The following is an 81,365-nucleotide window of genomic DNA, read 5'->3' as shown; positions in this document are numbered from 1 at the left end:
GCCCCTAGGCGACCGCGTGGGGAAAAAGCGTGGGGAGAAGGGCATCCCCACCACAGGTCAAGTTTAGCGGTCGCCTCCCCCCACACGAAGGCAGTCCACCCAATCGAGCACAAACGTAACGGGACTTGCGTACCAGCGGGGCTGGGATCCTGTCGCCTTCCAGCGGGCGCGGGATCCCTTTGCTTCCAAGGTCCGACACGCGCACGGTGGACTTCGCCGCGCCCGACGGAAAGGCGTGCGGGGCCGCTTCCCGGAGGAGGCGGCCCCGCACGGTCTGGCTGGGGATCTAGCTGAGCACGGTCTAGCTGAGCACGACCAGCAGGTCGCCGCCCTCCACCTGTTGCACCGAGCCGATCGCGAGCCTGGTCACCGTGCCCGACTTCGGGGCGGTGATCGCGGCCTCCATCTTCATCGCCTCGATGGTGGCCACCGTGGCGCCCGCCTCGACCGTGTCACCTTCGGCGACCGCGAGGGTGACGACGCCCGCGAACGGGGCGGCGACGTGGTTGGCGTTGCCGCGGTCGGCCTTCTCGGCGACCGGTAGGTCGGAGGCGACCGAGCGGTCGCGGACCTGGATCGGGCGCAGTTGGCCGTTGAGGGTGGCCAGCACGGTGCGGACGCCGCGCTCGTCGGGGTCGCCGATGGCTTCCAGCTCGATCAGCAGGGTGACGCCGCGCTCGAGTGAGACCGCGTACTCCTTGCCCTGCTCCAGGCCGTAGAAGAAGTCCTTGCTGGCCAGCACGCTGGTGTCGCCGAACTGGTCGCGGTGGGCCTGGAACTCCTTGGTGGGCCCGGCGAACAGCAGCCGGTTGAGGGTGCCGCGGCGGGTGGACTCCAGGCCCTCGTGGTCGGCCTCGGTCAGCTCGGCCACGCCCTTGGGGGCCGCGCGGCCCTTGAGCGCCTTGCTGCGGAAGGGTTCCGGCCAGCCGCCCGCCGGGTCGCCCAGTTCGCCGTGCAGGAAGCCGATCACCGAGTCCGGGATGTCGAAGCGGCCCGGGTCGGCCTCGAAGTCCTTCGGGTCCACCCCGGCGCCGACCAGGTGCAGGGCCAGGTCGCCGACGACCTTGGACGACGGGGTGACCTTGACCAGCCTGCCGAGCATCCGGTCGGCGGCGGCGTACATGGTCTCGATGTCCTCGAACCGGTCGCCCAGGCCCAGGGCCACCGCCTGGGTGCGCAGGTTGGACAGCTGGCCGCCGGGGATCTCGTGGGTATACACCCGCCCGGTCGGCGCGGGCAGGCCCGCCTCGAACGGCCGGTACACGCGCCGCACGGTCTCCCAGTACGGTTCCAGGTCGGCCACGGCCTGCAGGGACAGCCCGGTCTCGCGGTCGGTGTGGTCGGTGGCGGCCACGATCGCCGAGAGCGAGGGCTGCGAGGTGGTGCCCGACATCGACGCGGTCGCGCCGTCCACGGCGTCCACACCGGACTGGATCGCCGCCAGGTAGGTGGCCAGCTGGCCACCGGCGGTGTCGTGGGTGTGCAGGTGCACCGGGAGGTCGAACTCCTTGCGCAGCGCGGTGATCAGCCGTGCGGCGGCCGGCGGGCGCAGCAGGCCCGCCATGTCCTTCACCGCGAGCACGTGCGCGCCCGCGCCGACGATCTGCTCGGCCAGCTTGAGGTAGTAGTCGAGCGTGTAGAGCTGCTCGCCCGGGTCCGACAGGTCGGCGGTGTAGCAGAGGGCGACCTCGGCGATCGCCGACCCGGTCTCGCGCACGGCCTCGATCGCCGGGCGCATCTGCTCGACGTCGTTGAGCGCGTCGAAGATCCGGAAGATGTCGATGCCGGTGGCGGTGGCCTCCTTGACGAAGGCGTCGGTCACCTCGGTCGGGTACGGCGTGTAGCCCACGGTGTTGCGGCCGCGCAGCAGCATCTGCAGGCAGATGTTGGGCACGGTCTCGCGCAGCGCGGCCAGCCGCTCCCACGGGTCCTCGGCCAGGAAGCGCAGCGCCACGTCGTAGGTCGCGCCGCCCCAGCACTCCAGGGAGAACAGCTCCGAGGTGGTGTGCGCCACGTGCGGCGCCACGGCGAGCAGGTCGCGGGTGCGCACCCGGGTGGCCAGCAGCGACTGGTGCGCGTCGCGGAAGGTCGTGTCGGTGACGCCCACCCGCTTGTTCTCGCGCATCCAGCGGGCGAAGCCCTCCGGGCCCAGCTCGACGAGCTTCTGCTTGGTGCCCGCGGGCGGCGCGCCGCTCACGTCGACGGCGGGCAGCTTCTCCCGCGGGTCGATCACCTTCGGCCGCTCGCCGTGCGGCTTGTTGACCGTCACGTCGGCGAGGTAGGTGAGCAGCCGGGTGCCGCGGTCGGCGGAGCTGCGCGAGGTGAGCAGGTGCGGGCGCTGCTCGATGAACGCGGTGGTGACCCGGCCCGCGACGAAGTCCGGGTCGTCCAGGACGGCCTGCAGGAACGGGATGTTGGTGGCCACGCCGCGGATGCGGAACTCGGCGAGCGCGCGCTTGGCCCGGCGCACCGCGGCGCCGAAGTCGCGGCCCCGGCAGGTGAGCTTGACCAGCATCGAGTCGAAGTGCGCGCTGACCTCCGCGCCGGCCGCGGTGCCGCCGTCGAGGCGGATGCCGCTGCCGCCCGGGGAGCGGTAGGCGCTGATCATGCCGGTGTCCGGGCGGAACCCGTTGGCGGGGTCCTCGGTGGTGATCCGGCACTGCAGGGCGGCGCCGCGCACGTAGATGTCGTCCTGGGTCAGGCCCAGGTCGTCGAGGGTCTCCCCGGCGGCGATGCGCAGCTGCGACTGCACCAGGTCGACGTCGGTGACCTCCTCGGTGACCGTGTGCTCGACCTGGATGCGCGGGTTCATCTCGATGAAGACGTGGTTGCCGCGGGTGTCGAGCAGGAACTCGACGGTGCCCGCGTTCTTGTAGCCGATGTGCCGGGCGAAGGCCACCGCGTCGGCGCAGATCTTGTCGCGCAGCTCCGTCGGCAGGTTCGGCGCGGGCGCGATCTCGATCACCTTCTGGTGGCGGCGCTGCAGCGAGCAGTCGCGCTCGTAGAGGTGGATCACGTTGCCCACGCCGTCGGCGAGGATCTGCACCTCGATGTGCCGCGGGTCGAGCACGGCCTGCTCGAGGAAGACGGTGGCGTCGCCGAAGGCCGACTCGGCCTCGCGCATCGCCGCCTCCAGCGACTCGCGCAGCGCCGCGGGCTCCTCGACCCGGCGCATGCCGCGCCCGCCGCCGCCCGCGACGGCCTTGACGAAGATCGGGAAGCCGATGTCCTCGGCGGCGGCCAGCAGGCCGTCGACGTCCTTGGACGGCGGCGTCGAGCGCAGCACCGGCAGCCCGGCCTCGGCGGCCGCGGCGATCGCGCGGGCCTTGTTGCCGGTCAGCTCCAGGATGTCCGGGTCGGGGCCGACGAAGGTGATCCCGGCCTCCGCGCACGCGCGCGAGAGCTCGGGGTTCTCCGAGAGGAAGCCGTACCCCGGGTAGACCGCGTCCGCCCCCGCCTTCCGGGCGGCCTTGACGATCTCCTCCACCGAGAGGTAGGCGCGCACCGGGTGGCCGGGTTCGCCGATCTCGTAGGCCTCGTCGGCCTTCATCCGGTGCGGCGAGTTGCGGTCCTCGTAGGGGAAGACGGCCACCGTGCCTGCGCCGAGTTCGTACCCGGCTCTAAACGCCCGGATGGCGATCTCGCCTCGGTTGGCGACGAGCACCTTGCGGAACATGCCCGGTTACCTCCTGCTACGTCAGCGTCGGTCGACGGAGATTACCGTGAATGTCTCGCCAGTCGGGAGCGTCGTCCCACGTGACGGGCGCCATCCTGATCGATCCGATTTCTGGGTTTTCCCGCGTCGAGCGCTCGCGCTCGCGCGACCGACGCGCTCGGCCCGTGCGGTGATTAACGAGCGTTCACTCCGCCGGGTGCACCACGATCTCACGCACGGCCGCGCCCGTCGAGCCCTCGGGGGCCACCAGCCGCAGCTGGCCCGCCACCAGACCGCGCGCGGACAGGTCGGTGTACTGCCCGCCCAGCCTGCCGATCGTGCGCCAGCGGCCGGTCTCGTCGCGCAGCTGCACCGGCGCGCCGGGCGCGGTCCCGGCGCTCGCGAGCACCACGATGCGGTCCAATGCCCTGGCCGGACCCACCGTGACCACCAGCGGCCCACCGGTGAGCGGGTAGCCGGTGGTGGCGTCGCCGTCGGTGCACGCGTCGGCCGGGGCGGGCCGCACGGAGAACTCCCGCACCGCCAGCCAGTTGCGCTGGTCCGCCGTCGCGCGCAGCCGCAGGTAACGCAGATCACGCGGCGCCGAGGCGAGATCGGCGGCGACGGTGGGGCGGCCGGGCAGGCTGCGCACCGGTGTCCAGCCCACGCCGTCGACCGAGCCCTCCAGCACCCCGGCGCGCAGGTAGTCGCGTGGCCGGGCCGCGGTGCCCATGGCGACCGCCACGCCCTCGATCGGGCGGACCCGGCCGAGGTCGAGGGTGAGCTGGGTGCCCGCGGTGGGTGCCCCCGCGCTCCAGTAGTAGGTGCCGGTGTCGCCGTCGGCCATCGCGGCGGGCACGTGCCCGTTGTAGGCGCCCGGTGCGCTGGACACGGTCGCGGCGCGGGTGATGCCCAGCGCGCGGTCGGACGCGGTGAGCGCGGCGGTGACGAACTGGGCGTTTGCAGGGTCGACCCGGGCGTCGAGCAGCTCCAGCCGCTCGGCCCAGGCGCGGCGGTGGTCGCCGCGGGCGTGCGCCACGAGCATCCGCACTGCTTGGCGGGCGGGTTCGGCCACCGGTCCCTGCGCCCGCAGCCGGGCGTCGAGGATGGCGGCGGCCTTGCGCAGGTCCGCGCGACCGGCGTAGGCGGCCCAGAACGCGACCACCGCGCCCGTCTCATCGGGCCCGGTGGCCGCGGTGGCGACCGCGAGGTCGGTGTTGTCGGCGCCGGTCACCGGGAGCCGGTCGGGCTCCGGGTCGGCCTGGGCGTGCGGTGCCGCCGCGGCGAGCGCGACGACGACCAGCGGCACGGCGACGCGCAGCCGTCTGCCAGCTGATAGCACGGGTGGGTCCTCTCGGGTGGGCCGTGTCCCGGCGCGGCGGCCCGCCACGGGGGCGGTTCGCCGGAGTCCGACGTGGGTGTGCGGCGTGCGCCCGGCGTTCCCGTACGGCCCCCGGCCGGACGCACGCCGCGGATGCTGCCGGCCCCCGGCGCGGGAAGCCAGGGCCCTCACCCGGACGGCCGTGTCCGGACCGCGGTCAGCCGGCGAACGGTCCGGTGTAGAGGATGCGGTTCGCCGTGTTGGGCGGGAGATTGCAGACCCCGGGGCTCGCGTTGCGCACCAGCGCGGCCTGGACTTGCGCGGGGGTGAACGCCGGGTTGAGCGCGAGCACCAGGGCGGCGGCGCCGGTGGTGTGCGCGGCCGCCAGCGAGGTGCCACTGAGGGTCCGCACACCGTTGTCCGCGTTGTTCCAGGGGCCGGGGATGTTGACCCCCGGGGAGTACAGGTCGACACCCGGGCCGTAGTTGGAGTTGCTCGCGGCGCAGTTGGTCTGGGTGAGGGTGGCCGAGGTGATCGCCTCGGCGACCCGCGCGGGCGAGGTGTTGCCCACCTGGGTGGCCGAGGAGCCCGCCGGGACCGAGTAGGTGATGCCCGCGGCGATCGAGCGGCGCACCGCGTCGTCGAGGGCCTGGCTCGCCGAGCCGCCCAGGCTCATGTTGACCACGGCCAGCGAGCCGCGGGCGTGGGTGGTGATCCAGTCGATACCCGCGATCACGGTCGCGATCGAGCCGCTGCCGTTGTTGTCCAGCACCCGGACCGGGACGATCGTGACCGCCTTGGCCACGCCGTAGACCTTGCCGCCGACCAGCCCGGCCATGAAGGTGCCGTGGCCGTTGCCGTCGTCGGGGTTGTTGTCGTTGTCCACCAGGTCGACGCCGCCGCGCACGCGGGAGGTGAAGTCCTGGTGCGTGGCGCGGACACCGGTGTCGAGCACGTACGCGCTCACCCGGGCGGCGGTGGTGTCGTAGTGGTAGCGCTGGTCCAGCGGGAGCCTGCGCTGATCGATGCGGTCCAGGCCCCAGCCGGGCGGGTTGAGCTGGTCGCCCAGCGCGTGCACCGGGCTGTCGGGGACGACGTAGGCCACGGCCGGGTCGGCGGCGAGCGCGGCGGCCCGGGCCGGGGTGGTGCTGGTGGAGTAGCCGGATAACGCCGCGGTGTACCGGTGCCCGACCGGAGTGCCGTTGCGCTGGGCGACGGCGGTCACCCGGGTGCCCGCCTCGGTCGCACCCGCGCCGTCCTTCAGGACGACCACGTAGCTGGAGATCGGTGCCTGCGCCGCCGCGTGCCCGGGGAGGGCCGCGACCGCCGTCGTGACGCACGCGAGGCCGACGCCCAGGGCGGTCAGTCCGCGCGCTGTCCTGTTCCTGCCGCTTCGCACTGAGATGTCCATACCCTTGTCGGTAGTGGCGCGGACCACTCCGGGCAAGGTTCCCCAATTGCCGGCTCACCAGGTGGGCGTCGTCGGTCCGTCAGCCGCCCAGCGGCCAGACCTTGGTCCAAACGATCCCGCGCACCCGCTCGCGCGGCGCCCAGCCGAAGGTGCGCGAGTCGTCGGAGCCGCTGGGGTTGTCGCCGAGGACGAACAGCATCTTGTTGGGTACCAGCACATCGGCGGAACCGGGCGAGGCGGCGCCGTCGAGACCGCAGCACGCCACCGGTTTGGTGCCCCAGTCGCCCGGGGTGGGGACCACCTCCCAGTCGGTCTGCCCGGCGCGGAGCAGGCGCACGACCGGGCCGGGGTCGATGCGCACCCGGTCGCCCGCCACCGCGATCACCCGTTTGACCACCAGTGGCCCGTTCTCGGTGAACCGCACGGCCACCACGTCGCCGCGGCGGACGTCGCCGGGGCCGTCGAAGGGGCGCAGCAGCAACCGGTCGCCGTCGGCGAAGGTCGGGGACATGCTGCTGCCGGACACCGGCACCGCGAGGATCGCGACGACCACCCCGGCCACGACGACCAGCGCGACGAGTCCACCCGCCGCGACGCCCAGGACCCGCCTCCACCGCACTCGCACGCCGGGCAGGTTACCCCAAGGGAGTAGTTGCGGAAATGTGATCTGAGCACGCAGGGTGACCACCTGCCGGAGTCGTCCATGGCCTCCGATCAGCGCACATTCCGCTGACCATTGAGACCGGTCGCAAGCTTTCTTGGTTTAACTGACGCTGCGTAGCTGTTACGGCGAAGTAACCGTGACCTGCGGTCACCACTGCGTCAATCGGCCCCTTGTCGGCGCGGGGGCGGTTTGCCATCGTGTGCCGACCACCGATCGCGAAACGCTTTCAATACCCCCGAGCGGTCGATGGCGCCACCACCCGAGCAGACGCTGGGTCCCCACGGCCAACTTCTTCGTCTCCGGGCAGCCGTTCACGCTGCGCTCGGACCAGATCAACGGCAGCGGGTTCGCCGCCTTCCTGCACAGCAGGCAGCTCGCCGACGGGCAAACGGCGAAGCGATGGCCCGCGCGGGCTTCCAGTCGGCCAAGCTCGACGGGCTCTGCGCGGCGATTCACCAGACAATCCTGGGCCTGCCCTACACGCTCAAGCTCAACGCGGGTTCCCCGGTGGACGGCACGCCCAACGGCGGCCCGGACGTGATCGACGCCTACAACCTGATCCTGGAGGCGAAGGCGGTGCAGGGCGCGCAGAGCCAGTTCTCCGAGATGGTGCTGGGCAAGACCGCGCACCAGGTGCAGATGGGCGGGCAGCCGCTGGAGGGCGGCACCGTCGGCGCGTTCGGCCTGGAGGCGGGCGTGGTGCAGCTGACCGCGCTCAGCGCGGACGCCAACACGGCCGAGATCAGCGGCAACATCACCCTGCCCAAGCTGAACCTGGTCATCGTGCCGGGCACCGTGAACTGCTGAGGACGGCCATGGCTGTGATCCCGAGACGGTCCCCGAGACCCCCGCGCTCAAGCCCTCCCCGCTGTCGCGGGCAGGCGCGCCCGCCGCTCGCGGGTGGCGGTGGTTCTCCGACTTCCGCCGCACCCGGCCGTTCCCGGGCGGGCTGTGGATGGCGGCAGGCGGCTGGGCGGTCATGTCGCTCACCTTCGCGCCGACCGCGGTCGTGGTGAGCGCGGGCTTCGGCGGGATCTACGGCTACCTGCTGGGCGGCGGGTTGATCCTGTTCGGACTGTGCGCCTGGTTCGCCCCGCGCACCCGGCACCTGGCGGGCTTCCTCGGCGTGCTGTTCGCGGTGGCGTCCCTGGTGGCCTCGAACCTGGGCGGGTTCCTGGTCGGCATGCTGCTGGGCGTGCTCGGCGGCTCGATGACCTTCGGCTGGGGACCGAAACGCGACCGGGTGTCCGATTCGGACGGTGCTGATCCGAACGGTGCCGGTTCGGGCACTGCTGGTTCGGGTGCCGCTGGTTCGGGTGCCGCTGGTTCGGACGGTGTGGAACCCGAGGGCGCCGAAGCGGTCACCGCCGACCCGGCGGGCGCGGGGGCGGCGTGAGGTGGCGGACACCACTGGTGTTCGTGGCGATCCTCGGACTGCTCGTCGGTACCGCGGTGCTGCCCGACCTGGACCACCTCAACGGCGTGTCCTTCCAGGCCGCGCACTACACCTTCCGCGCGCCCACCCTGGAGGACCTCAAGATCACCGACGTCGCCCGGTCGAACTACGCGCTGAGCCTGGGTTCCTCGGGCACCACGCAACTGGGCGGCACCAACGCCGCCGGGCAGCAGATGCAGACAGACCTGTAGGCCGACAACCTCTACGCGTCCAGCCCGCTGCTGCTGTGCGCGCTGCCCGCCGCCTGGCTGCTCGGGCTGGGCGTCTCGCTGAGCGTGCACCTGTGCGACGTGCGGATGGACCTGTACGCGCTCAAGGCTTTCAACCCCACCCCCAGCACCGGCCGGGACAACCCGGTGCGGCTGCCCGGCGCGACGCTCGGCGTCACTAGCAAGGGCGGCTCATGAGGGGCCGCACGCACTGGCTAAGCAGCGCCGCACTCGGCCTGCCCGCGTTGGTGCTCGTGGGAGTCCTCGGCGCGCGCGGGTGGGCAGGCTCGGGTTCGCCCAGGGGCGGATCAACGAGCTGTGCCTGTCGTTCCAGCAGCAGGTGCTGGGGACCTGGTTCACGATCTTCGTGACCGGCGGGGACGGCGACCGGTCCACTTGGGAGGTCCAGACCGAGAACGTCGAACTGGACGTGCTCTCGGCCACCGACGCGCTGGACATGGACGGCGTGGTCAAGATCGGTGTGCCCGGGGAAGATGTGACGACCGTCAAGGACGCGGCGGGTAATGTCATACCGAATCCGCTTCGTGTTCCCGGCGCCGGGAACCGGCTCGGCATCGACGCGGCTTTCGCGGAATTCCGCCAGGTTCAGGGCCAGAGCGCGGTGATGTCGATCCCGCAACCGTTCCGCATACCCAACCTGCACTTGCGCACCGAGCGCGGCCGAACGCAATGCGCGGCGCCGGTCGCGCCACAAGGCAATCCGTGACCGGTCCCAAGCACAGAGAATTAACTACTCCGGCGGGTTCACACCTACGGCGGTCATACTAAAGTGGGGCAATGCCCTCTGGTGACGCCGAGTCCACCGACCGTCTTCCGCACTTCGACACCGTTCTCCGCGGGTACAACCCCCGCCAGGTCAACGAACGGGTCACCCGCCTCACCTACGACCTGCGCCACGCGACCAAGGGTCGCGACGACGCGTCGTCGAAGGTCGCCGAGCTGACCAAGTCGCTCGGCTCGCTCCAGCAGCAGCTGCTGGAGACGACCACCCGCCTCAACCGGATCAGCGCCAACCCCAACAGCACCGAGGGCATGACCGAGCGGGTGCGGTTGATGATGCAGCTGGCCGAGGAGGAGATAGCCGAGTTCAAGCGGCAGGCCGACGAGTACGGCGCCTCCACCCGCTCGGAGGCGGAGGGCTACGGCGCGAACACGCGCAAGGAGGCCGACGGCTACTCGGGCGCCACGCGCACCGCGGCCGACGACTACGCCGCCCAGACCCGGCTCAACGCCGAGGCCTACGCGGGCAAGACGGCCAAGCAGGCCGACGAGGCCGCCACCGGCGTGCGGGCCGAGGCGGACCGCTACGCCGCGGACCTCAAGGGCAAGCACGACAAGATGATCAGCGACCTCGAGGAGCGGCGCAAGCAGCTCGAGGCCGACTACACCCGCAACCACGCCGAGCTCGACGCCGAGTACGAGAGCATGCGCGCGACCCTGGCCGCTGAGCACAAGAAGCTCATGGCCGACGCCCGCGACGAGATCGAACAGCAGGCCAAGGCCAACGAGGCGCGCATCGCGCAGCTCTACGCCGACGCCTCCGGACACCGCGACCAGCTCGACGCCGAGGCCCTGCGGGTCCGTGAACAGCTCGACGCCGAGTCCGCCGAGCGCCGCGCCGCCGCCGAGGAGCAGGCCGACAAGGAGCTCGCGGGCAAGCGCGCCGCCGCCGAGGGCGAGCTGGCCAAGCGCACCGACGAGGCGGAGAAGCACCTGGCCGCCCGCACCGCCGAGGTCGAGCGCAGCCTGGCCGAGCAGACCGCCGCCATCGAGGCCGCCCTGCTCGCCCAGACCGAGGAGACCGAGCAGGCCCTGGCCGACCAGCGGGCCAGCGCCGAGGCCGCGATCAAGACCCAGCGCGACGCCGCCGAGAAGGCCGCCGCCAAGCTGGTCGCCGACGCCGAGAAGCAGAAGGCCGACACCGAGCGCGCCCTCGCCGACCAGCGCGCCAAGTCCGACGCGGACATCAAGGCCAAGCGCGAGACCGCGGAGAAGGCGGCCGCCAAGCTGGTCGCGGACGCGGAGAAGCAGAAGGCCGACACGGAGCGCGCCCTGACCGACCAGCGCACCAAGGCCGACGCCGAGATCACCGCGAAGCGCACCGCGGCGGAGAAGCACGCCGCGGAGGTCGTCGCCGACGCCGAGGCGAAGCTGACGCACGCGACCGACCGGCACGACAAGGCGGACGCGTTCCAGCGGCAGGTGTCCGAGCAGGTGACGAACACGTTCGCGGTGCTGGAGCAGGCGAAGAAGCACTTCGCTGAGGTGCTGGGCGCCGCTGGGGCCGCGGCGGCTCCGGCGGCTCAGTCGAATGGGACGCCCGCGAAGGCTTCTCGGTAGCTATCTGGACAAAGGGGGCATCCCGGTCGGGGTGCCCCCTTTGTGCTTCCTTGTGTTGCCGCCTCGTGTTGCCCGTCGGCGAACGCGGCTTGGGCTGTGGTGCTCGATTGGGTGGACTGCCTTGATGTGGGTCCCCTCGGGCGACCGTCGTGGGAAAGAGGGTGGGGTAGAGGCATCCCACGACCACAGCGAGTTTACGGTCGCCCTTCCCCACATCAAGGCAGTCCACCCAATCGAGCAGGAGGGTGGGGCGCGGCGGGTTCCAGCGGGGTCAGGCAGAGCATGAGCGGTGGGGCTAGGGGGTTCCAGCAGAGTCAGGCAGGACACGGGTAGTGGGGCTGGCGTGTTCCAGCGGGGTCAGGCAGGGCACGAGCAGCGCGTCCGCGCGCACAAAAAAGACCGGCGCTGGTGGGGGTGCCACCAGCGCCGGTCTTGTCAGTCTGTTGTCGCTCAGCCGCGGACGACCTTGCCCGCCTTCAGGCAGGAGGTGCACACGTTGAGGCGCTTGCGCTGTGAGATGCCCAGTCGGGCGTGCACAGTCTGGATGTTCGGGTTCCACCGGCGGTTGGTGCGCCGGTTCGAGTGCGAGACCGACTTGCCGAAGCCTGGCCCCTTGCCACAGACGTCGCACACGGCAGCCACGTCAGACACTCCTTCACAGTGGTGGTGCCCATCGCGGCCACTGTGAGGTGGCGCTGCGTCGGGCGCACATACGAGGGCCCAGGCAGGCCTGGGCGGTCTGCACAGGGTAACGGGTGCCTACCCCCGGCACCAAACCGGGGGCCCGGGCTACCCTCCCCGGAACACCGCTGGGGACGTGGGGAGGGTCTGTGCTGGAGGCGCTGGACGCGGGTGAGGTGCGCCGCTGGGTCGCGGCCTGCGTGCAGTCGCTCGACGCGCACCGGGTGGCCATCGACCGGATCAACGTCTACCCGGTGGCCGACGGTGACACCGGGTCCAACCTGCTCAGCACCCTGCGGTCGGCGCTCGAGGCGTTGTTGCGGGCGCCCGCCGCCGATCGGGTCGGCGCGGGGGACGCGTTCGCGGTGCTGGCCAAGGGCGCGCTCACGGGGGCGCGGGGCAACTCCGGCGTGATCATCTCCCAGGTGCTGCGCGGGATGGCCGAAGCGGTGCGCGGGCAGGCCGAGATCACCGGGCCGGTGTTGCGATCCGCCCTGCGGGAAGGGGCTCGGCTGGCTTCGGCCGCGGTGTCTACGCCGGTTCCGGGCACGATGCTGACCGTCTTGGACGCGGCCGCCGCCGCCGAGGGGCCGGACGGGTTGCACGACGTCGCCAGTTCCGCGGCTCAGGCCGCCGCCGTCGCGCTGGACCACACGCCCGAGCTGCTCGGGGTGCTGGCCGAGGCGGGGGTGGTCGACGCCGGTGGGCGCGGGGTCGTCGTGCTGCTCGACGCGCTGGTCGCCGTGGTCGCCGGGCAGCCCGCCGCGATCGCCGCCGCCGCCCGGGTGCGGGCCGAGGAGCAGAGCGCGGCCGCCCACCACAGTCCCGCCGACCGGAACAGCGCGGCGGACCGGCACAACGCGGCTGAGCACTCGCTGGTGGCCGCGCGGGAGGCCGGGTCCGGGCTCTACGGCTACGAGGTCATGTACCTGCTCACCGACACCGACGAGGCCGCCGTCACCACGCTGCGCCACGCGTTGGACAGGCTGGGTGACTGCGTGTCCGTGGTCGGTGACGGCGGCGACCTGTGGACCGTGCACGTGCACTGCAACGACGTCGGCGCCGCCATCGAGGCCGGGATCGACGCGGGCAGGCCGCGCCGGATCCGGGTCGCCCGGTTCGCCGACGCGGTCCCGGAGTCGCCCGACCGGTTCACCCGGGACCGAGCCGTGGTCGCGCCGGTGCGCGGGGACGAGCTGGCCGAGCTGTTCCTCGCCGAGGGGGTCGCCGTGCTGCGCGTGGGCACCGGGGAGCCCACCGCGTACGAACTGCTGGACGTGATCACCGGCACCGGGGCCGCGCACGTCACCGTCCTGCCCGCCGACACCGGGCTGATGGCGATCGCCGACGAGGCCGCGATCCGCGCGGTGGCCGCCGGGCAGGACGTGGTCGTCGTCCCGTGCGCCTCACCGGTGCAGGCGCTGGCCGCGATCGCGGTGCACGACCCGCGCAGGCGGGCCGCCGACGACGTGGTGGCCATGGCCGAGGCCTCGGCCGCCACCCGGCGGGGTGAGGTCGTGGTGGCGGCGCAGGACGCGATCACCTGGATCGGGCCGTGCGCGGCGGGCGACGTGCTCGGCTTCGCCGACGGCGAGGTGGTCCTGATCGAACCGGGCCCGCCCGGGGAGCAGGCGTACGCGCGCGCGGCCGTCGGGGTCGTCAGGCGGATGCTCGCGGCGGGCGGTGAACTGGTGACCGTCCTTTTGGGCCAAGAGGCGCCGGACGACCTGACCGAGGCGCTCAGCGAGTTCTTGCGCCACGAGCGGCCGGACGCGGACCTGATCGCCTACCGGGGCGGGCAGGCGGACTCGGTGCTGACCTTCGGGCTGGAGTGAGTCACCCTCGGCCTCGCGTGTGTGACTGTCGGTGTGGCCCGACATAATCTGAGCTGGTTCACCGCCGAGCCCGGGGAGAGGGATGGCAGCGCTGAGCGACCGGCTCGACCGGTTGGTGGGCAAGAAGTCGGCGGACGCCCTGGCGGCAGCGTTCAAGCTGGCGACGGCGGGCGACCTGCTGCGGCACTACCCGCGCCGCTACGCCGAGCGCGGGCAGCTCACCGACATCGCGGGGCTGGAGGTCGGCGAGCACGTCACCGTGATGGCCAAGGTCGTCTCGGTGAACAAGCGGCAGATGAAGACCAAGCGCGGCACCCTGATCGAGGTCTCGCTCACCGACGGCAAGCGCTCGCTGGACTGCGCCTTCTTCAACCAGCCGTGGCACATGGAGAAGCTGAAGCCGGGGATGAGCGCGCTGTTCGCGGGCAAGGTCACCGCGTTCCGGCAGAAGCTGCAGCTGGCCAACCCGGACTACCAGCTGCTCGACGGCGACACCGACCCGGAGACCGGCGCGGCCGGGCCGAGCGCGGTGGAGGAGTTCGCGGGCGGGCTGATCCCGGTCTACCCGGCCTCGGCGAAGATCCAGTCCTGGCAGATCGCGCAGTGCGTGCAGCAGACCCTCGCGGTCCTCGACGACATCGAGGACCCGTTCCCGGAGGAGCTGCGCACCAAACTCGGCCTCGCCGCCTACGACGCCGCCGTGCGATCGATCCACCGGCCCGCGGAGTGGGCCGACCTGGAGACCGCGCGCACCCGACTCAAGTGGGACGAGGCGTTGGCGGTGCAGCTGGCCTTGGCCCAGCGGCGCCAGGCTTCCGGGGCCCGCCCCGCGCCCGCGTGCCCACCGAAGTCCGGCGGGATCCTCGACGAGTTCGACAAACGGCTGCCGTTCACGCTGACAGCCGGTCAGGTCGAGGTCGGCGCGGCACTCGCGGCGGACCTGTCGGGCGAGGCACCGATGAACCGGCTGCTGCAAGGGGAAGTGGGCTCGGGCAAGACGATCGTCGCGCTGCGGGCCATGTTGCAGGTGGTGGACTCCGGTCGCCAGGCCGCGATGCTGGCGCCTACTGAAGTGTTGGCGGCCCAGCACGCGCGCTCGCTGGCCGAACTGCTCGGCGACCTCGGTCAGGCGGGCGAGCTGGGCGCCGCCGAGAACGCCACTCGGATCACCCTGCTCACCGGTTCCCTGACCGCGCCGCAGCGCAAGCAGGCGATGCTCGACGCGGCCAGCGGGGCGGCCGGGATCGTGGTCGGCACGCACGCGCTGATCCAGGACAAGGTCTCCTTCGCCGAGCTGGGTTTCGTGGTCGTGGACGAGCAGCACCGGTTCGGCGTCGAGCAGCGCGACGCCCTGCGCGGACGGGCGGGCGAGAACCTGAGCCCGCACGTGCTGGTGATGACCGCGACACCGATCCCGCGCACCGTGGCCATGACGGTCTACGGCGACCTGGAAACCTCATCCCTGCGCGAACTCCCGGCAGGCCGATCACCGATCTCCACCACGGTGGTCCCGGTAGCGGAGAAGCCCGCCTGGCTCGACCGGGTGTGGCAACGGGTCCGCGAAGAGGTCGGCAAGGGACACCAGGCATACGTCGTCTGCCCCCGGATCGGCGACGAGGAAGACGCTCCAACCGGCTCGGACGACGGCCGCCGACCACCACTGGCGGTGGCCGACGTGGCGGCGATGCTGGCAGGCGGCCCACTTTCCGGCCTACGACTGGGAATCCTGCACGGCCGCCTCGCCGCAGACGACAAAGACGCTGTGATGCGCGCGTTCGCGGCCGCCGAGATCGACGTACTGGTGGCCACCACCGTCGTCGAGGTCGGGGTGAACGTACCCAACGCCTCCGCCATGGTGATCATGGACGCGGACCGCTTCGGGGTGAGCCAACTACACCAGCTGCGCGGCCGAGTGGGCCGAGGATCCGCTCCCGGCGTGTGCCTACTGGTCACCGAGATGCCCGGCGGAACCTCAACCCGCGAACGACTCGACGCCGTCGCCTCGACACTGGACGGCTTCGAACTGGCCAGACTCGACCTGGAACTGCGGCGCGAGGGCGATATCCTGGGCAGCAGCCAGTCCGGCATGCGGTCCGGGCTGAAGATGCTGTCACTACTGCGAGACGAGTCAGTGATCGCCGACGCTCGGGTGTTGGCTCAGGCGCTGATCACCGATGACCCGGAGCTGTCGGCGTTCCCCGGACTGGCACACATGGTGGGCCAGTTGGTGGACGAGGAACGCGCGGAATACCTCGAAAAGGCCTAGCCCCAACCAACCTACCCGCTCCCGCTCCCGCTCCCGCTCCCGCTCCCGCTCCCAGCCCTCGCGCGCACTTTCCCCCGACCCTCCCCTACTCTCCACGTCCTGCTCTTACGCTTTTGCTTTTCGCTTTCGCTCTGCAAATCCCGAGCCCGCTGGTACGCAACACCCGCTACGCCAGTGCTCGATTGGGTGGACTGCCTTCGTGTGGGGGGAGAGCACCGCTAAACTTGACCTGTGGTGGGGATGCCCTTCACCCCACGCTTTTTCCCCACCGCGGTGCTCTAGGGGCCCCACGCGAAGGCAGTCCAGCCAATCGAGCCCCGCTCTTACTCGGGCAGCTCATGAGATGTGCCGCCCTGGGGTCGACCTCACGGGTGGCTCGTAGACATGGGCTGCCCGAGTAAAAGCGGGGCTCGATCTAGTGAACTCGCTTCGTGCGGGGCCCCTAGAGCACCGCGGTGGAGAGAAAAGGGCAGGGAAGGGCATCCCCACCCACGGCAAGTTTAGCGGCACTCTCCCCCCACACGAAGCGAGTCCACTAGATCGAGCATCCGTAGCGGGACTTGCGTTGCGTTGGGTTTGAGTTTCGGGATTTAGAGACCAGGGATTCGAGATCTACTGTGAGATTAGAGGATTCAGAGGTGCTGGCGTCAGGGGAGCTTCCAGTCGACTGGCTCCGCGCCCTGTTCGACCAGTAGCGCGTTCGCCCTGCTGAAGGGCCGGGAGCCGAAGAAGCCCGAACTGGCCGACAGCGGGCTCGGGTGTGCCGACTCGATGGCGGGTACCGGTTCCAGCATCGGGCGCAGGTTGCGGGCGTTGCGGCCCCACAGGATCGCCACCAGTGGGCCGCCTCGGGCGGCGAGGGCGCGGATGGCCTGTTCGGTCACCTGTTCCCAGCCCTTGCCCTGGTGCGAGTTCGACTTGCCCGGTTCCACCGTGAGCGCCCTGTTGAGCAGGAGCACGCCGTGCTCGGCCCAGGGGGTCAGGTCTCCGTTGGTGGGCTTGGGGTGGCCCAGGTCTTCGCCGTATTCCTTGTAGATGTTGATGAGGCTCTTGGGGATCGGGCGCACGTCCGGGGCGACCGAGAACGAGAGGCCGACCGCGTGTCCCGGTGTGGGGTAGGGGTCTTGGCCCACGATCAGCACTCGCACGTCGGCGAAAGGCTGCTTGAACGCGCGCAGGACGTTCTCTCCGGCGGGGAGGTAGGTGCGCCCGGCGGCGACCTCCGCGCGGAGGAAGTCGCCCATTTCGGCGATCTTGTCGGCGACCGGCGCCAGTGCGTCCGCCCACCCGGATTCAACGATCTCGCTCAACGGTCGTGCCACGCCGCAGAACCCTACTCAGCCCGGGCGGCGCCCAGCGTGCGGGCCAAGTCCTTGCCGAGGTGCTGGGCCTCGGGGGCGTCGGCGTAGAAGCCGAACGGGGTGATCCTGGTGTACCCGGAGGACAGGTACAGCGCGATCGCCTCGGGCTGCTTGCTGCCGGTCTCCAGGATCAGGTTCCGGTAGCCCGCCTCGGCCGCGGCGATCTCCAGCTCGGCGAGCATGGCGCGGGCCAGGCCCTTGCCGCGGGCCGACGGGCTGACGTAGAGCCGCTTCATCTCCACGCTGGACTCGTCGTGCCTGCGCCAGCCGCCGGTCACCAGGGGGACGTCGTCGAGGTAGCCGACCAGGAACAGGCCCAGCGGCGGGGCGAACTCGGCCGGGTCGACCGGGGTCTCGTCGACGCCGCCGTAGCGGATCACGTACTCCTGCTGCACCTCGTCGATGAGCTTCACCGCGTCGGGGTGGTCGTACTGCCGGGATTCGATGCGCACCCGGCAATTGTCGCTCAGCGCCAGTGCTGCCAGCCCGCGGCGCCCGTGTAGGGGACGCCGTCGACGGTGACGCCGTTGCCACGCGTGACGGTGCCGATCGTCCGCCAGCCGTCGGGCACGCCCGCCGGGTCGGGGAAGGTGGCGGCCAGCGCGTGGTCCTCGCCGCCGGTGAGGACCCAGTGCCGCGGGTCGCCGCCGAGCGCGGCCGCCACGTCGACCAGCCGCTGGTGCACCTCGATGAGGTCGCCGCGGATGTCGATCGCCACATTGGACGCCGTGCCGATGTGGCCCAGGTCGGCGAGCAGGCCGTCGGACACATCGATCATCGCGGTGGCACCGGCGTCGGCGGCCTGCGGACCGGCCGGGTACGGCGGTTCCGGGGCGCGGTGCGCGCCGACGACGCTGACCGGCGAGCGGAAGCCGCGGCCCAGCACGGCGAGCCCGGCCGCGCTCCAGCCGAGCCGCCCGGCGACCGCGACGACGTCACCGGGCATCGCGCCGCCGCGGGTGACCGGCTTGCGGCCCCGCAGGTCGCCGAGCGCGGTGATCGAGATCACAAGGGTCGGCGCCTCGGTCAGATCGCCGCCGACGACACCGACGCGCGCTCGGGCCGCCTCGTGCCACATGCCCGCGGTGAGCTGGTCGACCACCGCCGCGCTCGTCCCGGATGGACAGGCCAGGCCGACCAGGACCGCGGTGGGCACCGCGCCCATCGCGGCGATGTCGGCCAGGTTCACCGCGACCGCCTTGCGCCCCACGTGGTCCGGGTTCGACCAGTCCAGGCGGAAGTGCACCCCCTCGACGAGCACGTCGGTGCAGGCCACCACCCGGCCGTCCGGCGCGGCCACCACGGCCGCGTCGTCCCCGGGTCCCAGGAGCGTGCTCCTGGGCTGCTGCCTGCCCCGTGTGATGCGTTCGATGAGACCGAACTCGCCCACCTCGGCCACGGTTTCCGCGCCATCAGGCGTGTTCGGGCTCACTGCTTCCTCCGATCACCGACATTCGGAATCCCCATCGATACGCAACTGGGGTACGTTGCTGGACACGTTCCTACCTCTTGGGGACTCCTAGCCGCGAAGGGGCGCGCCGTGGTCCACGCATACATCCTGATCCAGACCGAGGTAGGCAAAGCCGCGGCGGTCGCCGCCGAGATCTCCGGCATAGCCGGGGTCACCACGGCCGAGGATGTCACCGGGCCGTACGACGTCATCGTGCGGGCGGAGGCGGACAACGTCGACCTGCTCGGCCAGCTCGTCGTGGCCCGCATCCAGAACGTCGACGGCATCACGCGGACGCTGACCTGCCCGGTGGTCCACCTCTGAGCCGTGGTCTAGTGGCCCGGTGAGCTCGCAGACCACCCGCACCGGCCTCTCCCGCACCGCGGTCACCACCGCCGCGGTGCTGGTCGCCCTGTTGGCGGTGGGCGTGGTGGTCGCCAGCCGGTTCCTGCCCGCCGAACCCGAGGCCACCGCACCGGCACCCCGCACCGGCCCGGTCGGGCTGGTGCCGGTGGACGCCCCGGACGCGGGTTCCCCCGACTGCGCCGCGCTGCTCGCCGCCCTGCCCGCTTCGCTGGTCAGCGGGGAGAAGCGGCTCGACCGGCTGGCGGTCGCCGATCCGGCGCCGCCGGGCGCGGCCGCGTGGGGCGACCAGCTCGGCGACCCGGTGGTGCTGCGCTGCGGGCTGGGCAAACCGCCGGAGCTGACCCAGACCTCGGGGCTGCGCGAGGTCTCCAGGGTGCGCTGGCTGCCGGTCGAGGGCGACGGCTCGGCCAGCTGGTTCGTCGTCGACCGGCCGGTGTACGTGGCGCTGACGCTCCCGTCGGGGGTGGGTACCGGTCCACTCCAGACAGTGTCCGAAGTGGTCGGTCGGGCGCTGGCCGAGCGGCCGGTGCGGCCCTAGCGCAGGCCGGTCCCCCGGGCCAGCGCGGTCTCGCACAGCACGGTGAGCAGCGCCGGGAAGTCGACCCCGGAGGTCGCCCACATCTTCGGGTAGGCCGAGGTGGGGGTGAAGCCGGGCATCGTGTTGACCTCGTTGACGGTCAGCTCGCCGTCCGGGCCGACGAAGAAGTCGACCCGGGCCAGGCCCTGGCAGTCCAGCGCGTGGAAGGCGTCGACGGCCATCGCGCGCAGCCGGTCGGACACCTCGTCGGGCAGCTTGGCCGGGATCTCGATCTCGCAGACGTCGTCGAGGTACTTGGCGTCGAAGTCGTACCAGTCGATCCCCTCGACCAGCTTGACCTCGGCGGGCAGCGAGGCGCGCACCGTGCCGTCCGGGAACTCCAGCACCCCGCACTCCACCTCGCGGCCGACCACCGCGGCCTCCACCAGCACCTTGGGGTCGATCTCGCGCGCGGTCGCGATGGCGGCGTCGAGGTCGTCCCACGAGGTGACCCGGGAGATGCCGGTGGACGAGCCCGCGCGCGCGGGCTTGACGAACACCGGCAGGCCCAGCAGGTCGCGCTCGTCGGCGGTGAGCGTGTCGGCGCCCCGGCGCAGCTCGACGTGGCGACCGCCCGGGATCCCTTCGGCGGCGAGCAGTTTCTTGGTGTAGCCCTTGTCCATCGACACCGCGCTGGCCAGCACGCCCGCGCCGACGTAGGGCACGCCCACCATCTCCAGCAGGCCCTGGATGGTGCCGTCCTCGCCGTAGGCGCCGTGCAGCATCGGCAGGACCAGATCGATGCCGGAGAGCACCTCGCCCGCGCGGCCCGGCTCGAGCACCACCAAGCCCACCGACGAGGGGTCCGCGGGCAGCGTGACCGAGGTGCCCGCGGTGACGCTCGGCAGCTCGCGGCCGTGCAGGCGCAACACGTCCGCGTCGGCCGGGCCGAGCACCCAGGCGCCCTCGCGGGTGATGCCGACCGGCACGATCTCGAACCGCTCCGGGTCCAGGCTGCTGAGCACGCCAGCCGCCGAGACGCAGGAGATCGGGTGCTCGGTGCTGCGGCCGCCGAACACGACTGCGACGCGGATCTTGGGGCTGGCCATGGTGAAGAACCCTACCCGGATGGGCTAACCGCGGGACCGTTCGACCTCAGCAACCCCAGCAGCACCGGGATCGCGGTGTGCAGCTGCGCGCGGGAGCAGGCGGCGTACCCGAGCGCGACGCCGAACCAGGTGGGTTTGCCGACGTGGTGGCGGGCCAGCCCGTCGAGCAGCAGACCCCGGTGCCGGGCGGCCTCGATCAGCTCGCGCTCGGCGGCGGCCGAGTCGACCGGGACGACCAGGTGCGCGCCCGCGTCGTCGCCCAGGAACCGCACCCCGCCCGCGGCCAGCGCGTCGACCAGCAGGGTGCGCCGCTCGGAGAGCTCGCGGCGCAGCTTGCGCAGGTGCCTGCCCAGGTCGCCGTTGCGGGCCAGTTCCACCAGCACCAACTGGCCCGCGGCCGAGGGGCTGGTGCCGGTCGACTCGCGGTGCTCGACCACCGCGGCGACCACCCCCGGCGGCGCGACCATCCAGCCCGCGCCCAGCGTCGGGGTGAGGATCTTGCTCGTGGTCCCCAGGTGCACCACCACGTCCGGGGCCAGCGCGGCCAGCAGCGGCAGCGGGGCCACGTCGTAGCGCAGCTCGCCGTCGTAGTCGTCCTCGATCACCAGCCAGCCCTCGCGCCGGGCCCGCTCGACCAGCTCCACCCGGCGGCGCGCGGACATCCGGCCGCCCAGCGGGTACTGGTGGGCGGGCGAGCAGTAGACCGCCTTGGCACCCTTGGGGATCGCGTCCAGCAGCAGGCCGTCGGCGTCGACCGGCGCGGGCACGACGCGCAACCCGGCCGCGCGCATGGTGTCGACCGCGCGCTGGTAACCGGGATCCTCGACGGCCACGGTGTCCCCCGGCCGCAACATGGTCTTGGCCAGTTCCGCCAACGCCGATGTCGTGCCGCCGGTGGCCAGGACGGACTCACCCTCACCCGACTCGTCGAACTCCGCGCGCACCCGAAGTCCTCGGTGGCGCAAGAGGTGTTCGGCCACCGCGGCCCGGTATGCCGGGATGCCCGCGCGTTGGTGGCGTGGCATCGGCGCGACGTCGGCGGCCCCGCGCCAGGCGCGGCGCCAAGCGGATCGGTCGATCCCGCCCGCCCACGGTGATCCCGGCCGGAGGTCGACCGCGGTCTCGTCCTGGGCCTCTTGGCGCGGGCGGCGCGGGCGGGCACTGGGTGAGCCCGGGGGCGCGGTGGTGACGTAGGTGCCCGAGCCGTGCCTGCCGGTGATCCAGCCCTCGGCGTGCAACTGCTCGTAGGCGGCGGCGGTGACCGTGCGGCTGACCTCCAGCTGGGTCGCCAGGGCGCGGGTGGAGGGGAGCCGGTCACCGGCCCGGAGCCTGCCGTCAGCGGCGGCGGCTCGCAGCTCCTCGGCCAGCTGCACGGCCAGGGGCATGGGCGAGCGCCGGTCGAGGGTGACCGGCAGCGCGGGGCTCTCCGTCACGAGTGGCCTCCTGAGATCCCTCGGCTGTGGCCCTGTCAGCATGCCACTGAGCCGGTCACCGTAGAAGCCGTGAGCGAGAACGAGCACGGCACGCTGCCGCTGTCCCCCACCGAACGCAGCACGGTCAAGCGCGGCGCCAAGCGCGCGGTCGCCGAGCGCGACGCGCTCTGGGCCACCCTCGACGCGGGCCTGGTCTGCCACCTGTCCACCGTCGTCGACGGCGCGCCGCTGGTGCTGCCCACCGGCTACGGCCGCGACGGCGACACGCTCTACCTGCACGGCTCCACCGGCGCGCGCAGCCTGCGCACGGCGGCCGAAGGGGTGCAGGTGTGCGTGGCGGTGACCCTGCTCGACGGCGTCGTCTACGCCCGTTCGGTGTTCCACCACTCGATGAACTACCGCTCGGCGGTGATCCACGGCACGGCCGTCCCGGTCACCGACCCGGAGGCGAAGCTGCACGGCCTGCACGTGCTCACCGAGCACATGGCCCCCGGCTCGTGGGAGCACACCCGGCTGCCCAACCCCAAGGAGCTGGCCGCCACCGCGGTGCTCGCCCTCGACCTCACCGAGGCCGCGGTCAAGACCCGGGTCGGCGGGCCGGTGGACGACGACGCCGACGTCGAGGCGGACCTGTGCTGGGCGGGCGTGCTGCCGGTGCGCTGGGGCTTCGCCGAGCCCGAGTCGGCCGTCCCCGGCCGCCCGGTGCCCGAGCACGTCACCCGACGGGCGGCAGCGGCTCCAGGCCGGTGACCGGGTCGAGCCGGTAGTACCCCATCGCCGGGCGGGCGGCCCGGTACACGTGGATGCTCACCGCCGGGTCCGGCGAGTCGTTGCGCACCTGGTGGACGTAGCCGGGGCCGAAGACCCGCGACTGCCCGGCGGTGAGCCCGTGCAGTGCCTCGAAGGCGCGGCCGGGGACGACCACCCGCTCGGTGAGCGAGCCGGAGACCACGGTGAACGCGCCGGTCGCCCGGGAGTGGTCGTGCAGGTCGGTGCCCTGGCCGGGCAGCCAGCTCATCAGCCAGGTCTCCTGCTCGGCGGTGCGCTCGACCAGGGCGGCGAAGCGCTCGCTCGGGTCGTAGCGCAGCAGGTGGCGCCAGCGGTCGCGGTCGGCGGCGACCTCGTGGGCGATCAGCGCGGGGTGCGCCCCGGCCGGGGTGGCGGTGAGCGCGACGGTGTTGGGCGGAACGGCGAACATGGAAGTTGATCTCTCCGGGATGCACAGGCACGGCGCGACCCTGGTCCGGGCCGTCGGGGTGGGCTGGATCACCGACAGAGACAGAGCGCGCTCGCGGCCAGGCCGAGGTCGATGTGACCCCGCCGGTCGGTCGTCGCACGCAGCAGCACAGCGATAGGCAACCAGGGCCGCCCCAGCCGGTCAACACCGCCCACACCATGGGACGCTTCGCCAATCCGGGCCCGGGGTGGGCACCGAATGGCCGAGTAGCGCGACACCGTGGCGCCTGGACGAGAGCGGGTGGGCATGGCCGAACGAGTTCGGCGGATCGTGGGCGTAGCAGCCCAGGACGAGGCGCTGCCACCGGACGCGGGTGGGCTGCTCCAGCTCGTCGCCCGCGGCGACGAGACCGCCTTCGAACGGCTCTACGACCTGGTGTCGGCCCCGGTGTTCGGCTTGGTCCGGCGCATCGTCCGCGACCCGGCGCAGTCGGAGGAGGTGACCCAGGAGGTGCTGCTCGAGCTGTGGCGCACCGCCGCCCGCTTCAACTCCGAGCGCGGCAGCGGCATGACCTGGGTGATGACCCTGGCGCACCGCCGCGCGGTCGACCGGGTGCGCTCCTCGCAGTCGGCGACCGACCGCGAGGACAAGGCGTTCCGGCGCGAGACCACGCGCCCCTTCGACGAGGTGGCCGAGCAGGTGAGCACGCGGCTGGAGCACGAGCAGGTGCGCCGCTGCCTGACCTCGCTCACCGACCTGCAGCGGGAGTCGGTCGAACTGGCCTACTACCGCGGCTTGACCTATCGCGAGGTGTCCGAGCTGCTCGACACCCCGCTCGGCACGATCAAAACACGACTACGCGACGGGCTGATCCGTCTGCGAGATTGCCTGGGGGTGGCCCGATGACCGCTGACATCCACGCGTTGACCGGGGCGTACGCCCTCAACGCGATCCCGGAGTTCGAGCGCGCCGCGTTCGAGCGCCACCTCGTCGACTGCGAGTCCTGCGCGCAGGAGGTGGCCGAGCTGCGGGCCACCGCCACCCGGCTCGGCGAGGCCGCCTCGGAGCAGCCACCGGCCGAGCTGAAGGCGCGGGTGCTCGCCCGCATCGCCGAGGTGCGCCAGCTCCCCCCGGTGGGTCAGGAGACGAGCACCCGGGCCGGTGATCTGGCCGAACGCAGGCAGGTCAGGGCAGGCCGCTCCTCGTGGGCGCTCCGGCTGACCGGGCTGGCCGCGGCGGCGCTGCTGGTCGTCTCGGTGTCCCTGGGCGTGCTGCTCGTGCAGAACCGCAAGCAGCTCGACGTCCAGCAGGCGCAGGCCGCGGCGATGGAGCAGGTGCTCTCCGCGAACGACGCCCGAGTCGTCAGCGGCTCCACCACCTCCGGCCTCAACGGCACCGTCGTGGTCTCCCGGCAGCGCAACCAGGTGCTCCTGCTGGCGGGCAACGTCCCCGCGGCGCCCAGCGGCAAGGACTACCAGGTGTGGCTGATGGACCAGGACGGCAAGGCGCGCTCGGTCGGGCTGATCAGCCCGGACCCGAGCGGTCGGGTGTCCATCTTGGACACCGCCGGGATCGGCGCGGCCACCGAGGTGGGCGTCAGCGTCGAGGCCGCCGGTGGCTCGCACGACGGCCCGCACGGCGATGTCGTCATGCGGATGACGCTGCCGGTCTAGGCCCTGGGTTCCAGGTCCTGGGTCCGGTTCGATCAGGCCAGTGCTGCGAGGACATCGGCGACCAGGTCGCGGGTGTCCTCGCAGCCGCAGGAGAACCTGAGCAGTCCCTCGGGCACCGGGTCGCCCCAGCGGGCACGGCGGTCGGCACTGGTGTGCAGGCCGCCGAAGCTCGTCGCGGCGGCGACCAGGGTGGTGCGCGCCAAGAACTCCGCCACCGCGCCCTCGGACTCCAACTCGAAGGTGACCACTCCCCCGAACCGGCGCATCTGCCGCGCGGCGACCTCGTGCGCGGGGTCGTGCGGGGAACCGGGCCACCGCAGGCCGCGCACCCTTGGGTGTTCGCGCAACGCCTCGTAGAGCCCGGCGGCGTTCTCCGCCTGGCGGGCGAGGCGAAGGTCCAACGTGCCCAGTCCGCGGTGTGCCAGCCAGGTCTCGAACGGACCGGGGATCGCGCCGCTCGCCGTTCGCTCGGCCCGCAGCCGGGCGGCCAGCGCCGGGTCGGCGGCGGTGACGTGGCCGAGGACGACGTCGCTGTGCCCGGCGACCGCCTTGGTGTCACTGGCCAGCGACAGGTCCGCGCCGAGCGCCAACGGTCGCTGTCCCAACGGGGTCGCGGTCGTGTTGTCCACCGCGACGAGCGCCCCGGACACGTGCGCCAACGCCGAGATCTCCGCGATGTCGCAGACGTCCAACCCGGGGTTGGACGGGGTTTCCAGCAGCACCAAGCGCGCGCCCTCGACGAGGTCGGGTGTCCAGTGCGCGGCGGTCGGCACCTCGCGGACGTCCAACCGCAGGGCGCTCAAGTGCTCGCGAACGTAAGAGCGGGCTAGGTAGTAGCCGTCCGAAGGCAGCACTACCGTGTCGCCCGCGCACAAGACCACTCGTAGCAACGAGGACACCGCGGCCATACCTGAGGGGTAGACGACGCACTCACCGCCGTCGAGCCCGCCGAGCGCGGACTCCAGGGCACGCCACGTCGGATTCCCCGCGCGGCCGTAGAAGTCCGTCGAGCCGTCTTCGCCCAGGTGGTACGGCGCGGCGAGAAGGGGCTGGGGCACCAGCGGTGCACCGGGTTCGGCGGGGGCGTCGCCCGCGTGCACGCAGCGGGTGCCGTCGCCCAGCTCGCCGGTCACCGTTCCGGCCTGGTCTTGCGGCCGATCAGCTCGCCCGCCATCTCGCGCAGGTCGAACCCGTCGTGGCAGACCCGGTGCACCACATCGGTGATCGGCATCTCGACACCGTGCCGCAGGGCCAGCTCGCGGATCGGTGAACAGGACTTCACGCCCTCGGCGACCTGCCCGCCGACGGCGGCCTGGGCCTGCGCCATCGTCTCGCCGCGGCCGAGCCGGGCGCCGAAGGTGCGGTTGCGGGAGAGCGGGGAGGAGCAGCTCGCCACCAGGTCGCCGAGCCCGGCCAGACCGGCGAAGGTCATCGGGTCCGCGCCCAGCGCCGCGCCCAGCCTGGTGATCTCGGCCAGCCCGCGGGTGATCAGCGTGGCCAGCGTGTTCGCGCCGAAGCCGAGGCCGTCGGCCATGCCGCAGGACAGCGCGATCACGTTCTTGCCCGCGCCGCCGAGCTCGCAGCCGACCACGTCGGTGATCGTGTACGGGCGGAAGTACCCGGTGGTGCACGCCCGCTGCAGCGCCACCGCGCGGTCGTGGTCGCGGCAGGCGATCACCGTGGCGGTCGGCTGCTCCAGGGCGATCTCCTTGGCCAGGTTCGGCCCGGAGACCACCGCGACCTGGTCCTCGCCGACGCCGGTGACGTCGACGACGACCTCGCTCATCCGCTTGAGGGTGCCCAGTTCCACGCCCTTGGCCAGGCTCACCAGGGTGGCCCCCGGGTGCAGCAGGCCGCGCCAGGCGGTGAGGTTGTGCCGCAGCGTCTGGCTCGGCACGGCGAGCACGACGGTGTCCACCCCGTCCAGCGCCACCAGCGGGTCCGAAGTGGACCGGAGGGTGTCCGGGAGCCGGACGCCGGGCAGGTACTCCCGGTTCTCCCTGGTCTCTGCGATCGCCTCGGCCACGTCGCGGCGGCGCGCCCACAGCGTGATCTCGCGGCCGGTGTCGGCCATCACCTTGGCGAAGGTGGTGCCCCAGGAACCGGAGCCCATCACAGTGATCTTGCCCGCGGCGGCCATCTCAGCTCGCGGCCTCGTCGGTGCCGCGGCGGGCGCCGGGCCGGAAGAACTCGGCGGGCTCGGGCTCCTGGCGGATGTCGGCCAGCAGGGTGCGCACGTGGCTCATGAGCAGGTCGGTGACCTCGCGCAAGAGCTGGTTGGTCACCGGCTGGCCCCGGTAGGCGGACAGGTCCACCGGGTCGCCGAGCAGCGTCACGACCCGCTTGCGCGGGAACGGCCGGAACTTCTTGGTGTAGCCGTCCCAGATCCGGTTGGTCCCCCAGCGGGCACCCGGGATGACCGGGACGTCGTTCTCCAGCGCCAGCCGGGCCACCCCGGTCCGGGCGCGCATCGGCCAGCCGTCCGGGTCCTTGGTGATCGTCCCCTCGGGGTAGATCAGCACGACCTTGCCGGTCTGCAGGGCGTCGTGCGCGGCGCTGAGGCTGTGCTTGGCCTCCGCGGAACCGCGGTAGACCGGGATGCCGCCGGAGCCCGCGAGCATCTTGCCGAACAGCGGCACCTTGAACAGGCTGTCCTTGGCCATGAAGCGCGGGACCCGCTTGTTGCGGTGCACGAACACCGCGTCGTTGGGCGGGTCCAGGTGGGACACGTGGTTCATCACCAGCAGGACCGGGCCGTCGGCGGGCAGCTTCCCGCTGTCGCGGTAGGTGCGCTTGCCCAGCCAGCTGAGCGGGTAGAACACCGCGGCGGCCGCGCCGACCCAGAACCCGCCCTTCTCACGCTTGCCCAAAACCCGCTCCTCCTCGACCCGCGAGACACCGTGGCCCGTGAGTCTCCCTGCCGCCCGCGCACGGGTCCAGACGGGGTGCCCGCCGCGCGGGCCGGCAGTATCGATCGGGTGGTGGACCTCGTCGTGCCGGTCAAGCACCTGGACCGGGCCAAGTCCCGGCTGCGCGGCGCGGTGCCGGGCGGGCGGGCCGAGCACCGTGAGCTGGTGCTGGCTGTGGTGTTCGACACGGTGACCGCCGCGCTGGCCGCCGCGGGCGTGCGCCGGGTCCTGGTGGTGTGCGAGGACGAACGGGTCGTCGCCGCGCTGGCGGGTACCGGCGCGGAGTGCGTCGACGAGCGCGGGCTGGCCGGTCTCAACGAGGCGCTGCGGCACGGCGCGGAACGGCTGCGCGCGGACGACGCGCACGCGGTGGTCGGCGCCATGCAGGCGGACCTGCCCGCCCTGCGCCCGGCCGACCTGACCGCCGCGATCACCGAGGCCGACGGCAGGCGCGCCTTCGTCGCCGACCGCCCGGGCACCGGCACCACCCTGCTGCTGCCCGCGCCCGGTGGCGCGTTGTCGCCCCGGTTCGGGCCCGGCTCGGCCGCCGCGCACGGGGCGGGCGCGGTCCGCGTCGGGGAGTCGCTGGCCCACTTGCGTTGCGATGTCGACACCCCCGGTGACCTGCGCGAGGCGCACGCGCTCGGGCTCGGCGCGCGCACCGCCCGACTGGCCCACGCCGGGTGCGGGGTGCGCTGAGAATTCACAGTCGGGTACCTCGCTCGGCTGGGCTGTTGGCCGGTCGGTACCCGACAATGGGGATCGTGAGCACGGAGAGCACTCAGGACCAGGCCCCAGCGACCAGCGGCGACGTCCCCGCGCCGCCGCCCGCCCCCACCGGGAGCGGACCGGAGCCCAGGGGCGTGCCGTCGGCTCCCCCGGCGGTGACCCCGGCCGCGGCGGAGACCGACCTGCCCGACGACCGCTACCTCAACCGCGAACTGTCCTGGTTGGACTTCAACGCCCGGGTGCTGGCGCTGGCCGAGGACTCCTCGCAGCCGCTGCTGGAGCGGGCGAAGTTCCTGGCGATCTTCGCCTCGAACCTCGACGAGTTCTACATGGTGCGGGTCGCGGGCCTCAAGCGCCGGAACGAGACCGGGCTCTCGGTGCGCAGCGCCGACGGGCTGACCCCGCGCGAGCAGCTGGGCTACATCGCCAAGCGCAACCAGGACCTGGTCGAGCGGCACTCCAAGGTGTTCGAGGAGCAGGTGCGCCCGGCGCTGAGCGAGCGCGGCATCCGGATCGCGGCCTGGAGCGAGATCACCGACGACGAGCGCACCCGGCTCTCGGCGTACTTCCGCGACCAGGTCTTCCCGGTGCTCACCCCGCTCGCGGTCGACCCGGCGCACCCGTTCCCCTACATCTCCGGCCTCTCGCTCAACCTCGCGGTGACGGTGCGCGACCCGGAGCGCGGCCGGGAGAGCTTCGCCAGGGTGAAGGTGCCCGACAACGTGCCGCGGCTGGTGCCCATCGACCGCAGCGACGACGAGCAGGTGGCGATCTTCCTGCCGATGGAGGAGCTGATCGCGGCCCACCTCACCTCGCTGTTCAAGGGCATGGACCTGCTGGAGGTGCACGCCTTCCGGGTCACCCGCAACGCCGACCTGGAGGTCGAGGAGGACCGCGACGAGGACCTGCTCAAGGCGCTGGAGCGGGAGCTGGCCCAGCGCCGCTTCGGTCCGTCGGTGCGCCTGGAGGTCTCCGACGACATGAGCGAGCACATGCTCGAGCTGCTGCTGCGCGAGCTCGAGGTGCACCCCAACGACGTCGTGGTCGTGCACGGGCTGCTGGACCTGTCGTTCCTGTGGCAGATCTACGGTGTCGACCGCAAGGAGCTCAAGGACGCGCCGTTCCGGCCCGCGACCCACCCCGCCTTCGCCGAGCGGGAGACCCCGCGCAGCATCTTCGCGACGTTGCGCGAGGGCGATGTCCTGGTGCACCACCCGTACGACTCGTTCTCCACCAGCGTGCAGCGCTTCGTCGAGCAGGCGGCGAGCGACCCGCACGTGCTGGCGATCAAGCAGACGCTCTACCGCACCTCCGGCGACTCCCCCATCGTCGACGCGCTGATCGACGCGGCCGAGGCGGGCAAGCAGGTCGTCGCGCTGGTGGAGCTCAAGGCGCGCTTCGACGAGCAGGCCAACATCAAGTGGGCGCGCGCGCTGGAGAAGGCGGGCGTGCACGTGGTCTACGGCCTGGTCGGTCTCAAGACGCACTGCAAGACCTCGCTGGTGGTGCGCCAGGAGGGTTCGACCATCCGGCGCTACTGCCACATCGGGACGGGCAACTACAACCCGAAGACCGCGCGGCTCTACGAGGACGTCGGCCTGCTCACCGCCGAGCCCTCGGTCGGCGCCGACCTCACCGACCTGTTCAACGTGCTCACCGGCTACGCCCGGCAGGACCAGTACCGCAGTCTGCTGGTGGCCCCCTACGGCGTGCGGCGGGGCATCGTCGAGCGCATCGAGCTCGAGGTCGAGCACCTGCGCGCGGGCAAGCCCGCCGGGGTGCGGATCAAGCTGAACTCCCTGGTGGACGAACAGGTCATCGACGCGCTCTACCGGGCGTCGCAGGCCGGGGTGCCCGTCGACGTGGTGGTGCGCGGGATCTGCGCGCTGAAGCCGGGGATCCCGGGGCTCAGCGAGAACATCCGGGTCCGCTCGATCCTGGGCCGGTTCCTGGAGCACTCGCGGATCTTCCACTTCGTCGGCTCCGACGAGCACTGGATCGGCAGCGCGGACATGATGCACCGCAACCTGGACCGGCGGGTCGAGGTGCAGCTGCGGGTCACCGACCGGCGGCTCACCGCGCAGCTCGACGACATCTTCTCCTCCGCGCTGGACCCGTCCACGCGCTGCTGGGTGCTCACCGCCGAGGGCGAGTGGCTGCCCTCGCCAGAGGACGGTTCGTCGGTGCGCGACCACCAGGCGGAGCTGCTGGCCCGCCACCGCGCAATCGGCTGAGCCCGGTGTCGGGGAAGATCGCCGCCGCGGGCGCGGTGCTGTGGCGGGGCGGGGCGGGCGGCGTGGAGGTCGCCGTCGTCCACCGGCCCCGCTACGACGACTGGAGCCTGCCCAAGGGAAAGCTGGACCGCGGCGAGTCGACGCACGCCGCCGCGGTGCGGGAGGTCGCCGAGGAGACCGGGTTCGCCGCGGTCCTCGGCCGCTTCCTGGCCCGGGTGTCCTACCGGGTGCCGGACGGCGACAAGACGGTGGACTACTTCGCCGCGCGCGCGGCGGGCGGGGCGTTCGAGCCGAACGACGAGGTCGACCAGCTGCGCTGGCTGCCGGTCGACGCCGCGGCGGACCTGTGCCGCTACCCGCACGACCGGGTGGTCCTGCACAGGTTCACCGACGCACCGGCCGACACCACGACCGTGCTGCTGGTGCGCCACGCGCACGCGGGCAAGAAGCAGCTGTGGACCGGACCGGACGCCCAGCGGCCGCTCTCGCCCACCGGTGAGCGGCAGAGCCACGCCCTGACCCGGCTGCTGCCGCTGTTCGGGCCGGACCGGGTGCACTCGGTCCCGAAGGTGCGCTGCACGGCCACAGTGGCCCCACTGGCGGCGGCGCTGGGGGTGCCGGTCGTGCCGGAGCCCACGCTCTCCGAGCAGGCGCACGAGGCGTCGCCGGGGGCGGCCACCGCGCGGTTGCTGGAGCTGGCGAAGGACGGCGGGACCCCGGTGGTGTGCAGTCAGGGCGGGGTGATCCCGGACGTGCTGGCCGACCTGCTGACCGACTCCCGTGTGGAGGCCGCGGACCTCAAGAGCCGCAAGGGCAGCGTGTGGGTCCTCAGCTTCGACGCGGACGCCCGCCTGGTGGCGGCGGACTACATCCCCACCGCCTGACCCGTTCCCGCCTCTCCCGGCCGGGCGGAGCGCGCCTGATAGGCAATTCACCCCCGGCGGCCGAGTAGGTCGAGGAACCTGGTTGGCCTTGCCCGGAAACGCGGGAGAGCGGCGACTTGGAGCTGTTCAGGCCAACCCGGTCACGCGGCTTCGCGAACTCGGCCACCCGAACGGAGTCCACGATTCACCCCGTCGCCGAGGACGCACGGACCCGGCCGACCACTGCCGAGCAGTTCGGGGCCGCCGACACCCATCTGCCGCGAAACCACGGATCCCGCCGGACTTCCCCAGCGGGAGCGGTCTTGCCCCAGGCCGGCTGACGGGGCGGCGACAAGCTGAACCTCGGCCACTCGAACGGGATCCGAGATTCACCCCGTTGCCGCGAAGCAGTGAACCCGGTAGGACCGTTGGCCTACCCGCCCGAGACCGGCCACACCCCTCCGGGACGTGGCCACAGATCCCACCGAACTTCCCAGCCCACACCGAGTCCCGACACCGCCCGCACTAGGACGAGCTGACGGGCCCACTCGCACGGAGTTCGCGATTCACTCCATCGTCGAGCGGTCGTCGAGCCCGGTCGGACTATCCCAGGCGCGCACGGGGTCGGCGGTTCAACCGCCCACCAAGGGACCCGGGGACCCGGATCGGGCTTCCCCGGGCACGCACTGGATCCGTGACTCGGCCCAGGCCGGACACGTCGAGGAACCCGGCCGGAGACCGCCGGTGCGCCCTGGAGGAGCGGCAGCGCGGGCCTCACACCGAGTTCTGTGCGCGCCCAAGCGGTCCGCTGCCGGATCGGGCCCCGAACACGCGAGAGCCCCGCACGGGGGAAGCGTGCGGGGCTCTCGCGATGTGCGGTACTGCTGGGTACTACTGGCCGGGAACCGGCCGGGTGGTGCTACTTCTTGGCGGTCTTAGCAGTCGCGCGGGGCGTGCTGCTCTTGGCTGCCGTGGTCTTCTTGGCCGCTGCCGCCTTCGGGGCCGCCGCGGTGGTGGTCTTCTTGGCCGCGGTGGTCTTCGCCGCGGTTGCCTTGGGAGCCGCCGCCTTCGGGGCCGCCGCTGCCGCTGCCGGCTTCGCCGCCGCCGCGCGGGTGCGCGTCGTCGTCGCCTTGGTCGCCGTGGTGGCGGCCGCGGGCTTGGCAGCCGCCGCGCGGGTGCGCGTGGTGGTGCTGCGCGTGGTCGCGGCCGCGGGCTTCGCCGCCGCCGCACGCGTTGCGGTAGCCCGCGTCGTGGTCGTGGTGGCCGCGGTGCCGCGAGCCGCCGTGGTGCGGGTGCCGGTGGTCGCCGTGCGGGTGGTGCCCGCGGCCGACCGGGTCGCCGCGACCTTGGGCAGCTTCTTGGTCCCGCTCACGACCTCCTTGAACATCGTGCCCGCGCGGAACGCGGGGACGTTGGTCTTCTTCACCTTCACCGTCTCGCCGGTCCGCGGGTTCCGAGCGGTGCGGGCGGCACGCGCGCGCTTCTCGAACACGCCGAAGCCGGTGATGTTGACCTTCTCGCCCTTGTTGACCGTACGAACGATCACGTCGACGAGACCGTCGACCGCGGCGCCCGCGGCCTTCTTGTCCCCAAGACGCTCGGTCAACGCCTCGATGAGTTGGGCCTTGTTCACCCTTCAGTCCTCCGTAAGAGAGCCACACTGCACGTTTACGGCCGATTCAGGCCGACTTCTGGCAAAGATAGGCCCAAATGCGCGCGATTTCCACGCGACGCGCCCGATTTTTCCTTGCCGCATGCGAGGTCGGGCCCCCTGAGGGGGCCGAAGCGGCGGATTTCGGGCGTCGCGCGGGGGTGCCGAGGTTGGGTTGTGGACCCGGGCTCACCGCCCGGGCGGGGCCGGAACCCGCCTGCCGAAAGGGGATTCCGGCCCGGCCGTCAGTGCTGCCCGGCGGCGGTCGGGATGGGGGTGGTGCGGGGCTTCCACTCGGGCCTGGCCTGCTCGAACTCGTCGATCACCGCGACGTGGCGCAGCGTCAGGGCGATGTCGTCGAGGCCCTCGAGCAGCCGCCAGCGGGTGTAGTCGTCCACGACGAACGGGGCGGTGAAGTCCTTGGCGCGGACGGTCTTCTCGACCAGGTCGACGGTGACCTCGGTGCCCGGCTCGGTTTCGAGCAGCTTCCACAACAGTTCGATGTCGGACTGCTCGCACTGGGCGGCCACCAGCCCCTGCTTGCCCGCGTTGCCCCGGAAGATGTCGGCGAAGCGGGCCGAGATGACGGCCCGGAAGCCGTAGTCGCCCAGCGCCCAGACCGCGTGCTCGCGCGAGGACCCGGTGCCGAAGTCCGGCCCGGCGACCAGGACGCTGCCCGCCCGGTAGGGCTCCTGGTTGAGCACGAAGTGCTCGTCGGAGCGCCAGGCGGCGAACAGCCCGTCCTCGAACCCGGTGCGGCTCACCCGCTTGAGGTAGACCGCCGGGATGATCTGGTCGGTGTCCACGTTGGACCGGCGCAGCGGCACGCCGACGCCGGTGTGGGTGGTGAACGGCTCCATGTCCTGCCTCAGTCCTTCGCGTCGGTGCTGGTGGCGGCGGTTACCAGGTCCTCGGGCGAGGACAGCGTGCCGCGCACGGCGGTGGCCGCGGCGACGAGCGGGGACACCAGGTGGGTGCGCCCGCCCTTGCCCTGCCTGCCCTCGAAATTGCGGTTCGAAGTGGACGCGCTGCGCTCCCCGGGGGCCAGCTGGTCGGGGTTCATGCCCAGGCACATCGAGCAGCCCGCCTGCCGCCACTCCGCGCCCGCGGCCAGGAAGACCTGGTCCAGACCCTCGGACTCGGCCTGCGCCCGGACCCGCATCGACCCGGGCACCACGAGCATCCGGACGCTCTCGGCGACCTGCCTGCCGCGGATCACCTCGGCCGCGGCGCGCAGGTCCTCGATCCGCCCGTTGGTGCAGGAGCCGAGGAAGACGGTGTCGACGGAGATCGCCCGCAGCGGGGTGCCGGGGGCGAGGTCCATGTACGACAGGGCCTTCTCGGCGGCGACGCGCTCGTTCTCGTCGGCGATCAGCTCCGGGTCCGGGATCGCCGCGGACAGCGGCAGCCCCTGGCCTGGGTTGGTTCCCCAGGTGACGAACGGGGTCAGCGTGTCCGCGTCGAGGACGACCTCCTCGTCGAAGGTCGCGCCGTCGTCGGTGCGCAGCTCCCGCCACTGCGCCACCGCGGCGTCCCAGTCGGCACCGCGCGGCGCGTGCGGGCGGTCCTTGAGGTAGGCGAAGGTGGTCTCGTCGGGGGCGATCATCCCGGCCCGCGCGCCCGCCTCGATCGACATGTTGCAGACGGTCATCCGGGCCTCCATCGAGAGCGCCTCGATGGCCTCGCCGCGGTACTCCAGGACGTAGCCCTGCCCGCCGCCGGTGCCGATCTTGGCGATGACGGCCAGGATGATGTCCTTGGCGGTGACCCCGGGGCCCAGCGCGCCGGTGATGGTGACCGCCATGGTCTTGAAGGGGCGCAACGGCAGCGTCTGGGTGGCCAGCACGTGCTCGACCTCGGAGGTGCCGATCCCGAAGGCGAGGGCGCCGAACGCGCCGTGCGTGGAGGTGTGGCTGTCCCCGCACACCACCGTCGTGCCCGGCTGCGTCAGGCCCAGCTGCGGTCCGACGACGTGCACGATGCCCTGTTCGACATCGCCCATCGAGTGCAGCCGGACACCGAACTCGGCGCAGTTGCGGCGCAGCGTCTCCACCTGGGTGCGCGAGACGGGGTCAGCGATCGGGAGATCGATCCCAACTGTCGGTACGTTGTGATCCTCGGTCGCTATGGTCAGGTCGGGCCTGCGCACCGGGCGCCCGGCCAGCCGCAGGCCGTCGAACGCCTGCGGACTGGTCACCTCGTGCACGAGGTGCAGATCGATGTAGAGCAGGTCAGGCTCGGCACCGGTGCCACGGCGCACAACGTGCTGGTCCCACACCTTCTCGGCGAGCGTTTTGGCCATCGCCAATCACCATCAGCTTCCCACGGACTGGACTTCCCACATAACGGGAAAGTAGTATCGAGACGTGGGACAGCATAGCGGCATCGGAGTTCTGGACAAGGCAATGGCCGTACTGCAGGCGGTGGCCAAGGAGCCGTGCGGTCTGGCGGAGCTGTGCACCAAGACCGGCCTGCCCAGGGCCACGGCCCACCGGCTGGCGGTCGGTCTCGAGGTGCATCGCCTGCTGCGCAGGGGAAGCGACGGCCGCTGGCGGCCGGGTGCGGCACTAGCCGAGCTCGCGGGCGGCGCCACCGACCCCCTCCTGGACGCGGCGACAGCGGTGCTGCCGCGCCTGCGGGATCGCACGGGGGAGAGCGTGCAGCTCTACCGCCGAGATGGTCTACACCGGATCTGCGTCTGCTCGGCCGAGCCGCCGAGCGGCCTGCGGGACACGGTCCCGGTGGGCGCCCGCCTGCCGATGACAGCCGGCTCGGGCGCGAAGGTCCTGGCCGCCTGGGCGGACCCGGCAACCCAGCGCAGCCTCCTGGCGGACGCGGTGTTCGGCGAACGCGCCCTCCTGGAGGTCCGCAGGCGCGGCTGGGCCCAGAGCGTCGCGGAACGGGAGCCCGGCGTGGCCAGCGTCTCCGCCCCGGTCCGGGACACCTCGGGCGCGGTCGTGGCCGCGGTCTCGGTCTCCGGCCCCATCGACCGCATGGGCAGAAGACCAGGCGCCCGCTGGGCCGCCGACCTCCTAGCCGCCGCCGACGCCCTACAGAACCGCCTATAACCCCCCAACCTCCACCACACCCCTCAGCGCCCCGGCTCACCCCAGCCGGGGCGCCCCCATGTCCACACCAGAACCACCCCACCCCACAGCACCCCCGCACCAAACCACCCACGCACCACACCACCCCCGAGAGGCAGAGAGGCAGAGAGGCAGAGAGGCAGAGAGGCAGAGAGGCAGAGAGGCAGAGAGGCAGAGAGGCAGAGAGGCAGAGAGGCAGAGAGGCAGAGAGGCAAGAACACCACGCCCCCACCCGCGAAGCGAAGCGAGCGGGTGGAACGGGAGGGGTGGAACGGGAGGGCTGGAACCAGAGGGCTGGAACCAGAGGGCTGGAACCAGAGGGCTGGAACCAGAGGGCTGGAACCAGAGGGCTGGAACCAGAGGGCTGGAACCAGAGGGCTGGAACCAGAGGGCTGGAACCAGAGGGCTGGAACCAGAGGGCTGGAACCCATCAAACCCAACCCGATAGATCTAGCCCCTCACCAGATCTAGCCCCTCACCGAATGGCCAATTCCACAACCAGACCTTCAACACCAACACCCATTCCCCCGATGCGACACGGCGAAGCCGTAAGCAGCAATGGCCGAAGGCCGAGCCCACGCTGGAACCGCCACCGATCGCACCGTGGGGGTCTGGGGGCTCGGCCCCCAGAACAAAGCGAAAGAGGCCCGCGAAGGTGCAAGCACCAAGCAGACCTCTGCCACCTCTGTAGCCCCGACGGGATTCGAACCCGCGCTACCGCCTTGAGAGGGCGGCGTCCTAGGCCGCTAGACGACGGGGCCAGGAACTTCTTCGATCTTCAGTTTCGCTCTCGCGAGGAGAGACTCTAGCAAAACCGCTGTGCGGCTTCACCGCTGGGGTACCAGGACTCGAACCTAGACTAACTGAACCAGAATCAGTCGTGCTGCCAATTACACCATACCCCATTGGCTTTGCGATCCAGCTCGTCCGGGTCTCCCCTGCGGCTGTCTTGCTTGCCGGGGAAGATGTTAGACCACACCCCCGCTGATCGAGAAATCGGCCCCTACCCCCGTGGGGTGGGCACCGCTGAAGCGCTGGTCACCGTCGGTGTGCGGTAGTCGGTGACCAGCAGCGCGGGCAGCTCGGCGAGGCTGTCGACGACCGGGACGCCCGCCTGTTCGGGGTCACCGGTGTGGGTGCGGTCGAGCCAGATCCCGTGCAGCCCGGCGTCGCGGGCGCCCTGGGCGTCGAGGTCGAGCCGGTCGCCGACGTGGGCCGCGTGGTCGGGTTCGACGCCGAGCTGCTCGCACGCGGTGTGGAAGATCACCGGGTCCGGTTTGGCCGCGCCGAGCTCGCCCGCGCTGACCACGGCGTCGAAGAAGCGGGCCAGGCCCAGGGTGGCGAGCCTGCCGCGCTGGTGCGGGCGTGAGGCGTTGGTCACAGCGGCGATCTTGAACCCGGCCGCGCGGAGCCAGTCCAGGCAGGGCAGGGCGTCGGGGAAGAGCCGGGAGCCCCGGCTCATCTGGGCCAGCCTGCGGTCCTCCAGGACGGCGACCGCCTCGTCGTCGAGCTGGGTGCCCAGGTCGGCCAGGAACGCCTTGGTGCGGGCCCGGCGCATCGCGTCGTAGTCGAACTCGCCCGCCACGCACCGGGCGCTGTGCGCGTCGGTGATCCGCTGCCAGGCGGGCCACATGTCATCGCGGCCGGTGAGCACCGAGAGCGCGGAGCGCGCGGAGCCGGTGAAGTCGACGAGGGTGTCGTCGATGTCCAGGCAGATCGCGTGAATCGCCGGCGGTTCGAGCCGCTGCCCCGCCACCGCCCGCCCGGAAGTGCTCGAAGTGGACGGTTGGGCGGCGAGCGCGGTTGTCATCCAGCGAGGCTAGAACCCGAAGCGGACTCGGCGATTCGTCTGCACAGGTGAAGTTTGCGGGTCTGACACGGTCAAGCGCGAAGATCCCGCGACAGCCCGAACTCCGGGATATCGCGGGATCTCCTGTGCTCGTTACGGAAGCGCCTTCCGCAATCGGGTGAGAGTGCGGTCACGCCCGAGGAGTTCGAGCGACTCGTAGAGCGGGGGGGACACCGTACGACCCGTGACGGCCACCCGAACAGGGGCGAAAGCCTTGCGCGGCTTGAGGCCCAGGCCGTCGACCAGCGCGCCCTTGAGCGCTTCCTCGATGGCCGCGGTGGTCCACTCCGGCAACGCCTCCAGCGCCGCGATGCTCGCCTCGAGCACCGGCTTCGCGTCCGCGCCGAGGTTCTTGGCCGCCGCCTCCGGCTCCGGGGCGAAGTCCTCCTCGGTGGCGTAAAGGAAGCGCACCATGCCCGCGGCGTCGGAGAGCACGATCAGGCGCTCCTGCACAAGGGGTGCGATAGCGTCCACTGTGGCCAGTTGATCAACGGTGGGCTCGGCGGGCAGCACCCCGGCTGACACCAGGTAGGGCAGCACGCGGCGGACGAACTCGTCCCGGGGCAGCGCGCGCAGGTGCTCGGCGTTGATCGCCTCGGCCTTCTTCAGGTCGAAGCGGGCCGGGTTCGAGCTGACCTTGCCGATCTCGAAGGCATCGATCATCTCGGCCATCGTGAAGATGTCGCGGTCGTCGGCGATCGACCAGCCCAGCAGCGCCAGGTAGTTGAGCATCCCCTCGGGCACGAAGCCGCGCTCGCGGTAGGCGAACAGGTTCGACTGGGGGTCGCGCTTGGACAGCTTCTTGTTGCCCTCGCCGCGCACCAGCGGCATGTGTCCGAAGTGCGGGGTGAACTCGGCGATCCCCACCCGCTCGAGCGCGGCGTAGAGCGCTATCTGGCGGGGAGTTGACGGAAGCAGGTCCTCGCCGCGCAGGACGTGGGTCACCTTCATCAACGCGTCGTCAACGGGGTTGGTCAGCGTGTAGAGCGGCGCTCCGTTGGCGCGCACCAGCACCGGGTCGGGCACGCTGCCTGACGGGAAGCTGATGTCGCCGCGGATGAGGTCGGTGAACGCGATCGCCTCGTCGGGCACGCGCAGCCGCAGCACCGGCTCGCGGCCCGCGGCGCGGAAGGCGGCGCGCTGCTCGTCGGTGGTGTCGCGGTCGGCGTTGTCGTAGCCCAGCTTGGGGTCCTGGCCCGCCGCCCGGCGGCGCGCCTCGACCTCCTCGGGCGTGGAGAACGACTCGTACAGCTCGCCCGCGTCGAACAGCTTGCGGGCGACGTCGGCGTAGATGTCGGACCGCTGGCTCTGCCGGTAGGGGCCGTGCTCACCGCCGACCTCGGGGCCCTCGTCCCAGTCGATGCCGAGCCAGCGCAGCGCGTCGAGGAGGGCGGTGTAGCTCTCCTCGGAGTCGCGGGCGGCATCGGTGTCCTCGATGCGGAAGACGAGTTCGCCGCCGGTGTGCCGGGCGAAGGCCCAGTTGAACAGGGCGGTGCGGATGAGCCCGACGTGCGGTGTACCCGTCGGTGACGGGCAGAAGCGGGCTCGGACTGGGGTGTCTGCGTGTGGCGTGCTCATGGCCCGCTGAGCGTATCCCTGCCGATCCGGCTTGACCCAGGCGAGGCCCGGGTGCATCCTCAAGTTATTCAACTACCGTTGAAATCCTGGAGGGGATCATGGAACACACGACGGTGTGCGTCGCGGGCGGCGGACCGGCGGGGATGGTGCTGGGCCTGCTGCTGGCCCGGGCGGGTGTCGAGGTGACCGTGCTGGAGAAGCACGCGGACTTCCTGCGGGACTTCCGCGGCGACACCGTGCACCCACCCACCCTCGACCTGCTCGACGACCTGGGCCTCGGCCCGGCCTTCCGGGCGCTGCCGCAGAGCCGGGTCGAGCAGGCGCAGGTCCCGTTCGCGGGCGGGGCGGTGCGGGTGGCCGACCTGACGACGCTGCCGGGCCCGAACAACTTCATCGCGATGGTGCCGCAGTGGGACCTGCTGGACCTCCTGGCGGGCGCCGCCAAGAAGGAGCCGGGGTTCACCCTGCGGATGAACACCGAGGCGACCGCGCTGCGCTGGGACGGCGACCGCGTGGTCGGTGTCGACTACCGGACCGCGGCGGGCGAGACCGGCGCGATCACCGCCGACCTGACCGTGGCCTGCGACGGCCGCGGCTCCCGGCTGCGCGCGGACGCCCACCTGCGCCCGAAGTCCTTCCCCACGCCGATGGACGTGTGGTGGTTCCGGCTGCCCAGGCAGGACAGCGACCCGCGCGGCATCGTCGGACTGGTCAGCCGCGCCCGGGCGGCGGTGCTCATCGACCGGCGCGACTACTGGCAGGTGGCGACCCTGATCGCCAAGGGTTCGGACACGCCCGCCCGGACCGCCCCGGTGGCGGACATGGTGGCCGACCTGGTGCGGGTCGCGCCGTGGCTCGCGGGGCGGGAGGACGCGGTCACCTCCTGGGACGACGTCAAGACCCTCGACGTCAAGCTCGACCGGCTGACCCGCTGGCACCTCGACGGCCTGCTCTGCCTCGGCGACGCCGCGCACGCGATGTCCCCGGTCGGCGGGGTGGGCATCAACCTGGCGGTCCAGGACGCGGTCGCCGCCGCCCGGCTGCTGGCGGCGCCGCTGCTGGCGGGCGCGGTGTCCACTTCGGACCTGGCCAGGGTGCGCCGCAGGCGGCTGCTGCCGACCGTGGCCGTGCAGACCCTGCAGCGCGTGCTGCACGCCAGGGGGCTGGCCCCGGCGCTGGCCGGGAAGGTCGAGATCGCCCGGGCCAAGAAGCCGCCGCTCGCGCTGCGGCTGCTCTCCAGCGTGCCCTTCCTGCGGCGGATCCCGGCTCAGCTGATCGGGCGCGGGCTGCTCACCGAGCCGACGCCGGACTTCGCTCGGCGCTGACGCCTGCTGGGGCTCTTGCCTTGCGGCTGCCCTGGGCTTGCTTTGGGGCTAGGTGCGGTGCCGGCTCTGGCTTCCCGGCCAGCATTGTGGCTGCCCAGGGGCCCGCTTTGGTGGCTGCGTCGGGGTTTGCTCAGGTGGGGTGCTGGATTGGGTGGAGTGGCTTTGCCCGGGGCCCCTAGGGGCGATCGTCGTGGGAAAAGCGGGTGGGAAAGGGAGCCCCACGACCACAGCAAGTTTACGATCGCCCCTCCCCCCAGACAAAGCCACTCCACCCAATCCAGCAGGCGAGTTGTCCAGGTGCGGACGCGTGGGAGGTGGGTCTGCAACCACGTCCTTCGCAACCCGACAGGCGAGTCATTCGGGTGCGGTTGGTGCGGGGCCGGCTTGGGTCGAGCGTTTCGAGCGACCGGGTTGCTCCAAACAAGCGGAGCTATCCAGGTGCGGTCGGTGCGGGATCCACTCCGGTCAAGCGTTTCGAGCCGGCGGATTGACCGGCTGCGGTCGGTGCGGGTCGGGCCTCCGGTACTTCTCAGCCGGCGCGCCCGCTCCCCGTCGTGCCTTCTTTGCCTCCGCGTCCGCGCTTTCCGCTCGATCGCTAGCGGTTCTGGACGGTGTTGGTGAGGGTGCCCAGCGATTCGATGGTCACCGACACCGATTGCCCCACTGCCAACGGACCAACTCCGGCGGGGGTGCCGGTCAGGATCACATCGCCGGGCAGCAGGGTCATCACCCGGGAGATCCACTCGATGAGTTCCGGGATCTCGTGGATCAGCAGGGCGGTGTTCGAGTCCTGCTTGACCGCACCGTCCACTGTGGTCTTGAGGTCGAGGCCGGCCGCGGTCTGCAGCTCGACGCCGGTGGTGATCCAGGGACCGAGCGGGCAGAACGTGTCGTGGCCCTTGGCCCTGGTCCACTGGCCGTCGGCCTGCTGCTGGTCGCGGGCGGTGACGTCGTTGGCGATGGTGTAGCCCAGGATCACGTCCTTGGCCCGGGCCGCCGGGACGTCGCGGCAGGGCATGCCGATGACGATCGCCAGCTCGCCCTCGAAGTCCACCCGGGTCGAGTCCGGCGGGAGCTTGATCGCGGCGCCGGGGCCGACGACCGAGGTGGAGGGTTTCATGAAGATCACCGGGCTGGTCGGCGCCTCCCCACCCATCTCCTTGGCGTGGTCGGCGTAGTTCTTGCCGACGCAGAGGACCTTGCTGGGCAGGATCGGTGCCAGCAGCCGGGTGTCGGCCAGCGGCCAGCGCCTGCCGGTGAACGTGGGGGTGCCGAACGGGTGCTCGGCGATCTCGGCGGCTACCTGGTCGTCCCCGTCGCCCTCTACGGCGACGAACGCGACCCCTTCAGGATGGGCAATTCGAGCGATACGCACGACGCCACCCTAGGCGCTGCCCCGCGGGTCCGGTGCGTGGGATTCGTGACGCGAGAGCGCGTGCCGGACGGCGCCCGGGGCTCACCGCTCGACGGGGGTGAGGCTGTCCTTCGCCAGGAGGTAGCCGGCTAGCACCTTGCGGTACGCGGCCGGGTCGTCGGCGGCCACCGAGACCACGATCGTGCGCAGCGGGGTGGCGAGGGCGAACGCCCGGCCGCGGGCCTCGCCGCCCGGTTTCGAGTAGGTGAGCTCGACGCCCGCCCCCTGGCCGACGCCGGTGTCGCGGTAGGTCGGGTCGGCTGTGGGGCCCTCGCCCTGCAGGTACTGGTCCAGTGCCAGCCGCGAGGTGCCGCCCGGGTCGCCGCCGATCCACACCCGCAGGTCGCCGTCGGTGGTGGACACCCGGCACGCCGCGGCGAGGCCCGCGCGGGACTCGGCGGTGGCCGGGCTGGGCTGCCAGCCCGCGGCGATGTCGAAGGCGAACGGCATCGGGCACGCCTGAGGTGAACCCACCCGGGTGACACCGGGGGCCGCCTTGGCGCCCGCGTCCCACACGTCGGTGGGTGGTGCGGTCGAGGGGGCGGCCGGGTCGTCCGAGCCCGCGCCGCCGCCGCAGCCCCCGATCACCGCGGCGACCGACACGATCCCGGTGAACAACACGATCCGACGCACCCGAACACCCTCCTCGACCCAGCCACGGCGGCCTACCGGTGCGGGCCGCCCGCGCCGACCCCGGACCCGACCCGCATCGCCTTGTGCGCCAGCGCGTCGCAGAGGGCCAGCCAGCTGGCCTCCACGATGTTGCCGTGCACGCCGACCGTGGTCCATTCGAGCTCATGGTCCGTGGACTGCACCAGCACCCTGGTGACGGCGTCGGTGCCGTGTTCGGTTGCACGGGGACCGCCACCGGATGTCAGGATCCGCACCTTGTAGTCGGTCAGCTCGACCTCGTCGAGCCACGGCAGGTGCGGCACCAGGGCCCGGCGCAGGGCCGCGTCCAGGGCGTGCACCGGTCCGTTGCCCTCGGCGGTGGCGATGACGCGCTGACCGTCCACGCGCACCTTCACCGTCGCCTCGGACACCACCTCGCCGTCGGCCCGGTGGTCGAGGATGACCCGGTAGGACTCCAGCTCGAAGGGGACCGCGGGCAGGGTCGTGGTCGGGTCGATCCCGGCGATCTCCCCCCGCAGCAGCAGTTCGAAGGAGGCGTCGGCGGCCTCGAAGGACCAGCCGCGCGCCTCCAGCTCCTTGACCTTGCGCAACGCGTTCGTGACGGCCTCGGGCCTGCCGGCCAGGTCAACCCCGAGCTCGTGTCCCTTGAGCTCGAGGCTGGCCCGGCCGGCCATCTCGGTGACCAGCACCCGCATGTCGTTGCCGACGGTGGCCGGATCGATGTGGTTGTAGAGCTCCGGGTCCACCTTGATCGCGCTCGCGTGCAGGCCCGCCTTGTGGGCGAACGCTGACGACCCGACATAGGCCTGGTGGGTGTCGGGTGCGATGTTGGCGATCTCGGCGAGGGCGTGGGAGACCCGGGTGAGCTCGGAGCGCGAGCCGGTGGGCAGCGCCTGTATTCCGAGCTTGGTCACGAGATTGCCCGTGACGGCGAACAGGTCGGCGTTGCCCGCCCGTTCGCCGTAGCCGTTCGCGGTGCACTGGACGTGGCTAGCGCCCGCCTGCACAGCCGCGACGCTGTTGGCCACCGCGCAGGACGTGTCGTCCTGGCAGTGGATGCCCACCCGGAAACCGGTGCGGGCGATGACCTCGCGGACGGTGTCCGCCAGGCCGAGGGGCAGCTGCCCCCCGTTGGTGTCGCACAGGACCGCCACGTCCGCGCCCGCCTCCACCGCCGCGGTGAGCACCCGCAGCGAGCAGTCCGGGTCGAAGGCGTAGCCGTCGAAGAAGTGCTCGGCGTCGAGGAAGACCCGCCTGCCCTCACCGACCAGGAACGCGACGGTGTCGCGCACCATCTCCACCGCCTCGGCCACGTCGGTGCGCAGCGCGCGCTCGATGTGCCTGCGGTCGGACTTGGCCACGAGGGTGATCACCGGGGCCTGCGAGTCGAGCAGCGCCCGCACCTGCTGGTCGGTGGCGGCCGTGCCGCCCGCGCGCCGGGTGGCGCCGAAGGCGACCAGCGCCGCGTGCTCGAGCACCAGCTCGCCTGCCGCCGCCCGGGCGAAGAACTCCGTGTCCTTGGGCAGCGCGCCCGGCCAGCCGCCCTCGATGAACCCCACGCCCAGCCCGTCCAGCAACCGCGCCACGGCCAGCTTGTCGGTGACCGAGTAGGAGATGCCCTCCCGCTGGGCGCCGTCGCGCAGGGTCGTGTCGTAGAGGTGGAAGGAATCGCCGAGCGGGGTGCCTGCGGGCTCGGACCGGGCTGTGCGGGTCACGGGTTCTGCTCCTCTAGAAGGGGTTTCCAGGAAAACAAAAAGACCCCCCGCGAGGTGCGAGAGGTCTGCGCGCTGGGCTCGGAGAAGGAGCTACCCAGCGCGCTGGTCAATAATGACGACGGAGTTGAACACGGCGCGATCGTGGCACAGCCTGCTCGGCGACGTCCAATTCACGGACGCGATGTCCCATCCGCTGGGATCTGTTATCCCTCGCAAACGGCGAACGCCGCCCCCGGTCCGGGGGCGGCGTTCGCGGTCGATCTGGCTTCGCTACGCGGATTTCGCGTTCGAGGAGACCAGTGCGGCGAGCCGGTCGCCGATGGCGAAGGTGCCACCGGGCGAGGCGTGGTCGCGGGTGGCCAGGTCGAAGGCGACCGAGGCCTCGATCCGCCGGGCCGCCTCCACCTCGCCGAGGTGGTCGAGCAGCAGCGCCACCGAGAGCACCGCGGCCGTCGGGTCGGCGATGCCCTGCCCGGCGATGTCCGGCGCGCTGCCGTGCACCGGCTCGAACATGCTCGGGTTGCGCCGGGTGATGTCGAGGTTGCCGCTGGCCGCCAGGCCGATGCCGCCGGTGACCGCCGCCGCCAGGTCGGTGAGGATGTCACCGAACAGGTTGTCGGTGACGATCACGTCGAAGCGGGTCGGGTCGGTGACCATGTGGATGGTCGTGGCGTCGACGTGCTGGTAGGCCACCGTCACGTCCGGGTGCTGCAGCGAGACCTCTTCGACCACGCGCGACCACAGCGAGCCCGCGTGGGTCAGCACGTTCGTCTTGTGGACGAGCGTGAGGTGCTTGCGCGGGCGGGCGGCGGCGCGGCCGAACGCGTCCCGGACCACCCGCTCGACCCCGAACGAGGTGTTGACGCTGACCTCGGTCGCGATCTCGTGCGGAGTGTCCTTTCGCAACAGTCCGCCGTTGCCCGCGTAGAGCCCCTCGGTGCCCTCCCGGACCACGATCATGTCGATCTCGCCCGGGTCGGCGATCGGGCTCTTCACGCCCGGGTAGAGCCGGGCCGGACGCAGGTTGACGTGGTGGTCGAGCTCGAAGCGCAGCCGCAGCAGCAGGCCGCGCTCGAGGATGCCGCTGGGGACCGAAGGATCGCCGACGGCGCCGAGCAGGATCGCGTCGTGCTCCCGCAGCTCGCCGAGCACGGACTCCGGCAGCAGCTCCCCGGTCGCGTGCCACCGCGCCGCGCCGAGGTCGTATCGGGTGATCTCCGCGGTCGGAACGACCTCACCGAGGACCTTGAGGGCCTCCGCGATCACTTCCGGCCCGATCCCGTCACCTGGGATCACCGCGAGCCGCATGCACACACCTCCCGGATATCGGCCCGAACTGTCAGGGCCTGGTAGTCGAGGGAAGGCTACCGGGAAGTCGTCCGGTAGCCGCATCTCGCCACCCCTCTGGGTGGTGTTTCGGCGTTTTCCCGACCCCGGTTTACCACGAACGGTGCCCGGATCGGTTGGTCGCCAACCGATCCGGGCACCGTGCGGCTTTGGAGTTGCGTCCCAGCCTGTGGGCGGTTCGTCAGCCGAAGTCGACCGAGCGCACCAGCGTGGCGCCCACCGCGGCGCCGATCGACTCCAGCACCGAGCCGTCGACCGGGCGGTCCACGCGCAGCAGCATGACCGCGTCGGTGCCGTCGCCGGTCTGGCTGATCTGCGCGGCGTCGATGTTGACCCCGGCCTCGCCGAGCAGGGTGCCCACGGTGCCCATCACGCCCGGGCGCTCCGGGTACTCCAGCAGCAGCACGTCGCCCTCGGCGCGCAGGTCGAACGAGCGGCCGTGCACCTCGACCAGCTTCTGCGCCTGGGCCAGACCGGACAGCGTGCCGCTGACGGTGACCGCCGAGCCGTCCGGGTAGACCCCGCGCAGGGTGACCACGCTGCGGTGGTTGAGGCTCTCGCTCTCCTTGGTCACCTCGACGGTGACCCCGAGGGTCTCGGCCAGCCGCGGCGCGTTCACGAACGTCACCTGGTCCTCGACGATGCCCGCGAACACCCCGCGCAGCGCGGCCAGCGGCAGGATCGAGACGTCCTCAGTGGACAGTTCGCCGCGGACCTGGACGGTGATCGAGGTGGGTGCCTTGCCGCCGAGCGCGGAGAGCACCGTGCCCAGCTTCTGCACCAGCGGCAGGTACGGGCGGACCTCCTCGCCGACCACGCCACCGGCCACGTTGACCGCGTCCGGCACGAAGTCGCCGCGCAGCGCGAGCAGCACCGAGCGGGCCACGTCGGTGCCCGCGCGGTCCTGCGCCTCGGCGGTGGAGGCGCCCAGGTGCGGGGTGACCACGATGCCGGGCACGCCGAACAGCGGGCTCTCGGTGGTGGGCTCCTTGACGAAGACGTCCACGCCCGCGCCGCCGACCTGGCCGCTGCGCACCGCGTCGGCCAGCGCCTCCTCGTCGATCAGGCCACCGCGCGCGGCGTTGACGATGATCACGCCGCGCTTGGTCTTGGCCAGGGTCTCGGCGTTGAGCAGGCCCTTCGTCTCCGGGGTCTTGGGCAGGTGCACCGAGATCACGTCGGCGCGGGCGAGCAGCTCGTCCAGCTCGACCAGCTCGATGCCCAGCTGCGCGGCGCGCGCGGCCGAGGCGTAGGGGTCGTAGGCGATCAGCGTGGTGCCGAACGCGGCGAGCCGCTGCGCGAAGAGCTGGCCGATCTTGCCCAGGCCGACCACGCCGACGGTCTTGCCCTGCAGCTCCACGCCGGAGAACGAGCTGCGCTTCCACTGGCCGTCCTGCAGCGTGGCGTGCGCGGCGGGCACCTGGCGGGCGACCGAGAGCAGCAGCGCCACCGCGTGCTCGGCGGCCGAGACGATGTTGGACGTCGGCGCGTTGACCACCAGGACACCGCGCTCGGTGGCCGCGGGCACCTCGACGTTGTCGAGCCCGACACCGGCGCGCGCGACGACCTTGAGGGTGTCGCTCGCCTTGAGGACCTCGGCGTCGACCTGGGTCGCGGAGCGCACCAGCAGCGCGTCGGCGTGCGCCACCGCGGCCAGCAGGGCGGGGCGGTCGGTGCCGTCGACGTGGCGGACCTCGAACTCGTCGCCGAAGACGTCCAGCACGGACGGCGCGAGCTTCTCGGCGATGAGGACGACGGGGCGGCTCGTAGTTGTCACGCTGGGACTCCTGTGCTGGGAGAGCTGGGAAGGAGGCGGTCACGACGCTGTAACCGGGTCGAGTTTAGAACCGCGACTGAACCGTTCAACCCCGAGGGTGAGACATGTGACATGTCAAAGTTGTGTCAATGTCGACTACTCGCCGATAACCGGCGGCGCGGTGAACGCGGCGTTGCCGAACATCTCGTCGTCGTCACCCTCGACCAGGTAGGACGGCCGCTTCCTCGGCTCCTTGACCACCGGGAGCTCATCGACCGGCGGTCGCGGGGGCACCGGGGTGGTCCCCTGGGAGTAGCCACCGGAGCCGGTGGGACCGAAACCCTCAGCGCCGTAGCCGGAGAGCGGGGCGGGCTGGAGGACCTCCGCCTGAGCCGGGGGGATCGGCGGGAAGTGCGGTGGGGAACCGGGCGGCGGTCCCAGGAAAGGCATAGCGGCGTTGGGAGGTGAGCCCGGCGCGAACTGCTGCGACGCGCTCGGGGGCGGTGGGCCGGTGGGCGAGAAGGGTCGCGTGGTGTTGGGGGGCGGTCCCGGAGCAGGCAAGGGCTGGGACACCGCGCCCGGCGGTGCGGCCGGGACGCGGAATGGTGGCGACGTCGCCCCGGGCGGCGAGCCCGGAGCAGGCCCGCCCGCTGGCTGGGGCGGGAACGGCAGGCCGGCGCCCCGGACGGGGAGTGGCTGGGCGGGACCCGGGAACGGCTCGCCCGGTCTGCCGGAGTCAGAAGAAGGCTGACCAACCGCGGGGCGTCCCTGGACCCCTGCGCCCGGAGATCCCGGCGTGGTGGGCGAGCCGGGCCCGTTCAGCGGCACGGCGGGAGCCGCACCGGTGTTCGGACCGCTGATCCGCGTGGTGGCCGGGGACTCGGCGAGCGCACCTGGCGGGGACGGGTGCCCGACTGGGGGCTGGGCGGGCCTGGCCAACGCCACGGTCGGACGGGTCTGCGAGATCGCGGCGGAGGATCGCGGCGGCCGCCCGGGCGGGAACTGCTGCGAGACAGCACCCTGCGGGGGATTCGCAGGCAGCTGGTGCGGCCCGGTGGGTGGCGGCGAGCGGCGGTCGGCGGGCACCGGTTCCACTTGGCGACCGGGAGCCATGGGCCCGGTCTGCTGCGGACGCGGACCAGGCGGCAGCGCCACGGGCTGGGACGCGGAGCCGGTGGCCGGAGAGGAAGAGGGGCCGCTCGGCGGTGCCGGGGGCTGGAACGGCGCCGGCGGCTGAGCTGCCACCGGACCAGCCGCTTGGGATGGCGCAGTCGTGCGCGGCAGCGGCGTGGGCCGAGCCCCGGGAGGTGGCGGTGGGGGCCCGAGAGTGGATCGAGGCTGTGTGGGGTGAGAGCCGTGCCCGGTCGCAGTTGTGTGCCCAGTCGCAGTTGTGTGCCCGGTCGCAGTGGTGGTTGGGCGGCGGGTGAGTTGTTCGGTCACGTGGGTGGCGGCGGGCGACGAGCCGCGTTGAGGTGCCGACGGCACCGCGGCGGGGACGGGCAGCTCCAGCGAACCCCGTTGCGACTCGAACCCGGGCTCGTCGCGAGCGCGGCGCTCGTCCGCGCCCGCTTGGTGCGGTGGCCGGACGGTCGGGCTGGGCAGCGGCATGTCCTCGGGCAGCGTCCACACCGCCGCCGGGAGGGTGCCCGACACACTGCCCACCACATCGGCCGCGCCCGCCCGCCCGACAGCCGACCGCTCAGCACTCCCCGGCCAGGCAGCCACCCCGTCGGCGGCAGCCCGGCCGGTGCCCGACTCGGTGGCGGCCGTGCGGCTGGCGCCTGACTCAGGGGCCGCCGTCCGACCGGCGCCCGACTCAGAGGTGGCCGTGCGGCCGGCGCTCGACTCAGAGGTGGCCGTGCGGCCGGCGCTCGGCTCGGTGGCCGCCGTGCGGCTGGCGCCCGACTCAGGCGCTGCCGTCCGACCGGCGCCCGACTCGGTGGCCGCCATGCGGCCGCGGGGCGGGTCGGCGGGGGCGGGTCGGGATTGGTCGCCCGGGTCGGGGTCTCCCCCGCCCGCCGGGGTCACCACGGCTCGTCGAACTCGCCTGCCTTGGCGCCCTCCACGAACGCGTCCCACTCCGACTCGGTGAAGACCAGGACGGTGTCTTCCGGGCCGGTGAACTTCGAGTTGCGCATCGCGATGTAGGTCTTGCCGTCGGTGTGCGGGACGAACGCGATCTCCACGTACTCCCCGTCCGGGTCGGCGTCGGGCTCGGCGGCCCGCTGCCACTCGGCCTTGGTCAGGTCGAGGTTGCCGCGGATCTCGGCCTTGTCGTCGTAGATGGGGGCGCTCGCCATCACGTCTCCTCGCTCAGCGCTGAAGGATCTGCCGGGGATCAGGTATACCGCAGCCCCCCGGCACCACCGCACGCACCGTGTCGCTGTCGCATCGGTCTGATCGCACTCAGTAGCGTAGGCCCGGTGACCTCGTTCTCCCTGCGATATGCGCGCGGTCAGCGCGAATCCGTCTGGTCGGAGCTGCGCGCACTGGGCCCGGTCCCCGAGGAACTGGCCGAGGACGTCGCCGCGGTCGCCGACGAGACGATGCGCCGGGTATCCCAGCACGTCGCCCGGATCGCGGCCGCGCTGCCCGAACTGGGCTGGACCTCCTCCGACCGCCTCATCGCACCGCACCAGCCGCCGACCGACGGCGACCAGGAGTTGGTCAGCACCCTGTCGGACAAGATCGGCGGTCTGCCCTTCGCCTTGGAGGCATGCCTGCGCCGCGTCGGCGAGGTGTGGTTCGCAGGCGACTGCGAAGCCCTGCTGCTGACCTACCACCACGAACCAACACCGAGCACCAAACCACCCGGAGCCGAATACCCAGACCCCCTGTGCCTGGGCAACGCCTACTTCCTGGACCTTGAGTGGCAGGACATCGTGGAGGAAGAGGAAGACCCAGAGGGCTTCGAGTTCTGCCTCGCTCCAGACGAACTGCTCAAGGCCAACATCAGCGGCGGATCGCACTACCTGGAGCTGCCCTCACAGGTGGCCGACCCGGTCCTGGTGGACGTGGCCGGCCGACCGGGAATCACCCTGGTGGACTACCTACGGGAATCAGTCCGCTGGGGCGGATTCCCCGGCTACTCCTTCGAACCGGACCTGGCCCCCGCCGCCTTGATCACGCTGCGAACCGAACCGGACTTCTGAGCTCCCCACGAGAGCACACGCGCCTTCTCGTCCTCACCAGCCCGACAACCCAACCGCGGCCCGGCTACCACTCCCCCGCCCCGGCGACCGGCCCGCCCACCAGCCCAACCCCAGCCAGGCGCCCCAACCCCACCCGCAGACCACTCCCCCAGCCCAACCGCAGCCCGGCAACCATCCCGACCCGGCTACCACTCCCCCGCCCCACAGCCCCACCGCAGCCCGGCGACTAACCCCACCCCGCACCCAGCCCGGCCCAGCCCGGCAACCAAAGCCGCCCCGCAGACCACTCCCCGCCCTGCATTCCATACGCAGCCAAAACACGGCCGGAGGTCGGCTGTCAAGGCATCTTTCCCGCCTTGACAGCCCACCTCCGGCCGTAGTCACAATCGCGCGAAGGGAATGCCGGGCCACCCCAACGAAGGGAACGCCGGGCCCAGCGCGACAAACGATCAAGCAGTCTCGGTGATCGGCCGATCCACCCACGACATCAACCCGCGCAACTTGCGCCCGGTCTCCTCGATCGGGTGCTGCTCGCCCTGCTCCTGCAGCCTGCGGTAGTTCTCGCGGCCGTTCTCGTCCTCGGCCACCCACTCGCGGGCGAAGGTGCCGTCCTGGATCTCACCCAGGATCTTCTTCATCTCCGCCTTGACCCCCGGCGTGATCACCCGCGGGCCGCGGGTGAGGTCGCCGTACTCGGCGGTGTCGGAGACCGAGTAGCGCTGGCGGGCGATGCCGCCCTCGTACATCAGGTCGACGATGAGCTTGAGCTCGTGCAGCACCTCGAAGTAGGCGATCTCCGGGGCGTAGCCGGCCTCGGTGAGCACCTCGAACCCGGTCTGCACCAGCGCCGACGCGCCGCCGCAGAGCACGGCCTGCTCGCCGAACAGGTCGGTCTCGGTCTCCTCGGTGAAGGTCGTCTTGATGACCCCGGCCCGGGCGCCGCCGATGGCCGCGGCGTAGGAGAGCGCGAGCGCCTGGGCGCCACCGGTGGCGTCCTGGTGCACGGCGATGAGCGCGGGGACGCCCTTGCCGTCGACGAACTGGCGGCGGACGAGGTGGCCCGGGCCCTTGGGCGCGACCATGGCCACGTCGATGTTGGCCGGGGGCTTGATCAGGTCGTAGCGGATGTTGAAGCCGTGGCCGAAGAAGATGGCGTCGCCATCGCTGAGGTTGGGCTCGATGTCCTCGGCGTAGATGAAGCGCTGCTTGGTGTCCGGCGCCAGGATCATGATCAGGTCGGCCTCCTTCGAGGCCTCCGCCGGGGTGAGCACGCGCAGGCCCTGCTCCTGCGCCTTCGCCCGGGACTTCGACCCCTCGGGGAGTCCGATCCGGACGTCCACACCGGAGTCGCGCAGGCTCAGCGCGTGCGCGTGGCCCTGGCTGCCGTAGCCGATGACCGCGACCTTGCGACCCTGGATGATGCCCAGGTCGGCGTCGGCGTCGTAGAAGATCTCGACGGACATGCTCTTCTGTACTTCCTTCCTGAAAAACCCTGACGAGCTTCGAGTGGGCCTGGCTAGCGGACGGCGGTGGCGGTGATGGAGCGCGGGCCGCGGCCGATGGCGACCATGCCGGACTGCACCATCTCGCGCACCCCGTAGGGCTCGAGCATGCGCAGCAGTGCCTCTATCTTGTCCGCGGTGCCGGTGGCCTCGATGGTCAACGCCTCCGGGGAGACGTCGACGACCTTGGCGCGGAAGAGCTGCACCGTCTCCAGGACCTGGCTGCGCACGGTGGCGTCGGCCCGGACCTTGACCAGCAGCAGCTCGCGCTGCACCGCCACGGCGGGCTCCAGCTCGACGATCTTGATCACGTTGATCAGCTTGTTGAGCTGCTTGGTGACCTGCTCCAGCGGCAGGTCCTCGACGGCGACCACGATCGTCATCCGGGACACGTCCGGGTGCTCGGTCGGGCCGACGGCGAGCGACTCGATGTTGAAGCTGCGGCGGGAGAACAGCCCGGCCACCCTCGCCAGGACGCCGGGCTTGTTCTCGACCAGCACGCTCAGCGTGTGCACGCTCATCTGATCATCCCTCGTCGAACAGCGGCCGGATGCCGCGGGCGGCCATGATCTCGTCGTTGCCGGTGCCCGCGGCGACCATCGGCCACACCTGGGCGTCCTTGCCGACCACGAAGTCGACCACGACCGGGCGGTCGTTGATCTCCATCGCGCGCGCGATGACCGAGTCGACGTCGTCCTTGGTCTCGCAGCGCAGCCCCGCGCAGCCCAGCGCCTCGGCGAGCAGGGTGAAGTCGGGGATCCGGTGCTTGTGCGTGCCCAGGTCGGTCTGCGAGTAGCGCTCGGCGTAGAACAGGTTCTGCCACTGGCGGACCATGCCGAGGTTGCCGTTGTTGATGACCGCGACCTTGATCGGCGCGCCCTCGATGGCGCAGGTGGCCAGCTCCTGGTTGGTCATCTGGAAGCAGCCGTCGCCGTCGATGGCCCAGACCACGGTGTCCGGCTTGCCGAACTTGGCGCCCATGGCGGCCGGGACGGCGTAGCCCATGGTGCCCAGGCCGCCGGAGTTGAGCCAGGTGCGCGGGTTCTCGTAGCGGACGTGCTGCGCGGCCCACATCTGGTGCTGGCCGACGCCCGCGGTGTAGATGGCCTCGGGCCCGGCGATGGCGCCGATGCGCTCGATGACGTACTGCGGGGACAGCGTCCCGTCCTCGGGCCACTCGTAGCCCAGTGGGAAGGTGCGCCGCCACTCGTCCAGGGTGGCCCACCACGGGGCCAGGTCGGCGGTGCCGTTGGCCCGCTCGGCCTTCACCGCGGCGATCAGCTCGACGATGATCTCCTTGCAGTCGCCCACGATCGGCACGTCGGCGCGGCGGTTCTTGGAGATCTCGGCCGGGTCGATGTCGGCGTGCACGATCTTGGCGTCCGGCGCGAAGCTGCTCAGCTGGCCGGTGACCCGGTCGTCGAACCGGGCGCCCAGCGCGACCAGCAGGTCGGAGCGCTGCATGGCGCCCACCGCCGGGACGGTGCCGTGCATGCCGGGCATGCCCAGGTGCTGCTGGTGCGAGTCGGGGAAGGCGCCGCGGGCCATCAGCGTGGTGACGACCGGGATGCCGGTGAGCTCGGCCAGCTCCAGCAGCTCGGCGGAGGCGTCGGCCTTGAGCACGCCGCCGCCGACGTAGAGCACGGGGCGCTTGGCCGCGCGGATCAGCTTCGCCGCCTCGCGCACCTGCTTGCCGTGCGGGCGGGTGGTCGGCCGGTAGCCGGGCAGCCGCAGCTCCGGCGGCCAGCTGAACGAGGTGTACTCCTGCAGCACGTCCTTGGGGATGTCCACCAGCACCGGGCCCGGCCTGCCGGTGCCGGCCAGGTGGAACGCCTCGGCGATCGTGCGCGGGATGTCGATCGGGTCGGTGACCAGGAAGTTGTGCTTGGTGACCGGGATGGTGATGCCGCAGATGTCGGCTTCCTGGAAGGCGTCCGTGCCGATCAGCGCCCGGCTCTGCTGACCGGTGATCGCCACGATCGGCACCGAGTCCATGTTGGCGTCGGCCAGCGGGGTGACCAGGTTCGTCGCGCCCGGCCCCGAGGTGGCCATGCACACGCCGACCTTGCCGGTGGCCTGGGCGTAGCCGGTGGCCGCGTGCCCCGCGCCCTGCTCGTGCCGGACCAGCACGTGCCGGACCTTGGTGGAGTCCAGCAGCGGGTCGTAGGCGGGCAGGATGGTCCCGCCGGGAATGCCGAAGACGATCTCGACCCCTACCGCCTCGAGCGACCGGACGAGCGACTGCGCGCCGGTCACCCGGACGGGTGTTCCGGTGGGCGGCGCGGGCTTGGGACGGGCAGGCTGCGCGCCTGCGGCCGCAGATGCCGTCCCAGGGTTCGCTGCGGCCGGGGTGGGCCGCGATGGTGCGCTGGTCATCGGTTCTGCCTCGGGGGTATCGGAGTGATGTCAGTGATTTCGAGGTCTGGGCAACAAAAAACCCCCGTCGACCTCAAAGGTCGCACGAGGGTCGCGCGTTCGATGCGGAGCGGGAGCTTCCGTCAGCGTCGAACGCGCGGCGGAAGTACGAGAATGGACTGGAGGGGCACCACTGAGACGCTAGTGCGTTCGGGGTAGAGCGTCAACTCTGCGGGATCGTGATCCCGGATACTGGACGGCCGAACCGGCCCCGGACGCGGGTGCGGGAGGCCCTGGGTGCACCATTAAAGGGTGTCTGAGCAGCAGCAGGTCCCGTCCCGGCTGGTTTTCCGGATCCCGGGTGTCGCGGTGCTCGCCGCGCTCCTGTTCACCATCTGCGCGACCCCGCTCGCCTTCGGCGCGCCGGGCCTGTACGCGGTGTACGTGATCCCCATCGCCGCGACCGCCTGGGTGTTACGCGTTCGCACCACAGCCGACGCGGAAGGGCTGGTGGTGCGGCAGGTGTTCAGCTCCCGGCGGCTGCCGTGGACCGCGCTCAAGGGGTTGCGGCTGACCAAGCGCGCGGGTGTGCGGGCGGTCCTCGACGACGACACCGAGGTGGCGCTGCCGTCCGTCCGGGTGCGACACCTGCCCGCACTGGCCCTGGTCAGCGGCGGCAGGCTGGACGACCCCACCGAACCGGCGCCGGGAACCGCCGCGGTGGAAAAGTCGGACGACGGAGAAACGGACCTCAAAGAAACGGAAGACCGGGAAACGGGAGACGGGGAAAACCCCGGCGGGGAAATCGACGTCGAGAAGGCGAACCCGGTCGCGGAGTAGGACGGAGTAGCCTCAAGGGCACCGTTCCCCCGTTCTGACGGCGCCCACCCATCCGCGCCGCCCACCGCGAGACAACAGCACGAGAGATCGACTGGAGGAGCCGTGCCAGCGCTGCGCTCCCGCACGACCACCCACGGCCGCAACGCCGCCGGGGCCCGGTCCCTGTGGCGCGCCACCGGGATGACCGACGACGACTTCGGCAAGCCCATCGTGGCCATCGCCAACTCCTACACGCAGTTCGTGCCCGGGCACGTGCACCTGCGCGACCTCGGCGACATCGTGGCCGAGGGGATCCGCGCGGCGGGCGGTGTGCCCCGGGAGTTCCACACCATCGCGGTGGACGACGGCATCGCCATGGGCCACAGCGGGATGCTCTACTCGCTGCCCTCGCGGGAGATCATCGCCGACGCGGTCGAGTACATGGTCAACGCCCACCAGGCCGACGCGCTGGTGTGCATCTCCAACTGCGACAAGATCACCCCGGGCATGCTCAACGCCGCGCTGCGGCTCAACGTGCCGGTCGTGTTCGTCTCCGGTGGACCGATGGAGGCGGGCAAGGCGGTCGTGGTCGGCGACGTGGTGCACGCCGCCAGCGACCTGATCACCACGATCTCCGCCTCGGCCAACAGCGCGGTCGACGACGAGGCGCTCGCCGAGGTGGAGCGCTCCGCGTGCCCCACCTGCGGGTCGTGCTCGGGCATGTTCACCGCCAACTCGATGAACTGCCTCACCGAGGCGCTCGGCCTCGCGCTGCCGGGCAACGGCTCCACGCTGGCCACGCACGCCGCGCGCCGCGACCTGTTCACCCGCGCCGGGACGACGGTCGTCGAGCTGTGCAAGCGCTGGTACGGCGAGGACGACGCCACGGCGCTGCCGCGCTCGATCGCCGACCGCGCCGCGTTCGAGAACGCGATGGCGCTGGACATGGCGATGGGCGGCTCCACCAACACGGTGCTGCACATCCTCGCCGCCGCGCAGGAGGGCGAGGTCGACTTCACCCTCGCCGACATCGACGCGATCTCGCGCCGGGTGCCGTGCCTGGCCAAGGTGTCGCCCAACTCCGACTACCACATGGAGGACGTGCACCGGGCCGGTGGCATCCCGGCGATCCTGGGCGAGCTGTACCGGGGTGGGCTGCTCAACACCGGCGTCCGCTCGGTGCACAGCCCGTCGCTGGAGCAGTGGCTGTCCGAGTGGGACATCCGGGCCGAGAGCCCGAGCGCCGCGGCCGTCGAGCTGTTCCACGCCGCGCCCGGCGGGGTCCGCACCACGCAGGCGTTCTCCACGTCGAACCGGTGGTCGTCGCTGGACACCGACGCCGCCGGGGGCTGCATCCACGACGTCGAGCACGCGCACACCGCCGACGGCGGGCTGGCGGTGCTGCACGGCAACCTCGCCGAGCGCGGCGCGGTGATCAAGTCCGCGGGCATCGACGAGGACCTGTTCGTCTTCCAGGGCCCCGCGCGCGTCGTGGAGAGCCAGGAGCAGGCCGTGTCGGTCATCCTGGGCAAGAAGATCCAGGCGGGCGACGTCCTGGTCGTGCGCTACGAGGGCCCCTCCGGCGGCCCGGGGATGCAGGAGATGCTGCACCCCACCGCGTTCCTCAAGGGCTCGGGCCTGGGCAAGAAGTGCGCCCTGATCACCGACGGCCGCTTCTCCGGCGGCTCCTCCGGTCTGTCGATCGGCCACGTCTCCCCGGAGGCGGCGGGCGGCGGCACCATCGGGCTGGTCCAGGACGGCGACCAGATCCGCATCGACGTGCACGAGCGGACGCTCGAGCTGCTGGTGGCGCCCGAGGTCTTGGCCGAGCGGCGGGCGAAGATGGAAGCCAGTGAGCGGCCGTGGCAGCCGGTCGACCGGGTGCGCCCGGTCACCAGCGCGCTGCGCGCCTACGCCCGGATGGCCACCGACGCCTCCACCGGCGCGGTCCGCGACCCGTCGAAGTAGCCAGTAGCACAAGCAGGGAGGGGCTCGTCCACTGTGGACGAGCCCCTCCCTTTGTCGTGGGTGCCCTAGCGCAGGACGACCAGCGTCACCACGGACAGGCCCGCCGCCAGGAGCAGGAAGATGAAGCCGAAGGCGGGCGCCCGGCGGAACCACGGGGTGTTGCGGTCCAACGAGATCCGCCCCGCGCCGGAGAACAGCAGGGCGAACGCCGCGACCGCGTAGACGATCTCCAGCTCCACCCCGCCCGCGAACAGGTTGATGTCCAGGCGCACCCAGATGGCGTTCGCCATCACGCCCAGCACCGCGGCGGCCGCCGCCGGGGTGAACAGGCCGAGCACGAGCAGCGCGCCGCCCGCCAGCTCGGTGATGCCGGTGACCCAGGACAGCAGCGTGGTCTGCTCGAAGCCGAGCGCGCCGAGCTGCTGGGCGAAGCCGCTGATGCCCGGGCCCTGCATGAGGCCGAAGACCTTCTGCAGGCCGTGGCCGACGAACAGCGCGCCGACCACCACCCGGAGCACGAACAGGCCCAGATCGGCGCCGAAGTGCCAGCTGGGCGGCTCGGGGGCGACCACCTCCTCCCGGCGGCCGTAGGAGGTAGTGCTGTCGTCAGTGCTGCCGGGGCGCGGGAGCGCCGTGGTGGACCCACCGCTGTGCGCGGTGTCCTCCGTGCCGGATGTGGTCGCCGGGTACCTGCTCTCCGACGGCGTGAAATAGCCGCTGTCCGCGTATCCGCCACTCTGCCTCGGGCGGTCGTCTTCGGTACTCACGCCCGCACAGTAAGCGATCGGTCAAGGCCCCGCTGATCTACCGGCGCGGGACCTAGTAGTCGCCGCGGACCAGGTTCTCCGGTTCCTTGCCCGCCGCGTAGAGCGCGATCTGGCGGGCGATGACGGCGTACGCGCGCTGGTGCACCCCCGTGCAGCTGCCCGCGACGTGCGGGGTGAGCAGCAGGCCAGGGGCGGTCCACAGTGGATGGCCGGCGGGCAGCGGCTCGGGGTCGGTGACGTCGAGCGCGGCCCGCAACCGGCCGCTGACCAGCTCGGCGACCAGCGCGTCGGTGTCCACCACCGGGCCGCGCGCGGCGTTGACCAGCACCGCGCCGTCCCGCATCTTGGACAGGAAGGCGGCGTCGGCGAGGTGGTGGGTGGCCGGGGTCATCGGGACCACCAAGACCACCGCGTCGTGCTCGGGCAGCAGCTCGGCCAACTCGTCGAGCCCGTGCACGCCGTCGCGGGCGGAGCGCGCCACCAGGGTGGTGTGCGCGTCGAAGGCGTCGAGCTTGCGGTGCAGCTGCCTGCCCAGGTCGCCCGCGCCGACCACGAGCACGCGCTTGCCCTGCAGCGTGTCGGTCATGTGCGACGACCAGGCGCCCGCGCGCCTGCTGTCCTCGAACTCGCGCAGGTCGCGGTAGATCGACAGCAGCGAGGCCATCACCCACTCGGCGGTGCTGCCGCCGTGGGCACCGCTGCAGGTGGACAGCATGATGTGCCCGGGCAGCTTGCCGACCCACGCCTCGGCGCCCGCGGTGAGCAACTGCACCAGGCGCAGCCTGGGCAGGCGCTCGGCGACGGTCGCCTTGTCGCTGGAGAGGAAGTCCGGGATGAGCACCTCGGCCTCGGCGGCCTCGGGCGGGAGATCGGTGAGCGAGGTGAACTGGACGGCGCGCACGCCGTCGATCCCCGCGAGCGCGTCGACCCCGTTGTGATCGGGTACCAGAACCGTGATTGTCACGGCACACACACTAAGTGGCCGTCGAGGTGCGGCACACTGTCCACGATGCGCGAACACGACTTCCGGGCCGCCGACGGCACCCGGCTGCGCGGCTGGCACACCGAGTCCGACGGGCCGGTGGTGCTGCTGTGCCCGGGGCTGGGCACCATCCCCGAGGCGTGGCCCGCACTGCTGCTGCCGACCTGCGGCGTGCGCGTGGTCTCCTGGTACCACCGGGGAACCATGGGTTCGGACCGGCCCGAGGACAGCACCCGAATCAGCCTCGACGACCACGTCTCGGACGCACTCGCGGTGCTCGACGCGGCCGGTGTCGAGCGGTGCGTGGTGATCGGTTGGTCGGTCGGGGTGATGGTCGCCACTGAGCTCGCGCTGCACCACTCGGAGCGGGTGTCGGGGGTGCTGCTGGCCGCGGGCGTGCCGGGTGACCTGTTCGGCGGGATCCTCGGCGTGCTGGGCATCCCGGCGGCCGTGCGCAGACCGCTGGTCATCGGCGGCGCGCGGGCCATCCAGGCGGCCGGGCCGCTGGTCGACGCGGTACTGCACCGGGTACCGGTGAACCGGCTGACCGCCGGGCTGCTGCAGCACAGCGGGTTCATGCTGCCCGGCGCCGACCCGACCGACGTGGCCAGGGCCGTGCGCCGGTTCCTGCGCCAGGACTGGCGCTGGTACGTCACGCTGGCCCTGGCGCTGGCCGAGGTCCCCCGCCGCGACCTGGGCGGGGTCAACTGCCCGGTGACGGTGCTCGCGGGCCGCTACGACGTGGTCGCCGACCCGCGGCGGGCCACCGAGCCGGTGGCCTGCCTGCCGCAGGCCCGCACCCGGGTGGTGCCGACCAGCCACTTCCTGCCGCTGGAGGCCCCGCAGGTGATCGTGCAGGAGCTGGACCTGCTGCTCGAGCGGGTCGCGGTGGTCGAGCGCGCCCGGGCTGACCTGCTCACCAGGGATTCACGGCGGCGCACCTAGCCTTGGCCACCATGTCAGTGACACCGCGCAGGCTCCGCGTGCTCGCGGCCCTGGCCGCGGTCGCGCTGGCGAGCGCCTGCGCCACCTTCGACGAGCAGCCCGCGCCGGAGAGCTGGCAGCCGAACGTGCCGCTGACCCCGCAGGCCGCACCGTCCCCGGACACCGGCGAGGGCGGCGCGAGCGGGGGCGGCCGGGAGAACCAGTCGGCCGCGCCGATCCCGCCGCCGGACGGCTGCACGGACTTCAACCCGGCCGTCCTGGGCACCTGCCTGGACACCGTGGTCGCGGTGGCCGCCCTCCCTGGCGACGGCTCCAACCCGACCGCCCTGGTCGGCGAGCGCAAGACCGGCCGCGTCCTGCTGGTGCGCAAGGGCAGCAAGCCCGCGGTCTTCGCCACCATCCCGGTCGACCCGGCGGGCGACGGCGGCCTGACCGGTCTCGCGCTGTCCCCCAACTACGCCGAGGACCAGCTGGTCTTCGCCTACGTGACGACGCCGACCGACAACCGCGTCGTGCGGATCGCCCCCAACGACTCGGCCAAGCCGGTGCTCACCGGCATCCCGCGCGGAGCCGTCGGTAACCGAGGTTCCCTCGCGCAGGACCACCGGGGCGCACTGCTGCTGGCCACCGGGAGCGCGGGCAGCGCGACGGCGGCCGACGACCCGGCGTCCCTGGCGGGCAAGGTCCTGCGGATCAACGGCGAGGGCAAAGCCGCCGACGGCAACCCGACCAAGGGCAACGCGATCATCGCCACCGGCCTGCAGTCCGTGGGCGGGATCTGCGCGACCCTGGACGGCTCGCAGACCTGGGTGACCGACCGGACCCCGGCGGCCGACCTGCTCTACCGCGTGACGCCGGGCAAGCCCCTCACGTCCCCGGCTTGGCGCTGGCCAGACCGGCCGGGGGCCTCGGGCTGCGCGGCCACCCCGCAGCTGGTGTGGGTCGCCATGTCGACGGCGGGACACCTGCAGAACCTGCCGCAGGCGCCGGACGGGAGCTTCACCGGCAAGCCGCAGATCGCGCTGGCGGCGCCGGACGGGTTCGGGAAGGTCGACGGGCTCGACCTGATGACGGACCAGATCGCGGTGGGGGGAACGGTGAACAAGGGATCGGGCAGCTCGGTGTCCAGTGATGACCGGGCGGTGGCGATCCTGGTTCAGCCGCAGGCTGGTGGCGGCAGCACGGACTGAGCTGCTCTTCTTGGCTGCCGTCGTTTGGTTGCCGTCGTTTGGTTGCCGTCTTCGTTGCGCGGGTCGCGAGTGTGAACTCTTGGGGGTTTGCTGCTTTCGTTGCCCGAGTTACAAGCGGGGCTCGATCTAGTGAACTCACTTCGCGCGGGGCCCCTAGAGCACCGCGGTGGCGAAAAAAGGGCGGGTGAAGGGCATTCCCCACCACCGGTCAAGTTTAGCGGTGCTCTCCCCCCACACGAAGCGAGTCCACTAGATCGAGCATCCGTAGCGGGACATGCGTTCCAGCGTGGTCGGCCTCACCGCTGCGGTTTGCTGGGGACGGGATTCGCTTGAGTGCCAGCGGAGACAGTCTTCTGCTGGAGTTGGTGGGCAATGGGAAGGGGCGGGTGTCACTGCCGCTTGTGGAGTGACACCCGCCCCTTTTCCTTTCCTGTCAAGCTCCGCAGCGCTCCAGGATCAACTCGCGGACGCGTTTGGCGTCTGCTTGGCCCTTGGTCGCCTTCATTACGGCGCCAACGATGGCGCCTGCGGCGGCGACCTTGCCCTCGCGGATCTTCTCCGCCACGTCCGGCTGCGAGGCCAGTGCCTCGTCCACTGCCGCGTACAAGGCGGAGTCGTCCGAGACGACCTTCAGGCCGCGCTTTTCGACGACCTCGTCGGGCTCGCCCTCGCCTGCCAGTACGCCGTCGACGACCTCGCGGGCGAGCTTGTTGGTCAGTGATCCGTCGGCGATCAGGCTGATCACGGCGGCCACCTGTGCCGGTGTGATCGGCAGGTCTGCCAGTTCGACGCCTCGGCTGTTGGCCGACTGGGAAAGGTAGGAGACCCACCAGGACCGGGCCTCAGCGGGGGTGGCGCCCGCGTCTACCGTCGCGGCGATCAGGTCGACCGCGCCGGCGTTGATGAGGTCGCGCAGTTCCAGGTCGGTCAGTGACCACTCGGCCTGGATGCGCTTGCGCCGTTGCTCGGGCATTTCCGGCAGGGTCGCGCGCAGTTCCTCCACCCACTCGCGGGTGGGCGCGATCGGGACCAGGTCGGGCTCCGGGAAGTACCGGTAGTCCTCCGAGGTCTCCTTGCGCCGTCCGGCGCGGGTGGTGCCGCCCGCCTCCTCGAAGTGGCGGGTTTCCTGGAGGATGCTGCCGCCGTCGACCAGGATGGCGGCCTGGCGGGTCATCTCGTGGCGGACCGCGCGTTCGACGCTGCGCAGCGAGTTGACGTTCTTGGTCTCGGTGCGGGTGCCGAACTCGGTGGCGTCCTTGGCCATCAGCGAGACGTTCGCGTCGCAGCGCAGTGAGCCCTGGTCCATTCGGACGTCGGAGACGTCGAGGGCCTTGAGCAGGTCGCGCAGTGTCGCCACGTAGGCGCGGGCCACCTCGGGGGCGCGGGCGCCGGTGCCCTCGATCGTCTTGGTGACGATCTCGATCAGCGGTACCCCGGCGCGGTTGTAGTCGAGCAGCGAGTGCTCGGCGCCGTGGATTCGGCCGGTGGCGCCGCCGACGTGCAGTGACTTGCCGGTGTCCTCCTCCATGTGGGCGCGCTCGATCTGGACGCGCACGACCTCGCCGTCGTCGAGGGTGACGTCGAGCCAGCCGTTGAAGGCGATCGGCTCGTCGTACTGGGAGGTCTGGAAGTTCTTCGGCATGTCCGGGTAGAAGTAGTTCTTGCGGGCGAACCGGCACCAGGTCGCGATCTCGCAGTTGAGCGCCAGGCCGATCCGGATGGCCGAGGCGACCGCGATCTCGTTGACCACCGGCAGCGCACCCGGCAGGCCGAGGCAGACCGGGCAGACCTGGGTGTTGGGCTCGGCGCCGAACCCGGTGGGGCAGCCGCAGAACATCTTGGTGTGGGTGTTCAGCTCGACGTGCACCTCGAGGCCGAGCACGGGGTCGAAGCGCTCGAGGACCTCGTCGTAGTCCATCAGCTCGACGGTGGCGCTCACTTGCCCCTCCGGAACGCGCGCACGGCGATGAGCACGCCGGTGATCGCCACGATGATGCTGCCGATCGCGTTGGCCAGGACCAGCTTGTCCTTGTCCTCGCGGGCGGTGGCCAGGCCGCGCGCCGCGCTGGTGGCGGCGGTGACCGAGCTGACGATGCCGAACGCGCCCTTGAACTTCTTGCTGCCGGCCATCAGTGGGCCACCTCCAGCTCGGGAACACGGTGGATGAGCGGACCGCCCTGCGCGGCGTCGCGCGCGGCCTCGTACGCCGCGGCCACCCGGTAGCCGCGGTGGTCCTGCAGTGCGGGGGACATGATCTGCAGCCCGACCGGCAGCCCGTCGTCCTCGGACAGTCCACACGGGACGCTGAGGGCGGCGTTGCCCGCCAGGTTCGACGGGATGGTGCACAGGTCGGCCTTGTACATCGCCATCGGGTCGTCGGCCCGCTCGCCGATCTTGAACGCGGTGGTCGGCGTGGTCGGCGAGACCAGCACGTCCACCTTGGCGAAGGCGGCCTCGAAGTCGCGCATGATCAGCGTGCGGACCTTCTGCGCCGAACCGTAGTAGGCGTCGTAGTAGCCCGCCGAGAGCGCGTAGGTGCCCAGGATGATGCGCCGCTTGACCTCGGCCCCGAAGCCCGCGGCCCGGGTCAGCGACATGACCTCCTCGGCGCTGTGCGTGCCGTCGTCGCCGATCCGCAGGCCGTAGCGCATCGCGTCGAAGCGGGCGAGGTTGGACGACGCCTCGCTCGGCGCGATCAGGTAGTACGCGGGCAGCGCGAGGTCGAAGCTCGGGCAGGAGACCTCGACGATCTCGGCACCCAGGTCGCGCAGCTGCGCCACCGCGGCGTCGAACGCGGCGGAGACGCCGGGCTGGTAGCCGTCACCGGCGAACTGGGTGACCACGCCGACCCGGACCCCGGAGAGGTCGCCGTTGGCGCCCTCGCGCGCGGCGGCCACCACCGGCGGCACGGGGGTGTCGATGGAGGTCGAGTCGAGCGGGTCGTGCCCGGCGATCACCTCGTGCAGCAGCGCGGCGTCGAGCACGGTGCGCGCGCACGGGCCCGCCTGGTCCAAAGAGGACGAGAAGGCGACCAGGCCGTAGCGCGAGACGGTGCCGTAGGTCGGCTTCACCCCGACCGTGCCGGTGACCGAGCCGGGCTGGCGGATCGAGCCGCCGGTGTCAGTACCGATCGCCAGCGGCGCCTCGAACGCGGCCAGCGCGGCCGAGGAGCCACCGCCGGAGCCGCCCGGGATCCGGTCGAGGTCCCACGGGTTGCGGGTGGGGCCGAACGCGGAGTTCTCGGTGGACGAGCCCATCGCGAACTCGTCCATGTTGGTCTTGCCGAGGATGACCACACCCGCGGCGAGCAGCCGCGTGGTCACCGTGGCGTCGTAGGGCGGCTGCCAGCCCTCGAGGGTCTTCGACCCGCAGGTCGTCGGCGCGCCCTGCATGGTGAGGACGTCCTTGAGCGCCAGCGGCACCCCGGCCAGCGGCGAGGCGGCCGGGCGGCCCGCGGCGACGTCCTCGTCGACGGCCTTGGCGGCCTGCAGCGCGCGCTCGGTGTCGACGTGCAGGAACGCGTGCACGGCCTGGTCGACCGCGCCGATCCGGTCCAGGTGCGCCTGGGCGACCTCGACCGCGGAGACCTCCCTGGCCTGGACCTTCGCGGCGATCTCGGCCGCGGTCAGCCGGATGATCTCGGTCATGCTTCCTCCCCGAGGATCCTCGGTACGCGGAACCGGCCGTCCTCGGCCGCGGGCGCGGCGGCGAGGGCCTGCTGCTGGGTGAGCCCGGGGCGGACGAGGTCGCGGCGGAAGACGTTGGTCAACGGCACCGCGTGCGAGGTCGGTGGGATGTCCTGGTCGGCCACCTGCCCGACCTGCGCCACGGCCTGCACGATCTGGTCGAGCTGGCCTGCGAACAGGTCCAACTCCGCTTCGGTGACGGCCAACCTGGCCAGTCGCGCGAGGTGGGCCACCTCGTCGCGGGAGATGCTGGGCACTCGACGAACCCCCGGGGTTCTCAGTGATGGGACCCCGCGAGTCTATTTCGCCCACCCCCGCGGCCCCGAACGGGTTGTTCCGCGGCCCCGGCGGTGCTAAACCGGTGCCCGATCCCGCGATTGCGACCAGGACGAACGGGCGGTACCTGGTCTGCGACAATCAACGGTCGGCGTAGCGCGCGGGCGACAAGGTTCCGCGCGGTGGCTAGTGCGGGAGGCGTTCGCCTTGTCGTTCCTGATCCGGGTCCAGCTCCCGGACAGCCCAGGGACCCTGGGGGCGGTCGCGACCGCCCTGGGGGCCATCGGCGCCGACATCCTCAGTGTCGACGTGGTCGAACGCGCGGGCGGGATCGCGATCGACGACCTGGTGGTCGAGCTCCCCGGCGGCAGGCTCCCCGACGTGCTGATCACCGCCGCCGAGTCGATCGCGGGCGTCGAGGTCGACGCGGTCCGGCCGTACGCGGGCGTGCTCGACACCCACCGCGAGCTGGAACTGGTGGAGGAGGTCGCGGCCGAACCGCTGGACGGGCTGAACATCTTCGCCGCGGGCGTCCCCAAGATCATCCGAGCGGGCTGGGCGCTGATCGTGGGCTCGGGCAGCGAGGGCTCGCACCGGCTCTCCGGCAGCACGGCGGCGCCGGACATCCAGACGCTCGACCTGCCGTGGATGCCGCTGGCCCGGGCGACGGTGCTGGACGGGGAGGAGTCGTGGGTCCCGGCCACCTGGCGCGAGCTGGGCACGGAGCTGGCGGCCACCCCGCTGGGCAAGCCGGACCGGGTCCTGCTGGTGGGTCGCCCCGGCGGCCCGATGTTCCGCGCCGCCGAGGTCGCCCGACTCGCGCACCTGGCCGGGATCGTCGCCGTCGTCCTCCCGGACTAGCCCACCCGGGTGGCGTGATCGACTCCGACGCCACCGGTGTCCGGGGTTCCCCGTTGACACCCCGAGGGTCTTGGCCGCGGGTCACGTTGGGCTCAGCGCGTGGCCGCGGCGCGGACCAGGGCGGTGTTGTCCGGGGCCCTGGTGCCGTCGGGTAGGTCCAGGGTGTCCTCCAGCCCGATGCGGGTCAGCAGGGCATGTCGGCGGGCGTGCTCGAGCACGGGCCACGCGGCGGGGCCCTCACCGTGCAGGAGGATCGGGGTGGTGGCCCAGTCCAGGGCACCAACCAAGGCTGCGGCCTCGACGACCGCGGTGATCGGGTCGGTGACCTGGACCTCGGCCAGTACTCGCACCGCGCCCGCCGGGACACCCGCGGCGCGCAGGGTCGCGGCGGCGGCGGTGTGGAAGACGCCGAGTTCGGTCCCGATGCCCACGGCGTGCAGGGCGGCACAGACCTCGAGCCAGCCGGGCTCGTGCACGTTGACCGAGGCGAAGTCCGGCTTCCCTGCGGCGAGCGCCACCCACTGCCGGACGTGCGCGACCCGGCGGACCGGGTCGGGCTCGATCCAGGCCCCGGTGGTCACCCCGATGGCCACGCCGGGTGCGGCGGCCCGGACAGCGGCGACGGTGCCCGCGAGTTCGGACCCCACGAGGGTCTCGGACCCGGTGGCGTCCCGCGGGTGCACGTGGACCGCGGTGACACCCAGTTCGGCGACCGCGACCACGGCCTCGACCAGTTGACCCGCGGTGATCGGGACGGCCGGGTGGTCGGAGACCGATCGCCCACCGTTGAGGCAAACCTGCACCGTTGTCGGTCGCATGGGACCAGCCTCCGCGCGGCCGGGGGAACGGGCAACACCGCGCAAGCCAGCGGACTCCGCGCGCGCACTGGTCGCGCCCCGGCCGGGCTCACAGGTCGAGGGCGAAGGCGATGAGCCGGACCTCGGGGCCGGGCTGCCAGTCGCGGGCGGGGAGGCGGGCGAAGCCCAAGCGCTCGTAGAGCTGGTGGGCCGGGGTCATCTCCACCGAGCTGCACAGCACGACCCGGTGCAGGGCGAGGTCGCGGGCTCGGGCGATGGCGGCCCGGACCAGTGACTCGCCCACGCCGCGACCGCGGGCCTCGGGGGTGACGGCGAGCATCCGGAACTCCAGCTCCCCGGCCCGCGAGATCTCCGCGAACGGCGTCCCGGGCAGCGCGAGGGTGACGGTGCCGAGCAACCCGCCCGCACCGTCCACGGCGACCAGGAGCTCAGCCGATCGGAACCGGGCGTCGGCGTCGGCGAGCACGGTGGCGTAGCCGGTGCCCGAGCCGGTGATGTAGCCGCCCGCCCGGTAGGCCTCGACGGTCAGCGCCCCGATCCGCCGCACCTCGTCCGACCGTGCCGGTCGCACTGTCGCGTCCGTCATCCCAGCCACGCTCGCCTCCGCGTCGTCGAGTCGTCCTCATCGCACCTTGCCCTGTCCGCTGTCCGATTCAACGAGGAACTACGGCCCGGGTCGCTGCCGGGTCAGTGCGCGCCGGCGCGCCGCGGGCAGGCGGGAGCGGTCGACGCGCAGGTCAACGGCACCGGCGTGCCCCGCAAAGCGGCCTTGGCGCGCGCACCGGACCGAGGTGGACAGCGGACGGTCCTATGGGGCAGCCACACCAACCGCGGCTCGCAGGTGGGCTAGACCAGTGCGCCAGCCGCACAGGCCCCGAGTCTCCGGGCTCCACAGCTAGTCGGTGGTGGTGGGCGCTTCCTCGGGCTCAGCGGCCGCCGCGGGGGCCTTCTTGGCGCGAGAACGCCGCTTCGGTGCCGCGGGGGCCGACTCGTCCGGCGCCGGAGCGGCGTCGGCTGGGTCTTCGACGCCGGTGTCGGCCGCTTTGGCGCGGGAGCGGCGCTTGGGCTTCTCGGCGTCCGGGGCGGGGGTTTCCTCGGCCGGGGCGTTCGGGTCGCCGATGGTGGCCAGCGGGGTGGCGGCCTCGGGGCCCTCGGTGAGCAGGACCCGGAAGCCGTCCTCGTCGAGGACCGGGACCTTGAGCTGGACCGCCTTGTCGTGCTTGGACCCGGGGGCGTCGCCGACCACCACGAACGCCGTCTTCTTCGACACCGACCCGGACGCCTTGCCGCCGCGGGCGATGATCGACTCCTTGGCCTCGTCGCGGGAGTAGGTGGTGAGGCTGCCGGTGACCACGATCGACATCCCCTCGAGCGTGCGCGGGGTGGACTCGTCGCGTTCGTCGACCATGCGGACGCCCGCGGCGCGCCACTTGGCGACCACGTCGCGGTGCCAGTCGACCTCGAACCACTCGCGCACGGCGGTGGCGATGGTGGGGCCGACGCCCTCGGCGTCGGCCAGCTCCTGCTCGTCGGCCCCGGCGATGGCCTCGATGGAGCCGAACTCGCGGGCCAGCGCCTGGGCCGCGGTCGGGCCGACGTGCCGGATGGACAGCCCGACCAGGACCTTCCACAGTGGACGGTCCTTGGCCGCGCCCAGGTTGGCCACCAGCTTGCGGGCGTTGGCCGAGAGCTCGCCCGCCTTGGTGCGGAACAGCTCCACCTCGGCCAGCCGGTCCTCGTCGAGGTCGAACACGTCGCCCTCGTCGACCACCGCCCCGGCGGCCAGCAGCGCCGCGGCCGCCTCGTAGCCGAGCACCTCGATGTCGAAGGCGCCGCGCCCGGCCAGGTGGAAGAGCCGCTCGCGCAGCTGCGCGGGGCAGGTGCGGGCGTTGGGGCAGCGGATGTCGGCGTCGCCCTCCTTCTCATAGCGCAGCTCGTGGCCGCACGCCGGGCACTGGGTGGGCATGACGAACTCGCGCGCGTCGGCGGGCCGGGCGTCGATCACCGGCCCGAGCACCTCGGGGATCACGTCGCCCGCCTTGCGGATGACCACCCGGTCACCGATCAGCACGCCCTTGCGCTTGACCTCGCTGGCGTTGTGCAGCGTGGCCATCTCCACCGTGGACCCGGCGACCTTGACCGGCTCCATCACCGCGTACGGGGTGACCCGGCCGGTGCGCCCGACGTTGACCTTGATGTCGAGCAGCGTGGTGGTGGCCTCCTCCGGCGGGTACTTGAACGCGATCGCCCAGCGCGGGGCCCGCGAGGTGCTGCCCAGCCTGCGCTGCAGGGCCACCTCGTCGACCTTGACCACCACGCCGTCGATCTCGTGCTGGGCGTCGTGCCGGTGCTCGCCCCAGTACTTGATGTGCTCGGCGAGCTCGTCCGCGGCGGTGAGCAGCCTGGTGTGCTCGGAGACCGGCAGCCCCCACGCCGCCAGCGCCCGGTAGGCCTCGGACTGCGACCTCGGCTCGAAGCCGACCCGCTTGCCCAGGCCGTGGCAGATCATCCGCAGCTTGCGGCTCGCGGTGACCTTGGGGTCCTTCTGCCGCAGCGAGCCCGCGGCGGTGTTGCGCGGGTTGGCGAACGGCGGCTTGCCCGCCTCGACCAGCCCGGCGTTGAGCTCGGCGAAGTCCTCGACCCGGAAGAACACCTCGCCGCGGACCTCGACCAGCTCGGGCACCGGGAACTGCGCGGTGCCGGTGAGCCGCTCGGGCACGTCGCGCATGGTGCGCACGTTGAGCGTGACGTCCTCGCCGGTGCGGCCGTCGCCGCGGGTGAGCGCCCGGGTGAGCCTGCCGTTCTCGTAGAGCAGGTTGATCGCCAGGCCGTCGATCTTGAGCTCGCACAGGTAGTGCGCGGCGTCGCCGACCTCCTTGACGACCCGGTCGACCCAGGCGCCGAGCTCGTCGAGGTCGAAGGAGTTGTCCAGGCTGAGCATGCGCTCGAGGTGGTCGACGGCGACGAACTCGGTGGCGAAGGTGCCGCCCACGCGCTGGCTGGGCGACTCCGGGGTGACCAGCGCCGGGTGCCGCCCCTCGATCGCCTCGAGCTCGCGCAGCAGGGTGTCGAACTCGCCGTCGGAGATCGTCGGCGAGTCGAGCACGTAGTAGCGGAACTGGTGGCCGAGCAGCTCCTCGGCGAGCCGGGCGTGCCGCTCCCGCTCGTCAGCGGGGATGTCCTCGACGCCCTCCACGGCGGCGGCGGGGTGCTCCGGCGGCAGGTTCTCGGCGTCCTTGGCGGCGTCGTCGGCAGCGGCCTGGTCAACTTCGGTCACCCGAGGAGAGTAGCGAGCCGGACCGACAACCACGCGGTTCAGCTGGTCAGCTTGTGGACGAGTTCGCGCAGCTCAAGCAGGTCGATGGCGCCCGCGGGCTCGGTCTCGGCGGTCTCCACCCGGCGCAGCCTGCGCCCGGCCAGCCGCTCACCCAGCGTGACGTCGAGCGGCAAGAAGGTCAGCGCTCGGCGGGCGGCGGGGTCGAGCTCGGCGAGCACCGGGTGGTGCACCGCGACGTCGACGACGCCCGCGTCGGGATCGACCTGGGCGTGCACGCGGACATCGGCCAGCGCGACCCGGTGCGGGCCGAGGTTGACCGTCACCAGCGTGGGGTCGGGGACCGGCGGGACCGAGTCGTGGAACTCCCACAACACGGTCTCCGGCGGAGCCGCCGACTTCCACGCGTCGGTGTAAGGGCGCAAGTCCGGGTCCTCTTGGCCGGAGACGACCAACGCGTAGACGGCACGGTTACCGCGTTCAAGAGAGAAGTGCAGATCCGGGTGCAGCTGAGCCACAAGATCGCACAGTTGGTTCTCCACCCGATGTGGCTCGCCTTCGCCGAGCGCGGCGGCGACCTCCGGCAACTGCTGGTGCCAAGAGGTCCAGAACCGCGCCGCTAGCTCGTCCGGCGAGGGTGCCTTAAGAGGCGGGCGTGGTGCTGTGCGGCGGAACCAGCTCATTGACCCATCATGGCGGCAGCGAGCACGTCGTGGTTGAGCCGGGAGATGGTTTCCAGCGGGATCCCCTTGGGGCACACCGCCGTGCACTCCCCGGTCAGCGTGCAGCCGCCGAAGCCCAGGTCGTCTTGCGCGCGGAGCATGTCCGCCGCCCGCGCGTGCCGTTCGGGCTGCCCCTGCGGAAGAACACCCAGGTGGGTGACCTTGGCGGCGGTGAACAACATCGACGAGCCGTTCGGGCAGGCGGCCACGCAGGCGCCGCAGCCGATGCAGGCGGCGGCCTCGAACGCGGTGTCCGCGACGGGCTTGGGCACCGGCACCGCGTGCGCGTCGGGGGCGGCGCCGGTGGGTGCGGAGATGTAGCCACCCGCCTCGATGACGCGGTCGAGGGCCGAGCGGTCGACGACGAGGTCGCGCACGACCGGGAAGGGCGCGGCCCGCCACGGTTCGACCACGATGGGCTTGGCCGGGTCGAAGTGGCGCATGTGCAGCTGGCAGGTCGTGGTGGCGCGCTCCGGACCGTGCGCGACGCCGTCGATCATCACCCCGCAAGCACCGCAGATACCTTCGCGGCAGTCGTGGTCGAAGGCGACCGGGGACTCGCCTTCGAGCAAGAGCCGTTCGTTGAGCACGTCGAGCATCTCCAAGAACGACATGTCCGCACTGATGTCGTCCACCGTGTACTCGACCAACTGCCCGCGCGAAGAGGGCCCGGACTGGCGCCACACGCGGAGGGTGTACCTCACTTGTAACTCCTCACACTTGGCCTTACGGAGTCGAACACGAGCTCTTCGTGGTGCAGGACAGGAGGCGAACCGACTCCAGCGAACTCCCACGCGGCAACGTAAGAGAACCGATCGTCGTCGCGGCGAGCGTCGCCGTCTGAGGTCTGGCTCTCCACGCGGAAGTGACCCCCGCAAGACTCTTCACGGTGTAGGGCGTCCAGGCACATCAGCTCGGCCAACTCGAAGAAGTCGGCTACCCGGCCTGCCTTCTCCAGCGCTTGGTTGAACTCCGAGCCCGCACCGGTGACCTTGATCCGTCGCCAGAACTCTTCGCGAAGAGCGGGGATCAGCTCAAGAGCCTTGCGCAACCCCTCTTCGGAACGCTCCATGCCGCACAGGTCCCACATGACCCTGCCGAGTTCACGGTGGAAAGACTCGGCTGTGCGGTCACCGTCAACCGCCAAGAGGGCAGCGATACCGGCGCGCACGTCGTCCTCGGCTTCAGCCACCTCGTCGGCGTCGACCGGACCGAACGGGCCGTCGGCCAGGTAGTCGCCGATGACCGCGGGCAGCACGAAGTACCCGTCGGCGAGTCCTTGCATCAGCGCGCTGGCACCCAGCCGGTTGGCACCGTGGTCGGAGAAGTTGGCCTCACCGATGACGAAGAGCCCGGGAATGGTGCTGCGCAGGTCGTAGTCGACCCATAGACCGCCCATCGTGTAGTGCACGGCGGGGTAGATGCGCATCGGGACCTCGTAAGGGTTCTCGTCGGTGATGCGCTGGTACATGTCGAAGAGGTTCCCGTAGCGCGCGGCGACGACGTCGCGGCCGAGCCTGCCGATCGCGTCGGCGAAGTCCAGGTAGACGCCCAGGCCACCGGGTCCGACGCCGCGCCCGGAATCGCACACCGCCTTAGCGGCGCGTGAGGCGATGTCGCGGGGCACGAGGTTGCCGAAGCTGGGGTAGAGGCGTTCCAGGTAGTAGTCGCGCTCGTCCTCGGGGATGTCTCCCGGCACGCGCTCATCCCCCGCTTGCACAGGGACCCAGACACGACCGTCGTTGCGGAGCGACTCGCTCATCAGCGTCAGCTTTGACTGGTGCGTGCCGCTGACCGGGATACAGGTGGGGTGAATCTGCGTGTAGCACGGGTTCGCGAAGAGGGCACCGCGGCGATGCGCGCGCCAGATGGCAGTCGTGTTGCACCCCTTGGCGTTGGTGGAGAGGTGGAAGACGTTCCCGTAGCCACCAGTCGCCAAGACCACAGCGTCAGCGAGGTGCGTCGTGATCTCACCGGTTACCAGGTCGCGCACGACGACACCGCGCGCACGCCCGTCAGAGACCACCAGATCAAGCATCTCGGTGCGCGGGTAAGAGCGGACGCTCCCAGCGTGGATCTGGCGCGCAAGCGCTTGATATGCGCCCAAGAGGAGCTGCTGACCAGTTTGTCCCCGCGCGTAGAAAGTGCGGGAGACCTGCGCGCCGCCGAACGACCGCGTGTCCAAGAGCCCGCCGTACTCGCGCGCGAACGGCACGCCCTGAGCAACGCACTGGTCGATGATCTGCGTACTCACCTCGGCCAATCGGTGCACGTTGGACTCGCGCGCGCGGAAGTCGCCGCCCTTGATGGTGTCGTGGAAGAGGCGGTGCACGCTGTCACCGTCGCCCGCGTAGTTCTTGGCCGCGTTGATGCCCCCTTGCGCGGCGATGCTGTGTGCGCGGCGCGGGCTGTCTTGGTAGCAGAAGGACAAGACGTTGTAACCGAGCTCGCCCAGCGTTGCCGCGGCGGAGCCCCCCGCGAGACCGGTGCCGACCACCGCGACGGTGAGCCTTCGCCGGTTGGCCGGGTTGACCAGGCGCGCGGTGAACCGGCGTTGTTCCCACCGGCTCTCGATCGGGCCGTCGGGGGTGCGGGTGTCGGCGATCGGGTCGCCTTCGGTGAAGAGCACTGGGTTACCTCACTGGTCCGAGACAAGTCCGAAGAGGACGGCGTAGGGCACGGACAAGAAGCCCACGGTTATCGCTACCGACACGACAAGAGCGGCCGTCTTGACCGCGGCCGCACGTCTCGCACTGCCCAGACCAAGGCTGCGCAAGGCGCTCCAGATGCCGTGCCGGAGGTGGAAACCGAGCGCGACCACCGCGACGGTGTAGGCCAGCACGACGTACCAGTGCTGGAAGTCGGCCACCACGTTGGCGTGGATCTCGCCTTCGACGCCGTGCGGGTTGAGCACCCCGGCGGTCAGGTCGAGCACGTGGTAGACCACGAACAGGGCGACGATCACCCCACCCCAGCGCATGGTTCGAGCGGCGTACGACCCGTTCACTTTGGGTCGTGTCGCGTAAGAGACCGGACGCGCGCGTTTGGCGCGGCGGGCCAGTTGGACGGCGGCGGTCATGTGGAGGATCACGGACAGCGAGAGGACGGCGCGGATCACCCAGACGAGACCGCCGTAACCGAGTACGGGTGCGAGGAACTCGCGCAGGAAGACCCCGTAGCCGTCGATGGACTCCCGCCCCGCGAAGACCTTCAGGTTGCCTGCCATGTGCGCGACGACGTAGAGGAGCAGCACTCCGCCGGTGACGGCCATCACTGCTTTCTTGCCCACGGTGGACGCCCACAACCGTCCGGCCACCGTACGGGGAAACCGTTGTGGCGCTGAGGCTTTCGGCGCCGTGGTCACTGCCATACCGCCACGCTAGGAGCGCGTGCGACAAGTCGTCCAATACATGAATCAGCTCGACTCGATAGCCTGTGGCTATGACGCTCCAGCAGCTCGTGTACTTCCTGGCAGTGGCCGACACCCGGCACTTCACCCGGGCGGCGCAGCGGGCGCGTGTGGCGCAGCCCTCACTGAGCAAGCAGATCCACAGCCTGGAGACCGAGCTGGGCGCCCCGCTGTTCACCCGGGCCCGCGGCAACGTCGCGCTCACCGCCGCGGGTGAGGCCCTGCTCCCGGTGGCCAGGCGCATCCTGTCTGATGTGGACACCGCGCGGCTGGAGGTGGCGGAGCTGGTCGGCTTGCGCCGGGGCCGGATCCGGCTGGGCGCGACACCGAGCGTGTGCGTGGGTGTGCTGGCCGACGTGCTGCGCCGGTTCCACGACCGGCACCCCGGCGTGCGGCTGCTGGTCGAGGAGAGCGGCTCGCGCGATCTGACCGAGGCGCTGCTCGGCGGGGACCTCGACCTGGCGCTGCTGATCGTGCCCCCGCAGGGGATCGAACCCGCGCTGACCATGACGCCGGTGCTGCGCGAGCAGCTGATGGTGGCCTCGTCGGTGGACCTGCCCGCGCTGTCCGAGCGCGCCACCGTGCGGCTCGAGGCGCTGCGCGACCAGCCGATGGTGATGTTCCGGCAGGGCTACGACCTGCGCGAGACCACGCTGCACGCGTGCCGGGCCGCTGGGTTCGAACCCACGCTCGCGGTGGAGGGCGGGGAGATGGACGCGGTGCTGCGCTTCGTCGAGGCCGGGCTGGGGGTGGCGGTGGTGCCCAGCCTGGTGCTGCCGGGGCGGCCGAGGCTGCGGGCGACCCCGCTGGCCGGGCCCAGCATCCGGCGGACCATCGCGCTGGCGCACCGCACCGACGCACCGCCCACGGCTGCGGCGCGCGCGTTCCGGTCGACCTTGCTCGAGCACATCGACGGGCTCGTGGCCGCCGACGCCCTACCCGCGGGCGTCGAACCACTGCGCTGACGGTCGCGCGACAGGGGGATGTTGCCGTGCTTCTTCGGCGGCAAGACCTCGCGCTTGTCGGGCGAGCGCGGGTGGGACGGCGGGATGACCGACTACCAGGACTCCGGCGGTTCCACGAAGGCCTTGGCCACGTCCCGGGTGAGGGCCATCGCGCGGCGCGCCCACTTCGGTGTCGCGCCCGCCAAGCCGCAGGTGGGGGTGGCGACCGCGCGCTCGGCGAGGATGGACCGCGCGAAGCCGAGCCGGTCGACCAGCCGCAGCGCGGGTTCGGCGGCGGAGCGCACGGTGACCGGTTCGCGCGGGTCCGTGCTGGGGACGACGCCGAGGAAGAGCGCGACGCCCGAGTCCCACGCCTCGCCGATCTGGTCGTAGAGCTTGGCGTCGAGCAGGCTCACGTCGAGCGCCATCGCCCCGGCACCCGCTTGGTGCAGGAGCGCGATGGGCGGCTGGGGTGCGCAGCAGTGGACGATCACCGGGTGACCGGTGGCGGCCTTCGCGGCGTCGACCAGCGTGGCCAGCAGATCGCGCGCGTCCGGCTCGGTGACCGCGGGCACCATCCCGAACCCGGACGGGGTGGGCAGCATGCCCGCGAGCACCGTCGGCAGGCTCGGCTCGTCCAACTGCACGACCACCTCGGTCCCGGTGCGCCTGCGCACTTCAGCGACGTGCCGGGTCAGCCCTTCGGCCAGCGACTCGGCGAACTCCCGCAACGCGCCCCGGTCGGTGAGGACCCGGTGGCCGCGGGGCAGTTCGATGCCGGAGGCCAGCGTCCACGGGCCGGCGAGCTGCAGCTTGAGCACCGGCGGCTTGCCGGTCCGCTCGACGACCTCTTCGATCGCGTCGAGGTCGCGGCGGATCAGGTCGCTCGCCCGCCGGTGGTCCAACCCCGGCCGCGCGGTGACGCGGTAGCCGGACGGGACGAACTCCACGGCGAGATCGACCAGGAGGGCGGCGGTCCGCCCGACGATGTCCGCCCCCAACCCGCGCGCGGGCAGCTCGGGCAGGTGCGGCAGGTCGGGGAACTCCCCGAACACGGTGGTGGCGGCCTCGACGGCGTCGGTCCCGGGCAGCGAACCGATACCGGTGCCGACACCGGCAGCCCATGGTGCGGTGGTCACCACCCCAGTCTGGTCGATGCCCTGTGGACAACCCACGCCGAGCCCCCGATTCCGTCAGTCCCCTCTGGAAGAATTGAATTCGGGGGTCCCCCTCGCGGGTCTGGGCGGAATACGCGGACGCGGCAGTGGGCGATTCACAGCTGGGCGGGACCGCCGCACCGAGGTGGTTAGCATCGGGGGCGTGGACCACGCCGATGTCACCGCCGCCGCAGGTCGGATCGCGCCCTATGCCCGTCGGACGCCTGTCCTGCGGGCCGAGATCGATGGGCGGCCGGTCGTGCTCAAGCTCGAGCACCTGCAGCGCACCGGGTCGTTCAAGTTCCGCGGAGCACTCAACGCCCTGCTCGGGGGTGGCCGGCCGACGCACGTGGTGACCGCGTCCGGAGGGAACCACGGGTTGGCGGTGGCCACGGCGGCCCATCTGCTGGGGTTGGCCGCGACGGTGTTCGTGCCGGAGGGGGCGCCCGAGGCCAAGACCCGCCGGATCGAGGCGGTCGGGGCGAAGCTGGTGCGGTTGGGGTCGGTGTACGCCGAGACCGCGAGGGCGGCCGCCACTGAGGCCGACGAGACGGGGGCCTTCTTCCTCCCCGCGTACGACCACCCGCTTGTCATTGCGGGGCAAGGCACCTGTGCCGCGGAAGCCGTGGCGGACGCGCCGGAGGTCGACTCGCTTGTGGTCGCGGTCGGCGGTGGTGGTCTTGCGGCAGGAACAGTCCTCGGCGGCGGTAGGCCTGTCGTGGTCGTCGAACCCGAGGACTGTCGGGCCATGTATGACGCGCTCGCCGCCGGTAAGCCTGTCGACTCTGCCGTGGGTTCGGTAGCGGCCTCGGCGTTGGGGGCTACCCGCGTAGGAGAGTTGCCCTTCACGACGGTGCAAGAGGCCCGAGCACTGCCGGTACTGGTGAGTGACAAGGAAATCCTCGCCGCGCGCGACCGGTTGTGGGACGAGTTCCGGCTCGCGGTCGAGCCCGCCGCCGCGGTCCCGTTCGCGGCGTGGCTCGCCGGGCGGGTGCCCGGCGAGCTCGCCTGCCTCATCATCTGCGGCGCGAACAGCGATTGGATGCCAGCTTAGGCGCGCATCACCGTCGCGATCGGGATCCGCGCGGCCCGGATGGCGGGCAGCAGACCACCGAGGACACCAGCCACCACGCCCGCGATCACCCCGGCGACACCCGCCTGCCAGGGGAACGCCACGTTCTGCAGCATGGGTTCGCGGGCGCCGAACAGCCTGCTCGCCATCTCCAGGCCGACGACGCCCGCGCCGACCGCCGCCGCCGCGGTGAGCAGGCCGATGATCAGCGTCTCGGCCAGCACGATCCCCGCGAGCAGCAGCCGCGGCGTGCCGACGGCCCGGCGCAGCGCGAACTCCTCGACGCGTTCGCCGACCGTGGCCAGGCCGACGTTGAGGATCCCGGCGACGCCGATCAGCAGCACCAGGGCCGCCATCCCGAGGAAGATCATCCGCATCAGGTCGAGCTGGCCGCCGATGTGCTCGCGGGAGTCGGCGACCCGGCGGTAGATGTCGCCCTGCATCCCGGCCGCGGACAGCCTGGCCTCCAGCGTCTGCACGAGGCGCTCGCTGGAGGGCCAGTAGGACAGCTCGACCGAGCTGTTCTGGTTGCTCGTCGCGGGCTGCCAGTTGGCCAGCTCGTCAGCGCGCACGTAGGCCGCGGGAGCCTGGCCGCCGTCGTTGACCACGCCGACGATCCGGGGCGTCGCGTGTGTCCGCGAGTCGCCGACGCGCATCTCGGCGGGCACGCGGTAGCGCTCGAAGGCCTTGGCGGCCGCCCGGTTCAGCACGAGCGACGGCGCGAGCGAGGGCTCACCACCGAACTCGAGCCACCGCCCCGACTCGAGCTGCAGCGGGCGGATCGGGCGGATGTCCCCACCGAGTCCGGTGAGCCGCATCTCGACCGCCTGTCCAGGGGGCCGCGTGGCGTCCTCGGTCGGCCTGCACCCCCGGTTGTCGCAGATCATCGAGCCGCCCGAGGAGTACATGTCCGTCTGGTCGATCGGCGAACCGCCCGGGTTGACCGGTTTCACGTCGGGCTCGCCGACGATCGCCTGGACCGACGTGGCGGCGACCACGTCGGACTGCCCGCGCAGGGTCTCCTCGATGATCTCCGAGCTGCCCTCGAAGGACTGCAGGTAGGCCGTGACGCTGCCGTCCTTGCCCTGCGTCAGCTCGATGTCGGAGAGCAGCGCGCGGTTGGCGATCTCGGCGCCCGCCTGCACGGTCACCACCGCCAGCACGCCGAGGAACAGGCTCAGCATCGACAGGAAGGTGCGCAGCTTGCGCGCCCGGATGCCCTGGCCACCGATGACCAGGGCCGAGCGGAACCGACCGGAGAGCGCCATCACCGAAGCACCCCCTGCTGCCGTTCCTGGACCAGGACGCCGTCGGCGAGCCGGACGACGCGCTGCATCCGGTTGGCGTGGGCGTGGTCGTGGGTGACCAGGATGAGCCCGCAGCCCCGGTCGGTCGCCGCGTGCAGCACGTCGATCACGAGCGCGCCGGTCTCGGTGTCCAGCGCGCCGGTCGGCTCGTCGGCCAGCAGCACCCGCGGCTCGCGGACCAAGGCCCGGGCGATCGCGACGCGCTGCTGCTCACCGCCGGAGAGCCGTTGCGGCTTCTGCTTGGCCAGGTGGGCGATGCCGACCTGCTCCAGCGCCGCCATCACCTTGTCCCGCCGCTTGCGCCTGGCGTGCCAGCCCTGGCCGTTGACCAGGGCCATGGCCACGTTCTGCATCGCGCTCAGGTGCTTGAGCAGGAAGAACCGCTGGAAGACGAACCCGAACTCGGTGCTGCGCAACCGCGCCGCGCGCCGCTCGGGCACCCGGCTGATGTCGTCACCGTGCAGCAGGTACTGCCCGCCGTCGGGCCGGTCGAACAACCCGATGACGCTGAGCATGGTGCTCTTGCCCGAACCGGACCGGCCGAGGATCGCCACGCTCTCCCCCGCGCGCACCGTCAGGTCCACACCGGACAGGATCGGCCGCGGCTCGCCCTGCCCCTTCAACGTCTTGGTCAGCCCGGTGAGCTGGATCAGCGGTGTGCTCACGGGCCCTTGCCCCCGGACGGGTCCTGCGGTGCGGGCGGCAGGTTCGGCCCCGGCACCGCCAGGGTCTCGGTGCCCAGCAGCCCAGACCGGATCTCGACAACCTTGCCGTCGGTCAGCCCGAGCACGACGTCCTTGGTCTGGCGGACACCGTCCGGGCCGAGCACGTCGACCTTTCCGGCGCCCTGCTTGCCCGCGACCGCCTCGACCGGGGCGACGAGAGCGCCCTTGACCTGCGCGGTGATGACCTCCAGGGTGACCGCGGCCCCGTTGATCAGCTTGACCTCACCGGGCGCGGTGCACACCAGCCGCAACCCAGTGGCCTCCGACGGGGTGCGGGTGTCGGCGGGCGTGGTCGGCACGGCCACCGGCGGCGTCACCGGGGCCGACGGATCGCCCGGGCTCGGCGCGACAGGCGCGGCGGGCGGCGGCGGTGCCGGGATGGTGCCCGGCGGCAGCGCGGCGACGGTGCCCAGGACGGCGCAGTCGAACGGACCGGGCCCGTTCTTGATCTGCGCGCGCACCGTGGCAGGCCCGTCGGCCAGCGTGTACGCCTGCGCCCCGTCGATCTCGGCGACGATGCCGTAGCCGCCGTACTTCGCCGACACCACAGGCATCCCGGCGGTGACCGAGGCCCGGTCGTCGACGAGCCGGCCGGAGAACGTGGAGCCAGCAGGCACCTCGAGGTGCGTCGGCTTGCCGGCCGCCCACACCGCACCAACCCGGGTCGGCTTGGTGGGTGTGCCCTTCTGGTCCTTGACCTCCAGGTAGCGGATCTGGCCGTCCACCGGGGCGACCAGACCGAAGATCGGGTTGAGCATCACCTTGCCGTTGATGCTGACCTTGTTGCTCAGGTCCTGCCGGGTCAGCGCAGTGCTGGTCATGGTGGTCCCGCGCTCGGCAAGCCCGGGCACGGACGGGGTGGACGACGCGGTCGTGCACCCCGCCACCGAAGCGGCCGCCACAAACGTGGCGAGGAGTAGACGTGGGTTCACCGGTACCCCCAAAAGTCGACGTGTGAACCGGTACCACCGCGACTATACCCATGGTGAATAGTGATGTTGACCGGGGTCACACACCCAACCCGACCTGGCACTGCTACACCGAGTGAAGGAAGGCACGCAGACAGCGACCTGACGGACCCCCACCACACGTCTCACCGAGAAAGACGCGCCGGAACACCATCGGTTGCACTGGCCCACGCAGGCACTCGCTGGCACGCAACAGGATCCCCAGCCCGCTGGTACCGCAGCAGGTAGGCCGACCCGCTGCCACGCAAGCGAATCCCATCCCCAGCAAACCGCAGCAGATAGGCCGACCACGCTGGAACGCAACACCCGCTACGAATGCTCGATCTAGTGGACTCGCTTCGTGTGGGGGAGGAGTACCGCTAAACTTGCCGGTGGTGGGGAATGCCCTTCACCCGCCCTTTTTTCACCACCGCGGTGCTCTAGGGGCCCCGC

The 81,365-nt window shown here is 71.8% G+C and carries 71 protein-coding genes and 2 tRNA genes; 25 read left to right on the top strand and 48 right to left on the bottom strand.

Going from position 1 to position 81,365, the window contains the following annotated elements; translation table 11 throughout:
• Positions 1-301 precede the first annotated feature (301 nt).
• The 4 genes from QSK30_RS26385 to lepB all read right to left on the bottom strand — a co-directional run bounded on the left by QSK30_RS26385 (position 302) and on the right by lepB (position 7,012).
• Entirely contained in the window at positions 302-3,676 is a 3,375-nt protein-coding gene (locus tag QSK30_RS26385) for a pyruvate carboxylase (protein WP_285506758.1), read from the bottom strand.
• A 184-nt stretch (positions 3,677-3,860) separates the two neighbouring features.
• A complete protein-coding gene (locus QSK30_RS26380) occupies positions 3,861-4,997 on the bottom strand; it encodes a discoidin domain-containing protein (protein ID WP_285506757.1) in 1,137 nt (378 codons plus the stop codon).
• Between the two features lie 196 nt (positions 4,998-5,193).
• Entirely contained in the window at positions 5,194-6,375 is a 1,182-nt protein-coding gene (locus tag QSK30_RS26375) for a S8 family peptidase (protein WP_285506755.1), read from the bottom strand.
• A gap of 91 nt (positions 6,376-6,466) precedes the next feature.
• The gene (gene lepB, locus QSK30_RS26370; protein WP_285506753.1) at positions 6,467-7,012 is read right to left on the bottom strand and encodes a signal peptidase I; all 546 of its coding nucleotides are present in this window, start codon (positions 7,010-7,012) and stop codon (positions 6,467-6,469) included.
• Between the two features lie 285 nt (positions 7,013-7,297).
• On the opposite strand from lepB, the gene QSK30_RS26365 reads away from it, so the two are divergent.
• The 5 genes from QSK30_RS26365 (at position 7,298) to QSK30_RS26345 (ending at position 11,077) form a co-directional block, all read left to right on the top strand.
• Complete coding sequence (locus QSK30_RS26365) at positions 7,298-7,858, top strand: DUF6230 family protein (protein WP_352231623.1); 561 nt, start codon at positions 7,298-7,300, stop codon at positions 7,856-7,858.
• A gap of 61 nt (positions 7,859-7,919) precedes the next feature.
• A complete protein-coding gene (locus tag QSK30_RS26360; protein WP_285506767.1) occupies positions 7,920-8,447 on the top strand; it encodes a DUF6114 domain-containing protein in 528 nt (175 codons plus the stop codon).
• On the top strand, positions 8,444-8,698 hold the full coding sequence (locus QSK30_RS26355; protein ID WP_285506750.1) for a hypothetical protein: 255 nt from the start codon (positions 8,444-8,446) through the stop codon (positions 8,696-8,698). The genes QSK30_RS26360 and QSK30_RS26355 overlap by 4 nt, the downstream gene beginning before the upstream one ends.
• Before the next feature lie 295 nt (positions 8,699-8,993).
• Positions 8,994-9,443, top strand: coding sequence for a DUF6230 family protein (locus QSK30_RS26350; protein WP_285506748.1), 450 nt, complete (start codon positions 8,994-8,996; stop codon positions 9,441-9,443).
• Positions 9,444-9,514: 71 nt separating this feature from the next.
• Entirely contained in the window at positions 9,515-11,077 is a 1,563-nt protein-coding gene (locus QSK30_RS26345; protein ID WP_285506746.1) for a coiled-coil domain-containing protein, read from the top strand.
• Positions 11,078-11,527: 450 nt separating this feature from the next.
• Here the strand turns inward: QSK30_RS26345 and rpmB are convergent, their stop codons facing one another.
• Entirely contained in the window at positions 11,528-11,719 is a 192-nt protein-coding gene (gene rpmB / locus QSK30_RS26340) for a 50S ribosomal protein L28 (RefSeq protein ID WP_018682090.1), read from the bottom strand.
• Positions 11,720-11,907: 188 nt separating this feature from the next.
• Here rpmB and QSK30_RS26335 point away from each other — a divergent pair, with 188 nt between their 5' ends.
• Both QSK30_RS26335 and recG read left to right on the top strand, forming a co-directional pair.
• The gene (locus tag QSK30_RS26335) at positions 11,908-13,593 is read left to right on the top strand and encodes a DAK2 domain-containing protein (RefSeq protein WP_285506745.1); all 1,686 of its coding nucleotides are present in this window, start codon (positions 11,908-11,910) and stop codon (positions 13,591-13,593) included.
• A gap of 82 nt (positions 13,594-13,675) precedes the next feature.
• Positions 13,676-15,859: an ATP-dependent DNA helicase RecG gene (gene recG, locus QSK30_RS26330; RefSeq protein WP_285506743.1), complete on the top strand. Its 2,184-nt coding sequence runs from the start codon at positions 13,676-13,678 to the stop codon at positions 15,857-15,859.
• 647 nt (positions 15,860-16,506) lie between these two features.
• Here the strand turns inward: recG and QSK30_RS26325 are convergent.
• The 3 genes from QSK30_RS26325 to QSK30_RS26315 are packed head-to-tail and all read right to left on the bottom strand — an operon-like array spanning position 16,507 to position 18,652.
• The gene (locus tag QSK30_RS26325) at positions 16,507-17,181 is read right to left on the bottom strand and encodes a uracil-DNA glycosylase (RefSeq protein ID WP_285506741.1); all 675 of its coding nucleotides are present in this window, start codon (positions 17,179-17,181) and stop codon (positions 16,507-16,509) included.
• Positions 17,182-17,192: 11 nt separating this feature from the next.
• Entirely contained in the window at positions 17,193-17,672 is a 480-nt protein-coding gene (locus QSK30_RS26320) for a GNAT family N-acetyltransferase (RefSeq protein ID WP_285506739.1), read from the bottom strand.
• 14 nt (positions 17,673-17,686) lie between these two features.
• Complete coding sequence (locus tag QSK30_RS26315) at positions 17,687-18,652, bottom strand: thiamine-phosphate kinase (protein WP_285506736.1); 966 nt, start codon at positions 18,650-18,652, stop codon at positions 17,687-17,689.
• Between the two features lie 108 nt (positions 18,653-18,760).
• Between QSK30_RS26315 and QSK30_RS26310 the strand changes: the two genes are divergently transcribed.
• Positions 18,761-18,994: an Lrp/AsnC ligand binding domain-containing protein gene (locus tag QSK30_RS26310; protein ID WP_285506734.1), complete on the top strand. Its 234-nt coding sequence runs from the start codon at positions 18,761-18,763 to the stop codon at positions 18,992-18,994.
• Positions 18,995-19,013: 19 nt separating this feature from the next.
• Positions 19,014-19,574, top strand: coding sequence for a DUF3515 domain-containing protein (locus QSK30_RS26305; protein WP_285506733.1), 561 nt, complete (start codon positions 19,014-19,016; stop codon positions 19,572-19,574).
• Here QSK30_RS26305 and QSK30_RS26300 read toward each other — a convergent pair.
• Positions 19,571-20,662: a D-alanine--D-alanine ligase family protein gene (locus QSK30_RS26300; RefSeq protein ID WP_285506731.1), complete on the bottom strand. Its 1,092-nt coding sequence runs from the start codon at positions 20,660-20,662 to the stop codon at positions 19,571-19,573. The genes QSK30_RS26305 and QSK30_RS26300 overlap by 4 nt on opposite strands.
• An 11-nt stretch (positions 20,663-20,673) precedes the next feature.
• Entirely contained in the window at positions 20,674-22,137 is a 1,464-nt protein-coding gene (pdxR, locus tag QSK30_RS26295; protein ID WP_285506729.1) for a MocR-like pyridoxine biosynthesis transcription factor PdxR, read from the bottom strand.
• Between the two features lie 27 nt (positions 22,138-22,164).
• On the opposite strand from pdxR, the gene QSK30_RS26290 reads away from it, so the two are divergent.
• Entirely contained in the window at positions 22,165-22,845 is a 681-nt protein-coding gene (locus tag QSK30_RS26290; protein ID WP_285506727.1) for a pyridoxamine 5'-phosphate oxidase family protein, read from the top strand.
• Here QSK30_RS26290 and QSK30_RS26285 read toward each other — a convergent pair.
• Entirely contained in the window at positions 22,811-23,293 is a 483-nt protein-coding gene (locus QSK30_RS26285) for a cysteine dioxygenase (protein WP_285506725.1), read from the bottom strand. The two genes, QSK30_RS26290 and QSK30_RS26285, sit on opposite strands and share 35 nt — an antisense overlap.
• A gap of 285 nt (positions 23,294-23,578) precedes the next feature.
• On the opposite strand from QSK30_RS26285, the gene QSK30_RS26280 reads away from it, so the two are divergent.
• Entirely contained in the window at positions 23,579-24,178 is a 600-nt protein-coding gene (locus QSK30_RS26280) for a sigma-70 family RNA polymerase sigma factor (RefSeq protein ID WP_285506724.1), read from the top strand.
• A complete protein-coding gene (locus tag QSK30_RS26275) occupies positions 24,175-24,945 on the top strand; it encodes an anti-sigma factor (RefSeq protein ID WP_285506722.1) in 771 nt (256 codons plus the stop codon). The genes QSK30_RS26280 and QSK30_RS26275 overlap by 4 nt, the downstream gene beginning before the upstream one ends.
• Positions 24,946-24,977: 32 nt before the next feature.
• Here QSK30_RS26275 and QSK30_RS26270 read toward each other — a convergent pair whose 3' ends face one another.
• The 3 genes from QSK30_RS26270 to QSK30_RS26260 are packed head-to-tail and all read right to left on the bottom strand — an operon-like array spanning position 24,978 to position 27,815.
• On the bottom strand, positions 24,978-26,078 hold the full coding sequence (locus QSK30_RS26270) for a cystathionine gamma-lyase (RefSeq protein ID WP_285506720.1): 1,101 nt from the start codon (positions 26,076-26,078) through the stop codon (positions 24,978-24,980).
• Positions 26,075-27,085 (bottom strand): NAD(P)H-dependent glycerol-3-phosphate dehydrogenase, encoded by a 1,011-nt coding sequence (locus QSK30_RS26265; protein ID WP_285506718.1) that lies wholly within the window; start codon positions 27,083-27,085, stop codon positions 26,075-26,077. Before QSK30_RS26265 ends, QSK30_RS26270 begins: the two co-directional genes overlap by 4 nt.
• 1 nt (position 27,086) lies before the next feature.
• Entirely contained in the window at positions 27,087-27,815 is a 729-nt protein-coding gene (locus QSK30_RS26260; protein WP_285506717.1) for a lysophospholipid acyltransferase family protein, read from the bottom strand.
• Between the two features lie 111 nt (positions 27,816-27,926).
• Between QSK30_RS26260 and cofC the strand changes: the two genes are divergently transcribed.
• The 3 genes from cofC to QSK30_RS26245 are packed head-to-tail and all read left to right on the top strand — an operon-like array spanning position 27,927 to position 31,701.
• The gene (gene cofC / locus QSK30_RS26255; RefSeq protein WP_285506764.1) at positions 27,927-28,553 is read left to right on the top strand and encodes a 2-phospho-L-lactate guanylyltransferase; all 627 of its coding nucleotides are present in this window, start codon (positions 27,927-27,929) and stop codon (positions 28,551-28,553) included.
• Positions 28,554-28,609: 56 nt separating this feature from the next.
• Positions 28,610-30,817: an RNA degradosome polyphosphate kinase gene (locus QSK30_RS26250; protein ID WP_285506715.1), complete on the top strand. Its 2,208-nt coding sequence runs from the start codon at positions 28,610-28,612 to the stop codon at positions 30,815-30,817.
• A gap of 5 nt (positions 30,818-30,822) precedes the next feature.
• Positions 30,823-31,701: an NUDIX hydrolase gene (locus tag QSK30_RS26245; protein WP_285506713.1), complete on the top strand. Its 879-nt coding sequence runs from the start codon at positions 30,823-30,825 to the stop codon at positions 31,699-31,701.
• Positions 31,702-32,599: 898 nt separating this feature from the next.
• On the opposite strand, the gene QSK30_RS26240 is transcribed toward QSK30_RS26245, so the two are convergent.
• The 3 genes from QSK30_RS26240 to leuC all read right to left on the bottom strand — a co-directional run bounded on the left by QSK30_RS26240 (position 32,600) and on the right by leuC (position 35,633).
• Complete coding sequence (locus QSK30_RS26240) at positions 32,600-33,313, bottom strand: HU family DNA-binding protein (RefSeq protein ID WP_285506711.1); 714 nt, start codon at positions 33,311-33,313, stop codon at positions 32,600-32,602.
• Between the two features lie 263 nt (positions 33,314-33,576).
• Entirely contained in the window at positions 33,577-34,191 is a 615-nt protein-coding gene (gene leuD, locus QSK30_RS26235) for a 3-isopropylmalate dehydratase small subunit (RefSeq protein ID WP_285506709.1), read from the bottom strand.
• Between the two features lie 8 nt (positions 34,192-34,199).
• On the bottom strand, positions 34,200-35,633 hold the full coding sequence (gene leuC, locus QSK30_RS26230; protein WP_285506706.1) for a 3-isopropylmalate dehydratase large subunit: 1,434 nt from the start codon (positions 35,631-35,633) through the stop codon (positions 34,200-34,202).
• Between the two features lie 64 nt (positions 35,634-35,697).
• Between leuC and QSK30_RS26225 the strand changes: the two genes are divergently transcribed.
• A complete protein-coding gene (locus QSK30_RS26225; RefSeq protein WP_285506705.1) occupies positions 35,698-36,399 on the top strand; it encodes an IclR family transcriptional regulator in 702 nt (233 codons plus the stop codon).
• 706 nt (positions 36,400-37,105) lie between these two features.
• On the opposite strand, the gene QSK30_RS26220 is transcribed toward QSK30_RS26225, so the two are convergent.
• The 4 genes from QSK30_RS26220 to gltX all read right to left on the bottom strand — a co-directional run bounded on the left by QSK30_RS26220 (position 37,106) and on the right by gltX (position 39,844).
• Positions 37,106-37,178, bottom strand: a tRNA-Glu gene (locus tag QSK30_RS26220).
• A gap of 72 nt (positions 37,179-37,250) precedes the next feature.
• A tRNA-Gln gene (locus QSK30_RS26215) sits at positions 37,251-37,322 on the bottom strand.
• A gap of 98 nt (positions 37,323-37,420) precedes the next feature.
• The gene (locus QSK30_RS26210) at positions 37,421-38,227 is read right to left on the bottom strand and encodes an HAD family hydrolase (RefSeq protein ID WP_285506704.1); all 807 of its coding nucleotides are present in this window, start codon (positions 38,225-38,227) and stop codon (positions 37,421-37,423) included.
• Positions 38,228-38,359: 132 nt separating this feature from the next.
• Complete coding sequence (gene gltX / locus QSK30_RS26205) at positions 38,360-39,844, bottom strand: glutamate--tRNA ligase (RefSeq protein ID WP_285506703.1); 1,485 nt, start codon at positions 39,842-39,844, stop codon at positions 38,360-38,362.
• Between the two features lie 98 nt (positions 39,845-39,942).
• On the opposite strand from gltX, the gene QSK30_RS26200 reads away from it, so the two are divergent.
• Positions 39,943-41,169: an FAD-dependent oxidoreductase gene (locus QSK30_RS26200; protein WP_285506701.1), complete on the top strand. Its 1,227-nt coding sequence runs from the start codon at positions 39,943-39,945 to the stop codon at positions 41,167-41,169.
• A 595-nt stretch (positions 41,170-41,764) separates the two neighbouring features.
• Here the strand turns inward: QSK30_RS26200 and QSK30_RS26195 are convergent.
• The 7 genes from QSK30_RS26195 to QSK30_RS26165 form a co-directional block, all read right to left on the bottom strand.
• A complete protein-coding gene (locus QSK30_RS26195) occupies positions 41,765-42,544 on the bottom strand; it encodes a fumarylacetoacetate hydrolase family protein (RefSeq protein ID WP_285506698.1) in 780 nt (259 codons plus the stop codon).
• Between the two features lie 81 nt (positions 42,545-42,625).
• Positions 42,626-43,216: a lipoprotein gene (locus QSK30_RS26190; RefSeq protein ID WP_285506696.1), complete on the bottom strand. Its 591-nt coding sequence runs from the start codon at positions 43,214-43,216 to the stop codon at positions 42,626-42,628.
• A 32-nt stretch (positions 43,217-43,248) separates the two neighbouring features.
• Positions 43,249-44,931, bottom strand: a complete 1,683-nt coding sequence (gene cimA / locus QSK30_RS26185) for a citramalate synthase (protein ID WP_285506694.1) — start codon at positions 44,929-44,931, stop codon at positions 43,249-43,251.
• 270 nt (positions 44,932-45,201) lie between these two features.
• A complete protein-coding gene (locus QSK30_RS26180; protein WP_285506693.1) occupies positions 45,202-46,239 on the bottom strand; it encodes a 3-isopropylmalate dehydrogenase in 1,038 nt (345 codons plus the stop codon).
• Between the two features lie 220 nt (positions 46,240-46,459).
• Positions 46,460-48,055, bottom strand: a complete 1,596-nt coding sequence (gene serA / locus QSK30_RS26175; protein ID WP_285506690.1) for a phosphoglycerate dehydrogenase — start codon at positions 48,053-48,055, stop codon at positions 46,460-46,462.
• 135 nt (positions 48,056-48,190) lie between these two features.
• Positions 48,191-48,484 carry a hypothetical protein gene (locus tag QSK30_RS26170; RefSeq protein WP_285506689.1) on the bottom strand — a complete coding sequence of 98 codons (294 nt, stop codon included), beginning with the start codon at positions 48,482-48,484 and terminating at the stop codon, positions 48,191-48,193.
• 1,574 nt (positions 48,485-50,058) lie between these two features.
• The gene (locus QSK30_RS26165; protein WP_285506687.1) at positions 50,059-50,334 is read right to left on the bottom strand and encodes a DUF397 domain-containing protein; all 276 of its coding nucleotides are present in this window, start codon (positions 50,332-50,334) and stop codon (positions 50,059-50,061) included.
• Positions 50,335-50,457: 123 nt separating this feature from the next.
• On the opposite strand from QSK30_RS26165, the gene QSK30_RS26160 reads away from it, so the two are divergent.
• Positions 50,458-51,186: a hypothetical protein gene (locus QSK30_RS26160; RefSeq protein WP_285506685.1), complete on the top strand. Its 729-nt coding sequence runs from the start codon at positions 50,458-50,460 to the stop codon at positions 51,184-51,186.
• A gap of 449 nt (positions 51,187-51,635) precedes the next feature.
• Here the strand turns inward: QSK30_RS26160 and ilvC are convergent, their stop codons facing one another.
• Genes ilvC through QSK30_RS26145 form a run of 3 tightly spaced genes read right to left on the bottom strand, consistent with a single transcriptional unit; the run spans position 51,636 to position 55,064 of the window.
• Entirely contained in the window at positions 51,636-52,649 is a 1,014-nt protein-coding gene (gene ilvC, locus QSK30_RS26155; RefSeq protein ID WP_285506684.1) for a ketol-acid reductoisomerase, read from the bottom strand.
• 53 nt (positions 52,650-52,702) lie between these two features.
• Positions 52,703-53,209: an acetolactate synthase small subunit gene (gene ilvN, locus QSK30_RS26150; protein ID WP_285506682.1), complete on the bottom strand. Its 507-nt coding sequence runs from the start codon at positions 53,207-53,209 to the stop codon at positions 52,703-52,705.
• A gap of 4 nt (positions 53,210-53,213) precedes the next feature.
• Positions 53,214-55,064 (bottom strand): acetolactate synthase large subunit, encoded by a 1,851-nt coding sequence (locus tag QSK30_RS26145; RefSeq protein ID WP_285506681.1) that lies wholly within the window; start codon positions 55,062-55,064, stop codon positions 53,214-53,216.
• Between the two features lie 291 nt (positions 55,065-55,355).
• Between QSK30_RS26145 and QSK30_RS26140 the strand changes: the two genes are divergently transcribed.
• Together QSK30_RS26140 and ilvD are read left to right on the top strand one after the other, a co-directional pair.
• Positions 55,356-55,883, top strand: coding sequence for a PH domain-containing protein (locus QSK30_RS26140; RefSeq protein ID WP_285506679.1), 528 nt, complete (start codon positions 55,356-55,358; stop codon positions 55,881-55,883).
• A gap of 102 nt (positions 55,884-55,985) precedes the next feature.
• A complete protein-coding gene (ilvD, locus tag QSK30_RS26135) occupies positions 55,986-57,830 on the top strand; it encodes a dihydroxy-acid dehydratase (protein ID WP_285506678.1) in 1,845 nt (614 codons plus the stop codon).
• Positions 57,831-57,895: 65 nt separating this feature from the next.
• Here the strand turns inward: ilvD and QSK30_RS26130 are convergent, their stop codons facing one another.
• Positions 57,896-58,597 (bottom strand): DoxX family protein, encoded by a 702-nt coding sequence (locus QSK30_RS26130; protein WP_285506677.1) that lies wholly within the window; start codon positions 58,595-58,597, stop codon positions 57,896-57,898.
• Between the two features lie 52 nt (positions 58,598-58,649).
• Positions 58,650-59,570: a 2-hydroxyacid dehydrogenase gene (locus tag QSK30_RS26125; RefSeq protein ID WP_285506676.1), complete on the bottom strand. Its 921-nt coding sequence runs from the start codon at positions 59,568-59,570 to the stop codon at positions 58,650-58,652.
• 36 nt (positions 59,571-59,606) lie between these two features.
• Between QSK30_RS26125 and QSK30_RS26120 the strand changes: the two genes are divergently transcribed.
• Positions 59,607-60,524, top strand: coding sequence for an alpha/beta fold hydrolase (locus QSK30_RS26120; protein WP_285506675.1), 918 nt, complete (start codon positions 59,607-59,609; stop codon positions 60,522-60,524).
• Positions 60,525-60,535: 11 nt separating this feature from the next.
• The gene (locus QSK30_RS26115) at positions 60,536-61,714 is read left to right on the top strand and encodes a PQQ-dependent sugar dehydrogenase (RefSeq protein WP_285506673.1); all 1,179 of its coding nucleotides are present in this window, start codon (positions 60,536-60,538) and stop codon (positions 61,712-61,714) included.
• A gap of 433 nt (positions 61,715-62,147) precedes the next feature.
• Here the strand turns inward: QSK30_RS26115 and gatB are convergent, their stop codons facing one another.
• From gatB to gatC, 4 genes are read right to left on the bottom strand one after another with little or no spacing between them, the layout of a single operon-like run.
• Positions 62,148-63,653: an Asp-tRNA(Asn)/Glu-tRNA(Gln) amidotransferase subunit GatB gene (gene gatB / locus QSK30_RS26110; protein WP_285506671.1), complete on the bottom strand. Its 1,506-nt coding sequence runs from the start codon at positions 63,651-63,653 to the stop codon at positions 62,148-62,150.
• Positions 63,650-63,844, bottom strand: a complete 195-nt coding sequence (locus QSK30_RS26105) for a hypothetical protein (protein ID WP_285506669.1) — start codon at positions 63,842-63,844, stop codon at positions 63,650-63,652. The genes gatB and QSK30_RS26105 overlap by 4 nt, the downstream gene beginning before the upstream one ends.
• On the bottom strand, positions 63,844-65,361 hold the full coding sequence (gene gatA / locus QSK30_RS26100; protein ID WP_285506668.1) for an Asp-tRNA(Asn)/Glu-tRNA(Gln) amidotransferase subunit GatA: 1,518 nt from the start codon (positions 65,359-65,361) through the stop codon (positions 63,844-63,846). The genes QSK30_RS26105 and gatA overlap by 1 nt, the downstream gene beginning before the upstream one ends.
• Complete coding sequence (gene gatC, locus QSK30_RS26095; protein ID WP_285506666.1) at positions 65,358-65,657, bottom strand: Asp-tRNA(Asn)/Glu-tRNA(Gln) amidotransferase subunit GatC; 300 nt, start codon at positions 65,655-65,657, stop codon at positions 65,358-65,360. The genes gatA and gatC overlap by 4 nt, the downstream gene beginning before the upstream one ends.
• 226 nt (positions 65,658-65,883) lie before the next feature.
• On the opposite strand from gatC, the gene QSK30_RS26090 reads away from it, so the two are divergent.
• Positions 65,884-66,537 (top strand): ACT domain-containing protein, encoded by a 654-nt coding sequence (locus QSK30_RS26090; RefSeq protein WP_285506762.1) that lies wholly within the window; start codon positions 65,884-65,886, stop codon positions 66,535-66,537.
• Positions 66,538-66,629: 92 nt separating this feature from the next.
• Here the strand turns inward: QSK30_RS26090 and QSK30_RS26085 are convergent, their stop codons facing one another.
• The 7 genes from QSK30_RS26085 to QSK30_RS26055 all read right to left on the bottom strand — a co-directional run bounded on the left by QSK30_RS26085 (position 66,630) and on the right by QSK30_RS26055 (position 74,667).
• A complete protein-coding gene (locus QSK30_RS26085) occupies positions 66,630-67,355 on the bottom strand; it encodes a 3-keto-5-aminohexanoate cleavage protein (protein WP_285506664.1) in 726 nt (241 codons plus the stop codon).
• Between the two features lie 88 nt (positions 67,356-67,443).
• Entirely contained in the window at positions 67,444-67,941 is a 498-nt protein-coding gene (locus tag QSK30_RS26080) for a GNAT family N-acetyltransferase (RefSeq protein WP_285506662.1), read from the bottom strand.
• Between the two features lie 309 nt (positions 67,942-68,250).
• Positions 68,251-70,578 carry an NAD-dependent DNA ligase LigA gene (gene ligA, locus QSK30_RS26075; protein WP_285506760.1) on the bottom strand — a complete coding sequence of 776 codons (2,328 nt, stop codon included), beginning with the start codon at positions 70,576-70,578 and terminating at the stop codon, positions 68,251-68,253.
• Positions 70,579-70,670: 92 nt separating this feature from the next.
• The gene (locus QSK30_RS26070) at positions 70,671-71,312 is read right to left on the bottom strand and encodes a hypothetical protein (protein ID WP_285506661.1); all 642 of its coding nucleotides are present in this window, start codon (positions 71,310-71,312) and stop codon (positions 70,671-70,673) included.
• Positions 71,309-72,055, bottom strand: coding sequence for a succinate dehydrogenase/fumarate reductase iron-sulfur subunit (locus QSK30_RS26065; RefSeq protein ID WP_285506659.1), 747 nt, complete (start codon positions 72,053-72,055; stop codon positions 71,309-71,311). The genes QSK30_RS26070 and QSK30_RS26065 overlap by 4 nt, the downstream gene beginning before the upstream one ends.
• Positions 72,052-73,980, bottom strand: coding sequence for a fumarate reductase/succinate dehydrogenase flavoprotein subunit (locus QSK30_RS26060; RefSeq protein ID WP_285506657.1), 1,929 nt, complete (start codon positions 73,978-73,980; stop codon positions 72,052-72,054). The genes QSK30_RS26065 and QSK30_RS26060 overlap by 4 nt, the downstream gene beginning before the upstream one ends.
• A gap of 9 nt (positions 73,981-73,989) precedes the next feature.
• Positions 73,990-74,667, bottom strand: coding sequence for a succinate dehydrogenase cytochrome b subunit (locus QSK30_RS26055; protein WP_285506656.1), 678 nt, complete (start codon positions 74,665-74,667; stop codon positions 73,990-73,992).
• 125 nt (positions 74,668-74,792) lie between these two features.
• Between QSK30_RS26055 and QSK30_RS26050 the strand changes: the two genes are divergently transcribed.
• A complete protein-coding gene (locus QSK30_RS26050; protein WP_285506654.1) occupies positions 74,793-75,725 on the top strand; it encodes a LysR family transcriptional regulator in 933 nt (310 codons plus the stop codon).
• A gap of 92 nt (positions 75,726-75,817) precedes the next feature.
• On the opposite strand, the gene QSK30_RS26045 is transcribed toward QSK30_RS26050, so the two are convergent.
• On the bottom strand, positions 75,818-76,843 hold the full coding sequence (locus QSK30_RS26045) for a methionine synthase (RefSeq protein WP_285506653.1): 1,026 nt from the start codon (positions 76,841-76,843) through the stop codon (positions 75,818-75,820).
• 181 nt (positions 76,844-77,024) lie between these two features.
• Here QSK30_RS26045 and QSK30_RS26040 point away from each other — a divergent pair, with 181 nt between their 5' ends.
• Positions 77,025-77,915, top strand: a complete 891-nt coding sequence (locus tag QSK30_RS26040; RefSeq protein ID WP_285506651.1) for a serine/threonine dehydratase — start codon at positions 77,025-77,027, stop codon at positions 77,913-77,915.
• Here QSK30_RS26040 and QSK30_RS26035 read toward each other — a convergent pair.
• From QSK30_RS26035 to QSK30_RS26025, 3 genes are read right to left on the bottom strand one after another with little or no spacing between them, the layout of a single operon-like run.
• Positions 77,912-79,201: an ABC transporter permease gene (locus tag QSK30_RS26035; protein ID WP_285506648.1), complete on the bottom strand. Its 1,290-nt coding sequence runs from the start codon at positions 79,199-79,201 to the stop codon at positions 77,912-77,914. The two genes, QSK30_RS26040 and QSK30_RS26035, sit on opposite strands and share 4 nt — an antisense overlap.
• On the bottom strand, positions 79,201-79,905 hold the full coding sequence (locus tag QSK30_RS26030) for an ABC transporter ATP-binding protein (protein WP_285506647.1): 705 nt from the start codon (positions 79,903-79,905) through the stop codon (positions 79,201-79,203). Before QSK30_RS26030 ends, QSK30_RS26035 begins: the two co-directional genes overlap by 1 nt.
• Positions 79,902-80,786, bottom strand: coding sequence for an efflux RND transporter periplasmic adaptor subunit (locus QSK30_RS26025; protein WP_285506644.1), 885 nt, complete (start codon positions 80,784-80,786; stop codon positions 79,902-79,904). Before QSK30_RS26025 ends, QSK30_RS26030 begins: the two co-directional genes overlap by 4 nt.
• Positions 80,787-81,365: the final 579 nt, after the last annotated feature.

Source organism: Actinokineospora sp. NBRC 105648 (assembly GCF_030269645.1).
Lineage (GTDB): Bacteria > Actinomycetota > Actinomycetes > Mycobacteriales > Pseudonocardiaceae > Actinokineospora.
This window is presented reverse-complemented; position numbering and strand designations above follow the sequence as displayed.

Coding starts and splice junctions, on each gene's coding strand:
- gltX (WP_285506703.1), bottom strand. CDS start 39,844: ATGAGCACGCCACACGCAGACACCCCAGTCCGAGCCCGCTTCTGCCCG.
- leuC (WP_285506706.1), bottom strand. CDS start 35,633: ATGGCCAAAACGCTCGCCGAGAAGGTGTGGGACCAGCACGTTGTGCGC.
- QSK30_RS26275 (WP_285506722.1), top strand. CDS start 24,175: ATGACCGCTGACATCCACGCGTTGACCGGGGCGTACGCCCTCAACGCG.
- QSK30_RS26300 (WP_285506731.1), bottom strand. CDS start 20,662: ATGGCCAGCCCCAAGATCCGCGTCGCAGTCGTGTTCGGCGGCCGCAGC.
- QSK30_RS26265 (WP_285506718.1), bottom strand. CDS start 27,085: ATGGCCGCCGCGGGCAAGATCACTGTGATGGGCTCCGGTTCCTGGGGC.
- QSK30_RS26025 (WP_285506644.1), bottom strand. CDS start 80,786: ATGACCAGCACTGCGCTGACCCGGCAGGACCTGAGCAACAAGGTCAGC.
- QSK30_RS26250 (WP_285506715.1), top strand. CDS start 28,610: ATGGGGATCGTGAGCACGGAGAGCACTCAGGACCAGGCCCCAGCGACC.
- QSK30_RS26105 (WP_285506669.1), bottom strand. CDS start 63,844: ATGGCCGGCAGCAAGAAGTTCAAGGGCGCGTTCGGCATCGTCAGCTCG.
- QSK30_RS26115 (WP_285506673.1), top strand. CDS start 60,536: ATGTCAGTGACACCGCGCAGGCTCCGCGTGCTCGCGGCCCTGGCCGCG.
- QSK30_RS26120 (WP_285506675.1), top strand. CDS start 59,607: ATGCGCGAACACGACTTCCGGGCCGCCGACGGCACCCGGCTGCGCGGC.
- QSK30_RS26170 (WP_285506689.1), bottom strand. CDS start 48,484: ATGCCTTTCCTGGGACCGCCGCCCGGTTCCCCACCGCACTTCCCGCCG.
- QSK30_RS26085 (WP_285506664.1), bottom strand. CDS start 67,355: ATGCGACCGACAACGGTGCAGGTTTGCCTCAACGGTGGGCGATCGGTC.
- leuD (WP_285506709.1), bottom strand. CDS start 34,191: ATGGAGCCGTTCACCACCCACACCGGCGTCGGCGTGCCGCTGCGCCGG.
- QSK30_RS26165 (WP_285506687.1), bottom strand. CDS start 50,334: ATGGCGAGCGCCCCCATCTACGACGACAAGGCCGAGATCCGCGGCAAC.
- QSK30_RS26145 (WP_285506681.1), bottom strand. CDS start 55,064: ATGACCAGCGCACCATCGCGGCCCACCCCGGCCGCAGCGAACCCTGGG.
- pdxR (WP_285506729.1), bottom strand. CDS start 22,137: ATGCTGACAGGGCCACAGCCGAGGGATCTCAGGAGGCCACTCGTGACG.
- QSK30_RS26210 (WP_285506704.1), bottom strand. CDS start 38,227: ATGACAACCGCGCTCGCCGCCCAACCGTCCACTTCGAGCACTTCCGGG.
- ilvN (WP_285506682.1), bottom strand. CDS start 53,209: ATGAGCGTGCACACGCTGAGCGTGCTGGTCGAGAACAAGCCCGGCGTC.
- QSK30_RS26385 (WP_285506758.1), bottom strand. CDS start 3,676: ATGTTCCGCAAGGTGCTCGTCGCCAACCGAGGCGAGATCGCCATCCGG.
- QSK30_RS26035 (WP_285506648.1), bottom strand. CDS start 79,201: ATGGCGCTCTCCGGTCGGTTCCGCTCGGCCCTGGTCATCGGTGGCCAG.
- QSK30_RS26365 (WP_352231623.1), top strand. CDS start 7,298: ATGGCGCCACCACCCGAGCAGACGCTGGGTCCCCACGGCCAACTTCTT.
- gatA (WP_285506668.1), bottom strand. CDS start 65,361: ATGACCGAGATCATCCGGCTGACCGCGGCCGAGATCGCCGCGAAGGTC.
- QSK30_RS26280 (WP_285506724.1), top strand. CDS start 23,579: ATGGCCGAACGAGTTCGGCGGATCGTGGGCGTAGCAGCCCAGGACGAG.
- QSK30_RS26200 (WP_285506701.1), top strand. CDS start 39,943: ATGGAACACACGACGGTGTGCGTCGCGGGCGGCGGACCGGCGGGGATG.
- QSK30_RS26080 (WP_285506662.1), bottom strand. CDS start 67,941: ATGACGGACGCGACAGTGCGACCGGCACGGTCGGACGAGGTGCGGCGG.
- QSK30_RS26050 (WP_285506654.1), top strand. CDS start 74,793: ATGACGCTCCAGCAGCTCGTGTACTTCCTGGCAGTGGCCGACACCCGG.
- recG (WP_285506743.1), top strand. CDS start 13,676: ATGGCAGCGCTGAGCGACCGGCTCGACCGGTTGGTGGGCAAGAAGTCG.
- QSK30_RS26070 (WP_285506661.1), bottom strand. CDS start 71,312: ATGAGCTGGTTCCGCCGCACAGCACCACGCCCGCCTCTTAAGGCACCC.
- QSK30_RS26285 (WP_285506725.1), bottom strand. CDS start 23,293: ATGTTCGCCGTTCCGCCCAACACCGTCGCGCTCACCGCCACCCCGGCC.
- ilvC (WP_285506684.1), bottom strand. CDS start 52,649: ATGTCCGTCGAGATCTTCTACGACGCCGACGCCGACCTGGGCATCATC.
- QSK30_RS26180 (WP_285506693.1), bottom strand. CDS start 46,239: ATGCGGCTCGCGGTGATCCCAGGTGACGGGATCGGGCCGGAAGTGATC.
- QSK30_RS26345 (WP_285506746.1), top strand. CDS start 9,515: ATGCCCTCTGGTGACGCCGAGTCCACCGACCGTCTTCCGCACTTCGAC.